The organism is Enterococcus sp. GC34 (genome assembly GCF_040886645.1).
Taxonomy (GTDB): domain Bacteria; phylum Bacillota; class Bacilli; order Lactobacillales; family Enterococcaceae; genus Enterococcus; species Enterococcus faecalis.
Genome location: NZ_JBFOEF010000007.1, coordinates 57672 through 171522 on the forward strand (window position 1 = coordinate 57672; position 113851 = coordinate 171522).

General features: G+C 36.9%; 130 protein-coding genes, 2 tRNA genes, 2 pseudogenes, 1 riboswitch and 1 other annotated feature (2 of these 136 only partly in view). Of the genes and pseudogenes, 28 read left to right on the top strand and 106 right to left on the bottom strand.

Annotated elements, in window-relative coordinates; genetic code table 11:
* From AB3I72_RS08420 to AB3I72_RS08560, 29 genes are all read right to left on the bottom strand, one after another.
* On the bottom strand, positions 1 to 738 hold the 5' portion of the coding sequence (locus AB3I72_RS08420) for a phage portal protein (protein WP_368023823.1). 738 nt of this gene lie to the left of the window's left edge; the window shows 738 of its 1476 coding nt (coding positions 1-738); it begins with the start codon at positions 736 to 738; its stop codon lies off the left edge, out of view.
* Between the two features lie 12 nt (positions 739 to 750).
* Positions 751 to 2139 carry a phage terminase large subunit gene (gene terL, locus AB3I72_RS08425; RefSeq protein ID WP_368023824.1) on the bottom strand — a complete coding sequence of 463 codons (1389 nt, stop codon included), beginning with the start codon at positions 2137 to 2139 and terminating at the stop codon, positions 751 to 753.
* Positions 2132 to 2593 carry a helix-turn-helix domain-containing protein gene (locus AB3I72_RS08430; RefSeq protein ID WP_010828975.1) on the bottom strand — a complete coding sequence of 154 codons (462 nt, stop codon included), beginning with the start codon at positions 2591 to 2593 and terminating at the stop codon, positions 2132 to 2134. The genes terL and AB3I72_RS08430 overlap by 8 nt, the downstream gene beginning before the upstream one ends.
* Positions 2594 to 2659: 66 nt before the next feature.
* Positions 2660 to 3532, bottom strand: coding sequence for a hypothetical protein (locus AB3I72_RS08435; RefSeq protein WP_174114765.1), 873 nt, complete (start codon positions 3530 to 3532; stop codon positions 2660 to 2662).
* Between the two features lie 276 nt (positions 3533 to 3808).
* Complete coding sequence (locus AB3I72_RS08440; RefSeq protein ID WP_002404562.1) at positions 3809 to 4228, bottom strand: transcriptional regulator; 420 nt, start codon at positions 4226 to 4228, stop codon at positions 3809 to 3811.
* The gene (locus AB3I72_RS08445) at positions 4229 to 4441 is read right to left on the bottom strand and encodes a hypothetical protein (RefSeq protein WP_368023825.1); all 213 of its coding nucleotides are present in this window, start codon (positions 4439 to 4441) and stop codon (positions 4229 to 4231) included. It abuts the gene before it with no gap.
* Positions 4435 to 4752 carry a replicase gene (locus AB3I72_RS08450; protein WP_368023826.1) on the bottom strand — a complete coding sequence of 106 codons (318 nt, stop codon included), beginning with the start codon at positions 4750 to 4752 and terminating at the stop codon, positions 4435 to 4437. The genes AB3I72_RS08445 and AB3I72_RS08450 overlap by 7 nt, the downstream gene beginning before the upstream one ends.
* A complete protein-coding gene (locus AB3I72_RS08455) occupies positions 4753 to 5346 on the bottom strand; it encodes a DUF1642 domain-containing protein (protein ID WP_368023827.1) in 594 nt (197 codons plus the stop codon).
* 2 nt (positions 5347 to 5348) lie between these two features.
* Positions 5349 to 5588, bottom strand: coding sequence for a hypothetical protein (locus AB3I72_RS08460; RefSeq protein ID WP_074653948.1), 240 nt, complete (start codon positions 5586 to 5588; stop codon positions 5349 to 5351).
* Between the two features lie 11 nt (positions 5589 to 5599).
* On the bottom strand, positions 5600 to 5851 hold the full coding sequence (locus AB3I72_RS08465; protein ID WP_010711138.1) for a hypothetical protein: 252 nt from the start codon (positions 5849 to 5851) through the stop codon (positions 5600 to 5602).
* Positions 5848 to 6171, bottom strand: coding sequence for a DNA-directed RNA polymerase subunit delta (locus AB3I72_RS08470; protein ID WP_368023828.1), 324 nt, complete (start codon positions 6169 to 6171; stop codon positions 5848 to 5850). The genes AB3I72_RS08465 and AB3I72_RS08470 overlap by 4 nt, the downstream gene beginning before the upstream one ends.
* Before the next feature lie 22 nt (positions 6172 to 6193).
* On the bottom strand, positions 6194 to 6418 hold the full coding sequence (locus AB3I72_RS08475; protein ID WP_029656573.1) for a hypothetical protein: 225 nt from the start codon (positions 6416 to 6418) through the stop codon (positions 6194 to 6196).
* Positions 6418 to 6747 carry a hypothetical protein gene (locus tag AB3I72_RS08480; protein WP_368023829.1) on the bottom strand — a complete coding sequence of 110 codons (330 nt, stop codon included), beginning with the start codon at positions 6745 to 6747 and terminating at the stop codon, positions 6418 to 6420. The genes AB3I72_RS08475 and AB3I72_RS08480 overlap by 1 nt, the downstream gene beginning before the upstream one ends.
* Before the next feature lie 387 nt (positions 6748 to 7134).
* Positions 7135 to 7932 (bottom strand): DNA adenine methylase, encoded by a 798-nt coding sequence (locus AB3I72_RS08485; protein ID WP_368023830.1) that lies wholly within the window; start codon positions 7930 to 7932, stop codon positions 7135 to 7137.
* A gap of 52 nt (positions 7933 to 7984) precedes the next feature.
* A complete protein-coding gene (locus AB3I72_RS08490) occupies positions 7985 to 8191 on the bottom strand; it encodes a hypothetical protein (RefSeq protein WP_002395813.1) in 207 nt (68 codons plus the stop codon).
* 19 nt (positions 8192 to 8210) lie between these two features.
* Positions 8211 to 8540 carry a hypothetical protein gene (locus AB3I72_RS08495; RefSeq protein ID WP_368023831.1) on the bottom strand — a complete coding sequence of 110 codons (330 nt, stop codon included), beginning with the start codon at positions 8538 to 8540 and terminating at the stop codon, positions 8211 to 8213.
* Between the two features lie 11 nt (positions 8541 to 8551).
* Positions 8552 to 9079: a single-stranded DNA-binding protein gene (ssb, locus tag AB3I72_RS08500; RefSeq protein WP_063855925.1), complete on the bottom strand. Its 528-nt coding sequence runs from the start codon at positions 9077 to 9079 to the stop codon at positions 8552 to 8554.
* On the bottom strand, positions 9069 to 9377 hold the full coding sequence (locus AB3I72_RS08505; RefSeq protein ID WP_010783686.1) for a MazG-like family protein: 309 nt from the start codon (positions 9375 to 9377) through the stop codon (positions 9069 to 9071). The genes ssb and AB3I72_RS08505 overlap by 11 nt, the downstream gene beginning before the upstream one ends.
* Before the next feature lie 12 nt (positions 9378 to 9389).
* Entirely contained in the window at positions 9390 to 10001 is a 612-nt protein-coding gene (locus AB3I72_RS08510) for a DNA polymerase III subunit beta (RefSeq protein ID WP_153853877.1), read from the bottom strand.
* Positions 10001 to 10807, bottom strand: a complete 807-nt coding sequence (locus tag AB3I72_RS08515; RefSeq protein WP_368023832.1) for a helix-turn-helix domain-containing protein — start codon at positions 10805 to 10807, stop codon at positions 10001 to 10003. The genes AB3I72_RS08510 and AB3I72_RS08515 overlap by 1 nt, the downstream gene beginning before the upstream one ends.
* Before the next feature lie 3 nt (positions 10808 to 10810).
* The gene (locus AB3I72_RS08520; protein WP_368023833.1) at positions 10811 to 11452 is read right to left on the bottom strand and encodes a putative HNHc nuclease; all 642 of its coding nucleotides are present in this window, start codon (positions 11450 to 11452) and stop codon (positions 10811 to 10813) included.
* A 4-nt stretch (positions 11453 to 11456) separates the two neighbouring features.
* A complete protein-coding gene (locus AB3I72_RS08525; RefSeq protein WP_368023834.1) occupies positions 11457 to 12473 on the bottom strand; it encodes an AAA family ATPase in 1017 nt (338 codons plus the stop codon).
* 11 nt (positions 12474 to 12484) lie between these two features.
* The gene (locus AB3I72_RS08530; protein WP_002381628.1) at positions 12485 to 12964 is read right to left on the bottom strand and encodes a siphovirus Gp157 family protein; all 480 of its coding nucleotides are present in this window, start codon (positions 12962 to 12964) and stop codon (positions 12485 to 12487) included.
* Positions 12948 to 13070: a hypothetical protein gene (locus AB3I72_RS08535; RefSeq protein ID WP_002364322.1), complete on the bottom strand. Its 123-nt coding sequence runs from the start codon at positions 13068 to 13070 to the stop codon at positions 12948 to 12950. Before AB3I72_RS08535 ends, AB3I72_RS08530 begins: the two co-directional genes overlap by 17 nt.
* 199 nt (positions 13071 to 13269) lie before the next feature.
* Positions 13270 to 13443, bottom strand: a complete 174-nt coding sequence (locus tag AB3I72_RS08540) for a hypothetical protein (RefSeq protein ID WP_002404922.1) — start codon at positions 13441 to 13443, stop codon at positions 13270 to 13272.
* 11 nt (positions 13444 to 13454) lie between these two features.
* Positions 13455 to 13640: a hypothetical protein gene (locus AB3I72_RS08545; protein ID WP_113826010.1), complete on the bottom strand. Its 186-nt coding sequence runs from the start codon at positions 13638 to 13640 to the stop codon at positions 13455 to 13457.
* 10 nt (positions 13641 to 13650) lie between these two features.
* Complete coding sequence (locus tag AB3I72_RS08550) at positions 13651 to 14364, bottom strand: Rha family transcriptional regulator (RefSeq protein ID WP_252709830.1); 714 nt, start codon at positions 14362 to 14364, stop codon at positions 13651 to 13653.
* A 2-nt stretch (positions 14365 to 14366) separates the two neighbouring features.
* Positions 14367 to 14705: a DUF771 domain-containing protein gene (locus AB3I72_RS08555; protein WP_252709831.1), complete on the bottom strand. Its 339-nt coding sequence runs from the start codon at positions 14703 to 14705 to the stop codon at positions 14367 to 14369.
* Between the two features lie 13 nt (positions 14706 to 14718).
* A complete protein-coding gene (locus AB3I72_RS08560; protein WP_002364354.1) occupies positions 14719 to 14895 on the bottom strand; it encodes a helix-turn-helix transcriptional regulator in 177 nt (58 codons plus the stop codon).
* Positions 14896 to 15206: 311 nt separating this feature from the next.
* Here AB3I72_RS08560 and AB3I72_RS08565 point away from each other — a divergent pair, with 311 nt between their 5' ends.
* From AB3I72_RS08565 to AB3I72_RS08585, 5 genes are all read left to right on the top strand, one after another.
* Complete coding sequence (locus AB3I72_RS08565; RefSeq protein ID WP_368023835.1) at positions 15207 to 15548, top strand: helix-turn-helix domain-containing protein; 342 nt, start codon at positions 15207 to 15209, stop codon at positions 15546 to 15548.
* Between the two features lie 14 nt (positions 15549 to 15562).
* On the top strand, positions 15563 to 16201 hold the full coding sequence (locus AB3I72_RS08570) for an ImmA/IrrE family metallo-endopeptidase (RefSeq protein ID WP_010716880.1): 639 nt from the start codon (positions 15563 to 15565) through the stop codon (positions 16199 to 16201).
* A 21-nt stretch (positions 16202 to 16222) separates the two neighbouring features.
* Positions 16223 to 16957, top strand: coding sequence for a DUF4950 domain-containing protein (locus tag AB3I72_RS08575; protein ID WP_368023836.1), 735 nt, complete (start codon positions 16223 to 16225; stop codon positions 16955 to 16957).
* A gap of 13 nt (positions 16958 to 16970) precedes the next feature.
* Positions 16971 to 17585 carry an SHOCT domain-containing protein gene (locus tag AB3I72_RS08580; RefSeq protein WP_252709833.1) on the top strand — a complete coding sequence of 205 codons (615 nt, stop codon included), beginning with the start codon at positions 16971 to 16973 and terminating at the stop codon, positions 17583 to 17585.
* 112 nt (positions 17586 to 17697) lie between these two features.
* Positions 17698 to 18834, top strand: coding sequence for a site-specific integrase (locus AB3I72_RS08585; RefSeq protein ID WP_252709834.1), 1137 nt, complete (start codon positions 17698 to 17700; stop codon positions 18832 to 18834).
* Positions 18835 to 18904: 70 nt separating this feature from the next.
* Here the strand turns inward: AB3I72_RS08585 and AB3I72_RS08590 are convergent.
* From AB3I72_RS08590 to sfsA, 15 genes are all read right to left on the bottom strand, one after another.
* Positions 18905 to 18978 (bottom strand) — tRNA-Arg (locus AB3I72_RS08590).
* A gap of 320 nt (positions 18979 to 19298) precedes the next feature.
* Positions 19299 to 20492: an enhanced intracellular survival protein Eis gene (eis, locus tag AB3I72_RS08595; RefSeq protein ID WP_368023837.1), complete on the bottom strand. Its 1194-nt coding sequence runs from the start codon at positions 20490 to 20492 to the stop codon at positions 19299 to 19301.
* Positions 20493 to 20549: 57 nt separating this feature from the next.
* Complete coding sequence (locus AB3I72_RS08600; RefSeq protein WP_368023838.1) at positions 20550 to 21944, bottom strand: glycoside hydrolase family 1 protein; 1395 nt, start codon at positions 21942 to 21944, stop codon at positions 20550 to 20552.
* Between the two features lie 83 nt (positions 21945 to 22027).
* Positions 22028 to 23305, bottom strand: coding sequence for a PTS sugar transporter subunit IIC (locus tag AB3I72_RS08605; RefSeq protein WP_002355920.1), 1278 nt, complete (start codon positions 23303 to 23305; stop codon positions 22028 to 22030).
* 65 nt (positions 23306 to 23370) lie between these two features.
* Positions 23371 to 23691, bottom strand: coding sequence for a PTS lactose/cellobiose transporter subunit IIA (locus AB3I72_RS08610; RefSeq protein ID WP_002355919.1), 321 nt, complete (start codon positions 23689 to 23691; stop codon positions 23371 to 23373).
* 22 nt (positions 23692 to 23713) lie between these two features.
* Positions 23714 to 24040: a PTS sugar transporter subunit IIB gene (locus tag AB3I72_RS08615; RefSeq protein WP_002355918.1), complete on the bottom strand. Its 327-nt coding sequence runs from the start codon at positions 24038 to 24040 to the stop codon at positions 23714 to 23716.
* A gap of 275 nt (positions 24041 to 24315) precedes the next feature.
* Positions 24316 to 24726 carry a DUF3284 domain-containing protein gene (locus tag AB3I72_RS08620; RefSeq protein ID WP_174120936.1) on the bottom strand — a complete coding sequence of 137 codons (411 nt, stop codon included), beginning with the start codon at positions 24724 to 24726 and terminating at the stop codon, positions 24316 to 24318.
* A complete protein-coding gene (locus tag AB3I72_RS08625; protein ID WP_002355916.1) occupies positions 24726 to 24926 on the bottom strand; it encodes a DUF3188 domain-containing protein in 201 nt (66 codons plus the stop codon). The genes AB3I72_RS08620 and AB3I72_RS08625 overlap by 1 nt, the downstream gene beginning before the upstream one ends.
* A 13-nt stretch (positions 24927 to 24939) precedes the next feature.
* Positions 24940 to 25158: a hypothetical protein gene (locus tag AB3I72_RS08630; protein WP_002378139.1), complete on the bottom strand. Its 219-nt coding sequence runs from the start codon at positions 25156 to 25158 to the stop codon at positions 24940 to 24942.
* Positions 25159 to 25201: 43 nt separating this feature from the next.
* Positions 25202 to 26665 (bottom strand): PTS sugar transporter subunit IIC, encoded by a 1464-nt coding sequence (locus AB3I72_RS08635; protein WP_010712192.1) that lies wholly within the window; start codon positions 26663 to 26665, stop codon positions 25202 to 25204.
* Positions 26666 to 26807: 142 nt separating this feature from the next.
* Complete coding sequence (locus AB3I72_RS08640; RefSeq protein WP_002355913.1) at positions 26808 to 27125, bottom strand: PTS sugar transporter subunit IIB; 318 nt, start codon at positions 27123 to 27125, stop codon at positions 26808 to 26810.
* Positions 27126 to 27353: 228 nt separating this feature from the next.
* Positions 27354 to 30059, bottom strand: a complete 2706-nt coding sequence (locus AB3I72_RS08645) for a sigma 54-interacting transcriptional regulator (protein WP_002355912.1) — start codon at positions 30057 to 30059, stop codon at positions 27354 to 27356.
* Between the two features lie 44 nt (positions 30060 to 30103).
* Entirely contained in the window at positions 30104 to 31405 is a 1302-nt protein-coding gene (locus AB3I72_RS08650) for a DEAD/DEAH box helicase (protein WP_061100737.1), read from the bottom strand.
* A gap of 26 nt (positions 31406 to 31431) precedes the next feature.
* Positions 31432 to 32430, bottom strand: coding sequence for a Gfo/Idh/MocA family protein (locus AB3I72_RS08655; protein WP_002383416.1), 999 nt, complete (start codon positions 32428 to 32430; stop codon positions 31432 to 31434).
* 105 nt (positions 32431 to 32535) lie between these two features.
* A complete protein-coding gene (gene sfsA, locus AB3I72_RS08660) occupies positions 32536 to 33267 on the bottom strand; it encodes a DNA/RNA nuclease SfsA (RefSeq protein WP_002383415.1) in 732 nt (243 codons plus the stop codon).
* 198 nt (positions 33268 to 33465) lie between these two features.
* Between sfsA and AB3I72_RS08665 the strand changes: the two genes are divergently transcribed.
* From AB3I72_RS08665 to zwf, 3 genes are all read left to right on the top strand, one after another.
* Entirely contained in the window at positions 33466 to 33834 is a 369-nt protein-coding gene (locus AB3I72_RS08665) for a DUF4828 domain-containing protein (protein ID WP_002355908.1), read from the top strand.
* Between the two features lie 171 nt (positions 33835 to 34005).
* On the top strand, positions 34006 to 34674 hold the full coding sequence (locus tag AB3I72_RS08670) for a metal-dependent transcriptional regulator (protein WP_368023839.1): 669 nt from the start codon (positions 34006 to 34008) through the stop codon (positions 34672 to 34674).
* Complete coding sequence (gene zwf / locus AB3I72_RS08675; RefSeq protein ID WP_002355906.1) at positions 34674 to 36197, top strand: glucose-6-phosphate dehydrogenase; 1524 nt, start codon at positions 34674 to 34676, stop codon at positions 36195 to 36197. Before AB3I72_RS08670 ends, zwf begins: the two co-directional genes overlap by 1 nt.
* A 51-nt stretch (positions 36198 to 36248) precedes the next feature.
* On the opposite strand, the gene ileS is transcribed toward zwf, so the two are convergent.
* From ileS to AB3I72_RS08760, 17 genes and pseudogenes are all read right to left on the bottom strand, one after another.
* The gene (gene ileS / locus AB3I72_RS08680) at positions 36249 to 39029 is read right to left on the bottom strand and encodes an isoleucine--tRNA ligase (RefSeq protein WP_010713806.1); all 2781 of its coding nucleotides are present in this window, start codon (positions 39027 to 39029) and stop codon (positions 36249 to 36251) included.
* Positions 39030 to 39417: 388 nt separating this feature from the next.
* Positions 39418 to 40041 (bottom strand): annotated as a pseudogene (divIVA, locus tag AB3I72_RS08685) (cell division protein DivIVA); the annotation flags it as partial.
* Between the two features lie 151 nt (positions 40042 to 40192).
* Positions 40193 to 40975 (bottom strand): RNA-binding protein, encoded by a 783-nt coding sequence (locus tag AB3I72_RS08690; RefSeq protein ID WP_002355903.1) that lies wholly within the window; start codon positions 40973 to 40975, stop codon positions 40193 to 40195.
* Positions 40976 to 41001: 26 nt separating this feature from the next.
* Positions 41002 to 41259, bottom strand: a complete 258-nt coding sequence (locus tag AB3I72_RS08695) for a YggT family protein (protein ID WP_002355902.1) — start codon at positions 41257 to 41259, stop codon at positions 41002 to 41004.
* A 28-nt stretch (positions 41260 to 41287) separates the two neighbouring features.
* Positions 41288 to 41932, bottom strand: a complete 645-nt coding sequence (locus tag AB3I72_RS08700; RefSeq protein WP_002358891.1) for a cell division protein SepF — start codon at positions 41930 to 41932, stop codon at positions 41288 to 41290.
* A gap of 13 nt (positions 41933 to 41945) precedes the next feature.
* Complete coding sequence (locus tag AB3I72_RS08705; RefSeq protein WP_002358890.1) at positions 41946 to 42623, bottom strand: YggS family pyridoxal phosphate-dependent enzyme; 678 nt, start codon at positions 42621 to 42623, stop codon at positions 41946 to 41948.
* A 16-nt stretch (positions 42624 to 42639) separates the two neighbouring features.
* The gene (ftsZ, locus tag AB3I72_RS08710; RefSeq protein WP_002355899.1) at positions 42640 to 43872 is read right to left on the bottom strand and encodes a cell division protein FtsZ; all 1233 of its coding nucleotides are present in this window, start codon (positions 43870 to 43872) and stop codon (positions 42640 to 42642) included.
* A gap of 26 nt (positions 43873 to 43898) precedes the next feature.
* The gene (gene ftsA / locus AB3I72_RS08715; RefSeq protein WP_002355898.1) at positions 43899 to 45221 is read right to left on the bottom strand and encodes a cell division protein FtsA; all 1323 of its coding nucleotides are present in this window, start codon (positions 45219 to 45221) and stop codon (positions 43899 to 43901) included.
* A gap of 173 nt (positions 45222 to 45394) precedes the next feature.
* Entirely contained in the window at positions 45395 to 46519 is a 1125-nt protein-coding gene (locus AB3I72_RS08720; RefSeq protein WP_002419338.1) for a cell division protein FtsQ/DivIB, read from the bottom strand.
* An 8-nt stretch (positions 46520 to 46527) separates the two neighbouring features.
* Positions 46528 to 47619, bottom strand: coding sequence for an undecaprenyldiphospho-muramoylpentapeptide beta-N-acetylglucosaminyltransferase (murG, locus tag AB3I72_RS08725; protein ID WP_061100740.1), 1092 nt, complete (start codon positions 47617 to 47619; stop codon positions 46528 to 46530).
* A gap of 4 nt (positions 47620 to 47623) precedes the next feature.
* Positions 47624 to 48994 (bottom strand): UDP-N-acetylmuramoyl-L-alanine--D-glutamate ligase, encoded by a 1371-nt coding sequence (murD, locus tag AB3I72_RS08730; RefSeq protein WP_002413954.1) that lies wholly within the window; start codon positions 48992 to 48994, stop codon positions 47624 to 47626.
* A gap of 22 nt (positions 48995 to 49016) precedes the next feature.
* The gene (gene mraY, locus AB3I72_RS08735; RefSeq protein WP_002355894.1) at positions 49017 to 49982 is read right to left on the bottom strand and encodes a phospho-N-acetylmuramoyl-pentapeptide-transferase; all 966 of its coding nucleotides are present in this window, start codon (positions 49980 to 49982) and stop codon (positions 49017 to 49019) included.
* 27 nt (positions 49983 to 50009) lie between these two features.
* Positions 50010 to 52238 (bottom strand): penicillin-binding protein, encoded by a 2229-nt coding sequence (locus AB3I72_RS08740; protein WP_002383404.1) that lies wholly within the window; start codon positions 52236 to 52238, stop codon positions 50010 to 50012.
* Positions 52238 to 52645, bottom strand: a complete 408-nt coding sequence (gene ftsL, locus AB3I72_RS08745) for a cell division protein FtsL (RefSeq protein WP_002358883.1) — start codon at positions 52643 to 52645, stop codon at positions 52238 to 52240. The genes AB3I72_RS08740 and ftsL overlap by 1 nt, the downstream gene beginning before the upstream one ends.
* 16 nt (positions 52646 to 52661) lie before the next feature.
* The gene (gene rsmH, locus AB3I72_RS08750; protein ID WP_002355891.1) at positions 52662 to 53618 is read right to left on the bottom strand and encodes a 16S rRNA (cytosine(1402)-N(4))-methyltransferase RsmH; all 957 of its coding nucleotides are present in this window, start codon (positions 53616 to 53618) and stop codon (positions 52662 to 52664) included.
* Positions 53619 to 53632: 14 nt separating this feature from the next.
* On the bottom strand, positions 53633 to 54118 hold the full coding sequence (mraZ, locus tag AB3I72_RS08755; RefSeq protein WP_002383402.1) for a division/cell wall cluster transcriptional repressor MraZ: 486 nt from the start codon (positions 54116 to 54118) through the stop codon (positions 53633 to 53635).
* Positions 54119 to 54351: 233 nt separating this feature from the next.
* Positions 54352 to 54744 (bottom strand): DUF3397 domain-containing protein, encoded by a 393-nt coding sequence (locus tag AB3I72_RS08760; protein WP_002383401.1) that lies wholly within the window; start codon positions 54742 to 54744, stop codon positions 54352 to 54354.
* Positions 54745 to 54988: 244 nt separating this feature from the next.
* Between AB3I72_RS08760 and AB3I72_RS08765 the strand changes: the two genes are divergently transcribed.
* Both AB3I72_RS08765 and AB3I72_RS08770 read left to right on the top strand, forming a co-directional pair.
* Positions 54989 to 55954: a magnesium transporter CorA family protein gene (locus AB3I72_RS08765; protein ID WP_002387038.1), complete on the top strand. Its 966-nt coding sequence runs from the start codon at positions 54989 to 54991 to the stop codon at positions 55952 to 55954.
* Between the two features lie 67 nt (positions 55955 to 56021).
* Positions 56022 to 56132: a DUF4044 domain-containing protein gene (locus AB3I72_RS08770; RefSeq protein WP_002383399.1), complete on the top strand. Its 111-nt coding sequence runs from the start codon at positions 56022 to 56024 to the stop codon at positions 56130 to 56132.
* Between the two features lie 90 nt (positions 56133 to 56222).
* On the opposite strand, the gene recN is transcribed toward AB3I72_RS08770, so the two are convergent.
* From recN to AB3I72_RS08825, 11 genes are all read right to left on the bottom strand, one after another.
* Complete coding sequence (recN, locus tag AB3I72_RS08775; protein WP_368023840.1) at positions 56223 to 57896, bottom strand: DNA repair protein RecN; 1674 nt, start codon at positions 57894 to 57896, stop codon at positions 56223 to 56225.
* 17 nt (positions 57897 to 57913) lie between these two features.
* Complete coding sequence (locus AB3I72_RS08780) at positions 57914 to 58363, bottom strand: arginine repressor (protein WP_002358881.1); 450 nt, start codon at positions 58361 to 58363, stop codon at positions 57914 to 57916.
* A gap of 138 nt (positions 58364 to 58501) precedes the next feature.
* Positions 58502 to 59317 (bottom strand): TlyA family RNA methyltransferase, encoded by an 816-nt coding sequence (locus AB3I72_RS08785; protein ID WP_002355880.1) that lies wholly within the window; start codon positions 59315 to 59317, stop codon positions 58502 to 58504.
* 13 nt (positions 59318 to 59330) lie between these two features.
* Positions 59331 to 60212 carry a polyprenyl synthetase family protein gene (locus AB3I72_RS08790; RefSeq protein WP_086281011.1) on the bottom strand — a complete coding sequence of 294 codons (882 nt, stop codon included), beginning with the start codon at positions 60210 to 60212 and terminating at the stop codon, positions 59331 to 59333.
* A complete protein-coding gene (locus AB3I72_RS08795; protein WP_002355878.1) occupies positions 60212 to 60442 on the bottom strand; it encodes an exodeoxyribonuclease VII small subunit in 231 nt (76 codons plus the stop codon). The genes AB3I72_RS08790 and AB3I72_RS08795 overlap by 1 nt, the downstream gene beginning before the upstream one ends.
* A gap of 1 nt (position 60443) precedes the next feature.
* Positions 60444 to 61790 carry an exodeoxyribonuclease VII large subunit gene (xseA, locus tag AB3I72_RS08800; protein ID WP_016614012.1) on the bottom strand — a complete coding sequence of 449 codons (1347 nt, stop codon included), beginning with the start codon at positions 61788 to 61790 and terminating at the stop codon, positions 60444 to 60446.
* 9 nt (positions 61791 to 61799) lie between these two features.
* The gene (locus AB3I72_RS08805; RefSeq protein ID WP_002355876.1) at positions 61800 to 62645 is read right to left on the bottom strand and encodes a bifunctional methylenetetrahydrofolate dehydrogenase/methenyltetrahydrofolate cyclohydrolase; all 846 of its coding nucleotides are present in this window, start codon (positions 62643 to 62645) and stop codon (positions 61800 to 61802) included.
* A gap of 103 nt (positions 62646 to 62748) precedes the next feature.
* Entirely contained in the window at positions 62749 to 63201 is a 453-nt protein-coding gene (nusB, locus tag AB3I72_RS08810) for a transcription antitermination factor NusB (protein ID WP_002355875.1), read from the bottom strand.
* A complete protein-coding gene (locus tag AB3I72_RS08815; protein WP_002355874.1) occupies positions 63194 to 63625 on the bottom strand; it encodes an Asp23/Gls24 family envelope stress response protein in 432 nt (143 codons plus the stop codon). Before AB3I72_RS08815 ends, nusB begins: the two co-directional genes overlap by 8 nt.
* A 332-nt stretch (positions 63626 to 63957) precedes the next feature.
* Positions 63958 to 64278 carry a MazG nucleotide pyrophosphohydrolase domain-containing protein gene (locus AB3I72_RS08820; RefSeq protein ID WP_061100742.1) on the bottom strand — a complete coding sequence of 107 codons (321 nt, stop codon included), beginning with the start codon at positions 64276 to 64278 and terminating at the stop codon, positions 63958 to 63960.
* 13 nt (positions 64279 to 64291) lie between these two features.
* Positions 64292 to 65356 carry a Xaa-Pro peptidase family protein gene (locus AB3I72_RS08825; protein ID WP_002391500.1) on the bottom strand — a complete coding sequence of 355 codons (1065 nt, stop codon included), beginning with the start codon at positions 65354 to 65356 and terminating at the stop codon, positions 64292 to 64294.
* A 171-nt stretch (positions 65357 to 65527) separates the two neighbouring features.
* On the opposite strand from AB3I72_RS08825, the gene AB3I72_RS08830 reads away from it, so the two are divergent.
* Positions 65528 to 66343, top strand: a complete 816-nt coding sequence (locus tag AB3I72_RS08830) for a metallophosphoesterase (RefSeq protein ID WP_002355870.1) — start codon at positions 65528 to 65530, stop codon at positions 66341 to 66343.
* Between the two features lie 70 nt (positions 66344 to 66413).
* On the opposite strand, the gene psiE is transcribed toward AB3I72_RS08830, so the two are convergent.
* The 4 genes from psiE to rplU form a co-directional block, all read right to left on the bottom strand.
* Positions 66414 to 66866, bottom strand: coding sequence for a phosphate-starvation-inducible protein PsiE (gene psiE / locus AB3I72_RS08835; protein ID WP_002355869.1), 453 nt, complete (start codon positions 66864 to 66866; stop codon positions 66414 to 66416).
* A gap of 199 nt (positions 66867 to 67065) precedes the next feature.
* A complete protein-coding gene (rpmA, locus tag AB3I72_RS08840; RefSeq protein WP_002355868.1) occupies positions 67066 to 67353 on the bottom strand; it encodes a 50S ribosomal protein L27 in 288 nt (95 codons plus the stop codon).
* Positions 67354 to 67365: 12 nt separating this feature from the next.
* Entirely contained in the window at positions 67366 to 67710 is a 345-nt protein-coding gene (locus AB3I72_RS08845) for a ribosomal-processing cysteine protease Prp (protein ID WP_002358874.1), read from the bottom strand.
* A 32-nt stretch (positions 67711 to 67742) separates the two neighbouring features.
* Positions 67743 to 68051: a 50S ribosomal protein L21 gene (rplU, locus tag AB3I72_RS08850; RefSeq protein WP_002355866.1), complete on the bottom strand. Its 309-nt coding sequence runs from the start codon at positions 68049 to 68051 to the stop codon at positions 67743 to 67745.
* Positions 68052 to 68070: 19 nt separating this feature from the next.
* Positions 68071 to 68146: a sequence feature (ribosomal protein L21 leader region), on the bottom strand.
* A gap of 172 nt (positions 68147 to 68318) precedes the next feature.
* On the opposite strand from rplU, the gene AB3I72_RS08855 reads away from it, so the two are divergent.
* Positions 68319 to 68392 (top strand) — tRNA-Arg (locus tag AB3I72_RS08855).
* 430 nt (positions 68393 to 68822) lie between these two features.
* Here the strand turns inward: AB3I72_RS08855 and AB3I72_RS08860 are convergent.
* Both AB3I72_RS08860 and AB3I72_RS08865 read right to left on the bottom strand, forming a co-directional pair.
* Entirely contained in the window at positions 68823 to 69254 is a 432-nt protein-coding gene (locus tag AB3I72_RS08860; protein ID WP_002370677.1) for a VOC family protein, read from the bottom strand.
* 147 nt (positions 69255 to 69401) lie between these two features.
* A pseudogene (locus AB3I72_RS08865) lies at positions 69402 to 69599 on the bottom strand (MerR family transcriptional regulator); the annotation flags it as partial.
* A gap of 497 nt (positions 69600 to 70096) precedes the next feature.
* Here AB3I72_RS08865 and AB3I72_RS08870 point away from each other — a divergent pair.
* Together AB3I72_RS08870 and AB3I72_RS08875 are read left to right on the top strand one after the other, a co-directional pair.
* Positions 70097 to 70738: an ABC transporter ATP-binding protein gene (locus AB3I72_RS08870; protein WP_368023841.1), complete on the top strand. Its 642-nt coding sequence runs from the start codon at positions 70097 to 70099 to the stop codon at positions 70736 to 70738.
* Positions 70739 to 70775: 37 nt separating this feature from the next.
* Positions 70776 to 71456, top strand: coding sequence for a peptide ABC transporter permease (locus tag AB3I72_RS08875; protein ID WP_164980838.1), 681 nt, complete (start codon positions 70776 to 70778; stop codon positions 71454 to 71456).
* Between the two features lie 159 nt (positions 71457 to 71615).
* Here AB3I72_RS08875 and AB3I72_RS08880 read toward each other — a convergent pair whose 3' ends face one another.
* From AB3I72_RS08880 to AB3I72_RS08890, 3 genes are read right to left on the bottom strand one after another with little or no spacing between them, the layout of a single operon-like run.
* Positions 71616 to 71930: a nucleotide pyrophosphohydrolase gene (locus AB3I72_RS08880; protein WP_002363321.1), complete on the bottom strand. Its 315-nt coding sequence runs from the start codon at positions 71928 to 71930 to the stop codon at positions 71616 to 71618.
* Positions 71923 to 72222 carry a hypothetical protein gene (locus AB3I72_RS08885; RefSeq protein ID WP_002395680.1) on the bottom strand — a complete coding sequence of 100 codons (300 nt, stop codon included), beginning with the start codon at positions 72220 to 72222 and terminating at the stop codon, positions 71923 to 71925. The genes AB3I72_RS08880 and AB3I72_RS08885 overlap by 8 nt, the downstream gene beginning before the upstream one ends.
* The gene (locus AB3I72_RS08890; RefSeq protein WP_061100746.1) at positions 72203 to 73165 is read right to left on the bottom strand and encodes an AraC family transcriptional regulator; all 963 of its coding nucleotides are present in this window, start codon (positions 73163 to 73165) and stop codon (positions 72203 to 72205) included. Before AB3I72_RS08890 ends, AB3I72_RS08885 begins: the two co-directional genes overlap by 20 nt.
* A gap of 126 nt (positions 73166 to 73291) precedes the next feature.
* On the opposite strand from AB3I72_RS08890, the gene proC reads away from it, so the two are divergent.
* Positions 73292 to 74107, top strand: a complete 816-nt coding sequence (gene proC / locus AB3I72_RS08895; protein ID WP_002358864.1) for a pyrroline-5-carboxylate reductase — start codon at positions 73292 to 73294, stop codon at positions 74105 to 74107.
* Positions 74108 to 74166: 59 nt separating this feature from the next.
* Here proC and mapP read toward each other — a convergent pair whose 3' ends face one another.
* Positions 74167 to 74991 carry a maltose 6'-phosphate phosphatase gene (mapP, locus tag AB3I72_RS08900; protein WP_023895392.1) on the bottom strand — a complete coding sequence of 275 codons (825 nt, stop codon included), beginning with the start codon at positions 74989 to 74991 and terminating at the stop codon, positions 74167 to 74169.
* A gap of 65 nt (positions 74992 to 75056) precedes the next feature.
* Positions 75057 to 77225, bottom strand: coding sequence for a PTS transporter subunit IIBC (locus tag AB3I72_RS08905; protein ID WP_010819290.1), 2169 nt, complete (start codon positions 77223 to 77225; stop codon positions 75057 to 75059).
* 280 nt (positions 77226 to 77505) lie between these two features.
* Here AB3I72_RS08905 and AB3I72_RS08910 point away from each other — a divergent pair, with 280 nt between their 5' ends.
* Genes AB3I72_RS08910 through bopD form a run of 4 tightly spaced genes read left to right on the top strand, consistent with a single transcriptional unit; the run spans position 77506 to position 82492 of the window.
* Entirely contained in the window at positions 77506 to 79800 is a 2295-nt protein-coding gene (locus AB3I72_RS08910) for a glycoside hydrolase family 65 protein (protein ID WP_192444950.1), read from the top strand.
* The gene (gene pgmB, locus AB3I72_RS08915) at positions 79793 to 80461 is read left to right on the top strand and encodes a beta-phosphoglucomutase (protein ID WP_202564530.1); all 669 of its coding nucleotides are present in this window, start codon (positions 79793 to 79795) and stop codon (positions 80459 to 80461) included. Before AB3I72_RS08910 ends, pgmB begins: the two co-directional genes overlap by 8 nt.
* Positions 80451 to 81458, top strand: a complete 1008-nt coding sequence (locus AB3I72_RS08920; protein WP_002378115.1) for an aldose epimerase family protein — start codon at positions 80451 to 80453, stop codon at positions 81456 to 81458. Before pgmB ends, AB3I72_RS08920 begins: the two co-directional genes overlap by 11 nt.
* 23 nt (positions 81459 to 81481) lie before the next feature.
* Entirely contained in the window at positions 81482 to 82492 is a 1011-nt protein-coding gene (gene bopD, locus AB3I72_RS08925) for a LacI family transcriptional regulator BopD (RefSeq protein ID WP_002358859.1), read from the top strand.
* 73 nt (positions 82493 to 82565) lie between these two features.
* Here bopD and AB3I72_RS08930 read toward each other — a convergent pair whose 3' ends face one another.
* From AB3I72_RS08930 to AB3I72_RS08950, 5 genes are all read right to left on the bottom strand, one after another.
* Positions 82566 to 82775: a hypothetical protein gene (locus tag AB3I72_RS08930; protein ID WP_002355840.1), complete on the bottom strand. Its 210-nt coding sequence runs from the start codon at positions 82773 to 82775 to the stop codon at positions 82566 to 82568.
* A gap of 169 nt (positions 82776 to 82944) precedes the next feature.
* Positions 82945 to 83466, bottom strand: coding sequence for a GNAT family N-acetyltransferase (locus AB3I72_RS08935; RefSeq protein WP_002355839.1), 522 nt, complete (start codon positions 83464 to 83466; stop codon positions 82945 to 82947).
* Positions 83459 to 83953 carry a tRNA (adenosine(37)-N6)-threonylcarbamoyltransferase complex ATPase subunit type 1 TsaE gene (gene tsaE / locus AB3I72_RS08940; protein WP_368023842.1) on the bottom strand — a complete coding sequence of 165 codons (495 nt, stop codon included), beginning with the start codon at positions 83951 to 83953 and terminating at the stop codon, positions 83459 to 83461. Before tsaE ends, AB3I72_RS08935 begins: the two co-directional genes overlap by 8 nt.
* 141 nt (positions 83954 to 84094) lie before the next feature.
* Positions 84095 to 85078 carry a phosphate acetyltransferase gene (pta, locus tag AB3I72_RS08945; protein ID WP_002355836.1) on the bottom strand — a complete coding sequence of 328 codons (984 nt, stop codon included), beginning with the start codon at positions 85076 to 85078 and terminating at the stop codon, positions 84095 to 84097.
* A 155-nt stretch (positions 85079 to 85233) separates the two neighbouring features.
* Positions 85234 to 85914 (bottom strand): uracil-DNA glycosylase, encoded by a 681-nt coding sequence (locus AB3I72_RS08950; protein ID WP_002363309.1) that lies wholly within the window; start codon positions 85912 to 85914, stop codon positions 85234 to 85236.
* 133 nt (positions 85915 to 86047) lie between these two features.
* Here AB3I72_RS08950 and AB3I72_RS08955 point away from each other — a divergent pair, with 133 nt between their 5' ends.
* Together AB3I72_RS08955 and AB3I72_RS08960 are read left to right on the top strand one after the other, a co-directional pair.
* Positions 86048 to 86917, top strand: coding sequence for a Cof-type HAD-IIB family hydrolase (locus tag AB3I72_RS08955; RefSeq protein ID WP_002383369.1), 870 nt, complete (start codon positions 86048 to 86050; stop codon positions 86915 to 86917).
* Between the two features lie 51 nt (positions 86918 to 86968).
* Positions 86969 to 87493: an LURP-one-related/scramblase family protein gene (locus AB3I72_RS08960; RefSeq protein ID WP_002355833.1), complete on the top strand. Its 525-nt coding sequence runs from the start codon at positions 86969 to 86971 to the stop codon at positions 87491 to 87493.
* Positions 87494 to 87538: 45 nt separating this feature from the next.
* On the opposite strand, the gene AB3I72_RS08965 is transcribed toward AB3I72_RS08960, so the two are convergent.
* From AB3I72_RS08965 to AB3I72_RS08975, 3 genes are all read right to left on the bottom strand, one after another.
* Entirely contained in the window at positions 87539 to 88102 is a 564-nt protein-coding gene (locus AB3I72_RS08965; protein WP_368023843.1) for an N-acetyltransferase family protein, read from the bottom strand.
* 96 nt (positions 88103 to 88198) lie between these two features.
* Positions 88199 to 89368, bottom strand: coding sequence for a 3D domain-containing protein (locus AB3I72_RS08970; RefSeq protein WP_048738203.1), 1170 nt, complete (start codon positions 89366 to 89368; stop codon positions 88199 to 88201).
* Positions 89369 to 89667: 299 nt separating this feature from the next.
* Positions 89668 to 90435 carry a hypothetical protein gene (locus AB3I72_RS08975; RefSeq protein ID WP_202573389.1) on the bottom strand — a complete coding sequence of 256 codons (768 nt, stop codon included), beginning with the start codon at positions 90433 to 90435 and terminating at the stop codon, positions 89668 to 89670.
* A gap of 125 nt (positions 90436 to 90560) precedes the next feature.
* Here AB3I72_RS08975 and AB3I72_RS08980 point away from each other — a divergent pair, with 125 nt between their 5' ends.
* The gene (locus tag AB3I72_RS08980; protein WP_002364705.1) at positions 90561 to 92288 is read left to right on the top strand and encodes an ABC transporter ATP-binding protein; all 1728 of its coding nucleotides are present in this window, start codon (positions 90561 to 90563) and stop codon (positions 92286 to 92288) included.
* Complete coding sequence (locus AB3I72_RS08985) at positions 92278 to 94044, top strand: ABC transporter ATP-binding protein (protein WP_368023844.1); 1767 nt, start codon at positions 92278 to 92280, stop codon at positions 94042 to 94044. Before AB3I72_RS08980 ends, AB3I72_RS08985 begins: the two co-directional genes overlap by 11 nt.
* A gap of 51 nt (positions 94045 to 94095) precedes the next feature.
* Here AB3I72_RS08985 and AB3I72_RS08990 read toward each other — a convergent pair whose 3' ends face one another.
* On the bottom strand, positions 94096 to 94644 hold the full coding sequence (locus tag AB3I72_RS08990; protein WP_002385065.1) for a folate family ECF transporter S component: 549 nt from the start codon (positions 94642 to 94644) through the stop codon (positions 94096 to 94098).
* Between the two features lie 30 nt (positions 94645 to 94674).
* Positions 94675 to 94842: riboswitch (THF riboswitch) on the bottom strand.
* A 66-nt stretch (positions 94843 to 94908) separates the two neighbouring features.
* Positions 94909 to 95331, bottom strand: coding sequence for a methylglyoxal synthase (gene mgsA, locus AB3I72_RS08995; RefSeq protein WP_002355823.1), 423 nt, complete (start codon positions 95329 to 95331; stop codon positions 94909 to 94911).
* Between the two features lie 185 nt (positions 95332 to 95516).
* Between mgsA and AB3I72_RS09000 the strand changes: the two genes are divergently transcribed.
* Positions 95517 to 96620 (top strand): ABC transporter ATP-binding protein, encoded by a 1104-nt coding sequence (locus tag AB3I72_RS09000; protein ID WP_002355822.1) that lies wholly within the window; start codon positions 95517 to 95519, stop codon positions 96618 to 96620.
* A 50-nt stretch (positions 96621 to 96670) separates the two neighbouring features.
* On the opposite strand, the gene AB3I72_RS09005 is transcribed toward AB3I72_RS09000, so the two are convergent.
* The 4 genes from AB3I72_RS09005 to AB3I72_RS09020 all read right to left on the bottom strand — a co-directional run bounded on the left by AB3I72_RS09005 (position 96671) and on the right by AB3I72_RS09020 (position 99673).
* The gene (locus AB3I72_RS09005) at positions 96671 to 97288 is read right to left on the bottom strand and encodes a hypothetical protein (RefSeq protein ID WP_002355821.1); all 618 of its coding nucleotides are present in this window, start codon (positions 97286 to 97288) and stop codon (positions 96671 to 96673) included.
* 127 nt (positions 97289 to 97415) lie between these two features.
* On the bottom strand, positions 97416 to 98303 hold the full coding sequence (rsmA, locus tag AB3I72_RS09010) for a 16S rRNA (adenine(1518)-N(6)/adenine(1519)-N(6))-dimethyltransferase RsmA (RefSeq protein ID WP_108119875.1): 888 nt from the start codon (positions 98301 to 98303) through the stop codon (positions 97416 to 97418).
* An 18-nt stretch (positions 98304 to 98321) separates the two neighbouring features.
* On the bottom strand, positions 98322 to 98906 hold the full coding sequence (gene rnmV, locus AB3I72_RS09015; RefSeq protein ID WP_002368172.1) for a ribonuclease M5: 585 nt from the start codon (positions 98904 to 98906) through the stop codon (positions 98322 to 98324).
* Positions 98903 to 99673, bottom strand: coding sequence for a TatD family hydrolase (locus AB3I72_RS09020; protein WP_002358846.1), 771 nt, complete (start codon positions 99671 to 99673; stop codon positions 98903 to 98905). Before AB3I72_RS09020 ends, rnmV begins: the two co-directional genes overlap by 4 nt.
* Positions 99674 to 99807: 134 nt before the next feature.
* Here AB3I72_RS09020 and AB3I72_RS09025 point away from each other — a divergent pair, with 134 nt between their 5' ends.
* Positions 99808 to 102030: a UvrD-helicase domain-containing protein gene (locus tag AB3I72_RS09025; RefSeq protein WP_347495739.1), complete on the top strand. Its 2223-nt coding sequence runs from the start codon at positions 99808 to 99810 to the stop codon at positions 102028 to 102030.
* Positions 102031 to 102150: 120 nt separating this feature from the next.
* Positions 102151 to 102756 carry a hypothetical protein gene (locus tag AB3I72_RS09030; protein WP_002383359.1) on the top strand — a complete coding sequence of 202 codons (606 nt, stop codon included), beginning with the start codon at positions 102151 to 102153 and terminating at the stop codon, positions 102754 to 102756.
* 58 nt (positions 102757 to 102814) lie between these two features.
* Here the strand turns inward: AB3I72_RS09030 and AB3I72_RS09035 are convergent, their stop codons facing one another.
* From AB3I72_RS09035 to AB3I72_RS09075, 9 genes are all read right to left on the bottom strand, one after another.
* Positions 102815 to 103090, bottom strand: coding sequence for a hypothetical protein (locus AB3I72_RS09035; protein WP_002358843.1), 276 nt, complete (start codon positions 103088 to 103090; stop codon positions 102815 to 102817).
* Positions 103091 to 103189: 99 nt separating this feature from the next.
* The gene (gene metG, locus AB3I72_RS09040; protein ID WP_002355813.1) at positions 103190 to 105199 is read right to left on the bottom strand and encodes a methionine--tRNA ligase; all 2010 of its coding nucleotides are present in this window, start codon (positions 105197 to 105199) and stop codon (positions 103190 to 103192) included.
* A 187-nt stretch (positions 105200 to 105386) separates the two neighbouring features.
* Positions 105387 to 106778 carry an amino acid permease gene (locus AB3I72_RS09045; protein WP_002361373.1) on the bottom strand — a complete coding sequence of 464 codons (1392 nt, stop codon included), beginning with the start codon at positions 106776 to 106778 and terminating at the stop codon, positions 105387 to 105389.
* Positions 106779 to 106818: 40 nt separating this feature from the next.
* Positions 106819 to 107682, bottom strand: a complete 864-nt coding sequence (locus AB3I72_RS09050) for a GRP family sugar transporter (RefSeq protein WP_002355811.1) — start codon at positions 107680 to 107682, stop codon at positions 106819 to 106821.
* A 147-nt stretch (positions 107683 to 107829) separates the two neighbouring features.
* On the bottom strand, positions 107830 to 108855 hold the full coding sequence (locus AB3I72_RS09055) for a HAMP domain-containing sensor histidine kinase (RefSeq protein ID WP_002358842.1): 1026 nt from the start codon (positions 108853 to 108855) through the stop codon (positions 107830 to 107832).
* 13 nt (positions 108856 to 108868) lie between these two features.
* The gene (locus AB3I72_RS09060) at positions 108869 to 109543 is read right to left on the bottom strand and encodes a response regulator transcription factor (protein WP_002358841.1); all 675 of its coding nucleotides are present in this window, start codon (positions 109541 to 109543) and stop codon (positions 108869 to 108871) included.
* Between the two features lie 88 nt (positions 109544 to 109631).
* Complete coding sequence (locus tag AB3I72_RS09065; protein WP_002355808.1) at positions 109632 to 109856, bottom strand: hypothetical protein; 225 nt, start codon at positions 109854 to 109856, stop codon at positions 109632 to 109634.
* Positions 109857 to 110129: 273 nt separating this feature from the next.
* Complete coding sequence (locus AB3I72_RS09070; protein ID WP_010713823.1) at positions 110130 to 111002, bottom strand: VOC family protein; 873 nt, start codon at positions 111000 to 111002, stop codon at positions 110130 to 110132.
* A 64-nt stretch (positions 111003 to 111066) separates the two neighbouring features.
* The gene (locus AB3I72_RS09075) at positions 111067 to 111897 is read right to left on the bottom strand and encodes a LysR family transcriptional regulator (protein WP_002358839.1); all 831 of its coding nucleotides are present in this window, start codon (positions 111895 to 111897) and stop codon (positions 111067 to 111069) included.
* A gap of 112 nt (positions 111898 to 112009) precedes the next feature.
* On the opposite strand from AB3I72_RS09075, the gene AB3I72_RS09080 reads away from it, so the two are divergent.
* Both AB3I72_RS09080 and AB3I72_RS09085 read left to right on the top strand, forming a co-directional pair.
* On the top strand, positions 112010 to 113038 hold the full coding sequence (locus AB3I72_RS09080; protein ID WP_368023845.1) for a YeiH family protein: 1029 nt from the start codon (positions 112010 to 112012) through the stop codon (positions 113036 to 113038).
* A 229-nt stretch (positions 113039 to 113267) separates the two neighbouring features.
* A protein-coding gene (locus tag AB3I72_RS09085) for a SulP family inorganic anion transporter (protein WP_010828619.1) crosses the window boundary here: on the top strand, positions 113268 to 113851 show its 5' portion. It continues 592 nt past the right edge of the window; only the first 584 of its 1176 coding nucleotides appear in the window; the start codon lies at positions 113268 to 113270; its stop codon lies off the right edge, out of view.

Genomic DNA, 113851 nt, shown 5'->3' on the forward strand with positions numbered 1-113851 from the left:
TTCTAAAGGGTTATCAGTTTCTGCTGTCAATTTAAATGTTTCAGCCGCATTCATTAAATTCGTTTCCACGTATCTGTTATACGTTAAGATTTTTTTCTTAGTAACAACTTTCATTTCTTCGAAAAATTTCTTTTGGTGTGTGTCATATTTCTCTCGAATGAAAATATCTGCATTTTCATATTTTTCGGCTCTCCATGGCTCAACATTGCATGCCCACAATTGCCACTCTCCCGCAGTTTCAACGGGTTCTAACAAACGAAAAGCAACCCCACAAGCGCCTTGATATCGTGCCGTGTCCGAATCCAACATTGCGAATCGCATTTCTTTAACTAATTCTGCTAGTCTATCGAATTCTTTAGGTGTTTTTATCTTTGCGCTGACGTTACCTAAAAATAAATCCTTTGTTTTTTGAATTAAGGACTTCCGTTGTTCAGTAATATCATAATCCCATTTAACTGGGATACCTGTGAAATGATCAGCTGCTTGATCAACAATGGTGTTGTATAAGCCAGCGTGAAGTTTATTATTCACTTTTATAATTTTTGTGTTTGGTTTAGGTCTGCTATCAATCTCATTTTCTTCACTTGTATAAGCTTTGTATTTACGCTCTCTGTCATCAAAAAATGGCTTCATCTCTGTTATAAAGTCATTTGGATCAAACAGCTCTTCGTTTATTTGCGTAGAATATTTCGTTCGTAATCTTTTATATCGACTCAATGTTAAATCACTTTGAAACAATCATTCCACCTCCTAAAATTGGATAAATTGAACTTTATTATCATTTGCTAACGTTTCTACAATTCCTGTAACTGCATCTGGTGCATCATCATGTTTATTTTTTCCCTCTCTTTGGTAGGTCGTCATAGCTTCATAAAAATCTGGCCATCTTATTTTCCAGTCAGAAGGGAAAAACACGTTATTTTCAACAAGTGCTGCATTAGAAAGAATACGTGATTGTTTGTTTGCCGATTGATGAAATGGCTCGTAATAAGCTCCACGATATCCTCGCTCTTTAACGATTCTTTCTGAATTACGAGAAAAACCACGCCCACCAGAGTTAGACTCAATGCGGGCATGGTTCACCTGATTATTTTTAATTTGTTCTGCATGCGCTGTTTCCGTTTGTTCCATTGGTTCTTTTGTAAATAGAACATCCAATACTTCTGCTCTATGGTCTTCTGTCTCACCAAAAACAATTGAACACAAGTTGTCAGCCCCTTTATCTGCCGTATCTGTATAATTCCAAATCTTGATATAATTTGAACGCGTTTCATAAGTTGAAAACTTTTGATACAGTCGTCCTTTTAAATCAATTGGTTCTTGTTGGTAGTTAGCTGAAGCAATGTCTGCACCCATTGTTTTCTTTTTGCGGAAATATTCTTCCTTGGAAAGCACAGACTCACAAAGCATTGTATCCGTTTCTTCATCGTACGCTTTCATGCTAATATGTTTTACTTTATAACCTGATTGCGGTAATTCTTTTAATGCTTTACCTGCTAAATCATTAGAATTCCATCTGGTCATAATGATGATGATTTTGCCGCCTGTTTCTAAACGAGATAGCATCGTATTAACAAACCACTCCCAGTGTTTCTCTAATACCATAGCGTTATTTGCTTCTTCAGCATTTTTAATTAAATCATCAATGATAATAATGTCTGCACCAAACCCTGTAGCTGTGCCAGTTGGTGACGTTGCTAGATAATTGTTATATCCGCCAGTCAAACTCCATAAGTTCATGGCTCCATCACCAGACTTTATCTCTACACCAGGGAATACATCTGAAAATACAACTCTGTTTTCATCAGCTTTTATTTCTTGAATAGTATTCCTTACGCTTTTAGAAAATGTTGTAGATAGCGTTTCGTTATATGATCCCGTCATTATTTTTTTTCTTGTGTCATTCCCTAACAACCATTCTACGAATTTACTAGCAGTTCTCGATTTCCCGTGTCTCGGCGGTTCGTTGATAACTAGAACGTCATCGTCGCTATCATAAATGAATTCTTGCAAGTCATCACATAACTCTTTTAAGTACTCTCTGTCTTGCTTATAAAAGTCAGATGCTGTTAATTTGCAATATTCCCAAAAATAACGACGGGATAATTCTAACTTCGCGCCTAAAACGATTTTATCCATCGCCTTCAGCTAACTTTCTTAATTCTTCCTCAGACAGACCAGCAAAAGGATTGTTAACAGACATTTCACCAGAAACTTTTGTTTCTTTCTTATCTCTCCATTCATCTGGTTTTCTATTTTTTAACCAGAAAATAGCAGATGTTGGGTTAGGAGCCACTTGTTTTGTTACTCGTTTAGTTACTTTCATGCCTGAGTCAGTTAACTCTTTAGTAATTTCAGTGTATTCGTAACCTATTGCACTTTTAAACAGTGCATTTTCCACTTGGCGGTCTACAACTTCTTTGCCTCTTTTTATGGTGTCCTTAATGTCCGGAAATCGTTTTTTCCATTCATTTAACGTAGAACGACTTATTCCAATATTTTGTGCTATCTGTTCATCGGTGAGGCCGTCTTTAGCCCATCCACCTATTTTTATTAATCCTTCTTCAGAAATCCATTCTGTGTACTTTGCCATGACCTCACCTCCAGTATAATTTTATGTACAAAAATAGACCACTCAGTGAGTGATCTATTATCATTCTTATTGGCCTTCTTTGGCTTTGTCCCATTCTATTTTTAAATATAAGGATATAACTGTTGTAAAAAATTCAATAGCTTTTTGATAATTTGTTAAACTAACTTCTATTTCTTTTATTTTTCTTTGATAATGTTTAATATTATTCTCTGCAGCCGAGTAATTATAATCTTCATCTTCTAATTTTTCTGGTGGTGTGTTCTTAATTTCCACTAATTTTGACTGCTCATATAACATCCAATATTCCAAATTGTCTTCATACAATTCATTTATTAAATCATGATAAAACCTTATTTCCTTAGAAATCTTTTTATAGTTGTCATCTTTATACAATTCAACTAAACACTCAATGTATTTTTTTATATATGCGTGTTTATTAATATTGTCATTTTCTTTTAAAACTATAGATGTAGCAGTCTCAGAAATGATTATTTTATTTTGTTCAATATATATTTCCGAATTAACTTCTTCATTCATTTTTGAATTAAAATATAATTTTAATAGCTCGGATACCTCTTCAATTTCCAACCATCGGTCATAGAAAACAGTTTTTTCCTTTTGTAACGAAAGCAGCAAAGAAACAAGTTCTGATGTTTTATCTCTTACGCCACTTATCCACTCTATTCTTGCCTTTGCCTTTAAATTAGCATCTATTTGTTGTTTTGCTATTTTCTTTTGAGTACTTACATTGATGAAAACTCCTACAAATGTTAAGCATGCTGCAACAAAACTGACTAGCGCTGCTATACTTGACCACTGAAAGGTTCCGTCTTTATCAAAAAATATATTTCCACCAGTTATACCTAAGACATTTAGGCTCGTATAATAATTTATCGTTTTAGCAAATAACCAATAAAAAAACACCTGTAAACACATCATATAATTTTAGCCTCCATTTTAATACCTCTTTATATTATTGAACATAAAAAAATATATTTCAATGGATATTTGCAAGTCTATAAACAAACACTCGCAAACCTATAGAAAAAAAGAGAAGGCTCTTCACCTCCCCTCTAATAAGAGAACGTATCAGTTTGCGAGTGATAGTGTGATCAGTGTTAGCAACGAGATAATATTTATTTTTGATTTCCTTACACTTCTCACACTACTAATTTACCATGTGAAATAACCTCGATAGTGCACAAATAGTGCAAATTATATATCTAAATTTAATTCTTTTGCGATTTCTTCAAAAAATATTCTTTGTAATTCGAAGGCCTTTCTTCTACTACAAAATATTTTCCCTTGATCAATTAATCCTTGCATAGTGAATCTAGGCCGTTTTTTAAAATGAAGTTCTTGAATGATAGTGATGGTATCTTCACACGATTCACTAAGCACTTTGTCAATAATGCGTTTATTCCGTTCTAAGCTTGCTAGCCGCCTGTCTTGTTCAATCGTAATAAGTAAATTGGCAGCAGCTTCATTATTTCCGTGTGATCCTTTAATGCCACTGTTCAAATCACTTTCTCTAAATGGATAGCGTAATTCTTCTTCGCGTTGCCGAATATAGTCATCGGTTTTATAATAGTCTCCTAAAATATCTTTGATATAGTTAAATGTTGACGTCCGCAACTAATCATCATCTCCTAATACTGTTATCGGTCTGCCATATTTTAAAATTTTCCATTCGCCATCTTTCATATTGGTTTTATTCATATGATTTCTTTCATCACGAGCAATCGTATAATCGAAAAATAAATCGGCTTGCTCTGATCCATGCAGGTATTCAACATAAACGCCATCGACTTGACGGCCTAAAATATAAACTTCTGGATAACTTAACATTGTTGTTCTCCTTCAAGAGATATAGTCGCACCAGTGATTTTTAAGCCAATTAGTTTACTTAAAACCATAATTGCTTCATCCACTAGCAATCCCTCTCGTTGAATAGAACTGGCACATGTAAAGCGGTCCATTCTTACAATTTCATCCACCGTAACAGGATATGGAATAGTAACGCCTACTTTTTTGGCAATTTGTTCAATGGCTTGAACATGAGCTTTATTCGTTGCTAAAATATACTGACCTGTTCTCGCTGATTCTTTAACTAGCTCTGTTGTTTTTCCAGTTCCTCGACCTTTAGCAATAATTTTCATCTATTCACCATCCACTTTCACAGCAAACGGCCAATAGCGCTCATCAATTGCTTTGATTTCTTGTTCAGTGAACATTTCTTGAACCAATCCAATTAAATTATCTGACCAGTCAACAATATTGTATTTACCATTCTCACGATCCAGAATTAATCGTTTGTGCACATCTCCATCATTTATAAAATCGACATAATACAATTGCTCTTTCTCGACTTCGTAGCCGTTATCAATCGCATTCAATAGTTTTACTTTATTTTCTGGATGTAAAAGCCAACCCTCAACATCGTCAGTTATCAATGTATATTCGTTATAATATAAGCATTCTAACTGTTGACCAACGAATACCATGAATGCAGCACCAGAACTTAGTTTTTTATCACTAATTCTACCCTTTAAACCATCAAGCCAATCCACCACAAATTTCTCTTCATGCGAAAATATGACTTTTTTCGGTTCGTCTAGTTTCTTCTCTTTAACTAGCTCTAAAGCATGTCTTATTCCGCCGTTATACCCATCCTCAAAATCCTTATTTATAGATTTACTGCTTACGTTTTCTAGTTCGTATATCAATTCATCAATCAATTTTTGGTTATTCATCGCTAATTCTCCTTTTTTCCATCCCATTGTTCCAACAAATTGATAATAGCTGCAATATGATTGGAATATTCACTTATTTCAGATTTCAATATCCATTTCCCATGATACGTATAGGCTATTACACGACAAAGTCGTTTTGAATAAATACTTGGGATGCCAGTATCACTTGCCCATCCTAAAACTAATTCAGGAAACGTTTGTTCTATTCTTGTTTTTATTTCTTGAATATTAAGTTTATTCATCGCTGTTCCTCCTAAAACTGTTCGTGAGTATCGTAACCGCATTTTTTACAGTGTCCTGCCATTTCTATGTCTGTCGGATACGGTCCAGTCTGATATGCATATGCTTCATATTCGTGATCACATGTTTCTTGGTTTATCACTTGAACCTCATCCTTAAATAACCGATATTGATTCCCTTCATCATACACATGGTAGATTTCACCATTATTTGACACGCTGTCCACTTCAACTGCTTTATTTTTGTTTTTATCAATTACTTTCATTTCACTTCCTCCTTGCGTTTCTCAACATCATCAGACCAAGCAGCGTAATAATCGAAGTCCCAGCCATCATCTCTTGGGTTTCCGTCCAAACAATCTGGATCATGCATTAATACGGCCTGTTTCACTTCTTTGGATTCATCTTCTAGTTCATCTATCAAATCATCAGGTACCTCAATTGAGACTAATTTTACTGTTTCGTCTTCATCGGGCTCATCGGCCATTAAGTAGTCTTTTTCCTCTTCGAATTCTTTATTTGCCTGTCCTTTACTTTCTGTCCAAGGTCCAGTATTTTTTGAACTTTCATATCGATATAGTTTCATTCCGCTTCCTCCAATCTAATAGCTAACGTCCTTCTTCATGACGCGCATAATATACTTTATTAAATACTTCTTTCGGAGTTTCTTTGTAGTAGGAGTTATAGTCCGTAGGATTATTATTCCAAGCTGGAGCATGCGTCCATTCGATAATTGATCCTACCCCTGGCATATTAGATTCACAAATACGCTTGATGTGGTTGGCATTTACAAACTCAACGTTCCCATCCATCGCTGTAAGTTCAATAAACATCACACTTCCTCCTGTTCAATAGCCCACTGGCTAAATGCTTGGATAACTTGTGCTAATTCTTTGTCTCCTAATTTCATGAATGCTATATTTTCTTTTCTATATGGCTCTCCAACAACGTACAATTTCCTAGAAGAGTATAAAGTGTTGTAAAAATCTGAGTTATCTAACATGTCATTTTTCAACCAATCCAGCACAATCTGCTGATTTTCGTTGAGCTGCAGTTGCACACTTTCATCTGCCTCAAACGCTTCACTTTCCAATCTTTCCCAATCGCTACTATGCATCTCAATGAATTCAATATCTGATAACCAAACGGCTTTTTTACTCATTCTGTTCCCTCCAATAGCAATTCCAACGTTCTTTTATTGACATCTGTTTGTTTTTTTCGCTAGTAATATACTGAAACAACACAACAGCACGTCTTATGACGATTCTTAATGCTTTAAAAAATTTTGGAATCATCTTCTTCACTCGCTTTCTAATATTTCCACTTCTTCCGCTGAAAGAAAACTAGCAAGACAATTTGCATCACAAAACATATTGTCTGTTCCATCTTCAAACTGGAAAAAATTAACTATCATAAAATTGTCTCTAATTGTTAAATATGATTGATTAGTAAATTCTCCATCATTAAACAATGCGTTACCACAATTAGCACACGTAGAACTTTCTTTCTGAAAATTTGGATATGACATATTTTTTTCCTTTCTTCTTTTTTAAAATAAATTTATTTGTTCATTCGGTTCATAATTTAGCCATAACACTTCAGTACGATTAGACTTTTTCTTTGTCGTAATGCCTACTTTTGTTTGTTGCTTGATAACATTCCAATTTTTCAATACAGAATTATATAATTCGCTGTCATACCCTGATAAAATCACTTTCCCCTGATGATTTATTAAAGTAGTCAATAATTCTTCATGTTGATGGTTGGTAAATCCGTTCTCATAATGATCACTGACCAAGCTTGATGCGATATAGGGAGGACCACAATAAATCAAAGTGTCTGGATCATTATGTTCTTTAATCAATTGAATCCCATCTTTACATTCAATTTGAGCATTTTTCAATCTAGCGGCTGCATAGCCGATTCTGCTATACATATCCGTCCATTCATAAGCGGTATATGGCCCATTCCAACTTATATTTTTTCTAAATCCAGGCATTGTGACAGTTTTACCACCAACGCTAAACCATAAACGGACGGCCATTCGTCTAGCATCTTCAATAGGATCACTTGAGATTTCATTTGATTTCATGAATTCTTCTCTAGAATAGAGAGTGTGATAAATGAGATACTGAAGCTTTTCAGGATCATCTCTCATCACTCTGAATAAGTTGACTAATCGTGAGTCGATATCATTTATTGTTTCAAGAGTTACTCTTGGTTTGTTTAGAAAAACAGCCAGACTACCCATGAATGGTTCTAAATATGCTTTATGCTTAGGCATCTGACTAATTATCAAATCAGACATTCGCCATTTACTACCTGGATAGTTTAAAATTCTTTTCATAATTTCAAAGGAGTAAAGAATTCTTTGTGGTCGACCAAACCTCCACTCCCTTCTATAAATTCACTGGCTCTTTTTTATAACCAGCATCAATCAAAATACTTTCAATAACATAAAGGTCCGTTTTCTGCTTTAAACTAGCCTTAAATTTCTTGGCAATATTTCTAGCTGTTTCTAAAGAAACGACTTCATATGTTTTAGCCAATGCATCCGCAATAATAGCGGATGTTGGCGTGTAATAAATCTCCAGCAAAATGAACACTCACTTTCATTTCATAAATCTAATTTAAATGTTCAGCTTTATATTCCCAGAATTTGTTTCTAGGCATTCCTAACGCTTCTATGATTGCATTCACTGAATAACCAACCCACTGCAAATACAAATATTCTTGAATGGTGAACTTGTCTTTATCAATTGAGCTGATTGGTTTAGATTTATCCATTGTTTGCTCACCAATATCCCTACCAAGCATTTTAATTTGACGATAGACCATGCTTTTTGGATGTCTATACCAATCTGGGTTTTCATTCATTAACTTAAGCATTTTTTTTCGCTTTTGCTTTTTTTTAGCTTGAATACGTGCTATATCTTCAAAAATTACACTGTTCATTTTTTAACCTCCTAAAAAGGCAGATCATCATCGCTAATGTCGATTGAATTACCTGCGCCTGCGAACGGATCTACATCTCCACCAAACGACATTTGTTGGCTGTTATTTTGCTGATTTAAGCCTTTGTTTTGATTCGTGGCATAATTACTCTCGAAATTATTTTGAACGCCTGTAACGCTATTCTGTGAACTCTGAATGCTATTTCTATTCTCATTGGCGCTTTTTGGCTCTAATAATTGGAAACTCTCGCAAACAACTTCAGTCACATAGACACGTTGGCCTTGTTGGTTGTCATAATTACGAGTTTGAATTCTTCCAACAACTCCTAATAATGTTCCTTTGCGAGCATAATTAGCCATTGTTTCAGCAGGCTTACGCCAAATCACACAGTTGATAAAGTCTGCTTCACGGTCACCATTTTGATTCGTAAAGTTACGGTTCACAGCAAGAGTAAAGCTTCCAACTGCAGAACCACTTGCGGTGTAGCGTAAATCTATATCTTTCGTCAGCCTTCCGATTAATACCACATTATTTATCATTCAAATCACTCTCCTTAACGAACACACCGTTGACATTTTTTCCCTTACGATCTTTAATCTCGTTATACGCTTGGTTCAGACATTCATATAAATCCATATCATTTTGCATAGCGAGAATAACTAGTGTCACAACAACATCACCGATACCATCCCTTAAATCATTTTTATTATTTCTTGCTAATGCTGCTGCGACTTCTCCGACTTCTTCAACCACTTTTAGCATTTGTTTCTCAGGATCTGCGATATCTAGATTTTTTTCTCTTGCCCATTTCTCAATTAATTTAACTAATTCATTCATTTCCTCATTCTCCTAAAAATTTCTAACTGGTGTTACTAAATACATATATTTCCCATCTTCAATTTCCATAACAATTGGTCGTATAGCTGAAAATAAATAAATGTCAACTGTATCTAACGCATACATTTCTTTGGCATCCAACAAAAATTCACATGCTTCAATGATATATTTGACTAAAAAAGAAATTGTCATTGATTCACCTTTTATTTCTGCCCCAATTTTAACTTTGACTGGTTTGCCATAATAAACTTCATCATTTTGATTTGTTAAAGTTATTTCATTTCCTGTGATTTCCAACTTGATAACTTCATCTGTTGGTGTCTTTAAAGATTTTGCAACTCTTAACAAAACAGCTAGACTTACTTTGATTTTTAAATTTGCTATGTTTTTATCTGGAATTAATCTTGATACATCAGGATAATTTTCATGCTTTATCTCTAGGGTTTTAATGTCTTGATTAAATGTTTCTTTGTGTTCATGAAAATCTTTAATATATAAAAGTCTATGTGAATCTGTAGCAGTTAAACTTCCGTCAGAATCATAATGCACACATTGTAAAATAGGTCTAGTCTCTCTATTGCAGACAGCTCTTTTCAAATGCTTTAATAATTTATTTGGCTTCATCATTTCCCCTCCATGAACTCTTTTATTTGCCTATCAAGTTCAGCTTGCTTTTCTGGTGATAGTTTTTCCTCTTCTTGTTTTGGTTCATTTACCCAATCTGGTAATTGCTCTTGTCTAACTGGAGGATTCGTATATCTTGCTTGCGTTGTCGTTTCAGACAAGTCGTATTCATCGTTAAAACGTTCATCACGTATCCAGCGGAACAATTCTTGTGGATGATACCAGTCGTTTAATTTGATATACTTAAGGTAATCTTTATATCCTTTTTGGAACTGGTCCAAATCTTCTTCTGACTTAAATTTCTTTAAAAATTGCTCTTTAGCTTTTTTCTTGTTGGTTTTCTTGGGATAAGTTTGCCAAATTTTTTCGAATAATTCGGACATGGTTGAGCTTGGCTCAACACTATTCTTTTTATTAAATGTATTATTCTCTGTATTATTAAATAATGTATTATTATCTTTGGCGTTTTCGCCTATACCCCTATAGTTATTTTCACCTATACCCTCTAGTTGTTTTCGCCTATACCTATCGGTAATTTTAACTACACGTCTCTCTATTGATTTTGTCCCTGATTTGTACTGATAGCTTACGTCAATGTAGCCTTTTTCTTTTAATCCAGATATAAGTTTAGAAACCCTATCTTTACTAAGACCAAAGAAATTTGAAAAGTATTCATTGCTAGCAAAACAGCCATTTTCATTGTCTAAACTATCAATCTCAACTATCAAAAATTTTTCTATCCAGCTTAATTCATCATCAAGCCAAACGTTTTTAGGGATCCAAATACCTTTAAACGCTCTCTCCATTTGTTATCCCCCTATGTTTAATTTTTTACGTTCATCCGTATTCAATTTCACTGGTTTAATTTTATACTTATTCAAGAAGTTCTTAGTGCCTATTTGGTGTTCCTCTTGATGGTGTTGACGGCAACCAGCATAAAATGTGAATGTCTCATGATTAATCTTTTTACGATTACGCCCCATACCAACAACCTCAATGTGACAAACGTCAGCATGTTTACCACAAATACAGCACTTACGATATTTCAGGCAGTAATAAAACCATTTGTTATTTTCAAGCAAGTATTGGTATCTTTTTTCAAGTGGTATATCGTTTTTCAAAATGAACTCAATTAAGAAACCGATCCACTCAGTCGCTTCATTCTTGGTAGCTCTACTATGTTCAAAATAAACACCACTCTTAGCTTCGTAGTAGTATTTCAAGACACTTTCAATCCATTTAGGTTCGTCATAGCTCCAACGTGCTACATCGGCTATTAGAACGTGAGAAAGTGCATTCTGTTTTTGAGACATCTGTCGATTATCTAAGAATTCAACTTTTGCTAAATTATCATCGTTATTAGCCAGAAGTTCGAGAAAATTTGAATTTATTTCATCCTCAAATTCGATGGCCACCATATTCCCTTTATGTTTTATGATTTTCCCAATCATTCAATCACTTCTTTTCAAAATCATTTGCAATAGGAGGATTTGCCTCGTCAAATAATTCTGTTTGTTCTTCATCGAGTTCGTTTTCACTTTGTTGTTTCACACTAGGAACTTCAATCTTTTCTAACATTTCTTTCATACGCTCAAGAACTTTAGTTTTTACGTTTTTTAAAGGTACGTTGTTAATCTTGCTGTGCAACTCTTTAAACATATTTTCATGATTTTCAGATTGTGTAGCAAGTTCTGTAATACTACTAATTAATTCATCTTTTAATTTTTCTAAATCTATTCCTTCGCTACTCCATTCATATATTTTTTCGCCTACTTCTTTTGTTATTTTAAAAGGCATATTAAACATATTTGAGTTATCTTTGGTAGCTTCTGCTATGTGGTCCTGATCAATACGTAAAGCGATAGCAAATTCATATTCCAAACTATCTTTTTGATCAGGTTTCAACCCTAGTTTTACTACTTGTGTTTTACCTTGTTCATTTTTTTCCATGTCGTAGGCTTGCTTACTTCTAGACGTTCCAATCACATACATTGAATTTCCTGTTACTAACTTAAGAAATTCTTTCTCTAATGGTTTTACTTTATTCCAAGCCAACATTTGATTTTTAGAGTTGCCTCTCTGATGGTTTTCTACTTGTTCTAAAATGCCACCTTCACCACTCCAAGCATGTGTTAGAGAATCGACTATCACCACCTCAACCCCAGCTTGTTTGAATAAATTAAAAGCCTGTATATATCGCTGTACAGTAAATGGTGCTTCAAAATCAATATGCAAAAATTCCCCTATGTCGACATTTCCAATGGTTGAATCAGCATATAACAACGATCGTTTGTGCTCAGTGTCAATGACACCTATTTTTTCCCATTGTTCTTGTTCTGATAAGTCTGAATGCATTTTTTCAATAATTCCTTTAGCAATAAACAATGCACTTACTGTTTTTCCACTACCACTTGCGCCAGTTATCATGATAGGAACTTTTATTTTTTCGCGTTTAGCCTTTTTTATTTCCATATTGAAACCTCCTATCTAATTCTCAAACTCTTAGTTTGAACTAATTCTGCACCTTTGATTTCCCCATGTTTCAATTCTTCTTTCAAAGCTGTTTTATCAACTTTGGGAGGTTGAGGAATTAAAAAGCCAATAGGAATTAATTTTTCGTCTATAATATTCACAGAAACTGGATTGTTTTGAATTCCTACATTGAATAATTCGCCCTTGATTTTCGTTTTGCCTACCTTTTCCATTTCATCTTGCAGATATCCTTTTAGGTTCTTTACATTGTTAGAAAGCGTTGTTTTTCGTGACTGTAGCCGTTTGATTTCTTTTTCAACAATAGATATGTTGCTTTCAAGTTCTTTAACTACTTTTGCTGTGTTTTCTACTTTTAAATCGATTGAATCGCTAATACTATCTAACGTATCTTTTAATGTTCCATCATCAAGCTCTTCAGCTAATGACAAAACTTTTAAATAATCGTTGCTAAGTTCATAAAGTGTTGCCACGGCTATCTTCCTCCTCGTCATACTCCCATTCTGGTTCGATTTTCTGTAATTCTTCTAACGGCTCTGTTAAAAATTGATCTAGCGCATCTGCTTCACTACGATTCATTCACAAGACCTCGTTTCTGTGATATAATTTTTCTTGTATAATTTTTGTATGCGACTTATTGCTTGCCGGCTTAAGTCGCTTTTTTGTCGTCATGCGACACCTCTGCGCTCTTTTTGTTGCGCAATGTATATTTTATTTTTCTGTTGCTGATACCATAAATCAGCAAGTTTTTTCGTTTGTTCTAATTTGTCTTTTCTTGTCATTTCTTAACCTCTCTATCTTCAAGTGCCAGATCATAAAACAGTGTCCAAATGATGAATAAGCCGATATATACATTTTGGATAATCGGATTAAAATTTCCGCCTACTAACAGTCCTAGTCCGAATACGATTAGCAATACTGCAATTCTTCTTAAGTTATAAATTTTTCTCATTTCATTTCTCCTTAAATATGCATTCTATTTTGAATCTCTAAGTATCTTAAAAATTCGAGTTCTTTTTCAATTTGATAGCCTTTTCCTTCGGTCAGTTGTTCTGATTGTCTAAGCGCTGCTCTATCGTCTTGTAGTTGTTTACGCTCTTTTTTGATTTGGTTGAGTATCCAGCTTTCTTGTTCAGTTGTATAAGCCATAATATTCTCCCTATGCTATGTCGTTTAAGTCAAAACTCATTTGTCTTACAACTGTTTTTGTGGCTGTGGACGGCTCCCAGTCGTTAATATATTCAATTACGATTGGATAATGTTTTTCTCTTAATTGTGATCGAGTACCCACCCCTGTGATTTGCTTAATACCTGAATTAATATCTTTGTAAAGCTTGCCACGCTGTTCCTTTGTGATTTTCCCAAATCCTCTTGCAACTTCTGCTACTCGTTGATGAACTCGACGTGATAAGTAGCCATAATCATCTGCACCGATTTTTTGATTGTCTTTTAAGTCGGCTACTTCTTTTTCAATTACATCTACACGCTCATTTGTTTCTTCATTTGCTGATAAAGCTAGTAAAGCTAATTCTCGCTTTGAGGTTGGTAATTTAGGCTGTTGAATTTCTTTTTCCATTTGATTAAAAGCCTCAATATATTTCAGTTTGAATTCCAACACTTTTTGAGAGTTATTAAAACCTAATACTGCTAGCGTAAATCCATCTCGATTCATATAAACAACACGGTAAGCCTGTTTGTTTTGCGGATGAATATAAGTGTCTTCACAAAATAGGTCTGCATATTTTTGTGCAAGCCCCTCTTTCAAATCATCAATTGCTTTTAAAACAGCTCTGTGTTCTTTTCCGAAAGTTTCAGCAACTTGTAAACTACTTGTTACTGCTTGTTGATCTTTCATAATTACTAAATTGTTCATTTTTAATTACTTCCTTTCTTTAAAATATCTGCAAAATTTTCATCTAAAAATTCAAGCATTTTTCTTCTCTGAAAAAGATAAGTATCGCGACCGTCCCCTGGATAATAAACAAAACCATCTTTATTTTTATCTACATCTAATATTTTTCTATATCTGGGATTTTTCAATACATTACTCGTAAACCATTCATATCCACGATTTACCCTATCTAATACCTCTTTTAACGTCATCCAGTTTCCTGTCTCATCAGCTTTTTTTAATTCTTCATATTCAATTTTAGAGATAATAACGTAATCTGAAGGTACTGGAATTTTAGCTTCTAAGTATTGTGCTTGAGACATATAACTAAACACCTCACTTTATATTTAAGATTTTTTTGATTTTTTGAACTTGTTCTTCTGAACGTCTGCGACCATGAAGGATATCTGATAAGTATGGGCTTGAAATCCCTAGTTGTTTCGCTAACCAAGATTGGTTTTTTCCTGCACGAATTAGAGCTGCTCTTACGTCAATTGCTAAATCTTGTGACATATTTATTGTTCACTTCCTTTTATTTTTAATTTGTAAGCTAAAAAATTAGCTAATTTAGTAAAATACGTTGACACTTTCTAACACATATTGTAAAATATACCCATAGCTAAATAAGACTTTAAAAGCCTTGTAAATCAATACTTTTACCGTTCCCCAACGATTTTTAAGTTTTGTTTATAGGTTTTATTTGAGAACTTATTAGCTAATAAATTAGCTTACGTGATTATATTACTAACAAATATTGTAAATGTCAAACGATTTTACTAACTTTTTTTGTAAATAACACGTAACTAGAAGGAGAATGCTTTGATATGAACCTTTTGGAACGTATAAAAAAACTGGCAAAAGATAGAAATTTATCTATTTATCAGCTTGAAGAAGAAATAAATATTGGACGAAATACTATTTATCAATGGAATAAGCGAACACCGTCTTCGGATAAACTTGAAGCTGTAGCCAATTATTTCAATGTTTCTGTAGATTATTTATTAGGTCGTACTGAAAATCCAAACCCTGATAATATAGAAGAAGATGAAATCGCAACATTCTTCCGCGTAAATACCGAAGATTTGACAGAATCAGAAAAAAATCAACTTAGAGAAGAGCTGAAAGAGTATTTAGAATTTATGAAGTCAAGACTTAAAAACAAATGATTGGATGAAAGCTTATGAATTTAGACTACGATACTTATTTTGAATATCATGACCAGGCATATATTATCATAGAAAAGGTAGCAAATTATTACGGAATAGAACTAAAAGAATTACGATGGAAACACTACAGAGATTACATGATTGACGTAGAAAATGTTGATATTATTCCTTATAAATTTGGAGAAGTTTCAAGAAAAATATTTTCTGGTAATATAATCAGATTACATGATCAGTGTGGAATATCCTATAATTCAACAATGGTTAAAGGAAGACAAAATTTTTCAATACTTCATGAATCTGCACATTATTTTTTTGATATGAATAAGGATTGTAAGTCTCAAAGTTTTTCAGACTTGTTGTCAGGAAAAGGATATAGTGATGAAGATGCACCAAAAGAATTGCGAGCTAATATTTTTGCATCACTTGCTTTGATTAATAACGAAGCTCTAAAAGAATGTTTTAGAAAGCGAATGTCTTTTTATCAAATTTGTGATGAGTTTGAAATGAGTGCAGCTGCACTTTATGTTAGATTATACGATTTCTTAACAAAATTTATTTTGTTAAATCAAAGTTTAGCTAGAACAGCAATAAATCAATTTAGATATAATTATGATCCATCAAAATTAATAAACTATGTAAAAATGAGCTTGTGAAAACGAAAGGAAAGATTGCAAATGAAAAAGATGATTTTGTTAGGTTTGTCTTTAATAATGTTGGCCGGGTGTTCTTCCGAAACGAAAAAAGAAGTAAAAACAAAAGAATCATCCACAACTGTTACATCTACTACAATCGTTTCATCTAGTAAAACTAAAGAGAAAGAATCAAGTTCAACAGTTGAAACATCTAGCGTTTCCACTTCATTTGTTGAGGATGAAACGCAAACACAAGTGAGCTTAGGTGATTTTGTCGGGGGTTGGGGTATTCCTCAAAGCGATAATCTATTTTTTATAAATGCTGACGGAACACTGACTAGCACTAATCAACCAAATGTTCCGCTCCAAAATTTGAGTTTTTCTGTTGATGCGAATGGTAATCAAACAATGTCATATATTTTGAATAACACTGCAAGAACATTAGTGAAAAATGCAGATGGCACTTTAACTGCTGGCGGACAGATCTATAGTTATCTTGGCAATATTACGATGGAACAATTAATAGAAAGAAATAATCAAGGTCAACAACCCTCCGTCCCTACACAAGATCAGGATGAGCAACCGGTTGTAGCTAACGGCCAAGAGTCACAAATTCAATCTGAAAATAATCAAGAACAAGAAGTTTATGATCAGTTGCGAGATGGGGAAACGGGAAAACAATTTGCAGAACGTCATGGTTTATCGGTAGAACAGCTAGAGGAACTAAACAACGGAAATACCACATATTATCCTAATATGTACCTGCGAGTGAAATAAGGGGGAATATAGTATGTTTTTATTTGGAAATAAAGAAGAAAAAAAGGTAAAGAAAGCCGAAGAAAAGCAAATAAAAGAATATTTTAAAAATAATCATGATATTGTAATAGGCGGCATTTATTTTAATGATTCAGACAGAAAAATATTTATCCCAAAAAGTATTTCTGAATCAAGAAAACAACAAGTTATCAACTATGATGATTTGATTAATTACACAGACATTTTTGTCGGTGGTAATATAAAAAAACATCACGGGATAACTCGTGCAGTAGTTGGCGGCGTTTTAGCTGGCCCTATTGGGGCTTTAGTTGGTGCTGGAACAGGTGGAAAAGAATTTACTTCCATTAAGCAATTAGGAGTTATGTTACATCTTCCTAATAATCAGACAGTAAAATATATGTTAATTACAACTGAAACAAAAACTGATTCTATGATTGGTAAAAGTTTAATGGATAGATACAACGAATTAATTGCAAAACTGGATCAAATACTAAAAACTATTTCAAACAATAAAGATAACACTGTATTATCTTCTGCAGACGAGATAAGAAAATTTAAAGCCTTATTAGATGATGGCATTATTACAGAACAAGAATTTGAAATAAAAAAACGTGAATTATTGCAATAAAAAAAGCGCCATCTCTCCCTGTCCAAAGTTTGAGATGACACAACTATAAAAACAAACCTAAAATAGGCCTATTTGCTATGCCTATTTTACCAGAAAACAGGAGGAATAGGCAATGGCTAGATTTATAAAGCGGGGAAATTCTTGGCAATACGAAATATCTTATAAAAAACAAGATGGCACGCATAGCAAATTAAGAAAAAGCGGGTTTAAAACTAAACGAGAAGCCAAAGAAGCAGCTGATGAAATTGAATATAATTTAAAAAAGGGGCTTCAAGGTGATAAACAAAATATCTTATTGTCTGAATACTTTAAAGATTGGATGAATCTATATAAAAAAGATGTCGTTTCTGAAATAACATACAGAAAATACAAAGATACACTCAACAATATAGAAAGATATATGCCAAATATAATTCTTTCACAACTTACCCGCCCATTGTACCAACGATATTTAAATAAGTTTGCCGAAGAGCATATGAAGTCAACAGTCATCAAATTTAACAACCATATCAGAGCATCGCTTAAAGATGCAGTTGAGGAAGGACTTATTCTATTTGATCCAACTAGAAAAGCTGTAATTAAAGGTAAAGAATCAGATAAAATCAAAAATGATAAATTTTTAGATTACGGGGATTTTAAGCGGTTAATGGAATTAACTGAAAAAGGAATTGACCCACACTACGCATCGCCAATTATGGTTGTGGTAGCTGGTGCTACAGGTATGCGTTTTGCAGAGTTACTAGGAACAACTTGGAACGATATAAATTTCGAGGATGAAATAATCGATATTCATAAAACGTGGAATTACAAAATGAATTGCTGGGGAAAAACTAAAAACGAAAGTTCTGTACGTAAAATAAAAATTGATTTTCATACTGCTCAATTACTAAAAGAATACAAGAAAGCTCAAAAAGAATTGTTTGATAAACTAGAGGTACAAAACCCTGAACAATTTATCTTTTACAATTCTCAAAACGGGCTTATTTCTAATAACGCAGTAACTAAATACTTGAGAAAAAAACTATCTGAAATAGGTGTAACAAAAAAATTCACCTTACACGGTTTACGTCATACGCATGCTTCAGTTCTATTGTATCAAGGTTGTGATACTATATATGTATCTAAAAGGCTAGGGCATTCAAGTTTAGATACAACGATAACTACTTACTTACACATTATAAAAGAGCTAGATAACAAGAATGATGAAATGATTGATTCTGTATTCGATAAAATCTATAAAAGTAATTAACCATTTGGCACATTTTTGGCACAAATAAAACAAAACACCTATCAAATAAACATTTGGAAGGTGTTTTTTACGTTCCCGACTGGAATTGAACCAGCGACCTACCGCTTAGGAGGCGGTTGCTCTATCCTACTGAGCTACGAGAACAATCTGTTTTAATTTTAGAAGTCTTCACTACATCTGTCAATAGACAAAAAGAAAGTATCCCGCATAAACAATTATGCGAGATACTTTCTTTCAGTGAAACACGTCGTTCTTTTATCTATTATTTTTTTTGCCGCCGATCAAGAATCATTTTTCCTAAATAATAAAGTCCTGTCGCAATAGCTATATATTGCCCAATTTTATTATTGCGTGCAACTTTTTCTTGTTTCGTTTTCGCCATTGTCCCCATCACCTTTCTAAAATAATTCTTTTTACATTTTTATTATAGTAGGTTCTGTCATTTTTTGCGAATAAACACACTTTTAAAAATAATCTTCTAAAATTGGCATGCCTTTGACTAAACGTTGGCCTAAACGTTGAGCTGTCGTTGCGTCTCCTTGCAAGCGTTCATAAAAAGATAACGTCTCTGCTGAACGATAGCCCAAGAATAGTTGCGTCCACGTTTGGATATCTGCTTTCAAAGCAGCAGTCCCTTCTTTTTCCACAGCACCTTTAGTCACTGTCGCTTTTCCTTGTTCATCAATTGTCATTGTCCAAATACCTTCATTCCATGGCCCATAGGAATCTTCAATCTCTAAAGAATACGTTTCTTTTTCTCCTGATTGAAATGGATACTTTTCCAGAAATGTTTGTAACTCAACGATTCTTGCCATCATGTAAGGTAAAATTTTTACAGAAGCTGCTGGCGTTGGCATTAAATCATTTAAATCTTTTCCAGCAAAACCATTAATCCAATGGAACGATTGAACGGAACCACTATGTGAGCCAATAAACCCAGCTAAAGCTTTAAAAGCTGTATTAGTTAAATAGTTCCATTCTACAATTTCAAAGGTGCCAGCAGCTATCCGATAAATCACATAGCCTTCTGCTTTCCCTTCTGGCGAATAATAAATCGCTTGATTATTTGGTTTACTTGCACGATTCAGCGTATAATCCAGCCACCAAGTTTCACGGATCACACCACCAGAGTGCGCTCTTTGATTTTCAAGGTATACGTCTTTAATGACCTCTTTACCGTCAGCCCAAGAAACTCGTTTAATGGTACCCGGAACTCGTTTAACACGTGGCCAATCTTCCGTTTTAATTGTATACTCTGCTTGTTCAAATGTTTGTTCATAACCATATTGACGATAAAATGGATATGAAAACGGTGCTAAGTAAGAAAGGGCAACCTTTTGTTTCGCTAAATCAGCCAACATTTCTTTCATAATAGCAGAGATGCCGCCTTCACCACGATATTCTGGATAAGAAGCCACATAGCCAATTCCAGCCATGGGATAGCGGACACCATGGAAATTCACTTGAAAAGGTGTCGCCATCACTTGACTTGTTAATTGCTCATCAATTAGGAAGCCATAGCTTTGCGTATGTGACAACAATTTTTCAAAACGTTCTTGGCGTTCCGCCGTGGGTTCCTGATTAAAAGCATAGATGACAAGATCAAACATCTCTTTCATTTCTTCTTTGCCCATTTTTTTGACTCTTTTAGTTGTCATTTTCTTTCCTCCTCGCACATTGTATCAATTCATTTTATCACAGAAACAGTTCTCTTTCTAAAAGCCGTTATTTGCTGTCATTTCTTTGAACCAACGACCGCTTTTCTTAATGGTCCGTTTCGCATCATCATCTAAATCCACAGCGATGAAGCCGTAACGATTTTTATAGGCATTAAGCCAAGACCAGTTATCCATACACGTCCACATATGATATCCTTGAACATTACTACCTTCTTGAATCGCTTGATGCACCCATTTCAAGTGATCTTGCACGAATTCAATCCGATAATCATCTTCAATGACTCCTTGTTCATTGACAAAGCGTTCTTCTCCTTCTACGCCCATGCCATTTTCTGAAATGTAGCAGCGAATGTTGCCATAATTTTCTTTTAAATTCATTAATGTATCATAAATGCCTTTTTCGTAGATTTCCCAGCCACGGTAAGGATTCATTTTTTTGCCAGGCATATCGTAGACATCATAAAAATCTTCTGGAAGTAAGCCTTCTGGTCGTGTTTCAACAGGTGTTTCTTTTGCTTTGGCACGACGTGGTTGATAGTAGTTTACTCCTAATAAGTCCACAGTATTTTCAGCAATTATTGCTAAATCTTCTGACGTTGTTTCTGGCAACAAGTCATTTGCTTTCGCCCAGGCAACCATATCTTCTGGAAAATGACCTTTAACAGCCGGGTCTAAAAACGAACGGTTAAAGAAACCATCGACAAATTTAGCCGCATTTACATCGGCTTCATTGTGCTCATCACGAGGATAAGTCGGCGTTAAGTTTAAAATAATGCCAATTTCACCTGATAAGTTCATAGAATGATAAACGGCAATCGCTTTGGCACTAGCTAAAGCTTCATGATAGAGTACTTGAATCCCTTCTTTTAGATTCACTTTATCAGGATAATGCCAGCCATAGAGATAACCACCTTCAACTGGTACAATTGGTTCATTGTGCGTAAACCATTTTTTCACGCGATCGCCAAACAATTCAAAACAGGTTTTGGCAAAGTCGACATACAAATCAACCACTTCACGGCTTTCCCAACCGCCTTTTTCTTGAAGTACCATCGGCATATCAAAATGATACAAGTTCATAAAGGGCTCAATCCCGTGTTCTAATAAATCATCAATCACTTGATTATAAAAATCAACTGCTGTTTGATTGACTTTCCCTGTTGTAGGATCTGGAATTAAACGGCTCCATTGAATGGATGTTCGAAAAGAGTTATGTCCCGTTTCTTTCATTAACTGAATATCTTCTTGGTATTTTTTATAAAATTGTGAGGTCTTATCTGGACCGACTTGTTGAAAGAATTTTTCTGGCGCTTCTTGATACCAAAAATCCCAAATATTTTGACCTTTACCATCACCTTCAAAAACGCCTTCTGTTTGAGGACCGCTGGCTGCAGAACCCCACCAAAAATTTTCTGGAAATTGATATTTCATGTTATTTGCTCCTTTACGATTTAATCATTAAAAAAAGGATTGAACCCTCCGTAAGAGTCCGGACGATTCAATCCTTCGATTTTTTACTCAGCTGCTTCTGCGGCTGCTTCTTGTTTCAAGTATTGATCTGTTGCTACTTTTACGAAAGGCATGTAGATCAAAATAGAAATCAATAAGTTAACAGCTGCTAAAACTCCGCCGGCGATACTCTTCGTTGCTAAAAATCCGCCAATAATTGGTGGTGTTACCCAAGGTGGCATAAAGGTTGCAGCTGGTACTAAACCAGTTGCTGTCGCCACATACGCAACAGTTACAAGAACCATTGGGACTAAAATAAATGGGATAAACATGATTGGGTTTAAAACAATTGGTAAACCGAACATGACTGGTTCATTAATATTAAATAGTCCTGGTGCTAAACTTAAGTTTGTAATGACTTTGTATGGTTTGTTACGACGACCTACGATAAAGATAGCAATTAACAGACCTAATGTTGCCCCTGTTCCACCTAAGTTTACAAATGAATCAAAGAAAGGTTTGTTTACAATATAAGGAATTGCTTTACCTGCTTCTAAAGCTTTAATGTTCGCATCAATCGCTGGTACGTTGATTGTTTGCATTAATGGGTCAACCATGTTGGCACCATGTAAACCAAAGAACCACAAGAATGGTGTAATGAAAGCTAACAATAATGCTGATGGGTAGCTGTTTGCAAGTCCCATAAATGGTTGTTGAACTGCTTCGTAGAATGAAATAACGATATTGTCAATTCCTAAAGCAAATAGAATTGATGTGATTAAACTAAATAAACTGATTGTAATCATTGCTGGTAATAATGCCGCAAATGATTTTGCTACTGCTGGTGGTACACCATCAGGCATTTTGATAACTAATTTAGGATTGCCAGATAAACGTTGGAATAGTTCTCCTGAAATAAGTGCAATAATCAAAGCAATAAATAATCCAGTTGCGCCCATGCCTTCTAAGCCGCCAACTGCGAAGAATGAAGCTACAGAAACTGTACCGGCTGCAATGCCGTCTTTTCCATAAGATTTAACTAAATTGTGTGCTACTAAAAAGGCTACTAAAACGGCAAAGATTGCGAATGTACCGTTCCAAATGTTGCCACCAAAGCTTTTCCAAATTGGTGCATCGTTATACATCATTGGGAAAATTTTGTTTAAAAAGTCCTCATATCCTGGAATTGGAATATTATTAATTAATACCGCCAAAGCCCCTAAAATCATTAATGGCATCGTTACGACAAACGCGTCACGAATTGCTACCAAGTGCCGTTGCGCTGCGATTACTGACGCTTTCGGCATAAAGTGTTTCTCCATCCATTGAACAAATCCGTCCATTGTTATTCCTCCTAATTAACGCTTTCTCAAGCGCGTTTTTCTTATAAGACGCATTGACAACGAGATTACTCGTTATCAATACGGCGATAAAGATCGATAATTTCTTTTGCTAAATCTGTAAATGCAATCGCAGTCATTAAATGATCTTGACTGTGCACTGTTAACAATGTTACTTGCATGTTATTGCCTTTTGCTTCTTCTGTTAACATTCCTGTTTGCGAATGATGTGCATGTACAAGTGATTCTTCTGCATCTGCAATTTTTTTGTCTGCTAATTCAAAATCCCCCGATTTTGCTGCGGCAATCGCTTCCATTGCATCGCTTTTAGCATTTCCGCCATACATGATTAAACCCATGATTGCTTCTAAGTTCTGTTGTCCGTCCATTACCTCTACCCCATTTTCTGCTCTAGTTTGATGATCCCATTAATGAAATTGCTTGATCTAAAACTTTTTCGCCATTCATCATGCCATAGTCTGCCATGTTAATTACATCTAAAGGAATTCCTTTTGGTTGTAATTTTTGTTCAAATTGCCCTTTCATGAAACGAACTTGTGGGCCTAATAATAAAACATTTACCTCTTTATTTTCCAAGTTTGTATCAGCTTCAGAAGCCGATACTGCAAAGATATCTGCTTCCATGCCGCGATCTTCTGCTGCTTTTTGCATTTTTGTTACTAATAAACTTGTGCTCATTCCTGCGGAACAAACTAACATAATTGTTTTTTTTGCCATTTTCCTTCATCTCCTAAATTCTCTTTGTTTTGCTTTACACCTTTATATAAGCAAGAAGTGTGCCAAGTTTTAACACATCGAAAACCTTGATATGACAACGTTTCTTGACATAGAAAGCGTGTACACACTAAAAATAAAACGATTACACACAGCTTTTTTGTGTGCGTTTCCAAAATAATAGGGCAACAAAAAAAAGTGAGCGATAAGTCGAAACGACTCATCGCTCACTTTCTAAAGCTGAAGAGAATCAACTGGACAAAAGCCACTTTTTCCCTTTAAGCAGTTTCCATCATTTTAAGCATTTTATAAAACTGTTTCTTTTTAAAATAACTTAAAAAGATACCTAATACTGCATCATTCAGTTTTTGTAACGCCCCATAAGAAACCATTGTTTCTGTATAACACAGTTCACAGCTTTTTTCATCAATTGGCTGGAGCTCATACCGCACCGAGAAATCATTTTTAGTTGTGGATGTTCGAAATTGATAGGTCTTATTTTCTACAGCTTCTTCAATAACTATTTTCGCGCGACTATTTTTACTATATTCTTTGATGTATTCAAACTTACGCAACTGCTTTCTTGTAAGAGTTTTGCCTGTTTGCTTACGGATATCAAAAATAACAGAATTCATTAATTGCGTGTAAAATTCATCTGCTGAAATAGTTAATGTTTTCGTAATTTCCATTACCGTTTCACCTCATCCTTTGTCGCCTCTTCTTCAGCAACTTTTTTTCCTTTAAAAAACAGGTAACCACCAAGTCCAATGAAAAAAATCCCCGTTGTCAGACTTAATAAATCATAGTTTAAGGAGCTGGGATTCAACGAATACAAAACAATCAAGAAGCCAATACTACATAAAAATAATCCATTTCTAATCATTTTCATCCATCCTATCTTTTTAGACTACCGTTGCTTGGAAGTATAAAACGCTACCCCAAGGTTGTTCCTTAATCAGCTGTTTTGCAACTTGTGCAGCAGTTTCAGGGTCTCCTTCAACTTCAAAAAATAACTTAATACCATTCTTTTCTTTAAAAGTAAATGTTTCATTTTCCCCTTGATATGCCTCTAATAAAGTAATAATTTCCTCTTGCTTCATTGCACTTGCAATCGAAATCATGCCGCTTGCTCCTTTCTATACAAGTAATTGCTGTTTTTATTGCCTATTGCTCACTTTCGCCTAATGCAGGATCCATTTTGTTAGCAGCGATAACAAACGGTGTCCAAATCAAGAAAGTGACTACCATACATACCAACGCTACAATTGGTGCGCGCCAGTCGGCACCTGTCGCTAAGAAAGATAATAGCAACGGCGGTGTCACCCATGCGACTTGTTGAGAAACTGGGGCGACTAGCCCAAGATACGTTGCAACCCAGCCAATTGTAGTAGCAACTAATGGCGCAATTACAAATGGAATAAACATAATTGGATTCAGAACAACTGGTAAACCAAACATAATCGGTTCATTGATATTAAAGATTCCAGGTCCTAATGATAATTTACCGACTGTTAAATAATCTGCTCGTTTGGAGAATAACAAGATTGCAATAATTAGGACGATTGTACCGCCTGAACCACCAAACCAAGCAAAAGCATCAAACGAACCACGGACCCACATGTAGGCTTTACCGTCGTCAATAGCGGCTAAAACCGCAGCTGTTCCTGTTTTTCCTTCATAACCTTTTTGGAAAATATCAATATTGATTAATTGTGCTTGTCCCCAAATTCCTTCAAGAACTGGTGCCAAAACGTTTGGCCCATGAATACCAAAGAACCAGAAAATTTGAACAAAAACCGTTACGATTAACACAGCGCCTAGTCCTTGTGATAACCCAAGGAACGGTTCCGCGATATATTTTTGAATTAAGTCAATTAATAATTGACCGCCTGAAAGTTTTGACACCGTAAAGTTAATAATCGCTACGACATACAATGCGATTGTTGCTGGTAAAATTGCCGCAAACGCTTTTGAAACTGCTGGCGGAACAGAATCAGGCATTTTTATTGTTAAATCCGCTTGCATTAATTTACAAAAAATAATGGTTGATAAAGCGCCCATAATCATCACTGTAAAGAAAGCGTTACCATTTAGATGATTGAGATTTAACCAACCCCATGGATTGACAGTCAATTGATTATTAGCAATTGACGCACCAATTTCTGCCCCATTAATTGCGTTGGCAATATTTTCTGGCACTTTTACAGCTAATTCAGCTGTGTTATTTGGTGCAAAAGCAACACCTGAAATTAAGGTAGCTAAACTGACAATCCCACCAGCTAGCTCATTCACATTGTATGCTTTCGCTAAGTTATAGCCCCAAGAAAAAGCGAAAATCAAACCAGCGATAGCCAATGTACCATTCCAAACAAAACCATTAATCCCAATGATGACATTCAATACTGCAAAAATACCTTTGTCTGCTTCCAAACTTGCCGCATAAGTTGAGACAAACTCTTGGGGAAGATCTCGAATAATTGCGTTAATCATTACGGCGACTGATCCAGCCATTGTCGCAGGTAATGTACCAATAAAAGCATCCCTTAGTGCCACCAGATGTTTCTGTGCACCAATTTTTGCGGCAGTTGGTAAGATATATTTTTCCATCCATGCCATTAATCCGTTCATTTTTTATTCCTCCTGTATCCATTTATATTTATTAAAAAGGCAGTAGCCTCATTAAACGAATGAATCGAGCGTACAAAATAAAACCTTTGGTAACATGCACTATCCTTATTTGCTATTCACTTTTCTTAAACGTTTTAATTCCTTATCCCATTAATGAGATTGCTTGATCTAAAACTTTTTCGCCATTCATCATGCCATAATCTGCCATGTTAATTACATCTAAAGGAATCCCTTTTGGTTGTAATTTTTGTTCAAATTGCCCTTTCATGAAACGAACTTGTGGACCTAAAAGTAAAACATTCACCTCTTTATTTTCCAAGTTTGTATCTGCTTCAGAAGCCGATACTGCAAAGATGTCTGCTTCCATGCCACGATCTTCTGCTGCTTTTTGCATTTTTGTTACTAATAAACTTGTGCTCATTCCTGCGGAACAAACTAACATAATTGTTTTTTTTGCCATTTTTTCTTCATCTCCTTAAAAATTATGACGTTATACACTTTATTTATAGCAATAATTGTGCCAAGTTTTTTCCTCATTAAAATACTGATATAACGGCTTTTGTCATCGAAAAAAGCGTGCACACACTAAAAGAAAACGCTTACACACATGAAATTGTGTGTAACTTACAAAAAGAAAACATCAAGAAAAAAGAGAGCGTTTTCTCATTTCTTGATGTTTTTTTATTTATTATTGTTTACTTTTAATTTCATTTTCTAAAAACATTTGGGTAACATGCGCAACTTCTGCTTCCGGGATCGTCACACGATACGCCCGTTCAATTAACATAAAATTCGTGCGTACGACATCGATTTCTAAACGATGTGTTTTAACATATTCCGCTAAGTTTGGAAAAGTTCTTGCTTCTTCTCCTTTAATTAAAGCATCTACCAGAAAAGCCAAATGAATCATGATTCCGGCATCCACCCCTGGTTCAACAATAATATGCATGTCTGTTTGTATTTGATGAACTGTTTTTTGTAACATGAGAATTAATTTTTGTAAGGAGTCCACAGAAGTAATAACGCCACTTAGGGAATGAACAATTGTATCAATCGCCACTTCATCACTAGCAATCCGTTTCAGTACATTTAATTTTTCATCATCAAAAATATCATAGACGGAAAAGAAGGGAATATTTTGATATTCAACATCCACAGTTCCCGCAATGGCCTTAATTTCATATTCTTCCATCAAGTTGTCGATATGCTTTTTAAACGTTTCTCGTTCAATAAATTGCATTTGAATCAGTTCCACTTTTGTTTCATCAATAACTGGTAAGATTCGTTGGTATAGTTTTGCGGCAACCCCTTCTCCTGTAAAGCACGTCACGATTACTGCTTTTTTTACGTTTTGACGTTTTTGCAGACTAGAGCGAAATTGTTCTCTCACAACGCTTTCAAAAGAAAGTTGAATATTTTGGTAAATGTCCTCTAAACTTCGTCCCACGCTTGCCATTCGAATAGCTTCTAAGACAATCATTGTGCTCGTCATTGTAATCGCCTTTGTTCGGATACCTGTTTCTTCAAACAACATATTTCCAAACGAATTTAATGAACCCATATCCGTCAGTAATAAAATCCCATTATTTAACGATTCTTTTTGCGTAATTACTTGGTTTCGTAATTGTTCATACATTGTTTGAACTTCCATCGTTAACGGCATATTCATCGCTGTTCCGATTGACGTTCCTAAAAGTTCTTGGGCGGTTTTCAACATACTTGAGGCAGTAGAATCCCCATGCATTAAGACGAACACACCAACATTATTTTCTGGAGTTCTTTCTTCTTTACCGACATTAATAGATAAAAACATACTAATAAAGCCAATTTCATCGAAAGGAATCTCTATGTTGTTCTCTTCTTCAATAATAGAAGATAAATCTAAGGCTACTTGAAATTCTTTTTTCATGTTTTTACGGACATTATTTAAATCAGGATGGACAATCACGTGACCTTCTTTGACACGTTCAATCGTACTTTGTAAATGAAGCGCAAAGGCAAAGCGTGCTGTTTCATTGTACGTGTGTTCCAAACGCTCTTCTGCGATATCATAAAGACGATTCGTTAAGTCCCAAATAGCTTCTGGTAGTAACTCCTTATGTAAAGAATGTTGGGTTAATTCTTCGACATAATTTTTAAAATACGCATTCATATCTTTAGAAATCAATTCTTCTAAATCAACATTTTCTAAGTCAGCTTCGGACAAATCAGCGACTTTTTCTTCGATTTCATTGTAAACTTGCATGTCTCTAGCTGGATCTTGCGACCAAACAATTTTGTTGGTACCTGGTTGGAAAGATAAATAATTACTTTTACTGTCGACAAATTGATCCAAGCGCTCAGGTACTTCTTTAATTTTTAATAATCCTTTTTGGACAGGTAACGACAAATCCCGTTTACGGATAACCAAATGTTCTAAATTGTGCGTCCGATAATAAAGAAATGACTTAGCACAAACTAATTTTAAGTCCCGCTTCACCTGACCAATATTTCCTTCTGCATCGTATAACATGAACGCCAAAACTGCTTCGCGTTCGATATCAATTTGTTGGCCCAAACGTGTTGCCTCTTGCTGAATAAATAACGAAATGATGGCATAACGCTCATCTAGCGTCCGTGCATCTAAAGATGGCAATGTAATCGACATCGGAATCCGCCGATTAAAAGTGGTTAAAAAGTTTTCTGAGGATTCCGTTGTCGCACCAATAATTTGAACAGAGGCTTCATAGGTTTGACCACTTTCTCCTAATGGACGGTACACGCCTTTATCAATAAACGTAAAGAGCATTTCTTGACCTTCTGGCGGTAAACGATGAATTTCATCTAAAAAGAGAATCCCGCCATCTGCTTTTGCCATTAAGCCTGGACTATCTTCATTCGCACCAGTATAGGCGCCTTTTTTTACGCCAAAGATATGACCAAATAATAATTGTGGGTTTTGTGCATAATCAGCACAATTAAAAGAGACAAAAGGGGCATCTTCATCTAAGGTTTTTGAATCAATTGCAAAACGGTACATACATTCAGCAAAAAGAGATTTCCCTGTTCCTGTTTTCCCAAAAATAATCGTATGCAAACCTCTTGGTGGATATAAAATAGCCGCCTTGGCCTGCTGAATACTCACTTTTAAAGAATCATTGGCACCTACTAATGTGTCAAAACTAACAGAGGTGGACTCATCTACATGGACTTGTTCTCCTTCATTGATTGTTGGCACTGAATAGATAACAGGACGTCCAGTACTTCTAGTAATTTTCTTTTCTTTGAATAATTCATTTAAATAACGGCTGGCATTACTGCGATCAATCATTAACTGTTCTGCTACCGCTCCTGCCGTTAAGCCAGTTTCATTTTTTTGAAGTAACGCTAAGATTTCTTCCTTCCGAGATTTCATGGAATCCTCCTCGATACAACGTTCTGCTTGAAGCTCGTAAAGCGTTATTTCTTCGCTTTACGAGCTCCTTTGTTTTTCGTGTTTTTCTTTTTGTTTTTCTTCTTTTTGCGTGTTTCTTGCGGTTCTTTGACAACAGAATTTACTGTTTCTGGTTTTCTTTCTTTCGTACTCTTTTTTTCTGAATACGTATCTTTGACTACGTTCTTTTTTTCTAGTTCATCTTTGGCTTTTGGCTGCTCATGAAGTGCACCATCATATAAAAAGATTTCCTGATAAGGAATGGCCAATTGTTTCATCAAACGTTGATAATCCCTTTTGGTGCCATCGTTGATAAACGTAATCACTGCCCCTTGTGCACCCATCCGGCCAACGCGACCAGAACGATGGATATAGCTCTCTTCGGTTAAAGGAACATCTACGTTTACGACGTAAGGGACCCCAGTGAAATCTAAGCCCCGTGCCGCAATATCCGTGGTTAATAACAACTTCACTCGTTCTGCTTTAAATTGATCGATCGCCAATTTACGCAACTGTTTACTTTGATCTGAAGCCAGACCAATAGCCGGCACATTCTCATAAACTAATTTTTCTTCTGCTGCACCTAAATCAGCAACTTGATTGAAAAAGACCATGCTTCTGAATGCTTCTGTATGGGCCAAACGACGTAAGTAATCAGCTTTTTTTCTTGGTGCTAACCGAATAAAGTAGTGGGCGACTTGACCTGCTGAAGTATCTTCTTCCGTCACATCAATCACCTGTAATTTTTGACTTAAAGATTGCGCTTGATTCACGACACGATCAGCAGTCGCTGAACAAAAAACAAGTTGGTATTCGGTTGGTGTGTGTGTCAAAATTTGCTTGGTTAAACTTAGCTCTTCCTCTTGGAAAAGTTGATCAACTTCATCCATTACAATTGTTTTTAACAACTGAGCTTTGACTTTTTTGTTCTTCATTAACTCTAAAATCCGACCTGGCGTTCCAATTAACACTTCGGGACGTTTTTTTAACTTGTCAATCTGGCGTGAAACATTTGCCCCGCCGATTAACGTTTGAATCGTTAATTGAAGTGGCTTAGCCCAAGTCCGAGCAACTTCAGCAATTTGCATAGCTAATTCTTGAGACGGAGCAATAATCAACAATTGATTTCCCTGTCCTTTTTCAACAGTTAAGAGTAAAGGCAGCATATAAGCAAGTGTTTTTCCAGTTCCTGTCGGCGAAATTCCTAAAACATTTTCTCCTTCGCGAAGGGGCGTAAAACTTTTTTCTTGAATTGTTGATGGTTCGTTAAAGCCAGAAGCTTGCCACTGTTCTTGCCAAGCCTCTGGAAGTTGTTCTAAAAATCTCATATTGTTCCTTTCCTATCGCTTAATTCTTATTTATCAGCATCAAAAATAATGCCGGCACTATGACGTAAATCAGTGACTACTTTATTGACATTTCGAGCAAGCTCAACCCATTCTTCATACTTGGTGCCCCAATACTTATCTGTTGGGTTATTTAAAACTGCTGCAAAATCACGAGCTTCTTCAATCATTGGATTATCGGCTACTTGAATATCTAAGACATCACGTTCTTCATGTGCGCGATCATGGTACTCAGCCGAAGAAATAGCATTGACACTGTCTAAAATCAAGGTCCCGTTTTCAAAGTAAATTTCGGATGGCGCAAAAGAATCACTAATTTTCCCAGTATTTAACGTCACGTCAAACTGATCATAACGTAAAATAATTGTTCCTAAGCCATCGACACCTGTCGCAATTTTACTAGCAAAATAATGGCTTTCCTTTGGTACGCCAAACCAACCTAAGGCTGCATAAACTAAATAAACGCCTAAATCCGCTAAGGCTCCCCCAGAAAAATGAGGAGAAAAAATATTTGGCTCTTTGCCTTCTAATACTTGATCATAGCGAGAAGAATATTTCATATACGTAAAATTCGCACCTAAAATTTGGTTTTTTAATGGCAATAATTCAGCAATTTTTTGGAAACTTTGCTCATGAATATTACGGGCCGCTTCAAAGAAATACACACGATTTTTATTCGCTAATTCAATAATTTCTGCCATCTCATCAGGCGTTGAAAAAGCTGGTTTTTCAACAATTACATTTTTTTTCGCTAAAATTGCTTGTTTCGCTTGTTCAAAATGTAATGAATTTGGTGAGGCAATATAAACCGTATCCATATGTGCAATACCAAAAAACGTCTCTAAATCAATTGCATATTCCACATCACCATAGCGAGAACCAAATTCTTGTGCCGTTGCTAGTTTCCGAGAATAAACAGCCGTTAAATCATACGCACCCGTTTCTAAAGCTGCTGCAACAAATTGATGACTAATCCAATTGGTACCAATTACGCCTAAATGTATCATAATCAAAAACCTCCATTTTTTGTTTATTTACTCTCTTTATAATAGTAATCTCTCGTACAAAAGTCACGTAATTACCCTGACTTAAAGCGCTAGGAGTTCTTCAAGTTATTTATTAGGATCATCAAATGCCTGTAATAAATCAAAGGTTACCTGTGACTTAAGTTCAATCGTTGCTGGTGTTACGTGGCAATTGTAAGCAAGGACTTGCACACCTTGATCAATTGCAGCACCCACATTTTCAGCAAAGGCGGGTTGCATCTCTTGGTGAATCGTTGCTTGCTTAATTTCTTCAAATTGGACCACAAACAAAATGTAACAGCGGTAACCCGCTTTAGTTGCAGCCATTAGTTCAGTGACATGCTTCAAGCCACGAAGTGTTGGCGCGTCAGGAAAAGCACCGATGCCTTTATTTTCTAAAGTCATGCCTTTCACTTCGACAAAAGCTTGTTCGTCCGCATCCGTTTCCACTAGAAAATCAAATTTTGAATGTGCAAATAGTTGCTCACGTTTAACAGTTTGGATCGTACCAACTAAACCAGGAAGCACAATTTGACCATTTTTTAACGCTTCATTGACTAATGTATTCGGTACTTGGCTATCAATATTAATCCAAAAAGAACCTTTTTTTACTGCAATCAAATCGTAATCTGTTTTTCTTTTAGGCGATGGTTGATAACTAAGCGCCACAACAGCACCTGGTAAAAAAACTTCTTTCCCTCTGCCAGTATTTTTGACATGTGTGATTACTTCTTCATTCGTTTCCATTAAACGACAGTGTGCAATAAACCGATTGGGTCGTTCGATAAAATAAGCAAGTTGGACATTCGGGTACTTCATACACAGACTTCCTTTCTTACACACTATACCATAAAAAAACAAGGAAAAGTATAGACCAAAACCAACAATTTTACTATCTTGTGTCAATCATTAAATATTTGTCAATTCTCAGCGATTTAGTCGAATATTTTAGACAAGTTCTATATAATAAAGGTAACGAAGACGAATAAATGAAAATGAAGGTTAGGAGGAATTTCTTTGAAAAAACATTGGACTTTCTTGGTTGGTGCATCTTTACTTACTGGATTAGCAGGCTCTATCCTCTGGAAAAAAAATAAACAGCTCCCTTCCCCACAGGAGCTTCAACACAACTATACTGGGCATTGGTGGTTTGTGGACGTGAAGAAAGCCACGCAACACACCTTAGAAATCACCTCATCTTTCAATGTTTTCATTGATGGCAAACAAACGCATGCCTTGCTTGTTGAATTAACCCCTAAACGCTTAGTTATCTTAGACAAGTTAGGTTACCATTTAATCATTCAATGTGAAAATGGTGTCCCTGCGACGCTTTACGATGAAGCCGACGACGAAACCTACACACTAGAACGGGCCATTTACAATTAATAAATCACCCACGACACATAAAATGAAGTATGTGCGGTGGGTGATTTATTTTTTCACATCCCTTGCAAAAGCATTCAGAAAGTTTTCTTACAACTTGAATATTATTAAATAGTCAAATGCGCCTTTTTCTGATAAACTTAGGATGATGTTTTTTTGAAAGGATGAGCCCCTATGACACCAAATCGCGAAGACTATTTAAAATTAATTTTTGAATTAGGTGGCGACGAAGTTAAAGTGAATAATAAACAAATTGTTTCTGGACTCGATGTTTCGGCAGCTTCGGTTAGTGAGATGATTTCAAAGTTAGTAAAAGAAGATTTGGTTGAGCATTCTCCTTATCAAGGGGTACAATTAACTGAAAAAGGCTTAAAAAAAGCGAGTACGTTAATTCGCAAACACCGAATCTGGGAAGTCTTTTTAGTAGAGCACTTAAATTACACTTGGAATGATGTGCACGAAGAGGCAGAAGTTTTAGAACATGTTACTTCACAAACACTTGTGAACCGTTTAGCGGATTATTTAAATCATCCAGAATTTTGTCCACACGGTGGTGTTATTCCCGAAGATGATCAACCCATTCATGAGGAGAAACGCCAAACGTTAACAGACTACCCTGTTGGCACAAAAATTCGGATTGCACGTGTCTTAGACGAAAAAGAATTACTGGATTATTTAGTTTCCATTGATTTAAATATTCAAGAAGAATATACGATTAAAGAAATTGCTGCATATGAAGGACCGATCACCATTTATAATGAAAACAAAGAATTATCCGTCAGCTTTAAAGCAGCAAACACAATTTTTGTTGAGCCGTTGATTAGAGAAAGTGAGGAAAACTAATGAATGAAAAAGTAGCATTATTTACTATTTTCGGGGGGACAGGTGATCTTGCCAAACGTAAATTGTATCCTTCCCTGTTCCGCTTATATAAAAAAGGATTATTAGCTGAGCGTTTTGCGGTGATTGGTACCGCACGTCGGGAATGGACAGACGAATACTATCGGGAAATCGTTCGTGAAACCATTCAAGACTTAAATCCCACGGCCGAAGAGGCGACTGAATTTTCTAGTCATTTCTATTACCAATCACATAATGTGAATGATACGGAACATTATAATACCTTAAAAGAATTATCTGATCGCCTAAATGAACAATACCACTTAGAAGGCAATCACGTTTACTATTTAGCTATGGCCCCTCAATTCTTTGGAACCATTGTTAATCATTTGAAATCACAACATATTATTTCGGAAGAAGGCTTTGATCGACTAATTATCGAAAAGCCATTTGGTTCTGATTATGAATCTGCCTACGAATTAAATGAAGAAATTCGTGCTGCATTTCCTGAACAAGATATTTTCCGAATTGACCATTACTTAGGCAAAGAAATGATCCAAAATATTTCAGCCATTCGTTTTGCCAATAATATTTTTGAATCACAATGGAACAATCGTTACATTGATAATGTCCAAATCACCTTCGCTGAAAGCTTAGGTGTCGAGGATCGTGGCGGCTATTATGACCACAGTGGTGCACTAAAAGATATGGTTCAAAATCATATTTTACAAGTCGTTGCTTTGCTTTCTATGGAGCCTCCTGTTGCCTTTTCTGAAAAAGAAATTCGGACTGAAAAAGTAAAAGCTTTACGTGCCATCCGCCTTTATTCTGAAGAAGAAGCCCTTCAAAATTTCGTGCGTGGACAATACGGCGAAGGTCAGCTAGCTGATCAAACATTTGCAGCCTATCGTGATGAACCGAATGTGGCAGAAACTTCATCCACTGAAACTTTTGTTGCTGGTAAATTTTTAATTGATAATTTCCGTTGGTCTGGCGTCCCTTTCTATGTTCGCACAGGTAAACGATTAACTGAAAAAGGTACACGCATTAACATCGTCTTTAAACAAGTACCTATTAATGTCTTTAAAGATGATACGTGTGAAGAATGTGATAAAACCGATTTACCACCGAATGTTTTAACTATCTATATCCAACCAACTGAAGGATTTTCATTAACCTTAAATGGAAAAGAAATCGGTCAAGGGTTTAATACAACTCCAGTGAAACTTGATTTCCGTCAAAGTGCTGAAATGACTGAAAATAGTCCAGAAGCATATGAAAAACTTCTATTAGACTGCCTAAATGGCGATAGTACAAACTTCTCTCATTGGGACGAAGTTGCCCAATCTTGGCGCATTGTTGACATTATTCGACATGCTTGGGATAAAACAGACGTTTCTTTCCCTAATTATGCCGCTGGCACAATGGGCCCGCAAGCTGCCTTCGACTTATTAGAAAAAGATGGCTTTACTTGGGAATGGCAACCAGATAACTGGTACCGTGACCGCGGTCAACTTGATCAATAAATAAGCCAAAAAAGATCCGCTAGTTAACGACTAGCGGATCTTTTTTCTTGTTTATTCGAATCCTTCAGCAACCGCTTCTGGATAATTTTCTTCAACAATGTGTGCACAACGGCCACAAAGTGTTGGTAATTTTTCATCTGAGCCGACATCTTGACGAACGGAACGACAACGGTCACACGTTTCGCCTTCTGCTTTTTCAACTAAAATAGCCATGTCTTCAAATTGAACAGCTTCACTAGGTGCTACTTCTTTTGATACTTCAAAGTCGGAAACAATTAGTAATTGAGCAATATCTGCATCAACAGCTGTCATTAATTGACGAATTTGTTCATTTGGATAAACGGTCACTTTAGCTTCTAACGATTTACCGATTAATTTAGAATGACGAGCTTCTTCCAACGCTTTTAAGACATTGTCACGGAAATCCATAAAGGCTGCCCATGTATCCATCAATTCTTCTTCATTAGTAAACGTTTCGTAACCTGGGAATTCAGCTAATTGCACATACTCTTCTTCTTCTTGTAAGAAACTCCAAATTTCTTCCGCTGTATGTGGAATAATTGGTGTCAATAATTTTGTTAATGAAACCAATGTTTGATAGAAAACAGTCTGCATACAACGACGTTGATAATCGTTTTCAGCTTCAATATAAACGACATCTTTCGCAAAGTCTAAATAGAAAGAAGATAAATCTACCGTTAAGAAGTTCATAACTGTCCGATAAATATGCATAAAATTATATTTTTCATAACCATTTTCACGGATTTCTTGAATGACTTGATTTAAACGAACCGTCATGTATTTATCTACAGAACGTAAATCAGCATAAGCTACAGTATGCTCAGCTGGATTAAAATCACTCGTATTCGCTAACAAGAAACGCATAGTATTACGGATTTTCCGGTACACTTCAGATACTTGGTTTAAGATATCCATTGAGACACGCACATCAGCTTCCGCGTCAACACTACTTACCCACAAGCGTAAGATATCTGCCCCCATTTGGTTAATAACTTTTTCAGGTAAGATGGTATTGCCTAACGATTTACTCATCTTACGGCCTTCGCCATCGAGAACCATCCCTTGAGAAATGATTGATTTATAAGGCGCTACCCCATTGATAGCGACACTTGTTGTAATACTTGAGTTAAACCAACCACGATATTGGTCAGAACCTTCTAAATACATATCTGCTGGGAAAGTTAACTCTTCTCTTTCTCGTAAAACTCCTTCATGTGAAGAACCTGAGTCAAACCAAACGTCCATGATATCTGTTTCTTTGGTAAACTCGCCATTTGGTGAACCTGGATGTGTAAAGCCTGCTGGTAGTAACTCTTTTGCTTCACGCATAAACCAGATATTTGATCCATGTTCTGCAAATAAATTCGCTACATGTTCAATTGTTTCTGGCGTAATGATGGCTTCCCCATTTTCAGCATAGAAGATCGGTAATGGTACACCCCACGCTCTTTGGCGAGAGATTACCCAATCACCACGGTCACGAATCATATTATATAAACGTGTTTTTCCCCAAGGAATTAGCCAGTCAACTTTCTCAACTTCATCTAAAATATCTTGACGGAATTTAGAGATTGAAGCAAACCATTGTGGCGTTGCACGGTAGATAACTGGTTTTTTGGTACGCCAATCATGTGGATAACTATGCGTAAAGAAATCTAATTTTAATAACGCGCCTTTTTCTTCTAATAACTCAGTAATCATTGGATTCGCTTTATCATAGAAAATTCCTTCAAAACCAGGTGCTTCATCTGTAAAGACCCCACGGCTGTCAACAGGAGAAATAACAGGTAAATCATATTTACGGCTAACAATATAGTCATCTTCCCCATGTCCTGGTGCGGTATGAACTAAGCCAGTCCCGGCATCTAGCGTCACGTGGTCGCCTAGCATAACAAGTGATGTTCGATCATAGAATGGATGTTGAGCTGTCATACGATCTAATTTTTCACCAGAAAATTCTCGCAAGACTTCTACTTCTTCCCAACCAATCGCTTCTTTAACTGTTGCTAATAAATCTTTAGCAATTACAAATTTACGACCGTCTGCCTTCACTTCAACATACGTAAAATCAGGATTAACTGAAATACCTAAGTTGGCTGGTAATGTCCAAGGGGTTGTCGTCCAGATGACGAAGGCTGTCTCGTTATCTAAAAGACCTTTACCATCGACCACATTAAAAGCTACGTAAATAGAAGGTGATTTTACATCTTTGTATTCAATTTCTGCTTCTGCTAAAGAAGATTCACTTGAAGGAGACCAATAAATTGGTTTTAAGCCTTTATAAATATAGCCTTTTTCTGCCATCTTACCAAAAACACGAATTTCTGCTGCTTCATACTCTGGATCTAACGTAATGTATGGATGTTCCCAATCACCTGACACACCTAAACGTTTAAAATCGTTACGTTGTTTGTCGACTTGTGATAAGGCATACTCTTTACATTTTTCGCGATACTCAGCGACAGTCATTTCTTTACGTTTGACCCCTTTATTGGTTAACACTTGCTCAATTGGTAAACCATGAGTATCCCAACCAGGCACATAAGGAGAACGGAAACCAGACATTGATTTTGAACGAATAATAATATCTTTACTGATTTTATTCAAAGAATGTCCTAAATGAATATTTCCGTTTGCATACGGAGGGCCATCATGTAAAACAAAGGTTGGTTTTCCTTCGTTTAATTTTTGACGTTGTTCATATAAGCCTTTTTCTTCCCAGTCTTTTTGCCATTCTGCTTCACGGTTTGGCAAGTTCCCACGCATTGGAAAAGCTGTTTTTCCTAATTGCAATGTTTCTTTCATTTTCATATGCATTTGCCTCGCTTTCATTTTATCGATTTAATTGTGTTAGTTCATACTAAAGATGAACGATAGCTGATAAAAGTAGATAAAAAAAGAGTACTCCATCCCAAGGGACGAAGTACTCGTGTTACCACCCAAATTCAAAGTAGAGTTGCCCCTACTTTCTCTGAAATTGATAACGGTAATTATCCGGCAGTTCCTACTCAAGTGTTCAGAACTACATCTAGGATAGAGGATCTGTTTAATGCCAGTGTCTGTCAAACTTTCACTATCATTGACTCGCTGCTAAGAATAAACATTAAACGTTCTGTTCTATCTATTTTGATTCTTCTTCAATTGTTTCTTCAGTGACTTCAATTACAGGCTTTTTTTCTACTACAGCATCTGTGTTCTCTTCAGAGTTTACAACAGTTTCATTTTCGTTGTCAAGGTCTTGTTCATCAAGAATTTCCTTAACTGCTGTATGTTTGTCTCCGACATAACTAGAAAAAGGCTTTAAAATCTCTTCCCACTCTTCACTCTTTACTTGCTCTAATTGAGTTTCAAGCATTAAGCTTAAGCGTTGATGGAAGACACGTGTTTTCTTCTTCAAGTCTTCTGTTTCCCCAGCTAATTGACGGGCACGTTCAATTGCTTCTGCTAAGATTTGTGTTGATTTCGCTTCAGCATCTGCAATCATTGCATTTGATTTACGTTCAGCTTCTACCAAGGTTTCTTTGGCTTGGTTATCTGCCGAAGTGATAATCATTTCTGATTCTTTATTGGCACTTGATTTCACTTTATCAGCGGTATCTTGTGCAACAATAATTGATTGATTCAATGCATCTTTCAATTCATTGAAGTATTGTAATTTTTCTTCTGCGTGTTTTAATGATTTCTCAAGTTCACGATTTTTTTGTAATGCATCTTCATAATCACGTGTGACTTGATCTAAAAAGTCATCTACATCGTCTTGGTTATAGCCTCTCATTTTTGTTGAGAAGTCTTTGTTTTGAATATCTAATGGAGTTAATGCCATATTCCTTCACCTCTTTGGATTATTTTTGTAAAACCCCTTATGAACACATTCTCATACTAATCCTGAAATAGCAAATATCTTACTTTTTTTATTATACACAACTTCGTCTGAATGAACAGCCAAAATGGTTTTCTTAAACAAAAGTTCGAGATTATTTTCTCAATACCCCTAAGAGGACACGAAATTTTTCTTTCTTTGTTTTTCCTTCTAATTCTTGAATCTGAAGGCGCCCAAATCCTCGTATCGAAACAATATCTAATAAGTCTAAGGCAAAATCTGGTCGTGTCGTTTCTGTCCAATTGACTTTTACTTTACCAGATTCGATCAATTGTTTTGATCGCTGCCTTGAAATATTAAATACGGCGGAAATCACACTATCCAGCCGCAAAGAGCTCATAGTCGTTCGCTCTTCTTGCCAACCATCCTTCGGTATCAAAATTTGTGTATAATCCCGCTCTTCTAAGCGAACAGTAATTTTACCAATTTTGTCGACTTGGTTAACAACGAAGCCAGCTACTTCTTGTGCTATAAAAACCTGCCACTTATCACCATCGGAAATAATATCTCCAAAGGCTTCCCTACGAACCCCAACATTCATCAAGGTGCCTAAAATTTTCCCATGAGATAATGTCGCAAATTTAGATGGATAAATAATTTCAAATAATACAACACCAAAATCTGTCTCTTCTGGTATGTAATACGCTGGATAAATCAAGCAGCGTTTTCGTTCTGCTTGCTCATAACCACCATAAAAAGTAAACGATAAATCACTGTTTTGTCGAATCAACGTTTCCAAAATATACGCCTGTCTAGGATCAAGAAAGTCTGTCAAATAAGGCGCGTATTGCATCTCCACTTGCTCTAGCCAATCCCCGACAGTGTCAATAAAAGGATGTTCATCTTTGCGGAAATGTTGATACACATTTGCGTTCATAGATAAATCATCCTTTCTAAAAGTTATTAATAAACAATAGCTCGTAAAATGACTGCTAAGCCACCCGCTGCTAGGTTAAGGACAATAATCCCTACCATTACGTTAAATCCAACCATTCCAATCCTTAAATTCAAACGGTCAAACAAACTTAAGTATGGTTCACAAATTCTAGAGAGCAAACGCCCGAAAGCAGAATCATATGCTCCTGGAAACCATGAAAGTAGCGCGTAAATCACTAGTAATCCTGAATAGATTTGAACGCCTTTGTATAATAGAGTAATCAGTGTTGCGATAATAACACCTCCCTATGGCTTAGAAATCAAAGAATTGTTTGTTGGCTAAAGATTGTGCTGTCGCACTATCAATTTCCATATTCGCTGGTGTGCATAAGAAGATTTCATTGCCAACGCGCTGAATATCTCCGTCTAAAGCATACACAGTACCAGTTAAGAAATCAACGATGCGTCGTGCTTGGTCTTCTTCTACTAATGTAAAATTAACTAGCACAGCTTCTTCAGCAAATAAATGTTTCGCAATGCTCATTGCTTCTGAATACACACGTGGTTCAATAATAGTAATTTTATGTGTTTTTGCATTGGCGGTGCTTTCTTGTGCTCGTCTTGTATTCGTAGTCGCTGATTGATTAGAACTACGCATAGAAACCACTTTTTTCTCTGTGTAAGCAGCTTGTTGTGTGTCTCTTTCTTGATGCGCTTCAGCAGAACGATAGCGTGCAGAAGGTTTTTCAACTACAGGCTCACTTTGTTGTGTATAAGCTGGCTGATTGTAACTTTCCTGTTGTTGAACAGGGCGTTGTGGTTTAGGCCGAGCTGCACGACGCGGTGGTTCATTAACTGCTTTGCGCTCTTCATATTCTTCGTAGTTATCATAATAATCATCTTCTTCGCCAGATAAGCCAAAAAAGCTCGATAACGCATCCTTGTTAAAAATTGACATAAATTCCTCTCCTTTACGCATCTCTGAATAACGCTGTTCCGATTCGTATAAAAGTTGCACCTTCTTCAACTGCGATCGGGAAATCGTTACTCATTCCCATGCTAAGTTCTGTACAAGGAGCAAAAGATAAATGTTTCTCATTTACGGTCATTTGCAGCTCTTTTAATTCTCTAAATGTTGCATGTAATACTTCTTCACTTGCCCCAAAAGGTGCCATAGTCATTAGACCGACGATTTGAATTTTGTCCAAATCAGCAAGTTCTTGAATGAAAGGTAAGACGTCTTCTTTACGAAAGCCGTGCTTGCTTTCTTCCCCAGTTATATTCACTTCAACAAAACAACGAATAACTTTCGTTGCTCTTTTTTGAATTTCTTTGGCTAGACTCAGACTATCTAATGCATGAAAATAATCTATCTCATTAATAATTAATTTTACCTTCCTACGTTGTAAATTACCAATTAAATGCCACTGAATATCATTAAATTTTTCCAATCCAGCTTTCTTTTCTAGTAACTTATCTACTCGGTTTTCAGCTAAATTCTGGACACCAAGCTGAACAAGCTCTGCTGCTTCCTCAATTCCTACTGATTTAGTGACGCCAATCATTGTCACATCAGCAACAGAGCGCTGTGAGCTTTTGCATGCTAGCTGAAGTTGATTATTAATATTTGTTAAGTTTTCAGCTATCATTTCTAATCGATGCTCCTTATCGTTTTCTGCGGAAAAATGGTGGCGTACTTAATTCGTCATCATTGTGATTTGGTTCTTCACGGTGGAATGTGTCAAATTCTTTTTTGTCTACTTGTTCTAATGAAGATTCATCAACTTTTGGACGTGTATTTTGTTCTCTGCGAATATCCCAATCGCCAAAAGCACTTGCTTCTTCTTGTGATTTTGGTTGATCCATTTCCACAGATTGAGTTGTTTGTTGCATTGGTTGAACCGCTTGTCTTGTTTGACGGTGCGGTTTTCTATCCTTTTTTGATTCATCAATACCTGTAGCGATTACTGTTACACGAATTTCGTCGCCTAAATCTTCGTTGATTGATGTACCTAAGATGATGTTCACATCACCTGAAGCAGCATTTGTAACGATATCTGAAGCATCTTGCGCTTCAAACAAGGTCATATCTAAGCCACCAGTAATGTTTAATAAGACTTGTTCCGCACCATCGATTGATGTTTCTAACAATGGTGAAGAAATAGCTTTTTTCGTTGCTTCAATTACGCGTTCTTCGCCGCTCGCTACACCAATTCCCATTAATGCTGTTCCTTGGTTTTCCATCACTGTTTTCACGTCAGCAAAGTCCAAGTTTACGTAACCTGGTGCAGTGATTAAATCTGAAATCCCTTGAACACCTTGACGTAATACATTATCAGCTTCTCTAAATGCTTCAAGCATTGGCGTTTTCTTGTCAACGACTTCTAATAAGCGGTTGTTTGAGATAATTAATAGTGTATCAACGTTTTCTTTTAATAAAGCAATTCCTTCAGCGGCAAAACGACCACGTTTTGGACCTTCAAAACTAAATGGACGAGTTACTACACCAACTGTTAAAGCGCCTAATTCTTTAGCGATTTTTGCAACTACTGGGGCAGCACCTGTACCAGTTCCGCCACCCATACCAGCAGTAATGAAAATCATATCCGCGCCTTGTAATGATTCTGAAATCACTTGTTCACTTTCTTCTGCAGCTTTTTGGCCAACTTCAGGTTGTGAACCAGCACCTAAACCACGAGTGTATTTAGGGCCTAATTGAATTACTGTTTCTGCTTTTGAATGTTTTAATGCTTGAACGTCTGTATTGGCTGTGATAAATTCCACGCCTTTAACGTTTTCTTCGATCATACGGTTTACAGCGTTTCCGCCGCCGCCACCTACACCGATAACTTTAATGACTGCACCGTTGTTAATGTTATTGTCTAATGAAAATTCCATGATATCGTATCCTCCTGTTTGTGTGATTAGTCGAAAATGTTCGAGAAGAAGTCTTTGATTTTGCCTGTCACTTTTTCACCAGACTCACGTTCGTTGAATTCTTCGTATTCTTCTTGAGGCTGTTCAGCATATGTGTCATAGCGAACTTCTTGTTGGACAGCGACTGATTGTGCTGGTTTCGATTTTTCACCAGGGATTGCATATTTGGCAATGTGATAAATATCGTTTAGTTGCGCTGAATATTCCACAATGCTAATGACATTAGCAAAGACTGGGTTACGTAAGCCCATGTGATTTGGTACGTATAGTTTTACGTTGGCTTCAAAAATCTCTTGCGCCAAATCGACAATACCTGGCATACTAGCGGCGCCACCAGTTAACACAACGCCTCCAGGTAATTCAAACGCATCAATTTCATCCAGAACTTCTTTTGATTTTCTCAAAATTTGTTCCACACGCGCTTCAATAATTTCTGAAAGGTAACGTTCGTCCACTCTTACAGGCTCTGACTTACCGATAACATCAACAGGAAACTCTTCGTTTGCTGAAGTTCTTTCTGGATAAGCATCCCCATAATTAATTTTTAAGGCTTCGGCGTTGTTAAAAGAAGTATTCAATACGATTGAGATATCTTTCGTGATGAACTCGCCGCCTTCTTGGTTAACATGAGTAAATTTCAATTGTTTGTCGTGGATAACAGATGTCGTTGTTTGACCGCCACCCATATCAATGACAATTGTTCCAAAGTCTTTTTCGCCATCTGTTAAAATTGTTTCTGTTAAAGCAAGCGGTGTAATCACTAATTCGTTAATTCCTAAGCCAGCTTTTTCAACACATTTACGGATGTTATGGATGATTGTTTTTGGTCCAGTATAGACAACGCCAAACATCTCCATGCGAACGCCAAGCATTCCACGTGGGTCTTTGATGCCTTCAAAGCCGTCGACGGTAAAGTCTTGCGGTAAGATTGCAACAATTTGACGTTCAGGAGGAGTTGAACGAACCAAAGCTGCAGATGCGACGTTGCGCACATCCTCATCTGTAATTTCTTTTGATTCACTGCTAACAGCTATCATTCCTTGACAGCTTTCTACTTCTAATAAATTCGCTGGTAATCCAACATTTACGCTTTTAATTTGAATGCCGGCTTTTTCTTCGGCTTGTCGAACGGCCCGTTGGATTGCTTGAACTGTTTGATCAATATCGACGACAATCCCTCGATTCAAACCGTCTGATTTTGCATTTCCAACGCCGATGATGTTCATTTGACCTTCAATATATTCAGCGACAACTACTTTGACAGAAGTTGTACCAATATCGAGGCCTACATACATTCCTGTTTTTGCCATGAACGGAATTCCTCCTCCTATTAATTCCAATATCTAAGCGGACAAAGGCGTCCGTTTAACTATCTCTTTTTTAGTATTATTCACTTCTTCCAATTTTACCATAAAAATGGGGGTTTTAGAAAGCAGATTATACGAATTTGTTCGTTAATTTTTGAAACATTTTTGTAAAAAACTTATTCTGCTTGTTGCACTTCTTGATTTTCTCCATTTGTCGGCGTACCGTTATTCGCTTCATCCGTTGCTACGCCTGCATTTGGGTCCGCAACTTCTTGATTTTCAACCGCTGAATCTTCGGAAACTTCACTGCCCGTTTCTTCACTTTCTTTTTCATACGGATAAGAAAAAATGCCGACTTCCATATCAACGATTCCAGGTTTGTCCATTTGCTCGGCTACTTGTGAATAATAAGCCATTTTTTCACTTAAATCAGAAATATTAACAATCACTCGATTTCCATCATTCATATAGACATTAATCAAGTCTTTATTGGTTTTTGATGGTGCATATTTAATTTCTGAAATTCCTTGTTTAATTTCTTGAGGTAATTTGTTGTAAGAGGCCATTAATTCAGGGATTAATTTATCCTCTTTGAAATTCTCAAAAATTGGTTTGCCACTTTCAGCAGCTTTGGTGGTTTCCGCCAAAGTTTTACCATTCTCTAAAATCGGATGATAGCCGCCTTTAGTCGCAGCAAGAGCGACAATTTGATACTCTTGAATATCAATTTTAAATGAATTAATACCATTTAACTTAATGTTCGCCTTTTTTATAATTGGAAACTTTTTCTGAATATTTGCAGAAAAATAATTTCTATTTGAATACTGCTCCCATAAGCCACTGCCCGTTTCAAGTTTTGACTGCTGAATAATCGCTTGACTCTCCACACTTTTGTTGCCTGAAACTGTTACTTCACTCAATCGACTAAGAGGCGAAACAAAATACAATGCCACTAAAATGGCTGTCCCTAAACAAGTTAAAATAAAGGCTAAACGCCTATATAAGCGCTTGTTCCGTGTTTTCTTAACGTTCGGTAAACGATCTGCAAAATGCTCCTCTTCTTCCACTGTTTCTTGTGGAAGATGTTGTTGAGGCTCTTCTTGACTTTGTTCTTGTAAAGTGATGGTGACTTCTGCTTGTTCGTTTTCACCTTTTGAAGCAGCTTCTTCCGCTTGCTTCTTCAAATATTCTTGGTTTTGTTTTTGCCAAGGTGTCAGTTCAGGTTGAGACTCTTCCGATTTTTTTGGAGGTAATGGTTTTCTTTTTTTGAATATATCGTTCTCGTTACTAATCTTCCACACCTCCTATCTCAGACTAACGTTTTCACAACTTGATACAAACGATCACTTGCATCTGGGATGCCTTCCCCTTTGGACGCCGTTGCCATCTGTTGTCTTTTTTCATTGTTTAATAAAATATCATCAATTGCCGCAACTAAACGAGCGCCGGTCAATTCTGCATCTGGAATCATTTCAACAGCACCAACTTTTACTAAGCTTTGCGCGTTTTTCGTTTGATGATCATTCGTGACGTAAGGACTCGGAATTAAAATTGCTGGTAATCCTAATGCGGTGAACTCCGCAATTGAGGTTGCTCCTGCACGTCCCACCATTAAATCGGTATTAGCCATCACTTCAACCATTTTATCAATATACGGTTGCACACTTATGTTTGTCAATTTCTTTTCAGAAAGCTTTAGACTTTCTTGAAGTTCCTGATAATATCTTTCTCCTGAAGCGTATAAAACTTGATACTCTCTCTCTTCAAACAAAGGAAAGGCCTGTTCAAACGCTTGATTGATTTTCAAGGCGCCACGACTTCCGCCAAATAAAACCACCGTTTTCTTTGCTGGATCCAAGCCAAACTCTGATAAAATAGCTGACTTTTCCACCGTTACGACTTCTTGTCCCCGCGGGTTCCCTGTCAAAATTGTTTTTTCTTTCGGGAAAAAACTAGCGACATCCGGAAAACAAATCGCAATTTTATCCACATAACGACTTAAAAATTTATTTGTCATTCCAGGGATACTATTTTGCTCATGAATAATTGTCGGTATTTTTAATTGGTGGGCCGCATAAACTACTGCACCAGAAACATAACCGCCTGTACCAATGACCACATCTGGTTGAAATTCACGAATAATTTTTTTTGCTTTATTAATACTTGTTAAAAATAAATAAATTGTTTTAAAATTTTGAGGACTCAGCGAACGCTTGAATCCTTGAATTTTAATCGTTTTAAATGGAATTTTCGCCTTTGACACAATTTGACTTTCTAAACCATTTTCTGTTCCCACATACAAGAATTCTGTTGCAGGTGCTTCTTTTTTGACGTGTTCGACGAAGGATAACGCAGGATAGATATGCCCACCTGTGCCACCACCAGTTACTAGTATCTTCATTTTCTCACATTTCACTTTCTTTTAATTGTTGAACAGCTTGCATAAAGGCTTCCCCGCGTACTTCAAAATTCGGGTATTGGTCCCAACTTGCGCAAGCAGGTGATAGTAAAATAGTATCATCTTTTTCCGAATAATCAAAGGCAATGGTAACCGCCGTTTGAACATTTTCAGCAAATAAAATTGTTTCAATGTTCGCTTTTTTAGCAGCTTCCGCCAATTTTTCTTTGGTTTCTCCAAACAAAACAATTGCTTTGAGTCCCAACAGGGCAGGAACCAATTCATCAAATGAGTTACCACGATCCAAGCCACCCGCAAGTAAAAGTAGCTTTTGGTTGTCAAACCCACTTAACGCCATCTCTGTAGCTAAAATATTGGTTGCTTTTGAATCGTTATAAAAACGTCTTTGCTGAACTTCGCCAACAAATTGCGTTCGATGGGGAACGCCTGAAAAGTTTTTCAAAGTTTGTCTAATCTGAACATTCGATACATTTTTTAATTTAGCTACACAAATCGCTGCGAGGGCATTTTCAATATTGTGACTGCCAGGAATCCCTAGCTCATCGGCGGGCATAATATATTCTTCATTGAAATATAATTTCCCATCTAAAAGATAAGCTCCTTCTACTGCTTCTTTCGTTGAAAAAGGCAATACGTTGGCTGCTGTGGTTTTAGCTAACGTTTGAAGCTCTACTTGATTCCAATTTAAAATCAAGGTGTCATCTGCGGTCATGTTTTTTTGAATGGCCCATTTTGCAGCAACATATTCTTTCCGCGAACCATGATAATCCAAGTGTGCTTCAAAAATATTTGTAATTACTGCAATTTGTGGGTGAAACGTCTCAATTCCCATTAACTGAAAACTAGAAAGTTCCATCACAAGATCATCCTTGGCTGTTGCTTCTTGAGCCACCGTACTCGCTGGAAAACCAATATTTCCCGCCAAACGCGCCTCACCAGCCGTTCTGTCAGCGTTTAGCAGTAAACCAATCATCGTGGTCGTGGTTGTTTTACCATTGGTGCCCGTAATGCCGACAATTGGACATTCGGCAATTTGACCTGCTAATTCCACCTCAGTTATGATAGGGATTTTCCGAGTTAGTGCTTCTGCCACAAGTGGATTTGTATAAGGAATACCAGGATTTTTAACGATTAGTTCAAATTCTTCATCCAACAATTCAATTGGATGCCCCCCTGTAACAACACGAATACCCAAGGTTAATAAATCTTGGGCGTCAGGGTTTTGATCAAATTGTTTTGCGTCATTAACGGTAACGAGCGCACCTAACTCATGTAAGAGTTTCGCTGCGCTGACACCACTTTTAGCTAGTCCTAAAACCAACACTTTTTTGTTTTGATAGGTTGTTATTTTTTTCATTGTCAATTTCCCCTTTGATAGATTAGAAAAGAATCCATAATGTGATTCCTGAACAGATTAAACCGACAGACCAAAAGACAAAATCAATTTTCCATTCAGACCAACCACACATTTCAAAATGGTGATGAATTGGTGACATTTTAAAAATCCGTCGACCAAATAATTTAAATGAAGCAACTTGTAAAATAACACTTGCTGTTTCACAAACGTAGACAAGTCCAATTAAAAGTAGCGTCCATTCTTGATGCAAAATAATTGAAATTGCTGCTAACAATCCACCTAATGCTAATGAACCAACATCACCCATGAAGATTTTTGCTGGTTTTCTATTATAAGGGAAAAAGCCAATCAGCCCACCAATCACACTTAGGCAGATAATCACAACATCAAATTGTTGTTGTTTCCAGGCAATAATTGCATAAGTACCAAATGAAATTGTTCCTAAACCAGCAACTAAGCCATCAATCCCATCTGTCAAATTCACGGCATTAGAAAAACCGACTAACCAAAAAATAATAAACACGCCATAAAAAATACCTAACGGAACTTCTGCTACTCCAAACAAATCTAAGGTGTCTGAAAAGCCTTCACTTCGATAAACAAAGTAGAAAACCAACCCACCAAAAATTTGACCAATTAATTTTTGACGAGAGTTCAAGCCCATGTTCCGTTTTTTAAAGACTTTAATGAAATCATCTAAATAACCTAGCAAACCGTATAATACTAAAATAAATAGAATAATTAGTAGAGACGGCGTAAATTGGTGGAAAAACAACCCCATTGCTAATGAAGTAATCAAGCTGGCTACAAGGAAAACGACTCCCCCCATTGTAGGGGTACCTGTTTTCACGCTATGCCAAGTCGGGCCATCTTCACGAGTAACCTGCCCTTGTTTTTTCATTTGAAAATAGCCAATGAATAGTGGCATTACGCTCACTGTAATGGCAAAACTCACCACTATGGGAATAAAAATCTGTGTCCACTCCATGTTATCTCTCCTAATTATTCTACGTTATTATTCTGTGCCTTCTAAAGTCACGGTTAATTTTTTCTCCGTAATTTCAGTTTCAGCAGCAATACTTTGTTTCGTCACATAGCCTTCACCTTTAAACTCGACAGTCAAACCTAATAGATCACCAAACTTGGTAACATCGCTCTTCGACCAGCCGGTTAAATCAGGCATATAGTTTGTTCCATTTGTGATCAAAATCAATTTTTGATTAGGCATTAATGTTTGACCAGACGGCGTTGATTGTTTCTTGATTTTTTCACCATCGCCGATAATCACAGGATCAACCCCGTTCACTTTGGCATTGGCCAACGCTTCCGCTGGTGTCATGTTTTTATAATCAGCAACTGTGACTTTATCAGAAGCTACTTTCGTTGTTTCCGGATCTGTCTCTTTAATGTCTAACGCTAATTTCATTAATGGGTTTGCAATGGCCGCCATTGCTTCTGAAGGCGAACCTGATTTTGCTTGTCTAAGTGTAATATACAAAACATATTCAGGATTATCCGCTGGGACCATTTCCACTACAGAAGACAAGACTTGACTTGCTCCATCAACGTACCCTTTACCATCTGAAATCTGGGCAGTTCCTGTTTTGGCAGCAACATGATAGCCTGGTACTTTATAAATATCATACGCAATCCCGTAAGTCGGGTCTTCAACAGTATCAATCATGTACGTACGAATCTGTTGAGCTGTTTGCGCTTTGATTGGGGTTCCTACGATTTGTGGTTCCGTAATCGTTTCTTTTCCTGTATTTTTGTCAACAATTTTGCTGATGTAATGAGGTTGCAACATTGAACCGTCATTTGCAATAGCTGAGAAACCTTTCATCATTTGGAAATTAGTAACCGTAATTGCTTGACCAAATGCCGACATTGCTCTATCTACAAAGTTTGTTCCTGGCAATTTACCAGCAGATTCACCACTTAAACCTGAATGCGTGCTCGTACCAAAACCAAATTTTTTCAAATACTCCATCCATTTTTCATCACCCATTTTTTGTTCTAGTTTTACCATACCAATATTACTAGACCAAGAAATGGCTTGACGATAATTCAAATATTCTTTGCCGTTCAACCGAGTGTAGTCATGGTCATTCACAGTTACATCCCCAACTTGAATTCCACCAACACGATTGAATAATTCATTAGGATTAAACTGTCCTTGTTCCATAGAAGCAGCTGTTGTAAATAATTTGATTGTTGAGCCTGGTTCATAAGGACTTTCAACTAATAGGTTCTGCCACGTGCCATTATCGTCTAACCCTTGTTTCGTTTCAGGATTAAATGTTGGCCGTTGAGACATGGCAACAATTTCGCCTGTTTTTGCTTCCATTAACATGGCAGTCATAGAAACTGGTTCATATTTTTCATTAACTTGCGTCATTAAATCTTCTAAGGTATTTTGCAAGCGACTATCCAGCGTTGTGTAAATATCTTGACCATCCACTGCTTTTTTCTCTTCCGCCACAGTTCCTGGTAAGGCATTGCCATAAATATCTTTTTCAAAATATACACGGCCATCGGTTCCGCTTAAAATATCATTATAGGTCTGTTCTAGTCCCATTGCGCCTACTAAGCCTTCTTTATCATCATCTGGATTGGCTGCTTTCGTATAGCCAATAAAGTGAGAAGCAAACTGCCCATTGGGATATAATCTGGCTGGATGTTCATTGAAATAAACACCTGAGATTTTTTTCTTTTTCAAATCTGCTTCAATTTTTTGGCGTGTTTCCAAGGTAATGTTTTGACCACCTGCACCAAATTCCACTTGATATTGTGTTGACCCATCTTCATGGATCCCATTATTCAAGTATTTCAATGCTGTTTTTTTGTCTAGTTTGGTATATTTCGCTAAAATTTCAGCAATATCATCGAAGTCTTTTTTCTCAGCATATAGCTTTTCATTATTTTGTCCCGTATATTTTTTTGATAATACGACATATAACGAGTAGGAGGTAGCATCTTCTGCGATTGGATTACCATATCGATCTAAAATTGATCCTCGCTTAGCTTTTACCACTTGGCTTCCTTCATATAAAGAAGCTGTTTTTTCCTTTAGTGAGACACCGGCTACTTTGCCTGTTGCCACAATGTATGTCGTTCTAAAGGCAAATAAAAAGAACAATCCAATACTCGTAGCGAATAAAATGATGCCTACTTTTTTACGATTGTTCATCGGATTTAAGTTTTTCTTTTTCATGAATTGTTTAAATTTATGTCTTTTACTCATTATTTAACAGTCCTAACATTGTCGCCGTTATTTTCTAGCCCTTGTTTTTTAGCGACATCTTTGATTCGATCTGATTTAGAAAGTTCGCTTCTTTCTTGTTCCAATTTCAAAGCGTTATCTTCCTTTTCTTTAATGACTGCTTGTGTTTCTGTAATATCGTTCATGGTTTGGACAATTGTCGTTCTTACTTGAATTGTCGCAATTGCAATACCAATCGTTGCACAAACTAATACAACACCGATTAATTTTTCTAGCAAAGAGACATTTTTTAGTTTCTTTTTGGGTAATAGAGTGGGGACAGGTAGTGTTTCCTCTTGCATTTTTCTGTCTTGCTCTGTTGCCACAGTTGGCTGATCCATTTCTGGTGCTTCATAATGGAAATCATTTACTTTCTTCAATTCAGCCATGTGTCTACCCCTCTCTCTATCTAGATTTTATTTTTTCGGCAATGCGTAACTTCGCACTTCGTGAACGATTATTCTCAGATAACTCACTGTCACTTGGTAAAATTGGTTTTCTGGTAATTACTTTTAATTCTGGTTGAAATTCTTCTGGTACCACTGGAATGCCTGGTGGCAAATCTTGTACCGTACTGTATTCTTTAAACATTGTTTTAACAATACGATCTTCTAACGAATGGAACGTAATCACACTGATTCTGCCATTTTTCGCTAGCAAATCAATTGCTTGTTCTAGCGACTCTTCAACTGCCCCTAATTCATCATTAACGGCAATGCGAATTGCTTGGAAAATTCGTTTTGCGGGATGCCCACCTTTGCGTCTTGCTGGAGCTGGAATCGCCGTCTTAATAATCTCAACAAGTTCACCTGTTGTTTCAATTGGTTGCTTTTCGCGAACACGTTCAATTTCTCGAGCAATCTGTTTCGAAAATTTCTCTTCCCCATAACGAAAGAAAATTTTTACTAACTCACTATAACTATACGTATTCACCACTTCGCGAGCCGTCAAGGGTGCGTCTTGATCCATGCGCATATCTAAGGGCGCGTCTTGATGATAGCTAAAACCACGTTCTGCTTCATCTAATTGTGGTGACGAAACACCTAAATCGTATAGAATTCCATCAACATGGAACACCCCGTGTTCTGCCAATTCTTCTTTAATATTTCTAAAATTTGATTTGATGAAGGTCACTTGACCTTTGTCTACATATTTCTGCAAACGAGTCTTAGCATGTGCCAACGCTTTTTGGTCTTGATCAAAGGCATATAAATGACCGTGCTCATTCAATTGTGTCAGTAAGTATTCACTATGTCCGGCACCACCGAGTGTGCAATCTACGTATACGCCATCCGGCTTCACTTGTAATCCATCCACTGTTTCTTTTAAAAGAACGGTGTAATGGCGAAATTCTTCAGTCATCATTTGCCTCATTCCTAAAATCCAAAATCAATCATTGTTTCTGCTAATTCATCAAAGTTTTCTTCAGCTTCATCAGAGAATGCATGCCAACGTTCGTCACTCCAAATTTCAATTCGGTTAGAGACGCCAATAACAACACAGCCTTTTTCTAAACTGGCATGTGTTCGTAAATTCGCCGGAATATTGATACGACCTTGCTTATCAATCTCACATTCTGTTGCAGCGGAATAAAAGAATCGTACGAAGGTACGTGCATCTTTCTTAGCTAAGGGCATTTCTTGAAGTTTTGCTTCAAGTTGTGACCATTCATTTAAAGGATAACCAAATAAACAGCCATCCATCCCTCTCGTTACCACAAATTTTTCACCAAGTTCCTCACGAAACTTTGATGGAACGATTAGGCGGCCTTTGGCATCGATATTATGTTGGTATTCACCCATAAGCATAGCCAATACACCCGCTTTTCCACTTGATAGAACAAGTCTACCACATCCCACCACTTTCTACCACTATAAATCTAAAAACTTCTATTTTTTAACTGTTATTTAAAATTTCTGTAATATTTACAGGGTTTTATGTAACAAGCATCATCCAACAAAAAATGTTATTATAACAAGGTTTTTACTATGTTTTTTATCAAATAACCCCCAAAATAACAAAAAAACCCCACGGAGTGGGGAGTTGTGGGGGACATTTTCCCACAGCGTATTTCCCCTATTGTCTCCACGCTTTATTACAGTAGATAATGACTGATATTTAGCAAGATAAGCAACACATACAACACAAACGTCAGTAAAAACGTCAACCGCCAAAACATCTTGAAATATCGTCTATATAAAATCTCTCCATAATAATAAGCTTGAAACAGGGCAACAGCGACTCCTAATAACAAAATAGAAATCACAAAATACGGCATAATCGATTCATCATAACTATCTTTGGATAACTCATGGATCCCTATGAATAAAAACGGAATGGCCAAATCCGGTGCTTTTATTTTCCAACGTTCCGTTAGGGAAAAAGTGGACACGAGAAAATTGCACGCAAAGAGCACAATTACCGGAAAAATATACCAAAATAACATTATTGCCGAAAACGACACCATTCTCTCAACAAATCCTTTCATTCCACCTGCTATAACTATACTTCATCAACGTTACACAGATGTTTCATTTCGTTTAAATATATGTGCTAAAAGCCCTTTTTGCTTGCTTTTTCATATAAAAAACGGATTACTTATCAAACCATTTTCAAAACGAGGCCTCACCTATCGCGGCCACTTATTTTTGAATGTTTTTTATAAGCTTTTCTTCTCGTATTGTGTCATACTTCTATTATAATGGATTTAGAACAAAAAATGTTGATTCGGGGTGAATCTTTTGATTAATTATTTATTATTGAAAAATGACTATTTTGAACCTTGTTCACCAGACGATGAAGCCCTAAGTTGGATTTCGGTAGAATCTCCTACAGAAGAAGAAATCGAACGTCTCGTCAATCAATACCACTTACCAACAGATTATCTTACCGGCGTTTTAGATGATGAAGAAAATGCTCGAGTGGAAGGCTTCCGCCACGAAAAATTACAAACGCCTACGTTACTTTTATTTCGTTATCCCAAAGCTAGTATCAGTCCTAGTGGCTATCTGCAAGTAGAAACGGTGCCGATTGCTTTAATCGCAACCATTGATAACAAACTAATTACTGTTAGCAATGGGCCTAACGACATCGTTCATGGGATTCAAAAAGAGGCGTTCACGCATCAAGATCTTTCTATTGAAAAGGCCTTAATTTTAGCCCTTTCATGGAAGATGGCCCTTTCCTTCAATAAAAACTTACAAGCACTTATCCAACAAACCAACAAACTTGAAGGAGAGCTCCAAGTAGCCACAGAAAATAGTCAATTGTATCAGATTATGGACATTCAAAAAAGTCTAGTTTATTTCGAAGCAGCTTTAACGGATAATTTAAAAGTATTAAAACGTTTATATAGCGCTGAAATTTTTAATCATCCAGAAAAACATTTGCCATTTTTAAGGGATATTTTGATTGAACTAGAACAAGGACTGAATACGACTAAAATACAACTAAAATTAGTTGATAACATTAGTAATACTTTTTCAGCAATCGTTTCAAATAACTTAAATAATGTCATGAAAATTTTAACATCCTTAACAATTGTCCTAACCATCCCGACCATCATCGGAGGAATTTACGGCATGAATGTGAAACTCCCTTTTGCAGAGCATGAATATTCTTTTTGGATTATTTTTGCTATCACTACCTTAATCTGCGTAATTAGTATTCGAATTTTAAAGAAAAAGAATCTCTTATAACTTTAGGTTGCTGTTTTCAGGAAAAGGTTGTACACTATTAGCAGAAATTAAAAAGGACGTGTCATTTATGAACGACAAAGAACAAAGTCGCTTTTCAAAAATCACGAAAGTCGTGGTTTGGCTAATGCTGATCGCAATTGTAGGTTCAACTGTTTTAACAGCGATTCTTAGTCTTTAAACTGGAGAACTTCTTCACACATTAAAAGTAAAAAAACAGCCCTTTCTATCAATTGAAGGGGCTGTTTTTTTACTTGCTCAAATAGAGCGGCTATTTTTTCGCCATCGCCAACAGCTCTTGTGCATGTTCAATGGTTAATTTCGTAATTTCACTTCCTGCGAGCATACGCGCAATTTCGTTTACTCGCTCTTTTTCAGATAAAATTCGGACGCTTGTTTCTGTCCGACCCGCCACGATTTCTTTTTCAATAAAATAATGTTCATCGGCAACGGCCGCCACTTGTGGCAAGTGCGTGATACACAACACCTGCGAATTTTCTGAAATTTGATAAATTTTATCGGCAATCGCCTGTGCTACTCGGCCACTGACTCCTGTATCCACTTCATCAAAAACAATACTAGTGATCCCTTGCGTTTGAGAAAAGATTGTTTTCATAGCCAGCATCACTCGCGAAAGTTCTCCGCCAGAAGCCACCCGAACTAACGGTTTTAATGGTTCCCCTGGGTTAGTAGTAATATAAAATTCTACTCCGTCTAAACCATTTTCTTGTAAATGCTCAAGTTCTGTAAAGCGGACTTCAAATTCCGTTCGCTCCAAATATAGTTCTTTTAATTCGGTTAAAATTTGTTGTTCGAGCTCTTTGGCTAGGCGCTTTCGTTCTTTTCGTAAAGCTAACGCTTGTTGATGAGCGGCTTGTTGTTTCTCTGCAAGCAACGCTTCTAAGTCACCTGTACCACCTTCCAAAAAATCAGCCTCTGCTAACTCTTTGGTAATTTCTTCATAGTAAGATAAAATCGTTTCGATTGAATCGCCATATTTACGTTTCATTTGACGGATTAATTCCAAACGATTTTCTACTTCATTCAAGCGACCTTCGTCTAGTTCTAAGCCATCAATCAACCTAGAAAGATCTCCACTAGCTTCTTGTAGTAAGTAGTAAGCATTTTGAACAGTATCTGACAATGTTTTGTATTCTGGATCAAGGGATTCAATCGAAGCGAGTTCATTCATACTTGTTCCGATTTTATCCAAGCTACTATCGTCTTCGCCATTTAGCGCGGCATAACTAATCGTCAGTGCATCAGCAATCTTTTGAAAATTGTTCAGTTTATTGCGTTCTTCTAGCAATTGTTCTTCTTCGCCAGCGACTAACTGTGCACTAGCAATTTCATCACTTTGAAAATGAAGCATGTCCATTCTTTGGGCAAATTCTTTTTCATTTTTTTGTCGCTTTCTGACTTTAGCTTCGAGTGCGCGATACTCTTGATATGCCCGTGTATATTTTTCTTTGACTGCTAAAAGTTTTTTCCCACCAAATTCATCTAACATATCAATATGGCGTTCACTTTGCATCAATTCTTGATGTTCGTTTTGGCCATGAATATCTACTAAATATTCTCCAATTCTTTTTAAATTAGTAATGTTGACAATTCGTCCGTTGACACGGCAAACATTTTTACCAGAAGCGGAAATATCTCGTTGAATCACTAAAGAATCTTCTTCTGTTTCAATACCTAATTCTTCTAATAATTGCTTTAATTCTTGACTTTTCGGCATTGAAAAAAGTCCTTCTAAGGTGCATTTATTTGCTCCTTGACGAATATAGTCACTGGAGCCGCGTCCGCCTGTGAGTAATCCCATTGCATCAATAATGATGGATTTACCCGCACCCGTTTCTCCCGTTAAAACGGTCATACCCATTTGAAACTCTAATTGTAACGAAGAGATAATCGCAAAATTTTTCACGGAAAGTTCTTGTAACATCTTGTTCACCTCATTCTTTATAGATAGCTTAACAGCTCTTTATGAAGTTTTTCTGCCGCCTCCTCAGTTCGTGCAATCATGAGGACACTATCATCATCGTTGATGACGGCAAAAAGTTTCTCTTGGTAATTCTTTTCGATTAAACTACCACACGCCGCCGCATTGCCAGGAATGGTTCGTAATACGACATATTTTTCCATTTGTTCTGCAGCTACAAAGGCATCTTTTAAAAGCTTTGCAAGTTTAGCACTCGTATTAGCTTGTGTTTCTAATGGAAGGCTATATCGATAACCCCCTTCTGCAGAAGGAACTTTAATCAGTTTCATATCTTTAATGTCGCGAGAAATCGTTGCTTGTGTAACAGCTACGCCCTTTTCTTGTAAATAGTTGACAAAATCTTCTTGCTTTTGAATATTTTTTTCAGTCAATAAACGTGTAATTAAACGGTGTCTATCTTGCTTTCTCATGGCGCCGCTCTCCTTTTCAGTTTACTCTTGCCCTCATCATAGCTTATTTTTATGCATTTTAAAAGATGAATTACTAGATTTATACAAAAAAGAAGCTTTCACCCGTAGGCGTCCACTTCTTTCTTCTAACTTTTCTCATCATTCCGCTAATTTTTGATGCGCATGCGCGACAACTTCTTCAATGGATTCTGTTGCTTGATAGGATCCTTCCCCTTCAACAGAAACTAAATGTGCCAAAAATTCAATGTTTCCTTCGCCACCAGTGATTGGTGAAAAATCTAAGTTTTTCACATCATAACCGTTATTCATGGCAAAGCGTGTAATTTCCTCCACAACCATTTGATGGGTTTCTGGATCACGAACGATTCCTTTTTTCCCAACAAACTCTTTGCCAGCTTCGAATTGTGGCTTAATTAACGCCACCACACTACCACCTTTTTTCAAAATATCATGGAGAGGTGGCAAAATTAAGCGTAATGAAATAAAGGAAACATCAATCGTTGCAATATCCGGCACCCCTTCGGTGAAATCTTCAGGTTTACTATAGCGAAAATTGGTACGTTCCATTACCACCACGCGTTCATCTTGCCGAATTTTCCATGCTAGTTGGTTATAGCCAACATCTAAAGCGTAACTCAAACGAGCCCCATTTTGTAAAGCGACATCGGTAAAACCACCTGTGGAGGAACCAATATCTAGCATTGTTTTGCCTTGAACGTTGATTGCAAAAACATTTAGTGCCTTCTCTAGTTTTAAGCCCCCACGAGAAACATAAGGCATTACTTGGCCCTTAGTATGTAAGGGTGTCTCCACAGAAATTTTTTCCCCTGGTTTATCTAAACGTTCATTTTTATCATTGTAAACCAAACCAGCCATCACGCTGCGTTTTGCTTTTTCTCGTGTTTCAAATAGTCCTTGATTAAACGCTAAGACATCGACGCGTTCTTTTTTCATAAGTGCCTTCTTTCTATCTCAATTGTAACTGAGTTAACAAGTTTGCTAAATGTTCTTCTGAAAAGTTGGGAACATTTGCTTTGATTTTTTCTAAAACAGCGCTGCCCTCTGCTAATTGATGTGTTAGCGCATCTTTCGCACCGGCAATCCCTAAAAGAGCTGGATACGTACTTTTATTCAACGCTTCATCTCGGCCTACTTTTTTACCTAAATCTGCTTCTGTACTTGTGGCATCTAATAAGTCATCACGAATTTGAAAAGCCAAGCCATAGTGATGCGCAAACTGTGTCAGTAAACCAATGACTTCTTCTGTTTGATTGGCTAATACGCCCCCAGCAATTAAGGCGAATTCAATTAGCGCTCCGGTTTTCTTTTCATGAACAGCCGCTAACTCTTCTAAAGTCAAGCTGACTTTTTCTCCTTCAATATCACCCATTTGGCCGGCAACCATGCCTTGATTCCCCGCTGCCTTTGCCAGTTGTTGCATCAGTAAAACTTTTTCACTTAAGCCTAATTGGCTCAAAGAAAGTAACTGAAATGCGCCTGTTAATAAGCCGTCCCCTGCTAAAATGGCAGTCGCTTCACCAAACACTTTGTGATTGGTTGGATTGCCACGACGTAAATCATCATCATCCATTGCTGGTAAATCATCATGAATTAATGAATACGTATGAATCATCTCTAAAGAGGCAGCCACTTGATAGTCTTGTGTTTCCATCTCTTTTTGAAAAGCGGCCACTGTTGTTAGCACTAATAGCGGGCGTAATCGTTTGCCACCTGCGTGTATCGAGTAGAGCATCGCTTCTTTCAAACGCTCATTTTCAGTATATTCTGCGATAAAATCGACCATGACTTTTTCAACCAACGGTAAATGCTGTTGACTAAAATTCGTCATTACGCTTCCTCGCTCTCTTCAAAAACAATTTCTTCATTGTTTTCTGTCATCATTTTCGTTAAAGTTTTTTCCGCTTTTTCCAATGTATCTTGACATTGTTTACTTAATGCCATGCCCTCTTGAAAGGCAGCTAAGGCTTCTTCCAAAGGAACATCTCCTCGTTCTAAGCGCTGAACGATTTCCTCTAAGGCATTTAATGATTCTTCAAACGTTTTTTCTTTTGCTGGCATGTTAAAACTCCTCTTTTTTCGCTGTTATTGTTTCGACGTTTGCTTGAACTGTACCGTCAGCATAATGAATCGTTAATTGATCTGCTGGCTGTAACTCGGTAACAGTTTTAACGACACGGTCCTCTTTTGTAGTATAACTATATCCTCGACCCATAATTTTGAGTGGGCTGAGTAAGTCTAATTGTTGAACAGCAGACGTGAATTGCTTTTGTTTGTTTAGGAACAATTGTGTCATTTGTGTTTGCAAGTTTCGTTGTAAAAATGCCAACTGTTGCTGACTTTCTCTTAATTGTCCCTTTGGTGTCTGTTGTTGCAATTGAGCGATAATTCCTTGGGCTTGACGTTGTTTTTGGTGATGAATTGTTGTCATTCCTTGGAAAAGACGTTGCGTCATTCGATCTAATTTAATCGTTTGACCTTCATAAAGTCGCTCAGGTTGCTTAAACACATAAGAGTTTTGTAGTCGTTGGAAACGTTCTGTTCGTTGTTGTAAGAGATATAAAAAGCTTTGTTCTAAACGACTACGCCGTTCACTAATTCTTAATAGTTCTTCATTTAAAACTGGTACCGCTAGTTCCGCTGCTGCCGTTGGCGTTGGTGCACGAACATCTGCTACCATATCGGCAATTGTCACATCTGTTTCGTGCCCAACCGATGAAATAATCGGTGTGGTAGCAGCATGAATGGCTCGAGCTACCTTTTCTTCATTAAATGGCCATAAATCCTCGATTGAACCACCGCCACGGCCGATGATCATCGTATCAAAATCGCCTTGCGCATCGGCTCGCTGAATGTTCCGCACAATGTCATCCGCCGCCTGCTCGCCTTGGACCAAGGTTGGAAAAAGGACCAGTTGTGCAATCGGATACCGTCTTTTAACTGTCGTAATGATATCCCGAATGACAGCACCACTAGGACTTGTAACCACAGCGATTCGTTTGGGATAACGAGGCAACTGTTGTTTAGGCCCTTCAAAAAGTCCTTCTTTTCCTAGTTTTTCTCTTAATTCTGCCAATGCTTGATAAAGTGCACCGACACCATCTGGTTCCATATGTTCAATATAAATTTGATAGGAGCCGCTGTTTTCATAAAGCGAAATCCGCCCCACCACCATGACTTTCATGCCTTCTTTTGGTTGAAACTTCAATTTTTGAAAGGCTGATTTAAACATAATTGCAGAAATCTTCGCATGATCATCTTTTAAACTGAAGTACTGATGCGCGTTCGCTCGGAAGCGAAAGTTCGAAATTTCACCTGTTAAATAGACACGTCCTAAGTAAGGGTCTGCATCAAATTTACGTTTTAAATACTTCGTTAAGGCTGTTACTGTTAAATACTGTTGCGTCATTTTTTCACCTTACTTTTGTTTTTTTGCTGCCTCGACTGTTTGATACATTAACATGGTAATCGTCATTGGGCCAACACCTTTGGGAACCGGCGTGATATAGCTTGCAATTTCAGAAACTTCATCGAATGCTACATCACCAATCAGTTTTCCTTCTTGATTGCGATTCATACCCACATCAATCACTACCGCACCTGGTTTCACGAACTCTTTGGTGACAAAATGCCCGCGTCCAATTGCTACAACTAAAATATCCGCTTCTTTTGCAACTTCTGCTAAATGTTCAGTTTTAGAATGGGCAATCGTCACGGTCGCATTTTTCATTAACAATAATTGTGCCATTGGCTTGCCAACAATATTGCTTCGACCAATAACCACCGCACGTTTACCTGTTAAATCAATATCATAGGCTTCAAACATCTTCATAATTCCATACGGTGTGCAAGGAATCATTTCAGGTTTGCCTACAAACAAACGGCCTAAATTCATTGGATGGAACCCATCTACATCTTTTTTGGGATCAATTGCTAATAAAATCTTTTCTTCATCAATATGTTTTGGCAAAGGTAGTTGTACAAGAATGCCATGAAAGCGTGAATCTTGATTATATTTGTCAATCTCAGCCAATAATTCTTCTTCTGAAATAGTTTCTGGCAGTTTTTCGACCTTTGACAGAATGCCAATTTTGGCTGCTGCACGTTCTTTATTTCTCACATACGTTTGGCTGGCAGGATTTTCCCCAACTAATAAAACAACTAATCCTGGTTGGATGCCTTGTTGTGTCATCTTTTCTACATCTTTTTGAATCTCTGCTTGCATTTGATCTGCTAATTCACGACCGTTAATTACTGTACTCATTCCTTCGCTCCCTCTATTGTTTCTTTACTTCTTTAATAGTATTTATTTTAGCATATAACCCAGTATCTTAACACCAGTTAGATAGTAAAAAAAGATTCAGAGCTTACGCCTCTGAATCAATTTCTTTCATTACATTTGATAACACACCATTAACAAATTTACGTGAACGGTCGTCGCTGTATTTTTTACTTAACTCAACGGCTTCATTTAATGCCACAATGTTTGGCACATCTGAAACGTATAGCATTTCAAAAATAGCTAAGCGTAAAATAACAATATCTATTTTTGCTAAGCGTTGCATAGACCAGTTATTACCTAAATGGTTCGTAATCACTTCGTCTAGTTCTGCTTTGCGGCTACACACACCGCCGACAAGTAAATCTAAATACGTAGGGACTAGGTCTTCGCCATCTTCACTGACGATTTCCCGATTATCATAAGCCAATGCATAATCAATGGCATCTTGTTTGGTTAAATCAGCATTAAAATCTAAAGGAAAAAGGGCTTGGAGCGCTTTTTCACGAATCTCGTGACGGGTTAATTCTGTTTTACTCATTCTCTTCTCCATCTTCATCTTCTGGGAATAATTCATTTAAGTCTGGTTGAGGGATTTTTTCAGGTACTACCGCTACAACATGAATATTCACTTCAACTAAATCAATATCTGTCATAAATAAGACTTGTTGTTTCACACGGTCTTGCATTTCTAACGCAACTTTTGGTACAGAAACACCGTAGTTCAAGTAACAATAGATATCGACTTTTAAGCCTTCTTCTTCTGTTCGTAAATATACACCTTTGCCGTGTGCTGCACGGCCTAATAATTCATTCACATTATTGGCAAACGTGCCACGCATCCCATAAACGCCCTCTACTTTTGAAGCAGCGATTCCGATAATTACTTCAATGACTTCAGGAGCGATCACGATTTCTCCTAAAGAATCGTTTGCATTGATTACAAGATTTTTTTCTTCTGACATTTGGTTGTCCTCCTTATCTATTACGCACAAAATCGTTAAATAAACGATTTATTTGATGAATCACTAAGTCTCTTAAGGATTCTCTTTTAAGCAACGGATGATTCTTAAAAATTAAAACAACACTGGTTTCTTCAGTTAGTTGTGAAAGAACGTCCAAATTTTGCTTATCAATACTCGTTCTTAGTTTATCATTAATTAGCCTATTTCGCTACCAGAAAAGCTAAGTTCTGACTAAAAGAACAGATAATTTCTTGTCATAAATTTCTAATTCAAGGCTTTAGACGTAAAAATAAGAAAGACCAAGTAATTTTGGCTTTCTTATTTTTACGTCTTTATTCTTCAGGATAACGTTCCATTAGTTTCGTCCGATGCTTTTGCATAATCATTTCTAAAGAGATGTCATATTTATCGGCTAAAATAAATAAATTATCCAACACATCGCCTAACTCTTCCGTTAAGTTTTCCAGATTCTCTTCATTCGCCAAAACTGTTTCATCCGGTCGATCACGGCCAATTTCAATTGTCCGAATGGCCCGACAAACTTCGCCGACTTCTTCTGTTAAAAAGTTGGAACGAATAAACGGATCATATTGATACCAGTTACGTTTTTTATAAAACGCGCTAATAAACCGCTGATACTCTTGGATATCCATGTTCTCCCAACCTTTATAAAATGATTAATTCTTTTGGCGCATGTGTTAATACACGATTACCTTCAGCAGTAATCAATAAATCGTCCTCAATACGCACGCCACCAATTCCTGGCAAATAAATTCCAGGTTCGTCCGTAATCACATTCCCTGGTACAAACTGTTTATCTGCTCGGAATGAAACATTTGGTCCTTCATGAATCTCTAACCCAATGCCATGACCAGTACTGTGGCCAAACGCATCACCATAGCCATAGGAAGCAATATGATCCCGTGCAATCGCATCTAATTGAATGCCCGTCAACCCAGGTTTAGCTTCTGCTAACACTTTTAATTGTGCTTCTAAAACAATGTCATAAATTTCTTTTAGTTTTGGCTGAATACTACCAATGGCAAATGTCCGTGTCATATCAGAAACATAGCCTTCATAATAACAGCCGAAATCCAAAGTGATTAACTCACCTTTTTCGATGACTTTATGGCTAGCAACGCCATGTGGCATCGCTGAACGTAGACCACTGGCCACAATTGTCTCAAAAGAAACACCACTGGCTCCTTTTGAACGCATGAAGAAATCTAATTGATTAGCCACTTCAATCTCTGTCATTCCAGGTTTAATCATCTCTAAGACAAAGGCAAATCCTTGATCCGCGATGGCACACGCTTTTTCAATAATCGCTACTTCTTCTTCATCTTTCACTTCTCTTAATTCTTCAATCAAACCCATTACAGGAACTAATTCACATGGTAAAATTTCTTCCAATAAGCTATAATCAGCGAAACTAACTTGCGTTTCTTCAAAAGCTAAATTATCTAATTGCAAACGTTCAGCTAAATCTGCTACTTCGTCAAAAATATGTCCTGTGTTTTTAACGATGGTAAAACCAGTTGCTTGTTCCGCAGCTTGTTCCGTATAACGAAAATCCGTTACAAAAAAAGCTTTATCTAATGTAATCATTGCCAAGCCTGTTGTCCCAGTAAAATTGGTTAAATAACGTAAATTATACGGACTTGTCACTAAAAATCCTTGTAAATTATTTTCTTTCATTAACTCCCGTAGCTTTTCGACTCTTGCCATCATTGGTTCGACCTTCTTTCTTTTTTCTCATTTTTCATTATAGCAAATTTACTTCAGAAAAGCATGAATCACCAAAAAACTTCATCGAGAAAGTTTACTGAAAATTTTACCTTTCCTTATTTTTTGCTTAACACTTTTGTAGTAAACTACTTTAGCGACTTCAAGGAGGAAATTATGAACGTTTATTTATTTCTGGCACTATTTTTCATTATTATCGGCATTTTAAGCTATAGTTTTTTTATTGAACCTAACTGCTTAGTCATACACAAAAATCAAATTAAAGTAACAGAATCAGGGAAAACCTTACGGATTGTTCAACTCTCTGATATTCATTTAAAAAAGAATTATTCTGTGAAGGCCTTAAAACAGATTGTTGAAAAAACAAATACATTACAACCAGACATAGTCGTTTTTACAGGAGACTTATTTGATGATTATGCCCGGTTCGGTATCGAAATTCAGGATGAAGTGAGTCAACTTTTCCGTAAAATTAACGCCCCATATGGCAAATTCGCTATTTATGGCAACCACGAGTATAGCGGGTTAGATACCAATTTTTACGAAACAATCTTAGAAGCTGCCGACTTTACCGTACTAAAAAACACGGGCAAATTACTGCCTGTCTCACACCGCATCTCCTTGTACGTCGCTGGTTTAGAAGATTCGTTATATGGACAAACCGACTTAGCTGCAGCTTTAGTCAACCGCCCTACTGGAACGCCCACTCTGCTACTAACCCATGAGCCAGATGTCGCAGACTCAGCAGTCAACAAAAACATTGACCTCATTTTAGCAGGACATAGTCACGGCGGACAGATTCGCTTGCCTTTTTTCACTTACAAAAATCAGCTTGCTAAAAAATATACACATGGGCTTTATCATTTAGAAGATGAAACGCCGCTAATTGTTCACCCAGGAATCGGAACCACTAAAATCAGCGCACGCTTTGGTGTCTTACCAACAATTGAACTGATTGAGTTAACTATTTAACTATGCATTAAAAAGACCGCCCCACGTTAGAGAAAAATTCTCACGTTGGACGGTCTTTGATTATGTTCGATTAATGATGAAAATCTTGCTCGTGATCTTCTTCTACTTTCGCTTTTCCTAGCGTATAAAATTTGCTGCCATTTAACCCGAGAATAAATAGTACAACCACTAGTAAAAGAATTGATAAAGATAACAATAAAGTCTGCAAGCCATCGCCATGTGCAACCATTAATTGACGTAAAATTGCGGTTAAACAAATTAAAATCAAATAACGAATCGGAATATGGTGTCCTTCTTGAATATAGCGAAGAATCATCATAATAAACTCAAATAACATAAAGAATGAAATAATTTCTTGCATGATAACTGAAAAATTATCCGGCGTCATTGGCTTCATGAGATATGTAGCGAGGTCAACTAAATAACTAGCCATAAATACTAATAAGAAAACTCCTAAAATCCCTAATACAATATCCAAAATCAAATTCACGTACTTCTTTACTACACTAAAATTCTTCTGCATAATACCCTTCTTTCTTTTGACTCAATTATTTTATAACATGCTTGTTATTACATTAAATATATCATCAATTAACCTTGTCAGACAAGCAGTTAAACCCAATGTGAGATTTTTTTTATTTTGAGATGTTTCTTTATTTTCCGGCTAACCCTTTATGCAAGACAAAAAAAGCTGAATCCGGAGATTCAGCTTTTTAATCGTATTAGTTAGCTACTGGATAAACTGATACTTGTTTTTTGTCGCGGCCTTTACGTTCGAAACGTACCACACCGTCAACTTTTGCAAATAACGTATCGTCACCACCGATTCCAACGTTCACACCTGGATAAATTTTAGTTCCGCGTTGACGGTATAAAATTGAACCACCTGTAACTGTTTGGCCATCAGCACTTTTAGCGCCTAATCGTTTAGATTCAGAGTCACGGCCGTTTGATGTAGAACCGCCACCTTTTTTATGGGCAAATAATTGTAAATTCATAGTCAATAACATAGTCTGCACCTCCTATTTCTCAGTGATTGTTTTTATTTGAATAAATTCAGTATTTTCGTTCTCTATTGATTGTAAACCTAATAAAAGATTTTCTAATAGAATTTGGGCAATATTTTTTTGTTCCTGATTGACAGTTGTTAACATCTCGACATAAAGGTAGCCACCTTCTACATCTTCAACTTCGACAATCGGTTCAAAACCTGCTAAGGCATCAATCCCATTGACTGTGCTAATTGCTAAGGCAGAAACTGCCGCGCAAACCACATCGCTGCCATAAGGACCTGCTTCAGCATGCCCGGTTAATTCAAATGAAACGATTCGGCCGGAGCCTGTTCGTTTAAAAGAACCTTTAATCATTGATAGGCCTTCTTTCCTGTCAACAAGAGAGATTAAGCGTTGATTGCTTCGATCATAACTTTTGTATACGGTTGACGGTGACCTTGTTTACGGTGAGAGTGTTTTTTAGGTTTGTATTGGAAAGTCACGACTTTCTTTTGTTTGCCGTGTTTTTCAACAGTTCCTTCAACAGTTGCGCCTGCAACAGTTGGCGCACCAACTTTTGTAGATTCGCCACCTACTAAGATAACTTCGTCAAAAACAACTTTCTCGCCAGCCTCAACGTTTAATTTTTCAACGTAGATTGCTTGACCTACTTCAACTTTCACTTGTTTACCACCAGTTTTGATAATTGCGTACATGCTATACAGCACCTCCTTCTTCTAGACTTAGACTCGCCATCCCAAGTGATGATTACTCATGCTTAAAAACTTGTTCTGTGCGGTTGTAGCTGTGGAGACCACAATTACAACACTAACTATAATAACAGAACCAGAAAACCTCGTCAATATAAACTCTCTATTTTCTTCACTTTCTCTCTCCAAAAAAACTTCTTCTGTTATTTAAATTTCCGATTGACTTTCTAACACTACTTCCATTATAATTAGCTTTGTTGTGTTACAACTATTGTCATAGTAGCTCAGCAGGATAGAGCATCCGCCTTCTAAGCGGACGGTCGGGGGTTCGAATCCCTCCTGTGACGTAACGATAACAAAAGCGCCTCTTAGAAACCTTGGTTTCTAAGAGGCGCTTTTGTTATCCCAAGTTCATCCTAAACTAGTTTAACTTTCTACCAACTTGAAGTACCTCCACCTCCGCCAAAACTCCCACCTCCGAAACTGTCACCGGAGCCATCATCAGAAGAACCCTCGTTGCTTGTAACCCACCAATCATGACGATTCGCATACATACTGGTCTTTTTTAGTTGCCTGTCAGAACGTGAACTTGCTAGAAATTTAGCAATAGACACATTTCCATAAGCAAAACGCATATCATAGTATTCAGGAGACGTTCAAATTTCTATCTTTTTAACTAATTTCTGTTAGCACGCATAAAAAAGAACGTAACGCTTAGTTGACAAACGTTACGTTCTTTTCAGATAACTAGTTAAACAAACACAAGAATATTGATTTTTACAGCTCGTTTTCTAAAATCTCAATCCGCTCATCAAAACTCAACTCTTGATAGATTTGGTGGAGCATCCACATGTACCCATACGGATCAATAAACAATGAATTTTTGAGCGCTCCTTCCATCATTTCAGTAATAGGCTGTACTTCTTGACAACCGTTTTCCATTGCCAGTTGATGTGTCTCTTCAATATTTTCTACTGTTATATTAAACCAGATAGTATTGGGATGTTCTTGGGTTGGTGATTTTAAACCATATTCTTCATTGGCATCTAACATGTGAAACCTCGTGCCATAAAGTTGAAAAACCGCTTCATTCATTCCGATAGGGTATTCGGTTGCTTCCACTACCTCTATTTCAAACACCTTTTTATATAAGGCAAGCGCCTTAAGGCTATCACTAACAATAAAATCGATTTCTGTCCCTTTAATCATTTGTTTTTCCTCCTTCAAAGCTACTAACTGTTGATTAATTTTTTTAATCTTTTGCTCCTCCATTTGAATTAAATGTCGCGATTGATCTCGTTTTCTTAACAAAATAGTTTCCAAAAAAGAAGCATCCTTAAGTTTTCTCAAAGTTTCCGCCATCTCTTCAACTTTAAACCCTGAATCTCTTAACAGTAAAATTTGTTTCAATAAAGGAATTTGATGTGCGCTATAATAGCGATATCCTGTTTTTTTATCAATTTCATTTGGAACAAAAATTCCTGCTTTTTCATAATGACGCAGCATCCGTGGGGAAATATCCATTAACTTGGCAAATTGCCCAATTTGATACATAGAGTCTCCTTTTCATTCAATTGATATTCTTATCATAAACCTTGACACCATGTGAAAGTCAATGAAAAAGTTTCTATTCATACATTTCTATTTTATTTGAATATTCCCGTGATCTTTCTCTTGTTATTTTCTAAAAATCTCCTTTACATTTACCAAAACAGTTGATACGATTAGTATACCTTCTTAAAATTAGAATTTTATAATCTTTAATTTACTAAAAGGCAACCAAAATGAAATCATCTAACCATTAACTTTATTCAGGTCATCAATCTCTTATTTTTGAAAAATAAAATACTCGACAGTTCATTCATTTTTTTCATATGCGTTTATATGGAATCTAGTTCCTGTGTTAAACTCTGATGGTTATAAAGTTTTAATCACGTTATTCAGTGTAGATGAATTAGAAAATAAAAGAAAAAATCACTTGATTGTAAAGCTAATACAAGCAATTAGTTTGTTATTGGTCATTGAAACAGTCATTAGTTGGTTTGTGTGAGGTGACTAAGTTGTTAGAACTAAATGATTACACATTGAAAATAAATAATAAATTACTTTTAGAACATACAAAAGTTTCATTTAGAAAAGGGGTGATTAATCATATCTTAGGGAAAAACGGTGTAGGGAAATCACAATTTGCTAAGGATTTATTGTTAAACCGAAGTGGTTTAATCCCTTCTGAAATAAGTAAAAATGTTACGATTATTTCAAGCTTTTCTAATGTCCCTAACGATTTAAAAGTCTGCGAATTATTTATTCTTCTAGAGAAAAGATTTGGTTTAGATTCAGTCGCACACTTGGCTCATTCTTTGCACGCTATAAATATTTCTAAAACTTCCTTAATTGGACAATTAAGTGATGGACAAAAACAAAAACTAAAATTACTTTCTTTTTTTCTGGAAGATAAATCAATTATTGTATTAGATGAAATTACCAACGCCTTAGATAAACAGACAATTAATGAAATCTATCTATTTCTACTTGCATATATAAAAAATCATCCTAAAAAAATTATTCTAAACATCACACACAATTTATCAGATTTAAAAAATTTAAAAGGCAACTATTACTTAATTGAAGATTTCAAAATGATTCGTTTTACTAATCAAACTGAAGTTATTCAGAAGTATATTGAGGGGTGAAATTTTGGAATTAAAAAAAACGATTTCCAACAAAATAATGATTATTTTAATTGCAATTATCGTTGCAATCTTTGCAATGGGATGGATTCTACCTATTGGCATCGATAAAGTAACTAGGTTAAGTTACCGAGAATACTTATTTAGTACATATACTGTATTTACACAATTTGGCTTTCTAATGTTTTCGTTTCTAGTCTCTTTCTTTATTAATAAAGAGTACTCAGGAAAAACAATTTTATTTTATCGTATGATGAATACCAATAGCCTTACTTTTTATATAAGAAAAGTTTTGACACTTACGGTAGAGACCCTAGGCAGTATTCTAGTTCTGTTATTTATCGTTTCCTTTATTTTTATGGATTTTTCTGTAATTCTACAAATGTTTTTTTTATTATCGATGATTTCAATTCAGTATATTTTAATTGTTGCGTTGATCAGTTTTTTATCTGCTAACGTTCTTTTATCTATCGGTTTTAGCATACTCTATTGGATTACAACAGTACTTTTTGTTGCAGTTGGTGGATTTTTACGTTTTTTTGCAATATTTGATGCTTCAAACGAATTATATCTAAACGTCCAGAATTTTTTAGAAGGCTCAGAAAACTCAATTAGTTTTGACCACAATTTATTGATTATCTTGTATATTATAGTTCTAACAATCATCGCGCTGGCTATTGCAAGGGTAAATAATAAACGTTGGCTAAGACTAGGAATATAAACGACACCCACTTCGCAGATAGGATTCATCTACTTATTCGAGACAATAGATTAAATCAAATAAAATACAACTAGTTGAAACTAAAAAAGCATCAATTTTGATACGCCCCAAACTGATATTTTTCTAAACTTTGGGGCGTGTAATCAAAATACAAGCTTCTTAGTGTGGCACTGGATATTTCACCGCATTTTTCTTCAACTTTTCTTCGATAATTTCGTCCAAATCAAACCCTAAATTATCAGCCATCATGTAGGAGTAAATGAGAACATCAGCCAATTCTTCTTTGATTCGTTCTTCTTGTTTGATGCCTTCTTCTGCTGTTTTCCATTGAAAAAGTTCTAACAATTCTGCTGCTTCTAAACAAATTGAGAGCGCCAAATCTTTTTCATTATGGTGGGGGCGCCAATTTCTTTCATCTCGAAATTGATTAATTTTTGCCATTGTATCCATCTGTTCTCCTGCTTTCTTATTCATTTGATGGCAACTGAAACCCATCGAACGTTTCACCATCATAGTATTTTAATAACTGCTCTGTAGACAATAACGAGGAAGTTATTTCTTCCTCTTCAACAACTGCTTGATTCTCTTCTCTATACAACAAATAAGCCTGTAAAAGCTGTTGGTAAAGTTTTTTTCGTGAAGAGGCTTCCGCTGAAAGAAACGTTAATTCTTTTAAGTGTCCGCGATAGACAGGCAAATCATCAACGAATTCGATTGGTAATTCTACTACAGTTAACTGAAATTCTTCAAAGATTTCTTCGTACATCTGCCATTCCTTCTTTCTGTCGATATTGTTTTGGGGTCATGCCCATTTCTTCTTTAAAACGTTTATAAAAAAAGGCTTTGTCTTGATAGCCGATTCGTTCAACAATCGTTTGAATCGATAAATCTGTTTGCTTCAAGTAGTTTTTCGCCAATTGGATTCGGTAGGCTAAGACAATTTCCGTAAACGTTTTGTTTGTTTTTTCTTTTAAAAAATTCGATAAGTAATTCGGATGAAAATGAAATTTAGCGGCGACTTCTGCTAAAGTGACATGTGCAATCTGTTGTTCAATATACGCTAAAATCACCTCAACACGTTGATGATTCGACAAATAATTATCTTGCATCTTTAAAGCTTCTCTAGGCAGTTGACCTAGTTCCACCATCAGCAAAATAAAGGCCGCTTTGGTCACTTTATTATTAAAATAGGCCATTTTCACAATTTGTTTCAGTAATAATAGCGAATAGACGTGAACATCCGAATTTGGCTGGCTGGCAAAAACGAAATATCGAGGAATGTTTTCAAATTCACTGCTAGCAATTTCTGTAAAAAAACGATACATGACTGGCTCTTCCGCCAGCTGATTTAAGAGCGTATCAAGAAAATAGTGCTTTTTAAAATAAAATATAATCATAGACATTCCTTGCCCCTGATAGCTAACAGAGGTGGCCTCATTGACAATCATGACTTGGCCAGCCGAAAACGAACACCTTTGTTGATCCAAATAAGCATAGCCGTCTTGCTCTAAACAATACAGCATCCGAATAAATCCTTTCGGAACGTCAATGGTTTCCGAAGATGCCAGCATAAAGCCCGCAATTTCTCGATGTGGATTTTCCTTAAATTGCGCTACTTCATTCCCAAGAGCATTGGTAGTGGTTAAATAACAATCTAAGGTCTCTAAAAACTGATAAAATGCTGCATATTGCTCTTCTTTGCTTGCCAATTAATCACCTCATAATCCAACACTTTTTACTTTACTCCCTCTATTTTTTTCTTTGGCGTTTCCTTCTATACTAGATACATGGTAACACGAAAAAAGAGATTCAACAGTTTTTAGGAGGAATTTTTTATGAAAATTAGTTTTATCGGTGCTGGAAATATGGCATCCGCTATTGCCAAAGGTGCGCTAAAAAAGCAATTTATTGCCGCAGAAAACCTTTATTTTTATGATATTCAAGTCGAAAAAACCGCCGCTTTTGCACAAGAAATTGGTGCACACGCGGTTGCTTCGCCTCAAGAAGCTATTACAGTAGCTGACTTAGTTATTTTAGCGGTGAAACCGCAATTCGTTCAAGCAGCTTTACTTGAAGCAAAAGAAGCAATTTTAGACAAGCAACCGTTAATTGTTTCCATTGCAGCAGGTACGACTATTGCAGAATTGCATCAACTGTTTGAGACTACCCAACCGCTTCGTCTTGTTCGTGTGATGCCAAATATGAATGCATTGATTGGCGCAGGTGCAGCAGCTGTTTGTGGCAACGCTTTTGCATCCCCCGAAGACATCCAGACTGTATTATCGTTGTTTCGAGCAGTTGGCCAAGCCTGGGAATTAGAGGAACAGTATTTTTCGATTTTTACTGCTATTGCAGGTAGCACTCCTGCGTATGCTTTCTTATTTATTGATTCGATTGCCCGAGCAGCCGTTAAAAATGGTATGAACAAAGAGTTAGCCTTAGAAATTGCCACACAAGCTGTACTAGGCAGCGCTCAAACTTTGGCAAATAGCACAGAGAATCCTTGGACTTTAATCGACCAAGTCAGTTCTCCTGGCGGAACCACGGTTGCTGGGATTGTCGAATTAGAAAACAATGCGTTTATTTCAACAGTCATCAAAGGGATTGAGGCCACCATCCTTCGGGATCAAGAATTAGCCAAACAAGACTGAGAAGAATAATTACATGAGCGAATAAATAAGAAAAAGCGCTGAAAATTCAGCGCTTTTTCTTATTTTAGTTGAATGAGTAAGCCAAAATGATCACTGACTATCGGTGTTTTCCTACCATCAAAAATTACTTCATATTTTCGTACGTGCCACTGTTTTGGAACAAATGCGTAGTCAATCCGCAAGGCTGCTTCATTTTCTTCCCAGCCATCTATTTTTTTCTCTACTGTCGCTTCACCGCTTGTCTCTTCCGCTACAACAAATGCATCTTGAATCGGCAAGTAACTATTTTCCAATAATTGATAGCCAGTTGTACCAGCTGGGTTGTTTAAATCGCCTAAAATGACTAACGGTTGTTGCCCCATCGCTAAGTATTTCTCTAGTTGTAGCCATTCATAGGCAAAACCTGTACAGGGTGTTTCCCACCAAGAAAAGTGACCAGAGACAACAGTAAGCGTACCTTTTGAACTCTCTGTCTCCGCTACTAAGATTTTTCTTGTTCGATAATTCGTTGGTTCTTGGCTTTCTGAAATAAGGAGAGCTTCACTAGTCAACGGACATTTCGAAAGTAGTGCGTTCCCTTCTTCATAAATAGCATAACCAATGTGGCTCATTTCCCAACTCCAATAATAGTGTTGGCCTTTTTCAGCTAGATATTGAACGATTAGATATGCAAAATTATCTTCATGGATTGGCGTTTGGGTCGCTATGGGACAAAAAGTAGTTAACTGTTCTAACGGCACTTTCTTGGAAGCGACTTTCTGATTCACTTCTTGTAAGGCAATTATTTCACTTTCAGAAGATAAAATCACCTTGGCAATCTCCTCTAATTTTTTTAATGGTTCTTCTTCTAACCAGCTATGAGTATTGATTGTTAAAAGATTCATCTTTTCCCCTTCTCTTACATGTTATTAGGTCGGGCACAATTATTGATTGTGCCCGACCTAATCATTTAAATTTCAATCTGTCCGATCACAGTTCCCGCAGTGGTGGTTCCTAGTTGATTAATAACTACTTGTTCCACTTTGTCGCTGTTTGTAAAGGCGACAATAATCGTTGTTTCTTTGCCAGCTTGTTCAATCACATCCAAATTCATTTTAGCTAGTTTCGTCCCAGCTTTCAATGATTGTCCTTCTTTAACAAAAGATTCAAAAGCAGGTGTTGCCATTTCAACTGTATCAATTCCCATATGGACAAGTACTTCAATACCTTCTTCTGTTTGTAGCCCAATCGCATGTTTGCTTGGGAAAACACTTAGGACTTTCCCCGAAATTGGTGCCACCACCTCTCCTTCTAGAGGCTTAACTGCAAATCCATCCCCCATCATTTTTTGTGAAAAGACAGGATCATTGACTTGCGCCATTGGAATAACTTCCCCTGTCGCTACAGCCACGAAATCTTTTTTCTTACCTAAGAAATTCGTTGTTGGCACTCCTGCTGTACTTTCTGCTATAACTGGTTCTGGAATGTCAACGCCGGAAGCTAGTAAATCTTCAATATCGGATTTTAAAACATCGGCTTTTGGTCCATAAACGGCTTGAACGCCATTATCTTTCACAATCAAGCCCATTGCGCCTGCCCGTTTCCACGCCTCTTCCGAACCGACTTTTTCTCGATCCTTTACACTGACACGTAAGCGTGTCATACACGCATCAACTTCTTTGATATTTTGTTTACCACCAAGTAAGTAGACAATTTGCGCGATTTGCTGATCGACGACACCTGAACCAGCCGCGCCAGATGCGATTTCTTCGCCGTTATCATTGTCGTAGTTTCCATTTCTTCCAGGTGTTGCGTAATTAAATTTTTTAATTAAGAAATTGGCTAAGAAATAAGTGACAGCACCAAAAATGATGACCATTAAAACAAAATTGATTAAATCGCCACCTAAACCAGCTTTTATTGCTAGCGGTGTTCTTGTTAACAATTCAATATTTCCAAACGAATGCACACGCAATGGTAAAATATCAGCCATTGCAAAAGCAGCACCTTGGATCACGGCATAAATCACATAAAGCGGCACTGCAGCAAACATAAACATGAATTCTAGCGGCTCTGTCACACCAGTTAAGAAAACAGCTAAAGCAGCAGAAAAATACATTGATTTATATTTAGCTTTTTTATCTGCATCAACATTACGATACATCGCCAAAGCCATCCCCATTAAAATCCCTGAAGAACCAATCATTTGGCCTACTTTGAATCGAGCTGGTGTCCAATTTTCTAAGACAAACTGATACTTGCTCATATCACCAGCGCCTTTAAGATTCACTAAGTCTGTTGCCCAAGCCAACCATAAAGGATCTTGACCAAAGACTTGGGTTCCAGCTTGTGCGCCAGATAAAATTTCATACGTTCCACCTAATTGTGTATAGTTGATTGGAATCGTCAACATATGATGTAACCCAAAAGGTAATAACAAACGTTCCAACGTTCCATATAAGAATGGCGCTAAAATAGGTGCACTATCTTGAGATTGCGCAATCCATAACCCAAAATTATTAATTCCCGCTTGAATATTTGGCCAAATAAGTGCTAATGCAATTGAGACAATTGTTGACCACAAAATAACGACAAATGGGACAAACCGTTTACCATTAAAAAATGATAGCGCATCTGGTAATTTCCGATAATTGTAATACTTGTTGTAAGCCATCGCACCGACAAAACCAGCAATAATCCCTACAAAGACACCCATATTTAATGCCGGGGCTTCTAAGACACTTGTAAAGAATCCCTTCACCATAATCTTGGTCCCAAACAAGGTATGCGTGAAAGCTTGTTCATCAGCCAACATTTCATTTGTTACACCAAAAATGGCTCCAGTAATACGGTTGATTAAAACAAAAGAAATCCCCGCTGCAAATGCTCCACCTGCACGATCTTTGGCCCAACTGCCACCTATTGCTAACGCAAATAGTAAATGTAAGTTGCCAATAATTGCCCAACCGATACTCTCTAGAACTCCGCCTGTTGTTACTAACAAGCCTAAATTAGGATCGATTAAAGGAAGCGATTTCCCAATACTAATCATTAAACCCGCTGCGGGCATTACTGCCACAACGACCATTAAAGCTTTCCCGAATTTTTGCCAAAACTCAAAACTAAACATTTTTTTCATTCCTGCCACTCCTTACGCAATCGGTTTCGTTATGTTGCCATTATATACTCCTGTTTCCTTTTTGTAAATGCTTTAATTTCAAAAATATTGCGGAAAACAACTCCCTACTACTTAATCCTTTTTTATTTTGTCTTTTAATAAAGCAAATAAAGCTCCTTCTAACCTACCTTTGTTTCAGCTTTTATTCATAAGATTACACTTTTTAAGCATTGACTATTGACTAATGCAATCGGTTGCGTTTATGATAGACCTATCAATAAAATCACTGAGGGGGATTCTCATGAAACAAATCAAACGTTTATTCCAAATTGATCCTTGGAAAATCCGTACTACACACTTAGATAAAGAAAATTTACGTTTACAAGAATCATTAACGAGCATTGGCAATGGCTATATGGGGATGCGGGGAAATTTTGAAGAACACTATTCTGGCGACCACCATCAAGGAACCTATTTAGCCGGTGTTTGGTATCCAGACAAAACACGTGTTGGTTGGTGGAAAAATGGTTATCCTGAATATTTTGGTAAAGTGATTAACGCAATTAATTTCATCGCAATGGACTTACAAATTGATGGACAAACAATTGATTTAGCCACTACACCTTACGAAGATTTTTCTTTAGAATTAGACATGCAAAATGGGGTCCTTTCTCGGCAATTCACCATCCAAACACCGAAGAACAAAGTGCGCTTCTCTTTTGAACGTTTTTTAAGCTTAGAAAAAAAAGAAGCAGCTTACATCCACTTAACAATTGAAATGCTGGAAGGTACAGGCACAATCACTCTTCACTCAAAATTGGATGGCGATGTTCAAAATGAAGACAGCAATTATGAAGAACATTTTTGGGAAGAAAGAGCTATTGAAACACAAGAAACACTTGGCTTTGTTACGACTAAGACCATTCCTAACAATTTTGAAATAGAGCGTTTTACAGTGACTGCAGGCATGCGCCATTTCATCGATGGAGCCGCTGTTGTGCCTACATATACACAACAGCCCTTGGCTTTAACCGCAGAATTGACAGTGTCCTTAAAAGAAGGTGATACGACCGCCATCACAAAAGAAGTGCTTGTCGTTACCAGCCGTGATGTGCCAGAAACGCAACAAATCACACGAGTAAACGAATTATTTGCAGAAATGACTACCTTGTACCCTGAAGCAAAAGCTGGGCAAGCTGCCGCTTGGGCAAAACGTTGGCAATTAGCTGATGTTGTTATTGAAGGAGATGACGAAGCCCAACAAGGCATCCGTTTTAATCTTTTCCAACTTTTCTCAACCTACTATGGTGAAGACGATCGTTTAAATATCGGACCAAAAGGCTTTACTGGTGAAAAATATGGCGGTGCCACATATTGGGATACTGAAGCATATGCTGTCCCACTTTACTTGGCGTTGGCTAAGCCCGAAGTTACTAAAAATCTACTGAAATATCGCCACAATCAATTGCCTCAAGCCATTCATAATGCCCAACAACAAGGGTTAAAGGGTGCGCTTTACCCAATGGTTACTTTTACTGGTGTGGAATGTCATAACGAATGGGAAATCACTTTTGAAGAGATTCACAGAAATGGTGCGATTGCTTATGCGATTTATAATTATGTCAACTATACAGGAGACGAAGACTATCTAAAAGATGCTGGTCTAGAAGTGCTTGTGGCAATCGCTCGTTTTTGGGCAGATCGGGTCCACTTCTCCCAACGTCATAAACAATATATGATTCATGGCGTAACGGGGCCAAATGAATATGAAAATAATATCAACAATAACTGGTATACCAATACCATCGCTGCGTGGGTTCTACGTTACACACGTGAGTCTTATTTAAAATTCCAAGAAGAAACAACGCTCAAAATTGCAGACGACGAATTAGCTAAATGGGCAGACATTGTAGAGAATATGTACTTCCCAGTGGATAATGAATTAGGCATTTTTGTACAACATGACACTTTCTTAGATAAAGATTTAATGCCTGTTTCTGATTTACCACTTAGTGAGCTGCCTTTAAATCAACATTGGTCATGGGATAAAATTTTACGGTCTTGTTTCATTAAACAAGCCGATGTTCTTCAAGGAATTTATTTCTTCAATGATGCCTTTTCTTTAGAAGAAAAACGCCGGAACTTTAACTTTTACGAACCAATGACTGTCCATGAATCTTCTCTTTCACCAAGCATTCATGCTGTGTTAGCTGCTGAATTAGGCATGGAAGAAAAAGCAGTGGAAATGTATCAACGAACAGCGCGCCTTGACTTAGATAATTACAATAATGATACAGAAGATGGCTTACACATTACCTCAATGACTGGTAGTTGGCTAGCGATTGTTCAAGGTTTTGCCCAAATGAAAACGGACCATCAACAACTAAAATTTGCACCCTTTTTACCAGCGACATGGACAGCCTACTCATTCCACATTAATTATCGGAATCGTTTACTATTTGTTGAAGTTGCAGCAGACCAAGTGGCCTTCACTTTACTCGACGGCCCTGCAATTCCATTAACTGTTTACGATCAAAAATACACATTAAAAGATCGATTAGTTTTACCGATCAGAAAGGAAGAAGTTCATGTTTAAAGGCGTTTTGTTTGATTTAGATGGCGTTATTACTGATACAGCAGAATTTCATTACCACGCTTGGAAAAAATTAGGGAACGAAATTGGAATTTCCATTGACCGTGTTTTCAACGAACAATTGAAAGGTGTAAGCCGTGAAGATTCTCTGCAGTTACTGTTAAAATACGGAAAAAAAGAAGGCACGTTTTCTTCTGAAGAATTTGCCCAGTTAGCGCAACGGAAAAACGATTATTACTTGGAAATGATCCAAGCAATTACGCCTGAAGATGTCTATCCAGGAATTCTTTCTTTATTAACGGAATTACGTGAAGCCAATATTAAAATCGCCTTGGCTTCTGCAAGTAAAAATGGGCCTTTCCTTTTAGAAAAAATGCAATTGACGCCCCTTTTTGATGCCATTGCTAATCCAGCAGACGTTCAGGCAGGCAAACCCGCTCCAGATATTTTCATTTTAGCTGCGAAAGAAATTGATTTGACACCAGCAGAATGTCTTGGCATTGAAGATGCCAAAGCTGGGATTCAAGCGATTCTTGCTAGTGGAGCGCAGCCTGTTGGCGTTGGCCGCAAAGAAGAGTTAGGCAAAGGGTTGCCCATCGTGCCAGAGACGAGCGCTTTAACGTTTGATTACTTAAAAAAAGTGTGGCTTGATCATGAAGGATAATCGTATCACCGTAACCGATATTCCAAACACAAACTTAAAGAAAATTACTTTGAAGAACGACTTTTTAGAAGTCGTTCTTCTCAATTATGGCGCGCGCCTCCATCAACTTTTGATGCCAAACAAAAATAATCATTGGGAAAATATCCTTTTATCGTATGATTCGTATCAAGATGTATTAAAGGATCAAAGCTTTTTTGGCGCCACTGTTGGACCAGTTGCTGGACGTATTCGTAATGGCCATTGGCAAAATGGAATATTAGAACAAAATAGCGACGGTCATCATATCCATGGTGGCTCAAAGGGGTGGTCTTTTCAATATTGGACAGTCGAGCCCTTTGAAAAAAAGGATATCATTGGCGTTGCTTTTCATTTAACCGACACCATTTCTGGCTATCCTGGACCAATTGAGGCCACCATCACTTATCAGCTAGAGGATAATCATTTACGAATGATCAGTACTGGACGGAGTAAACAGGAAACACTTTTTAATCCTACAAACCACGCCTACTTTAATTTATCTGGCGATGGAAAGTTAGACATTCTGTCACATTTGCTATCTTTGAACTGTCAAGGTATGTTAGAATTAGACGATAATAAGCTGCCTACTGGACGGATTTTACCAGCTTCTGAACTATCCATACGTTTTAATGAACTGACACCTATCGAAACAATCCTCCAACGCTATCCAACCGGGTTAGATGATGTTTTCCCCTTAGTTGGCTCTGACTTAAGACAGCCACAATTATGCTTACAAGAACCTACTTCTGGAAGAAAAATGACGATAGCAACAACGAACCAAAGTATGGTATTATTTTCTACGACTGGTTTTGAGGCTCCATTTTCTATTAATGGACAAGCGATGCATTCAAACTATGGCTTAGCAATTGAACCACAAGAGTATCCAGACATTGTTCATCATCCTCAGTGGGGCTCTATTTTATTACCAGCTAATAAAAAGCAAACCTACCAAACGGTTTATCAATTTAACCTTCTATAATCACTAAGAAAGGCGTGGCAAAAATGGCAATTACAGTAAAAGATGTCGCTAAGAAAGCGGGGGTTGCAACCTCAACCGTTTCGCGTGTCATTAACGATCATCCAAGTATTTCTGAATCGACAAAAAAGAAAGTGCGAAAAGTCATGGATGACTTAGGCTATGTGCCAAATATGACGGCACGGAATTTGGGTAAACGAATTTCAAGTGCCATTGGCGTAATTTTACCTCCTTTAGATTCGAAAGAACGGTTAGGGAATCCATTTTATTTAGAAATTATGGAAGCCATCAATGAGGAAGCCCGTCTTTATGATATGACTACTGCTATTGCAACTGCCAAAAGTTTTGATGTACTATTGGAAAACGTTAAAAGAATGCATCTTCAAAAACAAGTGGACGGTTTTATTCTTGTGTATTCAGATAGTAAGGACCCCGTCATTGATTACTTATACGAAAACAACATTCCCTTTACTTTAATTGGTCAACCTTACCAACATGAAACGGAAATAGTTTACGTGGATAATGATAATCAATTATTAGGGAAACAAGCGACGGAATTTTTAATTGAAAACGGCCATAAAAATATTTTATTTGTGACCAATACAACGCATGAAAGTTTGTACTTTGAACGTTACTTTGGTTATCAAAAAGCAATGATGATGCAAGGATTAACTGTTTTACCAAGCGTTGCGTTAGAAAAACCTGAAGATTACATGGCTTTTGATGACATTCTTCATCAAAATAATGCCACGGCGTTGGTGGTGATTGATGATATCTTTGCTTTGCGGACGATGCAACTTGCGCAAATCTATGGTTATCAAGTTCCTGAAACATTATCCATTATTAGTTTTAACAACTCAATCTTTTCAACATTGACACATCCTTATCTAACAAGCATTGACATCGACACGTCAGAATTAGGTCGAATGGCGATGAAAAAATTATATGAATTAATCCATGAAGAATTGACGAATGGTGTCCGTCTCGTTATTCCTCACAAATTAATTAAGCGTGAAACAGTTATTCCTATTCATTAAAAAAGAAGCGTAAGCAGTTTAACACTGCTTACGCTTCTTTCTATGTGTACGCTCTTATTCGTATGTATTACTTTTATAAAATAACTTTTTGCGAAATTTTTTTCCAAAACGTTTCTTCTTTTGCATCAAATTGAGCTGGTTCCCCGTCAGACAATTTTTCATTTAATAATGATAATTTTTCTTGATGTTTTGCATACTCATCTTTTTTTATTAGCTCTAAACGATACGCACGATCCAAGATCGACTCTCGATAGTTAACATTCATTTTCGTTGCCTTCGCCATTTCTTACATTCCTTCCCAAAATAAATTTTCATTTTTTCGTTAAATTCTTCTATAATTATAACAAAAATATCAGAAAAATAAATATGAAACAAACGATAATTGCGAAAATTTTGTTTTTTCATGCAATTATCGTTCGATTATTTAAGAAATTAAAATTATTAACCAATAATTAATCAATCAGCAAACGCATTAAATGAACATCTAAAAATTCACCTTGGTCTGTTTTGGCGCCCCGAGGCATAATTGCCTCTGTTTCAAAACCTAATTTTTTATAGACATGAATCGCTCGTTGATTACGATCCTGTACCGTTAATTCCAAGCGACGAATAACATGACTTTCATGCGCCCAGCGAATAAGTTCTTCCATCAGGATACTGCCCAGTCCATAGCCCCAGTACTGTTTTAAAATACTAATGCCAATTTCACCAATATGCTCCATCCGCTTTTTAGAAGAAGCAGACACAGATGCGGTCCCAATGATCGCTTCTCCCGCTAATGCCACCAATAAAACATTATTTGGCGATTCATAGAGTGTTGCTAGATTTTCAGCCAATTCTGCTGTCGACATAGCCATTCCTCGCTCATCCATTACCAAATAGGGCGTTTCACTCCCAATTTTTGACATCACAGATAGTAATTGATCCGCATCAGTAGGCACTGCTTCTCGAATAGAAAATGTTTGTTCAGTCATATTCGCGAGCCTCCCACGCTTGTAAAATCTCTGCTATTCTTTCTTCTGCCAATGGACCAGTTCCACGGAATTCAAGAACTCTCTTGTCAGCTTCTTGAGAATCTTTATTTAAAATAATTTCTAAATAATCTTCTGGCAATTCTTCTTCAATCAAGCTGCCCCATTCTACAACGGATAGCCCATCTCCTTCAAAATACTCATCTAACCCTAATTCATCCGCACCCTCTTCAACACGATAGACATCCATATGGTATAACGGAAGTCGTCCTTGTGGATATTCTCGGATAATCGTATAGGTGGGACTTTTAATCATTTGGAAAATGCCTAATCCTAAAGCAATCCCTTTCGTCATTGTCGTCTTACCGGCCCCTAAATCACCAGTCAGGACAATTACATCACCAGCTTGTGCCTTCTGTCCAATGATTTTAGCAATTGCTTCTGTTTCCAATGGATTGTTCAGGACAATGTTCATTTTTTTGCCTCCCATCTGCAAGAATCTATGTATGAAAGTATACCGAAAATTCAATAAGTTGACTAGTGGCAGCTTCAAAAAAATAAAGTTGAGGCCCAAGTGTCCTGGGAACCTCAACTTCTACTTTGCTTATTTATCATGCTTCGACATAGTTAATTAGTCGTTCATTAATGTTTGAGCAGCTGTAATGATTGATAATTTATAAACATCTTCTTCGTTTGCACCACGTGATAAGTCAGAAACTGGTTTGTTCAATCCTTGTAAGATAGGGCCAATTGCTTCAAAGTTACCTAAACGTTGAGCAATTTTGTAGCCAATATTTCCTGATTGTAAATCTGGGAATACAAAGACTGTTGCTTCTCCAGCAACTTTTGAGTTAGGCGCTTTTAATTGTGCGACAGAAGATACATAAGAAGCATCAAATTGTAATTCACCATCAATCGCATATTCAGGTGCTAATTCTTGCGCAATTTTTGTAGCTTCAGCAACTTTTGTTACTTCTGGTGCTTTTGCAGAACCTTTTGTTGAAAAACTTAACAATGAAACTTTTGGTTCAATGTCAAATAATTCAGCTGTTTTGGCACTATCAACAGCAATTTCAGCTAATTCTTGTGCAGTTGGGTTCACGTTAATCGCGCAGTCTGAGAATAAATATCTTTCTTGGTCACGACCACGAATCATTAAGAAGGCACCACTTGTACGGCTCACACCTGGTTTTGTTTTAATAATTTGTAACGCAGGACGAACTGTATCACCTGTTGAGTGGATAGCACCACTAACCATACCATCAGCAATACCCATGTAAGTTAACATAGTACCGAAATAGTTGACATCTTTTAAGATTTTTTCAGCATCTTCTTTAGTAGCTTTTCCATTACGGCGTTCAACAAATGCTTCGACCATTTCATCCCATTTTTCATAATCATTGGGGTTGATAATAATAAAGTTTGATGTGTTGATTCCACGAGCCATAGCAGCATTTGCGATATCTGTTGGATCACCAATTAAGATTGGTTCTACTAATTCATCAGATTTTAAGCGGGCAGCAGCACCTAAGATTCTAGGATCTGTTGCTTCAGGGAAAACAATTTTGATATTACGGCGTACGACTTTAAATTTTAAGCTATCGAATAATTCCACGATAAACCCTCCAGTTTTATATTTACAAAATCCATCATACACTATTCTCAAAGAAAATAACAGTTTTTTCTAGCTGTATTAGTCAAAAAAACCAATAATCCGATAAACTTTTCACAAACTAACTCTTCTACACTATAACAGCATACACTGTTACACTACACTGTTTCAGGAAGTTGCCAATCAATCGGCGTTTCCCCTAAACGTTCTAGAGCGGCATTCGCTTGAGAAAACGGACGTGAGCCAAAAAAACCACGATGCGCTGACAATGGACTTGGATGTGGCGATTTGATAATCACATGCCGAGTCGTATCAATCATTTTAATTTTTTCTTGAGCTGGACGTCCCCATAAAATGAAAACAACGGGTTTTTCACGCTCATTCAACTTTTCGATAATGACATCTGTCAGTTGCTCCCACCCTTTACCTCGATGGGAATAGGCTTGACCTGCCCGAACGGTCAACACAGTATTTAATAATAACACGCCTTGTTTGGCCCAGCTTTCTAAAAAGCCATGGTTGACGGGTTGGTACCCTAAATCAGCTTGTAATTCTTTGTAAATATTCGCAAGAGATGGCGGCACTTTCACACCTGGCTGGACAGAGAAACTTAGTCCGTGTGCTTGATTGGGTCCATGATATGGGTCTTGTCCCAAAATTACTACTTTTACTTCTTCAAAAGGGGTTAGTTCTAACGCTGAAAATAAATGATACATATCTGGATAAATCGTTTGTGTCTGATATTCTTTTTTCAAAAATTCCCGCAATTCTTGATAATATGGTTTTTCAAACTCAGCAGATAAAACGGTTTGCCAACTATTGTGAATAATTTCTTTCATAATGCTCACTCCTTCGCTCTCTAAGCATAACGAATTTCTCCAAACCTGACAAGAAATTTCTGGGTACTTTCTCTTGGAAAAACGTGGTAAACTATAGGTAAGCTTTAAATAGATAATGAGGTGTAGAGAATCGATGATTAAATTAATTGCTTCAGATATGGATGGAACACTTTTAGATGCAAAAATGAGCATCACAAATGATAACGCTTCAGCAATTCGCGAAGCGGAACGTTTAGGAATCGAATTTATGGTTGCTACTGGCCGCGCATATACCGAAGCGAAACCCGCGTTAGAAGAAGCTGGAATTGACTGCGCCATGATTACTTTAAACGGCGCCCAAGTGTTCGACAAAGATGGACACTCACTTTTCACGGCTGGGATCGAAAAAGAAACAGTAACCGAAGTACTAACTATTTTGAGTCAACACAATGTTTACTATGAAATCTCTACAAATAAAGGTATTTTTTCTGAACATCAAGAAAAAAGAATTGAAAACTTTGCCGCTCATATTGCAGAATCCATGCCCCATTTAACTTATAAAGTGGCGATCGCCATGGCTTCAGCACACCTATCTTTATTGCATATTACCTATGTTGATCGTTTAGACGACATTTTAAAAGATGATTCGATTGAAGTCCTTAAAATTATTGGCTTCAGTATGGATGGGCCGAAAGTATTAGGTCCTGCTGGGATGGAAGTAGAAGAACTAGATGATTTGGTTGTCACCTCTTCTGCGCTTAATAATATTGAAATTAACCACCGCCTAGCACAAAAAGGGATTGCGGTTGCGCGCGTCGCTAAAGAACGTGGGATTCCCGCTGAACAAGTCATGACTATTGGTGATAATTTAAATGACGTCAGCATGATTCAATGGGCTGGGGTAAGTTTTGCAATGGGCAATGCCGAACTGGAATTAAAAGAATATGCTAAATATGAAACAGCCACTAATTTAGAAAATGGTGTTGGCGAAGCCATCCTGCGTGCAATAAGAGAAGATTTGTAATAAGCACTACCAGTTACAGCACTCATTTATATATAGAAAGGAGATCGTGTCGTGTCTGAATTTTTTATTCAAGAACAACAGTTAGGAAAAGTTACGCGAACCATCGTGAAAGACCAAGCAGGCCGTTCACTTTTTCTATTGGTGGGGCGCTGGGGTACACGAGGAGATGCGCTTTCTTTATATGCAATGAACGGAGAAATTTTAGCCAGTATTAAACAAGTTTCTTGGACTTTTGGTACACGATTTGAGTTATATCAGCGTTTTGAAAAAGTGGGTACTCTACGAAAACTGTTCAATTTGAATGCTGATTTCTATTATGTTCAAGGCCTTCACTGGGCAGTTGTTGGTGATATCAAAGCGCATCAATATTCAATTTATCAAGTCCATAAAAAAATTATGTCAATGGATAAAACCATGCTTTGTACAGGCGACTATTTTGTTTTAACTGTTGCCAATGATGAGGACGCACCGTTGTGCATCTGCATAGCAGCTGTCCTTGACTACTGGTTATATAATAAGAAAAAACAAAAAACTTCCGATGATTTTGGATTAGATTTTGATCCTTTAACGGATTAATGAAAAATAACGAAGCTAAAGTGATTGACTTTAGCTTCGTTATTTTTACACTTCTTTTTGCATATGATTGTATAAGTGACCACTAATAGTCATTGTTGTGACATCTTTAAAGCCTTTGCTTGCGTATAACTTTCTCGCCCCAGGATTGTCAAAGTCAACATTTAGACCCAAAGCTTGCTTCCCACTAGCTTTAGCTACTTCAGGTAAAGCATCTAATAACTTAGAACCAATGCCCATTCCACGGAAACGTTCATCCACAGAGATCGTGTCTAAATACCATTCATTAGGCAAGGTTTCTTCTTCAATAAATAGCCGAACATCTTCTGCTAAGCCATGTTTTTTAAAGACTTCTCTTAAAGGTTCATCAATAATCTTTTCATCTTCCGCAGGATAGCCGACAGCAATCCCTGCAACTTCACCTGCATGTTCATAAACTAAAATTCGTTGATAGCCATAGCGATAGGTTGGACACGCCGTTGCCTCTGCTAACAGGTCAATCATTTGTTCTTCTGAGACTTCTTCTAAAATTGGTAACTCCATATCTTTTAAAATAACTAAGACCAGCCGAGCAATCGCTTGACCGTCTTCTTTTGTTGCCGAGCGAATCATTGTAATTCTCCTTTACATTTAACTAAAAAAGAACTGGCTACTATCATTACTGACTTAGCCAATTCCTTTTATCTTGTCTTTAGTATAACAAATTTATTATTGAATTTCTACTGTAACCTGACGTCGTCCCCAAAGACGGCATTGGTCTACTGAATCAAAATGAACATCAATAATATTTCCTTGAATAGCGCCACCTGTATCTCCAGCAATAGCAAAGCCATAACCAGAGACTTTCACTAATGAACCTAGAGGAATTACACTTGGATCGACTGCAACTACATTGCTTTGTTTACTTAAGTCAATACCAGTAGCACTTAGATTACTTGCACCAGCTTCGCGCCAAGAATAAGCGGTTGATTCCATCTGAAGCACACGACCAGAGCCAGTTCCTGGTGTTGATGATTCGCCTGTCGATGATTCTGTCGTTGATGACGATTCGGATGAACTAGCTGAACTTGAAGATTCAGTGCTACTGCTTTCCGTACTTGTAGAAGAGCTTGATGCTTGACTGCTTGACTCTTCAGCAGCTTCGGCTTCTAGTTTAGCCGCCGCATCTGCTTGCGCTTGTTTGTCGGCAGCTGCTTGTTTCTTCGCTGCTTCTGCTTTGGCAGTTTCTGCCGCACGTTTTTTCTGTGCCTCAGCTGCTGCTTTTTCGCTGACTAAGCGTTGTTGCTCTTTCTGTTTGTCTGTCGAAATTTGAGCCAATAATTCTTCATTATTCGCCATTTTTTCTTTTAACTCAGAGACTTTATTATTCATTGAAGAAGCTTCAACTTGTAATTTCTCTTCATTTTGTTTTAAAGTTGTTTGCGTATTTTCAACTTTTTCTTGTAATGCAGCTAATTTTTCTTTTTCGCTAGTTAAGCTTTCAATCTTTTCCCGTTCAAAGTTTTGTAAAACGGTCATGGCGTAGGCCCGATTAAAGAAATCTGATAAATTTTCTGCATCTAATAAGGCTTGCCAAGTACGTTGGTCGCCATTTAATTGAATATCCTTCATACGATCGCCAACAGCTTCTTTACGACGAGAAATATTTTTTTCTGTTTTTTCTATTTCCTCTTTCGAAGTTTTCAACGTATCTTCCGCTTTTGAAATTTGCGTTTTTAAACGTTCGATTTCCGCATATTTAGCATTTACATCGTCTAAGGCTGAATTGATTTCTTTACTAATTAACTCCCCAGATTGTTTCGCTTGCGCTTCTTTTTCTTGCAACGAATCAAGTGATTCTGCTGCCGCAGCGACTGGAAGTCCAAAATTGATAAGCATCATTGTTGTTAAAAATGGTATCAACTTTTTAACCTTCACTAAATCCAACACCTTTCCTAACTTATCTAAAACACCTACTCATTATACTAGTCAGGAGGGCTTGTTTTATTTCAATCATGTTACAATTTATTACAATTTAAATGCAACTCTTTTTTTATCCTGCGTTTATTCATTAGTCCATTTCTATCTCAATTCTTTAAGAATTTCTTAAGACGCCTTAAAAACTAGCTTTTGACGATTTTTCTTTTTTTCATCTCATTAGACCATTGATTGAAATATTTTGTAATATTTTTTGTTAATTATTGGCCCTTTTTCTTCAAATCTTCTAAGAGATGCCGAACTTCTTTGGAATTTTTAATGTTTTTTAAAGTTAGTTTTGGGTAATTGTTAATAAAACGACGTTGTTGGAAATTTAATCGATTTTGGAAATGCTCTTTTTTGGTTCGCTCTTTTAACTTCTGCCAATCAGCTGTAGCAATTTCCATTTTTGTGTTCAACCGTTGCTTAAATTCTTGTTGGTTCGTTTCCAACGTTTGTCCCATCTCGGTAATAAGTTTTTTGAAACCTTGCATGTTCAGCAACGTATAAATTAAGTCAAGCCCCATTACAATCACTATGCAAAGGGCTAAGTAGTTGCCAAAGGTTACTTGTAAAAAGCTGACAACTTTGGCGATTTCTGGTTGAATAACTTTGACAATCAAGACACACCCCAATCCCCAAAAAAGAGAAACCGGTAAAGCCACGCGACCGTTTAAATTAAAAGGTACATCATGATAATCCCACCAAGAGGCATGGAACAGTTTTTCCAAGCCATAACTAGTGACATATTCTAAAATCGTCACTAAAACAGCCGATCCGACATACAATACCAAGAGATTGTTCTCAAAGGGTTCCACAAAATAGAGAACGCTTAAGACCCCAAATCCATAAATAGGACAATAGGGCCCTACCAAAAATCCTCGATAAACAAATTTTTTAGCTTTTAATGAACAATACACCGTTTCCCATAACCAACCGATAAAGGAATAAATAAAAAATAACAAAATAATCTGACTCATTTTTTCCATGTTTCTACCACTCTCCACTTCTTTACTCTTTTCTTCTATTTTACCAGAAGTTAAGAAAATGTAGCGAACAACTTTCTTTCATTGAAAGATTAGGCTACAATGAGAGCAGCAAAGGGAGGAATCTTATGTTTGGTTTATTGAAATACGCAAAAAATTATCGAAAACAAATTATCCTCGGTCCAGTCTTCAAATTTTTAGAAGCTTGTTTCGAGTTAGTCTTGCCCTTATTCATGGCTCACTTAGTCGATGTCGGTATTCGTCAAAACGACCGACAGACTGTCATAGAAATGGCCCTCTGGATGCTTGTTATGTCGTTAGTTGGTTTATTTTTTGTCATGATTTGTCAATATTATGCTTCAGTCGCTTCGCAAGGTTTTGGGACAGAGCTAAGAAATCAATTAATGAAAAAAATTAATCAGCTTTCACACAAAGAATTGAATAGTTTTGGTACAGATACCCTCATCACTCGGATCACAAACGATATCAACCAGCTTCAATTGGCTTTAGCGATGTTTATTCGGTTGGTCATTCGGACACCTTTTTTAAGTATCGGTTCTGTGGTCATGGCTTTTTACATTGACGTACAGATGGGCTTTCTTTTCCTATTACTTTTACCAATTTTTAGCCTTATTCTCTTTATTATCATTAAAGTGACTGTGCCTTTATATCAAAAAGTCCAAGAATATTTGGATCGGTTAAACCGTCAAATCAGTCAAAACTTAAGCGGTGTCCGTGTGATCCGTGCGTTTGCTAGAAAGGAAACAGAGCAACGACATGTTGATAAAGCTTCAGATGATTTAGGCGATATTTACATTCGCGTATCGAACGTCTCTGCTTTATTAACACCTTTAACCACTTTGATTATGAATGTTGGAATTTTATTTTTACTTTATTTTAGTGGCTTAAAAGTTTCTTTTGGTTCTCTGCAACAAGGGGAAGTTTTAGCCTTGATCAATTATATGAATCAAATGATGCTCGCTTTAATTGTTGCTTCTAATCTCGTGGTAATTTTTACACGAGCCGCAGCTTCCGCAAACCGTGTCAATGAGGTTTTAACTGTAGAAAGCCAGTTAACAGATACACCAGAATCAGCAAAAACATCGCCACAATTTGGTGATATTACCTTTGACCATGTAGATTTTCGCTATGAACCAGAGGCCGGTTTGGCTTTGGAAAATATCAATTTTACGATTCCTAAAGGCTCAATTCTCGGCATCACAGGACCTACTGGCAGCGGAAAAAGTACCTTAACCCAACTCATTCCTAGATTTTATGATGTGAGTGCAGGAAACCTTTTTATTAATGGTGTAAATGTGCGCGATTGGCCGCTCTTTACTTTACGCCAACAAGTGGCAAGTGTCCCACAAACTGCCGTCTTATTTACAGGGACTATTCGAGAAAACTTACAATGGGGCAAACCAAATGCAACTGATGAAGACTGTTGGGAAGCATTAGCTATCGCCCAATGTAAAGAATTTGTTGAACAATTAGACCAAGGGTTAGACACGCCTGTTAACGAAGGCGGAAAAAACTTTTCTGGTGGACAAAGACAACGGTTGACCATTGCCCGTGCCTTGATTAGGAAACCACATTTACTTATTTTAGATGATTCCTTGAGTGCCCTCGACTATCAAACAGATTTGAATCTGCGCCGTGCTTTACAAAAAGAACGAGCAGAGACAACCGTTATTTTAATTTCACAACGCGTGAGTTCGATTGCTACGGCGAATCAAATTTTAGTCCTAGATAGTGGAAAAGTCGCTGGCCTTGGCACCCACGAAGAATTACTTACTTCTTCTAAAGAGTATCAAGAAATCGTTGCATCACAGGAGGAGGATACCCATGCAAACTAAAAAAATTCATTTTGGTGCCTTCTCACGTTTTAAGCCGTATTTACTACGCTATCCAAAAGAAATTATCGGTGCCTTAATCCTAGGAATTCTCAGTGGTTTTTCGACTGTCCTCATGACTTATTATATAGGTAAATCCGTTGATACAATGGTTGGTAAAGGACAAGTCAATGCTGCGCAACTCATCAAAATTTTAGGTTTATTAGCAGGGATTTTACTCGTAACCGTTCTAAGTCAATGGCTGATTCAACGTCTCGGTAATCGCGTGTCTTATTTATCGACCACACAGCTGAGAAAAGATGCCTTTGCCCATTTAAATCAATTACCGTTAAGTTATTATGACCAAACATCACACGGAAATATCGTCAGTCGCTTTACCAACGATATTGACAATATTTCAATGGCTTGCTCGGCTGTCTTCAACCAATTATTTTCTGGCATGGCCACCGTCGTTGTTGCTTTGCTCTTTATGATTCGGCTAAGTCCCCTGCTCACATTAGTGGTTCTTATCAGTACGCCGATTATTTTTATTGTAAACTGGCTTGTTGCAAAAGCTTCACAAAAAAACTTTGCTGCACAACAAACGATTGTTGGTGAAATTTCCGGCTTCGTTTCAGAAATGGTTGGCAACCAAAAAATTGTTAAAGCCTTTCAACAAGAACAAGCTACACAAGAAACATTTGAAGCATTGAATCAAACGTTGTACGAAAAAGGACAGAAGGCTCAGTTTTCTTCTTCCTTAACCAACCCACTTTCTCGATTTATCGACCATTTATCTTACTTATCGATTGGATTAGTCGGTGGCTTGTTAGTTTTAAGTGGCAATCCTTTAGTCACAGTTGGTGTTATTTCCAGTTTCACCATTTACTCTAGTCAATTTTCTAAACCTTTTATTGAACTCTCAGGAATCACCAACCAAATCCAAGCAGCCTTAGCTGGATTGGAACGTACCTTTGATATGATGGATCAACCAGTTGAACGTCCTGATGCCCCGAACGCAATTGTTTTGAAAGAAGCGCGAGGCCGTGTTGAATTTAAAGACGTTGATTTTTCTTACACGCCGACGCGACCTTTAATCGAAAACTTTAATTTAATTGCTGAACCAGGAGAAACAATTGCCATTGTTGGGCGAACTGGTGCGGGTAAATCAACATTAGTGAATTTGTTAATGCGCTTTTACGAGGTCGACCATGGTCAAATTACGGTTGATACTCACGACATTACTCAAATTACTCGGGATAGCTTGCGAAAAAGTTTTGGCATGGTTCTCCAAGATACTTGGCTATTCGATAGCTCCATTCGGGAAAATTTAACGTACGGAAATCCCGAAGCCTCTGACGAAGAAATTATAGAAGCCATGAAAAAAGCCCATATTTTTGATTTCGTCATGCGTTTACCTCAAGGACTAGATACCGAGATTGGTTCCCAAGGCGTTAAAATTTCTGAAGGACAACGACAATTAATGACTATTGCACGCACGATGATTAGTAATCCGCCGATGCTTATTTTAGATGAAGCGACCAGTTCAGTTGATACGTTGACTGAGCAAAAAATTCAGGATGCTTTTTTACAAATGATGACTGGCCGGACCAGTTTTGTTGTTGCCCATCGCTTAGCAACAATCAAAAGTGCTGAAAAAATTCTAGTTATGGACAATGGTCAAGTGGTTGAAATTGGCACCCATGACGAATTATTGCAAAAAGAACAGGGTTATTATCGTGACCTTTACGAAGCACAGTTTAATCAAAAAGCACAATAAAAAAGAGTCACTTTTCTGGGATGATGAAAAGTGACTCTTTTAATTTTAAATTTATTGATCTAATTCAGATAATGGCTTTCCAAATAAACGTTTAAAGGGAATTTTATTGCCTAAATAATAAGTGGCAATTACTTGAATAGGAAAGAAAATAACTGTTTTAATTAAGCGTGGCACCCACCAAGCAAAATTTGCTAGATTGACGCCATACATTAAACTTAACCACAAAGGCGTTAAAATAATATTAATTAAAACGGTGACCAACAATGTCGCCAAAATCACTCGTTGCCATGTCATTTCTTTCTTATAATAGAAATAACCATAAATAGCACCAGCCAAAAAGGCATTTAAAGTAAACCCAGGAAAATAGCCTGCCTTTGGAAAAAGCAGCATTCCTACCACATCAGCCACCGCCGTGCCGATTCCAGCCCAAAAAGGTCCGAAAATCATCCCAATCAATGATTCTGGAATAAACGTGAAACTGATTTTTAAAAACGTTGTTTCATACGCAAAAAAGCGTGAAAAGACAACGACCACCGCAATGAGTACGCCCATTAACGCAATGGATTTTGTGCCAAATTTTTTCTTTGTCATTTTTAGCATCTCCTCTAAGAGCTGCTACATGACGAACCATGCAGCGAATGCGAAAACAAAACCGCGAACATTAAAAAGCTGAACGTGTTGTTCTGATGATAAGCAAAGTAAGAACCTTTGCTTTCTAGCAACACACTGTTTATGTTCTTCGTCCAAAAGGCAACATCCCATCCTTTTAGCACTTAACGCTTTGTCTCCTACTCTGTTATTTTATTTGGACAAAAGTCCTCATAAAATATACCACAAAATAGTCAAAATAACCATTAAGGTTCTCTAAAAAGCTAACGGTCGACGATCCCCTTCATGGATAACCTCACGGAAGTCCGCAAACCCCGCCTCGACACCTCTCAAAAGAATTTCAGCACTGCCAATATTTGTCGCTAAAGGAATTTCATAGACATCACTTAGACGAATCAAAGCCGTCACGTCTGGTTCATGCGGTTGCGCGGAAAGAGGATCTCTTAAAAAAATAACTAAATCAATGTTGTCTTCCGATATCATTGCGCCAATCTGTTGATCCCCACCTAATGGCCCCGATTTAAAGCAATGCACGGGTAAGCCAGTTGCTTCCATCACTTTCATGCCTGTCGTTCCCGTTGCATACAATTCATGTTTTTCTAAAATATGTTTATAAGCGGTTGCTAGTTTGATCATTAATGTTTTTTTACGATCATGAGCGATTAAAGCGATTTTCATGTTATCCAACTCCTGTCTTTGTTATATTATAACAAAAGTTTAGCGATAAATCCGCTGAGAGTGTTTGTCCTTTGTCACCTTGACGAAAAAGTCTTCTTTTTCTTGTGCAACTCTCCCTTGCTGAAAGATAGCGTTTTCATTTAAACTATGAGTAACAAATCAAAAAGAAAAGAGTGACGTATCAAATGGTGGAAATGGCGCTTAGAAATGTGTATAAAAAATATGACAATGCAGAACATTATTCTGTTACAGATTTTAACTTAGAAATTACAGACCGTGAATTTATCGTCTTTGTCGGACCTTCTGGTTGCGGTAAATCAACAACATTGCGAATGATTGCTGGCTTAGAAGATATTACTGAAGGTGAATTATCAATTGGGGACAAAGTCATGAATGACGTTGCACCGAAAGATCGTGATATTGCCATGGTTTTCCAAAACTATGCGCTTTACCCGCATATGACTGTTTTTGATAACATGGCTTTTGGTTTAAAACTAAGAAAATATGATAAAGCTGAAATTAAAAAACGGGTGGAAAATGCTGCGGATATTCTGGGCTTAACAGAGTACTTACAGCGTAAACCTGCGGCGCTTTCTGGTGGACAACGCCAACGTGTTGCACTTGGCCGGGCAATTGTCCGTGATGCCAAAGTCTTTTTAATGGATGAACCTTTATCAAACTTGGATGCAAAATTACGTGTAGCCATGCGTGCTGAAATCGCTAAACTACACCAACGTTTAGAAACTACGACAATTTATGTGACACATGACCAAACCGAAGCGATGACCATGGCTGATCGAATCGTAATTATGAAAGATGGCTTTATTCAACAAATTGGTTCACCAAAAGAAGTTTACAATACACCAAAAAATATGTTCGTAGCTGGGTTCATCGGCTCACCTGCCATGAATTTCTTCAAAGTTACCTTAAACAATGGGGTTATTTCTAACCAACATGGCTTAAAACTAGCAATTCCTGAAGGAAGAAACAAAGAGCTTGTTGAACATGGTTATGAAGGCAAAGAATTAATTTTCGGTATTCGTCCAGAAGATATTCATAGCGAACAAGTGGCTTTAACGGCAATGAAAGATGCGGTGATTAAATCTGAAGTCGTTGTTTCTGAATTATTAGGGGCTGAATCCATGCTTTATACAAAAATTGGTGATACAGAGTTTATCTCAAAAGTAGATGCTCGTGACTTCCACCATCCTGGTGAAATGATTGACTTAGCTTTTGATATTAACAAAGGACATTTCTTCGACCCTCAAACAGAAGAAGTCATTAAATAAAAAAATCTCGAGGCATCCGTCGCAATGACGGATGCCTCGAGTGTTTCTCTTTATGCTAATTTAACCTTCTTCTTTATCACTTTGGGTTGTTTCGCTTCTGTAAAAGTTGGAATATCTACATGTTTACTTAAGGTACTTGCTAAAAAGTAGGCAATACTGAAATCCACCAAACTATGAATTAATCCACCAACGCCCATCAAAAGAAAAATAGAATACATGAAGCCGGCTGTATAATAGGTTCCTGGCAAGTTGCCCATTGTGTAAAATACAGAAACAACCACTAGCTCGGCAGCGGAATGAATCACTCCAATTCCCACGTTAAACAACTGTAATTTCCCATTTAATAAAGTGAATTTCCCCTCTTTATTGATTAAAATTTCTGGATGCTTTTGTAAAATCACTGCGCCAATGACTGCAAAAATCAAATGAGATAAGGCCCGCAAAGCAATAATCGGTGTTGCGGATAAGAAAAAACCAAAACCTGTTCCTAGACTAACCGCAATTGCCACCACTGGAGAAATAAACATGGCAATAAAAACTGGGACGTGACTTGCTAACGTAAAACTAGCTGGACCAATGGTAATTCTTGGCATAACCATTGGAATGATAATCCCCATTGCAATTAAAAGTGCTGAAATTGTTAAACGTTTTACTGAGTTTGTTTTCATTAAAACTGCCTCCTAAAGGTGTCATGACACCTTTTTGTTTTTCTCAAGTGTAGCTGAACAGCCGCAATGTGTCAAGACACATAAAAGAACTTTCTGTTATTTCTCATAAATAACAGAAAGTTCTTTTTTATACTGGTTTATTCTTTTCTAAAGCATTACTTAAACGAGCGAATTCTTCTAAAGACAATGTTTCACCACGTCTAGAAGGATCAATTTCTGCTTCAGCTAGGCTCACTTTTAGCCAAGCTACCGTTTGTTCATCTTTCCCATAAAAATGAGTTAAGTTATTCCACAATGTTTTACGTCTTAATTGGAAACTGGCTTTGGTTAATTTGAAAAATTCTTTTTCATTGGTCACTGTCACTGCTGGTGTAGCACGGCGCGTCAATTTAATAATCGCCGAGTCAACATTGGGCTGCGGCACAAAAACCGTTTTTGGCACAATAAAGGCGACACTTGCTTCCATAAAATATTGGACAGCAATTGATAATGAGCCATAAGCTTTCGTTCCTGGTTTAGCAGCAATTCGATCAGCGACCTCTTTTTGCATCATCACAACCATTTCGGCTACATCTAAAGAAGATTCTAAAAAATGCATCATAATTGGCGTAGTAATATAGTAAGGTAGGTTAGCCACCACTTTAATCGGATACTTCTCTTGAAAAACTTGGTTGGTTGTCTCGACCAAATCAGCTTTTAAAACATCTTGATGCACCACTGTTACATTATCATAGCGACTTAAGGTATCCGCTAAGACAGGTATCAAGCGATCATCAATTTCAAAGGCCACAACTTGTGCCGCGTTCATCGCTAATTGCTCTGTTAATGCACCAATTCCAGGCCCGACTTCGACAACATTTGTCTGCTGATTGATTCCCGCTGTTTCTACAATTTTTCTTAAAATATTAGGCTCTGTCAAAAAATTTTGACCTAAACTCTTTTTAAATGAAAATCCATGCTTTTTTAGTATTTCTTTGGTTCTGGATGGTGTGGCAATTTCTTTATAGTCCGTCACGCTTGTTCCTCCATGTAGTTATTCTTCGTTTGCAAGTTCTTTTAAAATACGTGTCATGCTTTCTTTCAATTCTGCTTCTGTAATCCGAAACATGCTTAACCGTTTGACTAACTGTTTGCTATTTGTATAGCCAATTCTTAGGTCATCTCCTAATAATTCACGGTATTTTTTTGCATTTGCTCCCGCTATTAAACCATATTCAACTAGTGTTTGTCTAGGAATTTCTTGATAGTCTTCACCAGCTTGAACAGGTGTTACGACTTTTTTTAAGGCTTCAATAATTGCTTCATCACTAGCATGTTCAACCCCTAGGCTACCACCATTTTTTTTAGGAACTGCAACTTTTCTTGATAAAAAAGCATGCTTTGCATCAGGGACAACTTCCATTATTGTTTTACGAATTTTTTCGCCCGAATAGTCTGGATCTGTAAAAATAATCACGCCTCTCGTTTCTTGTGCGTGTTCAATTTGTGTCAAAATTTCATCATTGATAGCAGAGCCAATCGTTTCAATCGTATCCGCTGCAACTACCTCTTGAATGCGGCGTGTGTCGTCTTTTCCTTCAACGACAATGATTTCTGCAACTTTCATTTTTTCCTTCATTTATCTATCCGAAACAAGCGATGAGCGTTGACTCTCGTTTGTTCTGCCACTTCTTCAAAGGTTAGTTGACGCAATTCAGCAATTTTTTCCACTACGTATCGTGTATAGCCTGGTTCATTCCGTTTACCACGATAAGGAACAGGGGCTAAATAGGGTGCATCTGTTTCCACCAACATTCTTTCTAGTGGTACCGCCATCGCCGCTTCTTGAACATCCAATGCCTTTTTAAACGTTACGACTCCACTAAAAGAAATATGCAAACCTAAATCTAAAAATTTCTTCATCCACTCAGCATCGCCACTGAAACTATGCATGATTCCACCAATATCTGAAATTTTTTCATCTTTTAAAATTCGATAGGTATCTTCTAATGCCTCTCTCGTATGCACACTAAACGGTAAATTCATTTCCCGAGCAATCGCAATTTGACGGCGAAAGACTTTTTCTTGCACCTCTTTAGGATCCTCCATCCAGTAATAATCAAGACCGATTTCACCTAATGCGACAATTTTTGGCAACGTTAATTGTTCTTGTAATCGACGTTCAACCTCTGGCGTATAGCTACCCGCTTCTGTTGGATGCCAACCAATGATACTATAAATATTGGCATATTCCTGACTAAGTAAAAGAGATTTTTCAATCGTTGGTTCATCAAAACCGACCACGGCCATCTCTGTAACACCCAATTCTTGGGCATGTGCAATCGTTTCTGGAATATCATCATTAAATTGTTCTGCATTCAAATGTGTATGTGTATCAAAAATCATTATGATTGCCTCCTTTATCTCCTCTCTACTTTATCATATTTCTTGAAAAATCTGAATGACTAGGCGACAAGATTCGCCATTTCCTCATAAACAGCGCTTGCATTTATGCTAAAAGTAACGTATACTATTCAGTCATGTTATTAAAAGGAGGAATCTCCATGACCGATGAAAAAATTTATGAACAACAGCATTTAACAACGGTTTATCATGAGCTGCAAGCGGCTAAAAAAGTTTACGAAGAGCAATTGGCGAACACAATGAAAGATGGCAAACATATGCTAGAAGAATTTGGTCGCGATTCTAAGCTGAATTTTGATAGTTATGCCGATAATCTAGAAACGTTTGCCATGTTGGAAATGAAGAACCGTGAAATTGATCAGTGGAACTTAAAAAATGAAGCAACGGCTAAAAATTTAGACAAAGTGAAACGCCTATTACAAGTTCCTTATTTTGGCAAAATTGGCGTGACTTTTGAAGACAGTCCTGAAGAGCCAGAAAACTTTTATATTGGCGTAAACGATTTTACTTCTTTAGAAGAAGAAACGCGCATTCACGACTGGCGCTCACCGATTGCTTCGTTATTTTATGACAATGTTTTAGGGAAAACAGCCTACATGGCACATCAACAAACCATTCCTGTACAACTTGATTTGAAAAGACAGTTAATTATTGAAAAAGATCAATTAATCAACTATTTTGACACAACCATCGCGATTCAAGATGATGTGTTATTGCATTCTTTAGAAGAAGATGCTTCTCCTTATATGAAGGACATTACGACAACCATTCAACAAGAACAAAATCAAATAATTCGTGACGAAACGCAGCCACTCCTACTAGTCAACGGGATTGCTGGTAGTGGGAAAACGTCTGCGATTATGCAACGGATTGCTTATTTACTTTATCAACATCGAGCAGAAATTACGGCGGATAATATTTTATTACTTTCACCAAATTCAACATTTATTGATTATATTTCTCAAGTTTTACCGAATTTAGGCGAACGAAATCCCTTGAATTTGACTCTTTTACAATTTTTGCGCTTCACTACCAAAGAAGCATGGCCAATGGAAGAAGAAACGGACTATTTCGAACGCATTACTCGCTCTGAGGCAACGGAGCAAGAGCACGTTATTCGTTCAAAAGAATTTGCAACGTTTCTTTTAAGCAATCCTGAAAAAGCGGTTGTGCAGCCACATTTTTTCCGTCCTTTAACTTTTAAAAAGCAGACCTTATTTACTTCAGAAACAATTTTTAAACTTTATCAAGAAACACCAGCTGACTTGAGTATTCGCCAACGAATTTCGGCCACAAAAGAAAAATTAACCAGTCTTTGGACACGGTACTTATTAAAACAAGCCCATTCTAAAAAAATGTTGGATCAATTCCAAGATTTAACAGAAGCTGAACAAGTTCGTTATTTTGGCACAGTGATTACCGAAGATAATGAAAAACATCTGGCTGATTTTGCTTTAAAACGTTTGAAGAAAAAATATCGCTCCATCACTGCCGCTATCAAAAATGATGCTTGGCTAGATCAATGGGCCTTTTTTGAAACGTTTTATTCTTTATTCACTGGAAAATCGTATCAAAAAGAGACAGCTGTTTTCACAGCCGATGAAATTGTGACCCTTATTTTGGTGAAACATGCATTTATTGAAAACCTCGCCAACCAGCAAATGGCTTTTATCCTAGTCGATGAAGTCCAAGATTATACAGAAGCCCAATTATTATTACTGCTGACACTTTTCCCTAAAGCTAGTTTTACTTTAGCTGGTGATGAAAATCAAGCCATTTTTAATACAGCCATTGAATTTTCTGAAGCTCATGATTTATTGGTTAACGAAACCAGCCGTTCTGTTGGAACGTATCAATTATTAAACAGTTACCGTTCAAGTAAAGAAATTACACGACTCTTCCAAACATTAGGCACTCAACCAGAGCAATTAACCATTGTGCCCATCCGTCATGATGGAGAGAAGCCGGCATTTATTCCTTGTGACTCTGCGTCTGACTATCTTAAAGCAATCGTCACTTCCATTGCAACTTTTGATCCGAAAGAAAGCACCGCCATTATTACTAAAACTTTTGCAGAAAAAGAACAATTAACAAAAGAACTCAGTGCTTCTCTTTCATTGGAAGAGCATCCGTCACTGCAAGTTTTATCAATTGATATGGCAAAAGGTCTAGAATTTGATAATGTAATTCTTCATAACCCAAATGTTAATCGTTATTCCGACAATAAACGAGATAAAAAAATCCTGTATACTGCTATTTCTCGTGGAATGAAACGGGTCGTTTTACCTTATACCGGCACACTTTCTGAATGGTTTACACCTTACTTGGCAGCCCAGTAACTGAGACTTAAGGCGGATTTTATTTTTAGAAAAACCACTTATAATAGACGAGTAGGTACTGCTTTTTAACTAGCAGACCTACTCGTTTGTTGTCTCTTAAGTTGAGAGGAGTGTGAGAAAGTGAAACAATCACCTGATTTAGAAAATTTTTTAAAAACCTCTATCCAAAAAAATGTAACTATTGAGCGAAAACAACAAAACCAAACCATTTGGCACTGGCTACTGCTTATTTTATTTGGCTTGCTAACCTTTGGCTCACTGACACAGCAGTTACTCCTAATTGGCTTGTTTACACTTATTGCCGCTATTGTTAAAGGTCCCTTAATGCTCGTCTGGGGAACCATCTATTCGGCGTTAGTGGCTTTGTTTCCACCTTTCGCTTTAGTCCTATCTTTACTTTTTTTTATAATTAATTTAGGCACCGTTATGAAAAGTTGGCGTATTACTTTAACAAGTGCTTACTTTTATCTAATTCCTTTAGGTTTTAGTCTCTTGAAAACGACCGACTGGGTATCAACGCCTTATTTCCTGACAGGCTTGGCTTTGTTAAGTATTTTAGGGCTGCATTTTATATTAGAGTGGCTCTATAAAAATAATAGCTTAGGCCGTTTACTCACGTGGCAAATTATCAGTGTCCCTTTTTCACTCTTACTGATCATTTTACCAAGTCGCCTAACGAAAGGCCGTTTTGGTAAAAAACGAATACCTAAAAAAGTGAAACTCTAAAATAGAAAAGCCTAGGAAAAATCGCAAATGATTTTTTCTAGGCTTTTCTTCGATTCTTTTAATTTAAAAATTCGTTGATTTTCGATTTTAGGACGTCGATAAAACTGGAGAAAGAGAGTTCATTTGTTTGTGAATATGTCCAATGAGCCAATAACAGAAAAACTAAAATAACCAGTATCGCAACCACTAAAAAGGTTCTAATTCTTGCCCTTCTTTTTCTACGTTGAACTGTTAGCCATGCTTGTTCCCTTACTCTCATAGCTTCTAAATAATACGGACGCCATTTAGGATCATTTTTTCGTTGCTCATAAAATTTAAATTTATGATAAGCCATCAAACTTCCCCCACATCAAATCACTTTTCTTCTAGTATACAAAAAAAGTAGTAAAGATAAAAGGTTACAATTCACCTTTTATCTTTACTACTTATGCTTTTATGCAATTCCTGCACCATTTGGCATTTCTTTTGGTGCTTCAACAATTTGAAGTTTCCCTTCTGGTGATTCAGCTGAAAGAATCATTCCTTGGCTAATTTGACCACGCATTTTTCTTGGTTTTAAGTTAGCCACAATGACTACTTTTTTGCCAATTAGCGCAGCTGGATCTGGATAAAATTCAGCAATACCTGAAAGAATTTGACGATGGTTTTCATCTCCAGCATCTAAACGGAATTGCAATAATTTATCTGCTCCTTTGACTTTTTTACAGTCAATAACTTCGGCAACTTTTAATTCCACTTTATCGAAATCATCGTACTTAATTTGTTTTTCTTTCGTTGAAACCAACGTTGTTTCTTCTGGATTCCATTTAATATCCTCTTCTGTAGCACTTTCGCTTTGGGACATTTTCTTTTGAATATACGTTACTTCTGTTTCAATTTCTAAACGTGGGAAAATAGGTGTTCCTTTACTTGTTACTGTTACGTCTGTTGGGAACTCACCAAAATGAATATTTTCCATGTTCATTGTTTCTGGATCTAAGCCTAATTGTTCGAAAATTTTCCCTGGTGTTTCTGTCATGACTGGTTGCAATAAGATTGCCACAATTCGTAAGCTTTCCGCTAAATGGATCATGACACTTTCTAATTCGTTGCGTTTCTCTTCTTCTTTAGCTAATACCCAAGGCGCTGTTTCATCAATATATTTATTGGCACGAGAAACTAGCGTCCAGATTTCTGCAATGGCCGTGTTAAATTCCATTTTTTCCATTGCTTCATGATATTTTCCAATAACATTCGCCGCAGTTGTCGATAGTTCACTATCAAATGGGGTAACTTTTGAAGCATAGGCTGGTACTTTGCCATCACAATATTTATTAATCATCGCAATTGTTCGATTCAACAAGTTTCCTAAGTCATTAGCTAAATCATAATTTAAGCGAGAAACGAAATCTTCTGGTGTAAAGACGCCATCACTACCAAATGGAATTGCTCGTAATAAATAGTAACGTAACGCATCTAGACCGTAGCGTTCTACTAACATTTCAGGGTAAACAACATTTCCTTTAGATTTAGACATTTTTCCGTCTTTCATCAATAACCAACCATGTCCAAAGACTTTTTTCGGTAATGGTAAATCCAAGGCCATTAACATAATTGGCCAATAAATCGTATGGAAACGCACGATTTCTTTCCCAACCATTTGCACGTTCGCAGGCCAATATTTTTGGAATAATGAATCATCTTCTGAGCCATAACCTAGTGCTGTAATATAGTTTGATAACGCATCAATCCATACGTAAACCACATGTTTTGGATCATTTTTTAACGGAATTCCCCAAGAGAAAGTCGTTCTTGAAACGGCTAAATCTTCCAATCCTGGTTTGATGAAGTTATTTAGCATCTCATTTTTACGAGATTCTGGTTGAATAAATTCTGGATGTTCTTCGTAATATTGTACCAAGCGATCCGCATATTTACTCATGCGGAAGAAATAGGATTCTTCTTTAACTAATTCGACTTCGTGACCACTTGGTGCTTTCCCACCAATGACATTGCCTTCATCGTCACGATATACTTCAGCTAATTGTGTTTCAGTGAAAAATTCTTCATCAGAAACTGAATACCAACCTTCATATTCTCCAAGGTAGATATCTCCTTGTTCTACTAAACGATCAAAAATTTGTTGCACAGCTGCCATGTGATAATCATCCGTTGTCCGAATAAATTTATCATAGCTGATATCTAATGTTTTCCATAATTTTTGAACATCTGCTGCCATTTTATCAACGTACTCTTTTGGTGTCACATTCAACTCAGCAGCTTTTTTTTCAATTTTTTGGCCATGTTCATCCACACCTGTTAAATAAAATACATCAAAACCCATTAAACGCTTGTAACGGGCCATTGCATCGCAGGCGATTGTTGTATATGAATTCCCAATATGTAACTTCCCACTTGGGTAATAAATTGGGGTGGTAATATAAAATGTTTCTTTCTGTGACATACAGAAAAAACCTCCTTTAGTCATTTTCCTAAACCCTCAGGATTTACTCCTAAACAGTATACCATAATTAGACATTATTAAACTATATTTCTTGTCGGTTTTCTCTTGAAAATGAAGAAAATGCCAGAAAGAAAAGAGAGAAACACCTGTCTATTTGACAAGTATTCCTCTCTTTTTTCGTTCATTTTTATTCTTTTGTCTCGAAACGAACGATACTATGGTGTCGTCCATAAAAGAAATAAATAGCCAAACCAATCACTACGGCTACGCCAAATACTTGCCAAGTAGCTAAAGACAATTGGAACATCAAAGCCGCGCAAACCACGATTGAAATTAATGGTAGAACCGGCACAAGTGGTACTTTAAATTCACCTGCTTGTGGTTCTCCTTTCATTGTCCGTAATTTGATAATTCCTAAAGCGAGAAACATCAGATAAAAGAGTGTCACGATATTTGTAAGTTCAGCCAACATCTCCATTGGAACAACACCAGCAAAAACCATTGCTAAAAATCCAGCTACATAGGTTGCATTCTTAGGTGTGTGCCGCTTCTCATCGATTTTGCTCATAAACTGCGGCAATAATCCATCTTTACTAATCGCATAAATCACACGGGCTAAACTGTACATCATCGCAATCGTCACTGTTAATAAGGTTAAAATAGCACCAACTGAAATGATTGTCGCAATTGCGCCATGATTAATGAAGCGCATCGCAAAAGCCACCGGATCCTTGACCCCTAAATCCGTAAATGGAACAATCCCAGTTAAAACTAACGTAACAACAATATATAACAATGTTGAAATAATAATGGAACCAATAATCCCTTTTGGAATATCTTTTTTCGGATTCTTCACTTCCTCCGCGGCCATGCTAACCGCATCAAACCCTAGAAAGGCAAAGAAAACTAAGGCAGCACCACTGAAAACGCCTGAAAAACCATAAGGAATAAATGGTTGCCAGTTCGTTGGTTTCACATAAAAGATTCCCACGAGAACAAATAATAAAATAATCCCAAACTTCACGAAAACCATTAAGTTATTTAAACGTAACGCTGTTTTCGCTTCTAAAGATACCCAAAAAGTTACGGCTACAACGACCAACATGGCAATCAAATCAATATATGTACCATTTGTTGGATTATAAGCGCCACTTAACGCTTGCGGCAAAGAAAAACCTAAGCTATCCAAAAAGCCATGGACATAGCCTGACCAACCTGAAGCAACGGATGAAACCGCCAAGAAAAACTCACAAATAATCATCCAACCAGTCATCCAAGCCACAATTTCTCCAAAGACCACATACATGTAGGCATACGGCCCGCCAATGACCGGAATACGCGATGCAAATTCTGCATAACATAAACCAGATAAAATAATCGCGGCTGCTGCTACCAGAAATGATAAGACGAGCCCTGGACCTGCATAGCGTTCCGCTGCGACACCTGTCACAACAAAAATCCCTGTTCCTACTACAGCCCCAATTCCTAGAAAAATTAAGTCCATCGTCTTAAGATTTTTTTTCATCCCACCACTGTCATTGACAGGCACAGTGATTTCTTTTTTTCTAAAAATAGACATGTGTTTACCCCCGTAAAAAAAATAAGCGTAAATAAACTATTTACGCTTTCATATACCCTAAAAGAATACCACCTAGAATAACAAAAATGCAACCAAAAATAACATAAAACATTTCTTTTTTTGATTTTCTTTCGCCTAAAAGGAAGATGCCTCCAAGAGTCGAAATAATAATCCCCATTTGTGATAAAGAGAAGCTAATAGCTAAGCCAATTTCACGCATGGTTAATAACATACAAATATTTCCTAAGCCCCAAAGCAGACCCGTCGTCATATTCATCCAAACAAAACGATCAACTTTGACTTTTTTGAAGGCAAAGAAACTAGCCCCCACTAACATACCAATACTTTGTGGCAAAATAATTCCCCACGGATCTAAACCAGTGGCATTAATAATGATGGTATAGACGCCATACCCAACTGTTGAGAAAATCAACGCCCGAATCCCTTTATTAAAATCTAACATACTGTTTGAGGTTTTCGGTTGACTATCATCATCTTGTCGAGCTGTTAAATACACCCCAAAAACTAAAAAGGCTAAAGCGATAAAGCCTACAACAAAGTCTTTTGTTTTTGTCCATTCATGGAAAAAAACAGCCCCTGCAACGGTATTAACAACTAACTGCATCCCAGTTGAAATTGGTAAGCCAACTGAAACGCCCATATATTTCATGCTATGAAATTGTTGATTCTGTCCCAAACTCCAGAATAAACCAGATATAAATCCAACAATTAATGTGGCTGTCGTCAACGTAGGCTGGATAACAAAAAAGACAACAATTGAAAATAGTAATGCGCCGATTGTCATACCTAACGTTTGTTGATTGGCGCTTCCACCAATTTTACCGCTGACTAAACCAATACTGCCCCACGCAATCATGGGCACTAAAGCGATAAGTAAACTCATAATATTCTCCTAACAAATTTATTTCATTTCATTCTAACAATAAAAACGTTTTCTAAACAACTAAGAAGAGTAAGAGAAGTTAGCAAGAAAGTTTTAATAAATAAAAAAAGGCCTATCACCTCTTTAATTTGCTGATAGACCTACTTTTTATTTCACTTCATTATAATAACTGAGGGAAGGGAAAAACAATGTCATCGTCGTACCTTGCCCTTCTGTCGATTCGACTGTTAAATCATGACCTAACTTTTTCGCTAAGCTATGGGCCAAATACAGGCCAAGACCAGTCGAATGCTGTTCACTTTTCCGCCCGTTTTCACCAGTAAATCCTTTATCAAAAATGCGTCGTTGATCTTGCATCGGAATGCCAATCCCAGAATCTTTTAAAGATAAATAAATACCTTGTTTATTTTTGGAAATTAGAACCGTAATTGTGCCGCCTTCTGGCGTATACTTGACTGCATTACTTAATAATTGGCGGAAAATAAAAATGACCCATTTTCGGTCGGTTAAAACCGCTTCATCTTCTCCTTCAATTGAGAATTGCAATCTTTTTTGGATAAAATAATTTGCTTGCGTACGAACAACAGATTGCACAATTTCTTTTAAAGAATATTCTTGGAGTAAATAATCTCGAGAAAAGCTGTCCAGTCTAGCATAATATAGGACTTGCTCGACATATTCATCAATTTTCCCTAACTCATTTTCCAATAGATAATATTTTTTCTCTGGAATATCATCTTCGACAGATTGTACCAGTAAAGTGATAGCCGCTAGGGGGACTTTGATTTCATGAACCCAAGAGTCAATGTAATCTTTTTGGTCCTGTTGGTTGTTAATTGCTTGCTGCATGGTTTGTTGGTGCTCTTGCAATAAACCGTTAATATACGTTTGGACAAGTAGCTCTTCTTCTTTTTCTGCTGTATTCAAATATTCTTGTAAAGAAGGCGGCTCTTTTTCCGTTGCCAACGAAAGCCACCACTTACGTTTTAAATAATAATCAATTGTTAAAAATAGCGATAAAAAAACACTTTGCAGTAAAAAGATATAGCCAACCACTGTCCAATCTAAGCGGACATTAGGAGCCAACCATAAAATAAAACAAGTTAAGAACAGAAAAAATAACCAACCAATTAGTAATAACCAGCGATCTTTTAAATACTTTAGAATGGTCATTGTCTACTCCTATCTAGGGCACCATATAACCGACGCCCACTTTGGTTTCAATATAGCCAGCAATCCCTGCTTGCTCAATTTTTTTTCGTAAACGATTGATATTTACCGTCAACGTATTGTCATCCACAAAACGTTCATCGTCCCATAAAGCGCGCAATAGTTTTTCACGTGTTAAAATTTTTCCGTGCTTTTTCATTAAAAGATACAGTAATCGGTATTCATTTTTACTTAAATCGATCATTTCGCCTCTGATTTCCATTCGTCCATTGTCCACATTTAAAGTAATGCCATTATGTGAAAGCACTTCACTATCCGTATCGGAATAGTTATAAGAGCGGCGCAACAAAGCATTGATTTTAGCAATTAAAACATCTATCTGGAACGGTTTTGTAACAAAATCATCCGCGCCCATGTTCATCGCCATAATCATATCCATATTGGTACTACGACTCGAAATAAAAATAATTGGTACTTTAGAAACTTCACGAATTTTTTGACACCAATAGTACCCATCGTAAACAGGTAAATTAATATCCATCAAGACTAATTGGGGATTCTCCTCTTGAAAATCATCCAATACATCATTAAAATCGGTTGTTCCAATCGTTTCAAATTGCCATTTTTGTAATTCCTCGCTAATTAATTCTCGAATGGTTGTTTCATCTTCGACAATCATGATTTTAGCCATGCAATCCCACCTCTTTTATTTCTAAATTTTCATCTTTCTTATCCTAACAAACTTCATTCTTTTTGGATATAGGACTTTATGATGATTTTTACACTATTTCAAAAATAGGCGCTAATAATTCCCATTCTGATAACATGATGAATTTACCAACAAAAGCAAAAATACCATCTAATAATAACACAGACATATTAATTCCTAATACAATAGAAGCTTTTTCGACAATTGGCATGGACTTTTTATTTTTCAAAATAAGATATAAAACAAAGTTCGTTCCATAAGTAAAAACTGTTAACAACACAATTAACTCAATCATTTTACCACTTCCTATTTTGGACTTTTCATTTTTCCTTCAATAATTTGCTACTCTTAATTATAGCATAATCTTATAAAAAAATCGGCAGAGTCCTAACCCTTAAGATAAACAACAGAATAGAAGTGGCTTCTTTGGAACTCACAAGAATCGAGCCTTTTTAAGAGTTGAAGGTCTTGATCCTTAAAAGACAAGTCCTTCAACTCTAGTATGTTCCATGTATTGGAATTGATACCAACGTACCAAAGTGTAGTGGATCAGACAACCTCAGTTTTTCTAATGATTATATTTGTCATACACTTCTTTTAACTGGTTTAAATCTATTTTTTTCATTTGGTACAATTTTTTGGTCACTTCATTTGCTCTAGCTGGATTTGAGTCAGATAAATAACGTTTCAGTTCAGGATTGCCTGTTTGCCAACTGACCCCAAATTGATCTTCCATCCAGCCACACGGCCATTCTTTCCCTTTAGCAGTTACTTGTTGCCATAGCCGATCTATTTCCTCCTGATTTTCACAATCAATATAAATGGAGAAGGCCATGGTAAAATCAAAATCATGTTTATCTCGTGCATCCATTACTCGAAACGGTTGCTCCTGTAATGTGAAAAGTGCTTGCGCAATGTTCCCATCTTCATATTCAACTTTTTCAATTATTTCGCCTGGACCGAAAATCGCCAACCATTCTGATAGAGCTTTGGCTGCTTCGCCATATTTTTCATTAGCAAACATAAAGGTTGGTACAATTGTTTGTTCTTTTCCTGAAAAAGACACTTGCCAAGAGACACCAAATTTGTCCACTACCCAACCATATAAAGGACTAAAAGGATATTCCCCAAAAGGCATCAATATCTGTCCATCTGTTGTTAAATTTTTCCACAACGTTTCTGTTTGTGATAATGTTTTACATTCAACAAAAAATGAACTAGCTGGCGTAAAGGAAAATTCTGGTCCGCCATTTAAACCAATGATTGTTTGGTTCGCCAAGGTAAATTCAATGGTCATTAATGATGTTCCTTGAGGTTGGTGCTCCTCATTAACGTAGTTCGTTTTACTTAGAATTGCACCTTTTTCAAAGATTGTTGTATAGAAGTTAGCAGCTTCTTCCGCTTGTGTGTCAAACCATAAACAAGGTGAAAATTTAGGCATTATGGTTCCCTCCTTCGTTTTCTTTAGTGTAGTCAAAGATTGATAAATAAACAAAGAGAACGTTTTAGTATTTATTCATTTCCGTCTGATAGAATCGATAAATTGCTTGTTTTACTTCTTGAAGCAAGGAGGATTTTAAATGTCCCCGTGTCAAAAAATAAAAGGAACGCCAGTACTTTTCACCTAACGTTTGGAAGGGGATTTTTTCAGTAATCGCCTTTCTTGAAAGCAACGATTGCCCCATGCCCAATTCCAACATTTTAACAATCATTTCATTATTTTTAACCGTCATGAGTGTTGGGCTTTGATTACTTTCTTCTAAATACTGTTGGGTATAATGAAAGACCCCAGAATCCTTTTCACGTACCAACCAATTCTGATTGGCAGGGTCCCCAGCTAAAACCAATTGATCCTGAATAATTTCTTCACGAGAGGCGCCTTTCGTAATTAATGGTTTTTCGATAAAGCCAAAATCAACTTGATGTTTTTCAACTTTTTCCACTACTTCTTCTGAATTGTTCATTTCTAAAACAAAATTGATTGTTGCATACTGTGTCTGTAAATGCTGCATCAGTTGCGGCAAATAATAAACTGCAAAAGTATTAGACGCAGCAATTCGGCAAGTTTCTTTAGGTAATCTCGCCTGATGAAGAGCTGTTAATGTTTCTTGCCAATCATCAGCTAAATTTAGCAAACGATTATACAAGACTTCCGCTTGCCTAGTAGGGACTACATCTTGTCGACCATTTCTTAAAAACAATGAACAGCCTAATTCTTCTTCTAATTGTTTGATTTGATTAGAAACGGCTGGTTGTGATATATATAAGCAGGTAGCTGCTTTGGAAAAGTTCATTTGCTCATACACAATTTGAAAAGTCTTTAATAATTTAAACATAGGTATCCTTTCGATAACTTTCTATTATAAATATTATTTTAACTATTTATTTCTCAAATGCAAAAAATTTCGTTATACTGGAAGTAATGAACAAGAAAGAGAGATTTTTTCAATGAAAAATTCAGAAAATGATTATATCCAATCTTTATTACAAATTCTTCCCGGCTTGCTAACAGCTTTCCTTGTCGCCTGCCTTAGCAAGTTTCTTGCCATCTGGTTACCTAGCTTAGGCGCCGCAACGATAGCTATTTTACTAGGAATCTTTTTGGGAAATACCTTTGTTCGCGGTGCCAATTTAAATCGCGGAACCAAAGTAGCCGAAAGTAAATTACTAGAATTTTCTGTTGTTTTATTGGGAACCACCGTGACCTTTCAAACGATTGCCCAAATTGGCTTACAAGGTGTCGCATTTATTCTCATTCAAATGTCGCTGACCATTATTTTTGCCTATTTGATCGGTAAAAAACTGGCTTTTTCTGATAATATGTCTTTATTGATGGCTGGTGGTAATGCCGTTTGTGGGTCTTCTGCTATTGCTTCGATTGCTCCAGCAATTCAAGCAGATGAGGAAGAAAAAGGCCAAATCATTACTTTAGTAAACTTATTAGGTACCGTTTTAATGTTGACCTTACCCATTTTAAGTGGGATTCTCTATGGTACCAATTTGTTAGCTCGTAGCGCACTAATCGGAGGGACTTTACAATCAGTTGGTCAGGTTGTCGCCAGTGCCAATATGGTCAATGAGAACGCAGTTCAACTTGCGATGCTCTTTAAAATTATGCGGATTGTCCTACTCGTAGCAGTTGTCTATTTATTTGGACGTTTCAAGCAAAGTAAGACGGCAGAATCAGAGGCTGAGTTGGTAGAAGTCACCAAAAAAAGCAGTGCCCTACCTTGGTATGTAGTTGGCTTTTTCATTGCCTGTGTCTTTAATAGTTTGATTCATTTCCCCGTTATGATCAGTGAGACTGCTCATTTCTTTAGTTCTTGGTTTGAAATTACTGCCTTGGCAGCAATCGGGTTACGACTCGATTTTAAAAAGTTTTTCCAAGAAGGCAAACGTTTCTTAATCTATGGTTTATCAGTAGGAACTGTTCAAGTCGTCCTAGCCATTTTGTTGTTGGCACTGTTACAGTTCTAATGAGGTCGGAACAGAAGCGTTTAACTCTGAGAAATAAGAAGGAATTTCCGAAAATTGTTCTGTAATTTTTGGAGAATTCCGGCTTATTTCCGAAGGAGCTGCTTTTGTTTCCGCCGTTTATCAGTTTTTGAGCGTGGAGCAAAAATCCAAAGTGATTTTTGTCCCACGCTCATTTCAGCTTATTCATGCTATTATGAATAAGGTTTTATTAACTTAAAGGAGTTTTTCGATGTTATTTAGTATAAAAAAAAGCGAATGGTTAGGCAATGAACGAAATGATCTCTTTGCCGGTCTCGTTTCTTCTGTCGCCATTTTACCAGAAGTAATCGGGTTTGCGATTATTGCTGGTGTTCACCCGCTTTCTGCAGTGTTTGCTTCAGCTGTTACTTTACTTGTGATTACTTTTACGGGCGGCCGTCCGGCAATGGTTTCGGCGTCTGCTGGCTCAATGGCCTTAGTCCTTGCAGGCTTAATTCAAGCACATGGTTTGTCATACATGCTTGCTGCGACTATTTTAACAGGCTTTCTACAATTTATTTTAGGTTATTTAGGTATCCATAAATTAATGCGCTTTATTCCCAAGACAGTGATGTACGGATTCGTCAATGCGTTAGCCATTTTAATTTTCATGGCGCAAGTACAACAATTGCCTCATCAAACACTGTGGTCCTACGGCATGATTATCTGTAGTATCTTACTTATTTATCTATTACCTAAGTTTATTACAATTGTGCCTCCTGCTTTAATTGTTATTTTATTCATGACTATCCTGTCCTATTTTTTAAAAGGTCATTTACAAACGGTAGGTGATCT

Coding starts and splice junctions, on each gene's coding strand:
- terL (WP_368023824.1), bottom strand. CDS start 2,139: ATGGATAAAATCGTTTTAGGCGCGAAGTTAGAATTATCCCGTCGTTAT.
- AB3I72_RS08430 (WP_010828975.1), bottom strand. CDS start 2,593: ATGGCAAAGTACACAGAATGGATTTCTGAAGAAGGATTAATAAAAATA.
- AB3I72_RS08435 (WP_174114765.1), bottom strand. CDS start 3,532: ATGATGTGTTTACAGGTGTTTTTTTATTGGTTATTTGCTAAAACGATA.
- AB3I72_RS08445 (WP_368023825.1), bottom strand. CDS start 4,441: ATGTTAAGTTATCCAGAAGTTTATATTTTAGGCCGTCAAGTCGATGGC.
- AB3I72_RS08450 (WP_368023826.1), bottom strand. CDS start 4,752: ATGAAAATTATTGCTAAAGGTCGAGGAACTGGAAAAACAACAGAGCTA.
- AB3I72_RS08455 (WP_368023827.1), bottom strand. CDS start 5,346: ATGAATAACCAAAAATTGATTGATGAATTGATATACGAACTAGAAAAC.
- AB3I72_RS08460 (WP_074653948.1), bottom strand. CDS start 5,588: ATGAATAAACTTAATATTCAAGAAATAAAAACAAGAATAGAACAAACG.
- AB3I72_RS08465 (WP_010711138.1), bottom strand. CDS start 5,851: ATGAAAGTAATTGATAAAAACAAAAATAAAGCAGTTGAAGTGGACAGC.
- AB3I72_RS08470 (WP_368023828.1), bottom strand. CDS start 6,171: ATGAAACTATATCGATATGAAAGTTCAAAAAATACTGGACCTTGGACA.
- AB3I72_RS08475 (WP_029656573.1), bottom strand. CDS start 6,418: ATGTTTATTGAACTTACAGCGATGGATGGGAACGTTGAGTTTGTAAAT.
- AB3I72_RS08480 (WP_368023829.1), bottom strand. CDS start 6,747: ATGAGTAAAAAAGCCGTTTGGTTATCAGATATTGAATTCATTGAGATG.
- AB3I72_RS08485 (WP_368023830.1), bottom strand. CDS start 7,932: ATGAAAAGAATTTTAAACTATCCAGGTAGTAAATGGCGAATGTCTGAT.
- AB3I72_RS08495 (WP_368023831.1), bottom strand. CDS start 8,540: ATGAACAGTGTAATTTTTGAAGATATAGCACGTATTCAAGCTAAAAAA.
- ssb (WP_063855925.1), bottom strand. CDS start 9,079: ATGATAAATAATGTGGTATTAATCGGAAGGCTGACGAAAGATATAGAT.
- AB3I72_RS08505 (WP_010783686.1), bottom strand. CDS start 9,377: ATGAATGAATTAGTTAAATTAATTGAGAAATGGGCAAGAGAAAAAAAT.
- AB3I72_RS08510 (WP_153853877.1), bottom strand. CDS start 10,001: ATGAAGCCAAATAAATTATTAAAGCATTTGAAAAGAGCTGTCTGCAAT.
- AB3I72_RS08515 (WP_368023832.1), bottom strand. CDS start 10,807: ATGGAGAGAGCGTTTAAAGGTATTTGGATCCCTAAAAACGTTTGGCTT.
- AB3I72_RS08520 (WP_368023833.1), bottom strand. CDS start 11,452: ATGATTGGGAAAATCATAAAACATAAAGGGAATATGGTGGCCATCGAA.
- AB3I72_RS08525 (WP_368023834.1), bottom strand. CDS start 12,473: ATGGAAATAAAAAAGGCTAAACGCGAAAAAATAAAAGTTCCTATCATG.
- AB3I72_RS08535 (WP_002364322.1), bottom strand. CDS start 13,070: ATGAATCGTAGTGAAGCAGATGCGCTAGATCAATTTTTAACAGAGCCG.
- AB3I72_RS08540 (WP_002404922.1), bottom strand. CDS start 13,443: ATGAGAAAAATTTATAACTTAAGAAGAATTGCAGTATTGCTAATCGTA.
- AB3I72_RS08545 (WP_113826010.1), bottom strand. CDS start 13,640: ATGGCTTATACAACTGAACAAGAAAGCTGGATACTCAACCAAATCAAA.
- AB3I72_RS08550 (WP_252709830.1), bottom strand. CDS start 14,364: ATGAACAATTTAGTAATTATGAAAGATCAACAAGCAGTAACAAGTAGT.
- AB3I72_RS08555 (WP_252709831.1), bottom strand. CDS start 14,705: ATGTCTCAAGCACAATACTTAGAAGCTAAAATTCCAGTACCTTCAGAT.
- AB3I72_RS08560 (WP_002364354.1), bottom strand. CDS start 14,895: ATGTCACAAGATTTAGCAATTGACGTAAGAGCAGCTCTAATTCGTGCA.
- AB3I72_RS08565 (WP_368023835.1), top strand. CDS start 15,207: ATGAACCTTTTGGAACGTATAAAAAAACTGGCAAAAGATAGAAATTTA.
- AB3I72_RS08570 (WP_010716880.1), top strand. CDS start 15,563: ATGAATTTAGACTACGATACTTATTTTGAATATCATGACCAGGCATAT.
- AB3I72_RS08575 (WP_368023836.1), top strand. CDS start 16,223: ATGAAAAAGATGATTTTGTTAGGTTTGTCTTTAATAATGTTGGCCGGG.
- AB3I72_RS08580 (WP_252709833.1), top strand. CDS start 16,971: ATGTTTTTATTTGGAAATAAAGAAGAAAAAAAGGTAAAGAAAGCCGAA.
- AB3I72_RS08585 (WP_252709834.1), top strand. CDS start 17,698: ATGGCTAGATTTATAAAGCGGGGAAATTCTTGGCAATACGAAATATCT.
- eis (WP_368023837.1), bottom strand. CDS start 20,492: ATGACAACTAAAAGAGTCAAAAAAATGGGCAAAGAAGAAATGAAAGAG.
- AB3I72_RS08600 (WP_368023838.1), bottom strand. CDS start 21,944: ATGAAATATCAATTTCCAGAAAATTTTTGGTGGGGTTCTGCAGCCAGC.
- AB3I72_RS08605 (WP_002355920.1), bottom strand. CDS start 23,305: ATGGACGGATTTGTTCAATGGATGGAGAAACACTTTATGCCGAAAGCG.
- AB3I72_RS08610 (WP_002355919.1), bottom strand. CDS start 23,691: ATGGACGGACAACAGAACTTAGAAGCAATCATGGGTTTAATCATGTAT.
- AB3I72_RS08615 (WP_002355918.1), bottom strand. CDS start 24,040: ATGGCAAAAAAAACAATTATGTTAGTTTGTTCCGCAGGAATGAGCACA.
- AB3I72_RS08620 (WP_174120936.1), bottom strand. CDS start 24,726: ATGGAAATTACGAAAACATTAACTATTTCAGCAGATGAATTTTACACG.
- AB3I72_RS08625 (WP_002355916.1), bottom strand. CDS start 24,926: ATGAAAATGATTAGAAATGGATTATTTTTATGTAGTATTGGCTTCTTG.
- AB3I72_RS08630 (WP_002378139.1), bottom strand. CDS start 25,158: ATGATTTCGATTGCAAGTGCAATGAAGCAAGAGGAAATTATTACTTTA.
- AB3I72_RS08635 (WP_010712192.1), bottom strand. CDS start 26,665: ATGAACGGATTAATGGCATGGATGGAAAAATATATCTTACCAACTGCC.
- AB3I72_RS08640 (WP_002355913.1), bottom strand. CDS start 27,125: ATGGCAAAAAAAACAATTATGTTAGTTTGTTCCGCAGGAATGAGCACA.
- AB3I72_RS08645 (WP_002355912.1), bottom strand. CDS start 30,059: ATGAAATCTCGGAAGGAAGAAATCTTAGCGTTACTTCAAAAAAATGAA.
- AB3I72_RS08650 (WP_061100737.1), bottom strand. CDS start 31,405: ATGAGATTTTTAGAACAACTTCCAGAGGCTTGGCAAGAACAGTGGCAA.
- AB3I72_RS08655 (WP_002383416.1), bottom strand. CDS start 32,430: ATGATACATTTAGGCGTAATTGGTACCAATTGGATTAGTCATCAATTT.
- sfsA (WP_002383415.1), bottom strand. CDS start 33,267: ATGAAGTACCCGAATGTCCAACTTGCTTATTTTATCGAACGACCCAAT.
- AB3I72_RS08670 (WP_368023839.1), top strand. CDS start 34,006: ATGACACCAAATCGCGAAGACTATTTAAAATTAATTTTTGAATTAGGT.
- zwf (WP_002355906.1), top strand. CDS start 34,674: ATGAATGAAAAAGTAGCATTATTTACTATTTTCGGGGGGACAGGTGAT.
- ileS (WP_010713806.1), bottom strand. CDS start 39,029: ATGAAAATGAAAGAAACATTGCAATTAGGAAAAACAGCTTTTCCAATG.
- AB3I72_RS08690 (WP_002355903.1), bottom strand. CDS start 40,975: ATGAACGCAAATGTGTATCAACATTTCCGCAAAGATGAACATCCTTTT.
- AB3I72_RS08700 (WP_002358891.1), bottom strand. CDS start 41,932: ATGTCAATTTTTAACAAGGATGCGTTATCGAGCTTTTTTGGCTTATCT.
- AB3I72_RS08705 (WP_002358890.1), bottom strand. CDS start 42,623: ATGATAGCTGAAAACTTAACAAATATTAATAATCAACTTCAGCTAGCA.
- ftsZ (WP_002355899.1), bottom strand. CDS start 43,872: ATGGAATTTTCATTAGACAATAACATTAACAACGGTGCAGTCATTAAA.
- ftsA (WP_002355898.1), bottom strand. CDS start 45,221: ATGGCAAAAACAGGAATGTATGTAGGCCTCGATATTGGTACAACTTCT.
- murG (WP_061100740.1), bottom strand. CDS start 47,619: ATGAAGATACTAGTAACTGGTGGTGGCACAGGTGGGCATATCTATCCT.
- murD (WP_002413954.1), bottom strand. CDS start 48,994: ATGAAAAAAATAACAACCTATCAAAACAAAAAAGTGTTGGTTTTAGGA.
- mraY (WP_002355894.1), bottom strand. CDS start 49,982: ATGGAGTGGACACAGATTTTTATTCCCATAGTGGTGAGTTTTGCCATT.
- AB3I72_RS08740 (WP_002383404.1), bottom strand. CDS start 52,238: ATGAGTAAAAGACATAAATTTAAACAATTCATGAAAAAGAAAAACTTA.
- ftsL (WP_002358883.1), bottom strand. CDS start 52,645: ATGGCTGAATTGAAGAAAGTAAATGATTTCCATTATGAAGCACCAGAA.
- rsmH (WP_002355891.1), bottom strand. CDS start 53,618: ATGACTGAAGAATTTCGCCATTACACCGTTCTTTTAAAAGAAACAGTG.
- AB3I72_RS08760 (WP_002383401.1), bottom strand. CDS start 54,744: ATGAAAGGATTTGTTGAGAGAATGGTGTCGTTTTCGGCAATAATGTTA.
- AB3I72_RS08770 (WP_002383399.1), top strand. CDS start 56,022: ATGAACGACAAAGAACAAAGTCGCTTTTCAAAAATCACGAAAGTCGTG.
- recN (WP_368023840.1), bottom strand. CDS start 57,896: ATGTTACAAGAACTTTCCGTGAAAAATTTTGCGATTATCTCTTCGTTA.
- AB3I72_RS08780 (WP_002358881.1), bottom strand. CDS start 58,363: ATGAGAAAGCAAGATAGACACCGTTTAATTACACGTTTATTGACTGAA.
- AB3I72_RS08785 (WP_002355880.1), bottom strand. CDS start 59,317: ATGAAAAAAGAACGCGTCGATGTCTTAGCGTTTAATCAAGGACTATTT.
- AB3I72_RS08790 (WP_086281011.1), bottom strand. CDS start 60,212: ATGACGAATTTTAGTCAACAGCATTTACCGTTGGTTGAAAAAGTCATG.
- AB3I72_RS08795 (WP_002355878.1), bottom strand. CDS start 60,442: ATGCCAGCAAAAGAAAAAACGTTTGAAGAATCATTAAATGCCTTAGAG.
- xseA (WP_016614012.1), bottom strand. CDS start 61,790: ATGACGCAACAGTATTTAACAGTAACAGCCTTAACGAAGTATTTAAAA.
- AB3I72_RS08805 (WP_002355876.1), bottom strand. CDS start 62,645: ATGAGTACAGTAATTAACGGTCGTGAATTAGCAGATCAAATGCAAGCA.
- nusB (WP_002355875.1), bottom strand. CDS start 63,201: ATGAGTAAAACAGAATTAACCCGTCACGAGATTCGTGAAAAAGCGCTC.
- AB3I72_RS08815 (WP_002355874.1), bottom strand. CDS start 63,625: ATGTCAGAAGAAAAAAATCTTGTAATCAATGCAAACGATTCTTTAGGA.
- AB3I72_RS08820 (WP_061100742.1), bottom strand. CDS start 64,278: ATGGATATCCAAGAGTATCAGCGGTTTATTAGCGCGTTTTATAAAAAA.
- AB3I72_RS08825 (WP_002391500.1), bottom strand. CDS start 65,356: ATGATGGCAAGAGTCGAAAAGCTACGGGAGTTAATGAAAGAAAATAAT.
- AB3I72_RS08830 (WP_002355870.1), top strand. CDS start 65,528: ATGAACGTTTATTTATTTCTGGCACTATTTTTCATTATTATCGGCATT.
- psiE (WP_002355869.1), bottom strand. CDS start 66,866: ATGCAGAAGAATTTTAGTGTAGTAAAGAAGTACGTGAATTTGATTTTG.
- rpmA (WP_002355868.1), bottom strand. CDS start 67,353: ATGTTATTGACTATGAATTTACAATTATTTGCCCATAAAAAAGGTGGC.
- AB3I72_RS08845 (WP_002358874.1), bottom strand. CDS start 67,710: ATGATTAAAGGTTCTTTTAAACGAACAGGCTCCGGCCGAATCGTTTCA.
- rplU (WP_002355866.1), bottom strand. CDS start 68,051: ATGTACGCAATTATCAAAACTGGTGGTAAACAAGTGAAAGTTGAAGTA.
- AB3I72_RS08860 (WP_002370677.1), bottom strand. CDS start 69,254: ATGATTAAAGGGACAGAAATCGATTTTATTGTTAGTGATAGCCTTAAG.
- AB3I72_RS08875 (WP_164980838.1), top strand. CDS start 70,776: ATGATTATTTTAATTGCAATTATCGTTGCAATCTTTGCAATGGGATGG.
- AB3I72_RS08880 (WP_002363321.1), bottom strand. CDS start 71,930: ATGAATAAGAAAGCAGGAGAACAGATGGATACAATGGCAAAAATTAAT.
- AB3I72_RS08885 (WP_002395680.1), bottom strand. CDS start 72,222: ATGTACGAAGAAATCTTTGAAGAATTTCAGTTAACTGTAGTAGAATTA.
- proC (WP_002358864.1), top strand. CDS start 73,292: ATGAAAATTAGTTTTATCGGTGCTGGAAATATGGCATCCGCTATTGCC.
- mapP (WP_023895392.1), bottom strand. CDS start 74,991: ATGAATCTTTTAACAATCAATACTCATAGCTGGTTAGAAGAAGAACCA.
- AB3I72_RS08905 (WP_010819290.1), bottom strand. CDS start 77,225: ATGAAAAAAATGTTTAGTTTTGAGTTTTGGCAAAAATTCGGGAAAGCT.
- AB3I72_RS08910 (WP_192444950.1), top strand. CDS start 77,506: ATGAAACAAATCAAACGTTTATTCCAAATTGATCCTTGGAAAATCCGT.
- pgmB (WP_202564530.1), top strand. CDS start 79,793: ATGTTTAAAGGCGTTTTGTTTGATTTAGATGGCGTTATTACTGATACA.
- AB3I72_RS08920 (WP_002378115.1), top strand. CDS start 80,451: ATGAAGGATAATCGTATCACCGTAACCGATATTCCAAACACAAACTTA.
- bopD (WP_002358859.1), top strand. CDS start 81,482: ATGGCAATTACAGTAAAAGATGTCGCTAAGAAAGCGGGGGTTGCAACC.
- AB3I72_RS08930 (WP_002355840.1), bottom strand. CDS start 82,775: ATGGCGAAGGCAACGAAAATGAATGTTAACTATCGAGAGTCGATCTTG.
- AB3I72_RS08935 (WP_002355839.1), bottom strand. CDS start 83,466: ATGACTGAACAAACATTTTCTATTCGAGAAGCAGTGCCTACTGATGCG.
- tsaE (WP_368023842.1), bottom strand. CDS start 83,953: ATGGGAGGCAAAAAAATGAACATTGTCCTGAACAATCCATTGGAAACA.
- AB3I72_RS08950 (WP_002363309.1), bottom strand. CDS start 85,914: ATGAAAGAAATTATTCACAATAGTTGGCAAACCGTTTTATCTGCTGAG.
- AB3I72_RS08955 (WP_002383369.1), top strand. CDS start 86,048: ATGATTAAATTAATTGCTTCAGATATGGATGGAACACTTTTAGATGCA.
- AB3I72_RS08965 (WP_368023843.1), bottom strand. CDS start 88,102: ATGATTCGCTCGGCAACAAAAGAAGACGGTCAAGCGATTGCTCGGCTG.
- AB3I72_RS08970 (WP_048738203.1), bottom strand. CDS start 89,368: ATGCTTATCAATTTTGGACTTCCAGTCGCTGCGGCAGCAGAATCACTT.
- AB3I72_RS08975 (WP_202573389.1), bottom strand. CDS start 90,435: ATGGAAAAAATGAGTCAGATTATTTTGTTATTTTTTATTTATTCCTTT.
- AB3I72_RS08980 (WP_002364705.1), top strand. CDS start 90,561: ATGTTTGGTTTATTGAAATACGCAAAAAATTATCGAAAACAAATTATC.
- AB3I72_RS08985 (WP_368023844.1), top strand. CDS start 92,278: ATGCAAACTAAAAAAATTCATTTTGGTGCCTTCTCACGTTTTAAGCCG.
- AB3I72_RS08990 (WP_002385065.1), bottom strand. CDS start 94,644: ATGCTAAAAATGACAAAGAAAAAATTTGGCACAAAATCCATTGCGTTA.
- mgsA (WP_002355823.1), bottom strand. CDS start 95,331: ATGAAAATCGCTTTAATCGCTCATGATCGTAAAAAAACATTAATGATC.
- AB3I72_RS09000 (WP_002355822.1), top strand. CDS start 95,517: ATGGTGGAAATGGCGCTTAGAAATGTGTATAAAAAATATGACAATGCA.
- AB3I72_RS09005 (WP_002355821.1), bottom strand. CDS start 97,288: ATGAAAACAAACTCAGTAAAACGTTTAACAATTTCAGCACTTTTAATT.
- rnmV (WP_002368172.1), bottom strand. CDS start 98,906: ATGAAGGAAAAAATGAAAGTTGCAGAAATCATTGTCGTTGAAGGAAAA.
- AB3I72_RS09020 (WP_002358846.1), bottom strand. CDS start 99,673: ATGATTTTTGATACACATACACATTTGAATGCAGAACAATTTAATGAT.
- AB3I72_RS09025 (WP_347495739.1), top strand. CDS start 99,808: ATGTTATTAAAAGGAGGAATCTCCATGACCGATGAAAAAATTTATGAA.
- AB3I72_RS09035 (WP_002358843.1), bottom strand. CDS start 103,090: ATGGCTTATCATAAATTTAAATTTTATGAGCAACGAAAAAATGATCCT.
- metG (WP_002355813.1), bottom strand. CDS start 105,199: ATGTCACAGAAAGAAACATTTTATATTACCACCCCAATTTATTACCCA.
- AB3I72_RS09045 (WP_002361373.1), bottom strand. CDS start 106,778: ATGTCTATTTTTAGAAAAAAAGAAATCACTGTGCCTGTCAATGACAGT.
- AB3I72_RS09050 (WP_002355811.1), bottom strand. CDS start 107,682: ATGAGTTTACTTATCGCTTTAGTGCCCATGATTGCGTGGGGCAGTATT.
- AB3I72_RS09055 (WP_002358842.1), bottom strand. CDS start 108,855: ATGACCATTCTAAAGTATTTAAAAGATCGCTGGTTATTACTAATTGGT.
- AB3I72_RS09060 (WP_002358841.1), bottom strand. CDS start 109,543: ATGGCTAAAATCATGATTGTCGAAGATGAAACAACCATTCGAGAATTA.
- AB3I72_RS09065 (WP_002355808.1), bottom strand. CDS start 109,856: ATGATTGAGTTAATTGTGTTGTTAACAGTTTTTACTTATGGAACGAAC.
- AB3I72_RS09070 (WP_010713823.1), bottom strand. CDS start 111,002: ATGCCTAAATTTTCACCTTGTTTATGGTTTGACACACAAGCGGAAGAA.
- AB3I72_RS09075 (WP_002358839.1), bottom strand. CDS start 111,897: ATGTTTAAATTATTAAAGACTTTTCAAATTGTGTATGAGCAAATGAAC.
- AB3I72_RS09080 (WP_368023845.1), top strand. CDS start 112,010: ATGAAAAATTCAGAAAATGATTATATCCAATCTTTATTACAAATTCTT.